At 68.9% G+C, this 113523-nt stretch carries 104 protein-coding genes and 1 tRNA gene (2 of these 105 only partly in view); 48 read left to right on the top strand and 57 right to left on the bottom strand.

The annotated features are described in order from the left end of the window. Positions 1-224 carry the 3' end of an amino acid permease gene (locus LZK98_RS07675; RefSeq protein ID WP_233785807.1) on the top strand. 1330 nt of this gene lie to the left of the window's left edge, so 224 of the gene's 1554 nt are visible here — the last part of the coding sequence; its start codon lies off the left edge, out of view; it ends in the stop codon at positions 222-224. A gap of 73 nt (positions 225-297) precedes the next feature. Here the strand turns inward: LZK98_RS07675 and LZK98_RS07670 are convergent, their stop codons facing one another. Further along, the gene (locus tag LZK98_RS07670; protein ID WP_233785806.1) at positions 298-1296 is read right to left on the bottom strand and encodes an adenosine kinase; all 999 of its coding nucleotides are present in this window, start codon (positions 1294-1296) and stop codon (positions 298-300) included. A 97-nt stretch (positions 1297-1393) separates the two neighbouring features. On the opposite strand from LZK98_RS07670, the gene LZK98_RS07665 reads away from it, so the two are divergent. Beyond that, positions 1394-2074, top strand: a complete 681-nt coding sequence (locus LZK98_RS07665) for an EI24 domain-containing protein (protein WP_233785805.1) — start codon at positions 1394-1396, stop codon at positions 2072-2074. Beyond that, positions 2071-2445 (top strand): hypothetical protein, encoded by a 375-nt coding sequence (locus LZK98_RS07660; RefSeq protein ID WP_233785804.1) that lies wholly within the window; start codon positions 2071-2073, stop codon positions 2443-2445. The genes LZK98_RS07665 and LZK98_RS07660 overlap by 4 nt, the downstream gene beginning before the upstream one ends. Positions 2446-2523: 78 nt before the next feature. On the opposite strand, the gene queG is transcribed toward LZK98_RS07660, so the two are convergent. Next, positions 2524-3627: a tRNA epoxyqueuosine(34) reductase QueG gene (gene queG, locus LZK98_RS07655; RefSeq protein WP_233785803.1), complete on the bottom strand. Its 1104-nt coding sequence runs from the start codon at positions 3625-3627 to the stop codon at positions 2524-2526. Between the two features lie 42 nt (positions 3628-3669). On the opposite strand from queG, the gene LZK98_RS07650 reads away from it, so the two are divergent. The 3 genes from LZK98_RS07650 to LZK98_RS07640 all read left to right on the top strand — a co-directional run bounded on the left by LZK98_RS07650 (position 3670) and on the right by LZK98_RS07640 (position 7286). Next, complete coding sequence (locus LZK98_RS07650) at positions 3670-4587, top strand: ABC transporter ATP-binding protein (RefSeq protein WP_233785802.1); 918 nt, start codon at positions 3670-3672, stop codon at positions 4585-4587. Positions 4588-4771: 184 nt separating this feature from the next. Next, a complete protein-coding gene (locus tag LZK98_RS07645) occupies positions 4772-6007 on the top strand; it encodes an ABC transporter permease (RefSeq protein WP_233785801.1) in 1236 nt (411 codons plus the stop codon). 34 nt (positions 6008-6041) lie between these two features. Beyond that, positions 6042-7286 carry a cytochrome P450 gene (locus tag LZK98_RS07640; protein WP_233785800.1) on the top strand — a complete coding sequence of 415 codons (1245 nt, stop codon included), beginning with the start codon at positions 6042-6044 and terminating at the stop codon, positions 7284-7286. A gap of 541 nt (positions 7287-7827) precedes the next feature. Here the strand turns inward: LZK98_RS07640 and LZK98_RS07635 are convergent. After that, complete coding sequence (locus tag LZK98_RS07635) at positions 7828-8643, bottom strand: ThuA domain-containing protein (protein WP_233785799.1); 816 nt, start codon at positions 8641-8643, stop codon at positions 7828-7830. Positions 8644-8735: 92 nt separating this feature from the next. On the opposite strand from LZK98_RS07635, the gene msrB reads away from it, so the two are divergent. Beyond that, positions 8736-9218, top strand: coding sequence for a peptide-methionine (R)-S-oxide reductase MsrB (gene msrB, locus LZK98_RS07630; protein WP_233785798.1), 483 nt, complete (start codon positions 8736-8738; stop codon positions 9216-9218). Position 9219: 1 nt separating this feature from the next. Here msrB and LZK98_RS07625 read toward each other — a convergent pair whose 3' ends face one another. Further along, entirely contained in the window at positions 9220-9795 is a 576-nt protein-coding gene (locus LZK98_RS07625) for a CHAP domain-containing protein (RefSeq protein ID WP_233785797.1), read from the bottom strand. Between the two features lie 349 nt (positions 9796-10144). Between LZK98_RS07625 and LZK98_RS07620 the strand changes: the two genes are divergently transcribed. Then, positions 10145-10696, top strand: coding sequence for a hypothetical protein (locus tag LZK98_RS07620; protein WP_233785796.1), 552 nt, complete (start codon positions 10145-10147; stop codon positions 10694-10696). 4 nt (positions 10697-10700) lie between these two features. Here the strand turns inward: LZK98_RS07620 and LZK98_RS07615 are convergent, their stop codons facing one another. The 4 genes from LZK98_RS07615 to LZK98_RS07600 form a co-directional block, all read right to left on the bottom strand. After that, on the bottom strand, positions 10701-11441 hold the full coding sequence (locus LZK98_RS07615; protein ID WP_233785795.1) for an extensin-like domain-containing protein: 741 nt from the start codon (positions 11439-11441) through the stop codon (positions 10701-10703). Beyond that, positions 11438-12199, bottom strand: coding sequence for an NUDIX hydrolase (locus tag LZK98_RS07610; protein WP_233785794.1), 762 nt, complete (start codon positions 12197-12199; stop codon positions 11438-11440). Before LZK98_RS07610 ends, LZK98_RS07615 begins: the two co-directional genes overlap by 4 nt. A gap of 36 nt (positions 12200-12235) precedes the next feature. Continuing rightward, positions 12236-13819, bottom strand: a complete 1584-nt coding sequence (locus tag LZK98_RS07605; RefSeq protein ID WP_406694016.1) for a hypothetical protein — start codon at positions 13817-13819, stop codon at positions 12236-12238. Between the two features lie 144 nt (positions 13820-13963). Continuing rightward, positions 13964-14039: transfer RNA gene (locus tag LZK98_RS07600), tRNA-Ala, on the bottom strand. Between the two features lie 232 nt (positions 14040-14271). Here LZK98_RS07600 and LZK98_RS07595 point away from each other — a divergent pair. The 4 genes from LZK98_RS07595 (at position 14272) to LZK98_RS07580 (ending at position 17830) form a co-directional block, all read left to right on the top strand. Then, the gene (locus LZK98_RS07595) at positions 14272-15336 is read left to right on the top strand and encodes a DUF2171 domain-containing protein (protein WP_233785793.1); all 1065 of its coding nucleotides are present in this window, start codon (positions 14272-14274) and stop codon (positions 15334-15336) included. 131 nt (positions 15337-15467) lie between these two features. Continuing rightward, positions 15468-16454, top strand: coding sequence for an NADP-dependent oxidoreductase (locus LZK98_RS07590; RefSeq protein WP_233785792.1), 987 nt, complete (start codon positions 15468-15470; stop codon positions 16452-16454). A gap of 532 nt (positions 16455-16986) precedes the next feature. Beyond that, the gene (locus tag LZK98_RS07585; RefSeq protein WP_233785791.1) at positions 16987-17343 is read left to right on the top strand and encodes an ArsR/SmtB family transcription factor; all 357 of its coding nucleotides are present in this window, start codon (positions 16987-16989) and stop codon (positions 17341-17343) included. Continuing rightward, positions 17327-17830, top strand: coding sequence for an SRPBCC family protein (locus LZK98_RS07580; RefSeq protein ID WP_233785790.1), 504 nt, complete (start codon positions 17327-17329; stop codon positions 17828-17830). Before LZK98_RS07585 ends, LZK98_RS07580 begins: the two co-directional genes overlap by 17 nt. A 158-nt stretch (positions 17831-17988) precedes the next feature. Here the strand turns inward: LZK98_RS07580 and ypfJ are convergent, their stop codons facing one another. Then, entirely contained in the window at positions 17989-18897 is a 909-nt protein-coding gene (gene ypfJ, locus LZK98_RS07575; RefSeq protein ID WP_233785789.1) for a KPN_02809 family neutral zinc metallopeptidase, read from the bottom strand. Between the two features lie 136 nt (positions 18898-19033). On the opposite strand from ypfJ, the gene LZK98_RS07570 reads away from it, so the two are divergent. The 3 genes from LZK98_RS07570 (at position 19034) to LZK98_RS07560 (ending at position 21779) form a co-directional block, all read left to right on the top strand. Continuing rightward, positions 19034-20185: a patatin-like phospholipase family protein gene (locus LZK98_RS07570; RefSeq protein ID WP_233785788.1), complete on the top strand. Its 1152-nt coding sequence runs from the start codon at positions 19034-19036 to the stop codon at positions 20183-20185. Between the two features lie 135 nt (positions 20186-20320). Beyond that, positions 20321-21106, top strand: a complete 786-nt coding sequence (locus tag LZK98_RS07565; protein ID WP_233785787.1) for a 3-hydroxybutyrate dehydrogenase — start codon at positions 20321-20323, stop codon at positions 21104-21106. 43 nt (positions 21107-21149) lie between these two features. After that, complete coding sequence (locus tag LZK98_RS07560) at positions 21150-21779, top strand: DUF4893 domain-containing protein (RefSeq protein ID WP_233785786.1); 630 nt, start codon at positions 21150-21152, stop codon at positions 21777-21779. A gap of 181 nt (positions 21780-21960) precedes the next feature. Here the strand turns inward: LZK98_RS07560 and LZK98_RS07555 are convergent, their stop codons facing one another. After that, a complete protein-coding gene (locus LZK98_RS07555; protein WP_233785785.1) occupies positions 21961-22239 on the bottom strand; it encodes a hypothetical protein in 279 nt (92 codons plus the stop codon). Positions 22240-22368: 129 nt separating this feature from the next. Continuing rightward, entirely contained in the window at positions 22369-23097 is a 729-nt protein-coding gene (locus tag LZK98_RS07550; protein ID WP_233785784.1) for a Bax inhibitor-1/YccA family protein, read from the bottom strand. A gap of 120 nt (positions 23098-23217) precedes the next feature. Here LZK98_RS07550 and thpR point away from each other — a divergent pair, with 120 nt between their 5' ends. Next, a complete protein-coding gene (gene thpR / locus LZK98_RS07545; protein ID WP_233785783.1) occupies positions 23218-23754 on the top strand; it encodes an RNA 2',3'-cyclic phosphodiesterase in 537 nt (178 codons plus the stop codon). On the opposite strand, the gene LZK98_RS07540 is transcribed toward thpR, so the two are convergent. From LZK98_RS07540 to gspL, 6 genes are all read right to left on the bottom strand, one after another. After that, complete coding sequence (locus LZK98_RS07540) at positions 23751-24284, bottom strand: superoxide dismutase family protein (RefSeq protein ID WP_406694012.1); 534 nt, start codon at positions 24282-24284, stop codon at positions 23751-23753. The genes thpR and LZK98_RS07540 overlap by 4 nt on opposite strands. A 367-nt stretch (positions 24285-24651) precedes the next feature. Next, on the bottom strand, positions 24652-26913 hold the full coding sequence (locus tag LZK98_RS07535; RefSeq protein WP_233785781.1) for an EAL domain-containing protein: 2262 nt from the start codon (positions 26911-26913) through the stop codon (positions 24652-24654). Positions 26914-27093: 180 nt separating this feature from the next. Further along, a complete protein-coding gene (locus LZK98_RS07530) occupies positions 27094-28317 on the bottom strand; it encodes a type II secretion system F family protein (RefSeq protein ID WP_233785780.1) in 1224 nt (407 codons plus the stop codon). Between the two features lie 152 nt (positions 28318-28469). Further along, positions 28470-29948, bottom strand: coding sequence for a type II secretion system ATPase GspE (gspE, locus tag LZK98_RS07525; RefSeq protein WP_233785779.1), 1479 nt, complete (start codon positions 29946-29948; stop codon positions 28470-28472). After that, complete coding sequence (locus LZK98_RS07520; protein ID WP_233785778.1) at positions 29945-30436, bottom strand: type II secretion system protein M; 492 nt, start codon at positions 30434-30436, stop codon at positions 29945-29947. The genes gspE and LZK98_RS07520 overlap by 4 nt, the downstream gene beginning before the upstream one ends. Beyond that, positions 30433-31584 carry a type II secretion system protein GspL gene (gene gspL, locus LZK98_RS07515; RefSeq protein WP_233785777.1) on the bottom strand — a complete coding sequence of 384 codons (1152 nt, stop codon included), beginning with the start codon at positions 31582-31584 and terminating at the stop codon, positions 30433-30435. Before gspL ends, LZK98_RS07520 begins: the two co-directional genes overlap by 4 nt. A gap of 10 nt (positions 31585-31594) precedes the next feature. On the opposite strand from gspL, the gene gspG reads away from it, so the two are divergent. From gspG to gspD, 5 genes are all read left to right on the top strand, one after another. Beyond that, positions 31595-32095: a type II secretion system major pseudopilin GspG gene (gene gspG / locus LZK98_RS07510; RefSeq protein ID WP_264757869.1), complete on the top strand. Its 501-nt coding sequence runs from the start codon at positions 31595-31597 to the stop codon at positions 32093-32095. A 161-nt stretch (positions 32096-32256) separates the two neighbouring features. Next, positions 32257-32688 (top strand): prepilin-type N-terminal cleavage/methylation domain-containing protein, encoded by a 432-nt coding sequence (locus LZK98_RS07505; RefSeq protein WP_233785776.1) that lies wholly within the window; start codon positions 32257-32259, stop codon positions 32686-32688. Next, a complete protein-coding gene (gene gspI / locus LZK98_RS07500; RefSeq protein WP_233785775.1) occupies positions 32685-33065 on the top strand; it encodes a type II secretion system minor pseudopilin GspI in 381 nt (126 codons plus the stop codon). The genes LZK98_RS07505 and gspI overlap by 4 nt, the downstream gene beginning before the upstream one ends. Continuing rightward, on the top strand, positions 33062-33853 hold the full coding sequence (locus tag LZK98_RS07495) for a type II secretion system protein N (protein ID WP_233785774.1): 792 nt from the start codon (positions 33062-33064) through the stop codon (positions 33851-33853). Before gspI ends, LZK98_RS07495 begins: the two co-directional genes overlap by 4 nt. Before the next feature lie 14 nt (positions 33854-33867). Then, entirely contained in the window at positions 33868-35922 is a 2055-nt protein-coding gene (gene gspD, locus LZK98_RS07490; RefSeq protein WP_233785773.1) for a type II secretion system secretin GspD, read from the top strand. On the opposite strand, the gene LZK98_RS07485 is transcribed toward gspD, so the two are convergent. Genes LZK98_RS07485 through LZK98_RS07475 form a run of 3 tightly spaced genes read right to left on the bottom strand, consistent with a single transcriptional unit; the run spans position 35916 to position 37317 of the window. Beyond that, entirely contained in the window at positions 35916-36293 is a 378-nt protein-coding gene (locus tag LZK98_RS07485; RefSeq protein WP_233785772.1) for a hypothetical protein, read from the bottom strand. The two genes, gspD and LZK98_RS07485, sit on opposite strands and share 7 nt — an antisense overlap. Positions 36294-36337: 44 nt before the next feature. Continuing rightward, the gene (locus LZK98_RS07480) at positions 36338-36796 is read right to left on the bottom strand and encodes a hypothetical protein (RefSeq protein ID WP_233785771.1); all 459 of its coding nucleotides are present in this window, start codon (positions 36794-36796) and stop codon (positions 36338-36340) included. Further along, positions 36793-37317, bottom strand: coding sequence for a hypothetical protein (locus LZK98_RS07475; protein WP_233785770.1), 525 nt, complete (start codon positions 37315-37317; stop codon positions 36793-36795). Before LZK98_RS07475 ends, LZK98_RS07480 begins: the two co-directional genes overlap by 4 nt. A gap of 181 nt (positions 37318-37498) precedes the next feature. Between LZK98_RS07475 and LZK98_RS07470 the strand changes: the two genes are divergently transcribed. Next, the gene (locus LZK98_RS07470) at positions 37499-39982 is read left to right on the top strand and encodes a PhoX family protein (RefSeq protein ID WP_233785769.1); all 2484 of its coding nucleotides are present in this window, start codon (positions 37499-37501) and stop codon (positions 39980-39982) included. Positions 39983-40157: 175 nt separating this feature from the next. Here the strand turns inward: LZK98_RS07470 and LZK98_RS07465 are convergent, their stop codons facing one another. The 3 genes from LZK98_RS07465 to LZK98_RS07455 are packed head-to-tail and all read right to left on the bottom strand — an operon-like array spanning position 40158 to position 42408. Beyond that, a complete protein-coding gene (locus LZK98_RS07465) occupies positions 40158-40523 on the bottom strand; it encodes a hypothetical protein (protein WP_233785768.1) in 366 nt (121 codons plus the stop codon). A 5-nt stretch (positions 40524-40528) separates the two neighbouring features. Then, entirely contained in the window at positions 40529-41314 is a 786-nt protein-coding gene (locus tag LZK98_RS07460) for a LytR/AlgR family response regulator transcription factor (protein WP_233785767.1), read from the bottom strand. Then, positions 41311-42408 (bottom strand): sensor histidine kinase, encoded by a 1098-nt coding sequence (locus LZK98_RS07455; protein WP_233785766.1) that lies wholly within the window; start codon positions 42406-42408, stop codon positions 41311-41313. The genes LZK98_RS07460 and LZK98_RS07455 overlap by 4 nt, the downstream gene beginning before the upstream one ends. 162 nt (positions 42409-42570) lie before the next feature. Between LZK98_RS07455 and LZK98_RS07450 the strand changes: the two genes are divergently transcribed. Then, a complete protein-coding gene (locus LZK98_RS07450; protein WP_233785765.1) occupies positions 42571-42975 on the top strand; it encodes a winged helix-turn-helix domain-containing protein in 405 nt (134 codons plus the stop codon). A gap of 329 nt (positions 42976-43304) precedes the next feature. Continuing rightward, on the top strand, positions 43305-46151 hold the full coding sequence (locus LZK98_RS07445) for a TonB-dependent receptor (RefSeq protein ID WP_233785764.1): 2847 nt from the start codon (positions 43305-43307) through the stop codon (positions 46149-46151). Here LZK98_RS07445 and LZK98_RS07440 read toward each other — a convergent pair. The 3 genes from LZK98_RS07440 to LZK98_RS07430 form a co-directional block, all read right to left on the bottom strand. After that, positions 46148-47572 carry an amino acid permease gene (locus tag LZK98_RS07440; RefSeq protein WP_233785763.1) on the bottom strand — a complete coding sequence of 475 codons (1425 nt, stop codon included), beginning with the start codon at positions 47570-47572 and terminating at the stop codon, positions 46148-46150. The two genes, LZK98_RS07445 and LZK98_RS07440, sit on opposite strands and share 4 nt — an antisense overlap. Before the next feature lie 75 nt (positions 47573-47647). Next, positions 47648-48298: a GntR family transcriptional regulator gene (locus LZK98_RS07435; RefSeq protein WP_233785762.1), complete on the bottom strand. Its 651-nt coding sequence runs from the start codon at positions 48296-48298 to the stop codon at positions 47648-47650. Between the two features lie 13 nt (positions 48299-48311). Next, positions 48312-48920 (bottom strand): TetR/AcrR family transcriptional regulator, encoded by a 609-nt coding sequence (locus tag LZK98_RS07430; protein WP_233785761.1) that lies wholly within the window; start codon positions 48918-48920, stop codon positions 48312-48314. 198 nt (positions 48921-49118) lie between these two features. Here LZK98_RS07430 and LZK98_RS07425 point away from each other — a divergent pair, with 198 nt between their 5' ends. Continuing rightward, the gene (locus tag LZK98_RS07425; RefSeq protein ID WP_233785760.1) at positions 49119-49973 is read left to right on the top strand and encodes a metal-dependent hydrolase; all 855 of its coding nucleotides are present in this window, start codon (positions 49119-49121) and stop codon (positions 49971-49973) included. Beyond that, positions 49970-50392 (top strand): DUF2147 domain-containing protein, encoded by a 423-nt coding sequence (locus LZK98_RS07420; protein WP_233785759.1) that lies wholly within the window; start codon positions 49970-49972, stop codon positions 50390-50392. The genes LZK98_RS07425 and LZK98_RS07420 overlap by 4 nt, the downstream gene beginning before the upstream one ends. A gap of 122 nt (positions 50393-50514) precedes the next feature. On the opposite strand, the gene LZK98_RS07415 is transcribed toward LZK98_RS07420, so the two are convergent. Next, complete coding sequence (locus LZK98_RS07415; protein ID WP_233785758.1) at positions 50515-51465, bottom strand: cation diffusion facilitator family transporter; 951 nt, start codon at positions 51463-51465, stop codon at positions 50515-50517. Positions 51466-51620: 155 nt separating this feature from the next. Between LZK98_RS07415 and paoA the strand changes: the two genes are divergently transcribed. The 4 genes from paoA (at position 51621) to dinB (ending at position 56751) form a co-directional block, all read left to right on the top strand. Continuing rightward, positions 51621-52268, top strand: coding sequence for an aldehyde dehydrogenase iron-sulfur subunit PaoA (gene paoA, locus LZK98_RS07410; RefSeq protein WP_233785757.1), 648 nt, complete (start codon positions 51621-51623; stop codon positions 52266-52268). After that, positions 52265-53215: an FAD binding domain-containing protein gene (locus LZK98_RS07405; protein ID WP_233785756.1), complete on the top strand. Its 951-nt coding sequence runs from the start codon at positions 52265-52267 to the stop codon at positions 53213-53215. The genes paoA and LZK98_RS07405 overlap by 4 nt, the downstream gene beginning before the upstream one ends. Positions 53216-53218: 3 nt before the next feature. After that, positions 53219-55429 carry an aldehyde oxidoreductase molybdenum-binding subunit PaoC gene (paoC, locus tag LZK98_RS07400; RefSeq protein ID WP_233785755.1) on the top strand — a complete coding sequence of 737 codons (2211 nt, stop codon included), beginning with the start codon at positions 53219-53221 and terminating at the stop codon, positions 55427-55429. A gap of 263 nt (positions 55430-55692) precedes the next feature. Next, a complete protein-coding gene (gene dinB, locus LZK98_RS07395) occupies positions 55693-56751 on the top strand; it encodes a DNA polymerase IV (protein WP_406694176.1) in 1059 nt (352 codons plus the stop codon). 90 nt (positions 56752-56841) lie between these two features. Here the strand turns inward: dinB and LZK98_RS07390 are convergent, their stop codons facing one another. The 15 genes from LZK98_RS07390 to LZK98_RS07320 all read right to left on the bottom strand — a co-directional run bounded on the left by LZK98_RS07390 (position 56842) and on the right by LZK98_RS07320 (position 73617). Continuing rightward, positions 56842-57486, bottom strand: coding sequence for a TetR/AcrR family transcriptional regulator (locus tag LZK98_RS07390; protein ID WP_233785753.1), 645 nt, complete (start codon positions 57484-57486; stop codon positions 56842-56844). A gap of 1 nt (position 57487) precedes the next feature. Next, a complete protein-coding gene (locus LZK98_RS07385) occupies positions 57488-58621 on the bottom strand; it encodes a hypothetical protein (RefSeq protein ID WP_233785752.1) in 1134 nt (377 codons plus the stop codon). Beyond that, entirely contained in the window at positions 58618-59760 is a 1143-nt protein-coding gene (locus tag LZK98_RS07380) for a DSD1 family PLP-dependent enzyme (RefSeq protein ID WP_233785751.1), read from the bottom strand. Before LZK98_RS07380 ends, LZK98_RS07385 begins: the two co-directional genes overlap by 4 nt. Then, on the bottom strand, positions 59760-61013 hold the full coding sequence (locus tag LZK98_RS07375; RefSeq protein ID WP_233785750.1) for a D-arabinono-1,4-lactone oxidase: 1254 nt from the start codon (positions 61011-61013) through the stop codon (positions 59760-59762). Before LZK98_RS07375 ends, LZK98_RS07380 begins: the two co-directional genes overlap by 1 nt. Beyond that, positions 61010-62179, bottom strand: a complete 1170-nt coding sequence (locus LZK98_RS07370) for an SO2930 family diheme c-type cytochrome (protein ID WP_233785749.1) — start codon at positions 62177-62179, stop codon at positions 61010-61012. Before LZK98_RS07370 ends, LZK98_RS07375 begins: the two co-directional genes overlap by 4 nt. Next, a complete protein-coding gene (locus LZK98_RS07365; protein ID WP_233785748.1) occupies positions 62176-63411 on the bottom strand; it encodes a parallel beta-helix domain-containing protein in 1236 nt (411 codons plus the stop codon). The genes LZK98_RS07370 and LZK98_RS07365 overlap by 4 nt, the downstream gene beginning before the upstream one ends. Positions 63412-63431: 20 nt before the next feature. Continuing rightward, positions 63432-65840, bottom strand: a complete 2409-nt coding sequence (locus tag LZK98_RS07360; RefSeq protein ID WP_233785747.1) for a TonB-dependent receptor — start codon at positions 65838-65840, stop codon at positions 63432-63434. 203 nt (positions 65841-66043) lie between these two features. Beyond that, entirely contained in the window at positions 66044-67726 is a 1683-nt protein-coding gene (locus LZK98_RS07355) for a GMC oxidoreductase (protein ID WP_233785746.1), read from the bottom strand. Positions 67727-67749: 23 nt separating this feature from the next. After that, positions 67750-68580, bottom strand: coding sequence for a sugar phosphate isomerase/epimerase family protein (locus tag LZK98_RS07350; protein WP_233785745.1), 831 nt, complete (start codon positions 68578-68580; stop codon positions 67750-67752). Beyond that, on the bottom strand, positions 68580-69143 hold the full coding sequence (locus tag LZK98_RS07345) for a gluconate 2-dehydrogenase subunit 3 family protein (RefSeq protein ID WP_233786526.1): 564 nt from the start codon (positions 69141-69143) through the stop codon (positions 68580-68582). Before LZK98_RS07345 ends, LZK98_RS07350 begins: the two co-directional genes overlap by 1 nt. Further along, entirely contained in the window at positions 69143-69961 is an 819-nt protein-coding gene (locus LZK98_RS07340; protein WP_233785744.1) for a 3-keto-disaccharide hydrolase, read from the bottom strand. Before LZK98_RS07340 ends, LZK98_RS07345 begins: the two co-directional genes overlap by 1 nt. Positions 69962-69974: 13 nt before the next feature. Beyond that, the gene (locus LZK98_RS07335) at positions 69975-70892 is read right to left on the bottom strand and encodes a hydroxypyruvate isomerase family protein (protein WP_233785743.1); all 918 of its coding nucleotides are present in this window, start codon (positions 70890-70892) and stop codon (positions 69975-69977) included. Continuing rightward, positions 70889-72190: an MFS transporter gene (locus tag LZK98_RS07330; protein WP_233785742.1), complete on the bottom strand. Its 1302-nt coding sequence runs from the start codon at positions 72188-72190 to the stop codon at positions 70889-70891. Before LZK98_RS07330 ends, LZK98_RS07335 begins: the two co-directional genes overlap by 4 nt. Before the next feature lie 40 nt (positions 72191-72230). Continuing rightward, positions 72231-73241: a sugar phosphate isomerase/epimerase family protein gene (locus LZK98_RS07325; RefSeq protein ID WP_233786525.1), complete on the bottom strand. Its 1011-nt coding sequence runs from the start codon at positions 73239-73241 to the stop codon at positions 72231-72233. A 55-nt stretch (positions 73242-73296) separates the two neighbouring features. After that, positions 73297-73617 (bottom strand): c-type cytochrome, encoded by a 321-nt coding sequence (locus tag LZK98_RS07320; protein ID WP_233785741.1) that lies wholly within the window; start codon positions 73615-73617, stop codon positions 73297-73299. A 184-nt stretch (positions 73618-73801) separates the two neighbouring features. Here LZK98_RS07320 and LZK98_RS07315 point away from each other — a divergent pair, with 184 nt between their 5' ends. Then, entirely contained in the window at positions 73802-74971 is a 1170-nt protein-coding gene (locus tag LZK98_RS07315) for a Gfo/Idh/MocA family protein (RefSeq protein WP_233785740.1), read from the top strand. Positions 74972-75095: 124 nt separating this feature from the next. Here the strand turns inward: LZK98_RS07315 and LZK98_RS07310 are convergent, their stop codons facing one another. Then, positions 75096-76397 carry an OmpP1/FadL family transporter gene (locus LZK98_RS07310; RefSeq protein ID WP_233785739.1) on the bottom strand — a complete coding sequence of 434 codons (1302 nt, stop codon included), beginning with the start codon at positions 76395-76397 and terminating at the stop codon, positions 75096-75098. Positions 76398-76465: 68 nt separating this feature from the next. Beyond that, a complete protein-coding gene (pdxR, locus tag LZK98_RS07305; RefSeq protein WP_233785738.1) occupies positions 76466-77941 on the bottom strand; it encodes a MocR-like pyridoxine biosynthesis transcription factor PdxR in 1476 nt (491 codons plus the stop codon). Positions 77942-78049: 108 nt separating this feature from the next. Between pdxR and LZK98_RS07300 the strand changes: the two genes are divergently transcribed. The 7 genes from LZK98_RS07300 (at position 78050) to LZK98_RS07270 (ending at position 89860) form a co-directional block, all read left to right on the top strand. Continuing rightward, positions 78050-78649, top strand: a complete 600-nt coding sequence (locus LZK98_RS07300) for an FMN-binding negative transcriptional regulator (protein WP_233785737.1) — start codon at positions 78050-78052, stop codon at positions 78647-78649. Positions 78650-78843: 194 nt separating this feature from the next. Continuing rightward, a complete protein-coding gene (locus LZK98_RS07295) occupies positions 78844-80010 on the top strand; it encodes an aminotransferase class I/II-fold pyridoxal phosphate-dependent enzyme (protein ID WP_233786524.1) in 1167 nt (388 codons plus the stop codon). A 6-nt stretch (positions 80011-80016) separates the two neighbouring features. Continuing rightward, complete coding sequence (locus LZK98_RS07290; RefSeq protein WP_233785736.1) at positions 80017-81393, top strand: L-serine ammonia-lyase; 1377 nt, start codon at positions 80017-80019, stop codon at positions 81391-81393. Positions 81394-81887: 494 nt separating this feature from the next. Then, positions 81888-84101, top strand: coding sequence for a TonB-dependent receptor (locus tag LZK98_RS07285; RefSeq protein ID WP_233785735.1), 2214 nt, complete (start codon positions 81888-81890; stop codon positions 84099-84101). A 199-nt stretch (positions 84102-84300) separates the two neighbouring features. Next, complete coding sequence (locus LZK98_RS07280) at positions 84301-87486, top strand: amidohydrolase family protein (protein ID WP_233785734.1); 3186 nt, start codon at positions 84301-84303, stop codon at positions 87484-87486. Positions 87487-87489: 3 nt separating this feature from the next. Then, positions 87490-88029, top strand: coding sequence for an Lrp/AsnC family transcriptional regulator (locus LZK98_RS07275; protein WP_233785733.1), 540 nt, complete (start codon positions 87490-87492; stop codon positions 88027-88029). Between the two features lie 136 nt (positions 88030-88165). Then, the gene (locus tag LZK98_RS07270; RefSeq protein ID WP_233785732.1) at positions 88166-89860 is read left to right on the top strand and encodes an amidohydrolase; all 1695 of its coding nucleotides are present in this window, start codon (positions 88166-88168) and stop codon (positions 89858-89860) included. 201 nt (positions 89861-90061) lie between these two features. Here LZK98_RS07270 and LZK98_RS07265 read toward each other — a convergent pair whose 3' ends face one another. Further along, a complete protein-coding gene (locus LZK98_RS07265) occupies positions 90062-90505 on the bottom strand; it encodes a hypothetical protein (protein ID WP_233785731.1) in 444 nt (147 codons plus the stop codon). A 135-nt stretch (positions 90506-90640) separates the two neighbouring features. Next, positions 90641-91063 (bottom strand): Lrp/AsnC family transcriptional regulator, encoded by a 423-nt coding sequence (locus LZK98_RS07260; RefSeq protein ID WP_233785730.1) that lies wholly within the window; start codon positions 91061-91063, stop codon positions 90641-90643. Between the two features lie 125 nt (positions 91064-91188). On the opposite strand from LZK98_RS07260, the gene LZK98_RS07255 reads away from it, so the two are divergent. After that, positions 91189-92232 carry an ornithine cyclodeaminase gene (locus LZK98_RS07255; protein WP_233785729.1) on the top strand — a complete coding sequence of 348 codons (1044 nt, stop codon included), beginning with the start codon at positions 91189-91191 and terminating at the stop codon, positions 92230-92232. Positions 92233-92414: 182 nt separating this feature from the next. On the opposite strand, the gene LZK98_RS07250 is transcribed toward LZK98_RS07255, so the two are convergent. Continuing rightward, positions 92415-93287, bottom strand: coding sequence for a TolB family protein (locus tag LZK98_RS07250; protein ID WP_233785728.1), 873 nt, complete (start codon positions 93285-93287; stop codon positions 92415-92417). A gap of 214 nt (positions 93288-93501) precedes the next feature. Here LZK98_RS07250 and LZK98_RS07245 point away from each other — a divergent pair, with 214 nt between their 5' ends. Further along, complete coding sequence (locus tag LZK98_RS07245; protein WP_233785727.1) at positions 93502-94263, top strand: energy transducer TonB; 762 nt, start codon at positions 93502-93504, stop codon at positions 94261-94263. A gap of 42 nt (positions 94264-94305) precedes the next feature. Here LZK98_RS07245 and LZK98_RS07240 read toward each other — a convergent pair whose 3' ends face one another. Then, the gene (locus tag LZK98_RS07240) at positions 94306-95220 is read right to left on the bottom strand and encodes an NAD(P)/FAD-dependent oxidoreductase (RefSeq protein ID WP_233785726.1); all 915 of its coding nucleotides are present in this window, start codon (positions 95218-95220) and stop codon (positions 94306-94308) included. Next, positions 95210-95674 carry an Rrf2 family transcriptional regulator gene (locus LZK98_RS07235; RefSeq protein ID WP_233785725.1) on the bottom strand — a complete coding sequence of 155 codons (465 nt, stop codon included), beginning with the start codon at positions 95672-95674 and terminating at the stop codon, positions 95210-95212. Before LZK98_RS07235 ends, LZK98_RS07240 begins: the two co-directional genes overlap by 11 nt. Positions 95675-95804: 130 nt before the next feature. Between LZK98_RS07235 and LZK98_RS07230 the strand changes: the two genes are divergently transcribed. After that, positions 95805-98252 carry a TonB-dependent receptor plug domain-containing protein gene (locus LZK98_RS07230; protein WP_233785724.1) on the top strand — a complete coding sequence of 816 codons (2448 nt, stop codon included), beginning with the start codon at positions 95805-95807 and terminating at the stop codon, positions 98250-98252. 194 nt (positions 98253-98446) lie between these two features. On the opposite strand, the gene LZK98_RS07225 is transcribed toward LZK98_RS07230, so the two are convergent. Continuing rightward, entirely contained in the window at positions 98447-99835 is a 1389-nt protein-coding gene (locus LZK98_RS07225) for a helix-turn-helix domain-containing protein (RefSeq protein WP_233785723.1), read from the bottom strand. A 319-nt stretch (positions 99836-100154) separates the two neighbouring features. Between LZK98_RS07225 and aceA the strand changes: the two genes are divergently transcribed. Beyond that, positions 100155-101435, top strand: a complete 1281-nt coding sequence (gene aceA, locus LZK98_RS07220) for an isocitrate lyase (RefSeq protein WP_233785722.1) — start codon at positions 100155-100157, stop codon at positions 101433-101435. 25 nt (positions 101436-101460) lie between these two features. Continuing rightward, positions 101461-101616, top strand: a complete 156-nt coding sequence (locus tag LZK98_RS07215) for a hypothetical protein (protein ID WP_233785721.1) — start codon at positions 101461-101463, stop codon at positions 101614-101616. Between the two features lie 114 nt (positions 101617-101730). On the opposite strand, the gene fsa is transcribed toward LZK98_RS07215, so the two are convergent. Beyond that, positions 101731-102384: a fructose-6-phosphate aldolase gene (gene fsa, locus LZK98_RS07210; protein WP_233785720.1), complete on the bottom strand. Its 654-nt coding sequence runs from the start codon at positions 102382-102384 to the stop codon at positions 101731-101733. Positions 102385-102511: 127 nt separating this feature from the next. On the opposite strand from fsa, the gene LZK98_RS07205 reads away from it, so the two are divergent. Further along, the gene (locus tag LZK98_RS07205) at positions 102512-103168 is read left to right on the top strand and encodes a DUF2490 domain-containing protein (RefSeq protein ID WP_233785719.1); all 657 of its coding nucleotides are present in this window, start codon (positions 102512-102514) and stop codon (positions 103166-103168) included. On the opposite strand, the gene LZK98_RS07200 is transcribed toward LZK98_RS07205, so the two are convergent. After that, positions 103156-103653, bottom strand: coding sequence for a GNAT family N-acetyltransferase (locus tag LZK98_RS07200; protein ID WP_233785718.1), 498 nt, complete (start codon positions 103651-103653; stop codon positions 103156-103158). The genes LZK98_RS07205 and LZK98_RS07200 overlap by 13 nt on opposite strands. Positions 103654-103697: 44 nt before the next feature. Between LZK98_RS07200 and LZK98_RS07195 the strand changes: the two genes are divergently transcribed. Continuing rightward, a complete protein-coding gene (locus LZK98_RS07195) occupies positions 103698-105863 on the top strand; it encodes a primosomal protein N' (RefSeq protein ID WP_233785717.1) in 2166 nt (721 codons plus the stop codon). Between the two features lie 63 nt (positions 105864-105926). Next, positions 105927-107429 (top strand): S1C family serine protease, encoded by a 1503-nt coding sequence (locus LZK98_RS07190; protein WP_233785716.1) that lies wholly within the window; start codon positions 105927-105929, stop codon positions 107427-107429. Between the two features lie 4 nt (positions 107430-107433). Here the strand turns inward: LZK98_RS07190 and LZK98_RS07185 are convergent, their stop codons facing one another. Both LZK98_RS07185 and ada read right to left on the bottom strand, forming a co-directional pair. Next, on the bottom strand, positions 107434-107901 hold the full coding sequence (locus LZK98_RS07185; RefSeq protein ID WP_233785715.1) for a DUF1203 domain-containing protein: 468 nt from the start codon (positions 107899-107901) through the stop codon (positions 107434-107436). Then, positions 107901-108938, bottom strand: coding sequence for a bifunctional DNA-binding transcriptional regulator/O6-methylguanine-DNA methyltransferase Ada (ada, locus tag LZK98_RS07180; RefSeq protein WP_233785714.1), 1038 nt, complete (start codon positions 108936-108938; stop codon positions 107901-107903). The genes LZK98_RS07185 and ada overlap by 1 nt, the downstream gene beginning before the upstream one ends. Before the next feature lie 308 nt (positions 108939-109246). On the opposite strand from ada, the gene LZK98_RS07175 reads away from it, so the two are divergent. Beyond that, on the top strand, positions 109247-110623 hold the full coding sequence (locus tag LZK98_RS07175) for a DEAD/DEAH box helicase (RefSeq protein ID WP_233785713.1): 1377 nt from the start codon (positions 109247-109249) through the stop codon (positions 110621-110623). Positions 110624-110768: 145 nt separating this feature from the next. On the opposite strand, the gene LZK98_RS07170 is transcribed toward LZK98_RS07175, so the two are convergent. Beyond that, positions 110769-111584: a class I SAM-dependent methyltransferase gene (locus LZK98_RS07170; protein WP_233785712.1), complete on the bottom strand. Its 816-nt coding sequence runs from the start codon at positions 111582-111584 to the stop codon at positions 110769-110771. A 54-nt stretch (positions 111585-111638) separates the two neighbouring features. On the opposite strand from LZK98_RS07170, the gene LZK98_RS07165 reads away from it, so the two are divergent. After that, positions 111639-111824, top strand: a complete 186-nt coding sequence (locus LZK98_RS07165) for a hypothetical protein (RefSeq protein ID WP_233785711.1) — start codon at positions 111639-111641, stop codon at positions 111822-111824. Here LZK98_RS07165 and LZK98_RS07160 read toward each other — a convergent pair. Both LZK98_RS07160 and LZK98_RS07155 read right to left on the bottom strand, forming a co-directional pair. Beyond that, a complete protein-coding gene (locus tag LZK98_RS07160) occupies positions 111814-113262 on the bottom strand; it encodes a hypothetical protein (protein ID WP_233785710.1) in 1449 nt (482 codons plus the stop codon). The two genes, LZK98_RS07165 and LZK98_RS07160, sit on opposite strands and share 11 nt — an antisense overlap. Next, positions 113262-113523: the end of an aspartyl protease family protein gene (locus LZK98_RS07155; protein ID WP_233785709.1), read on the bottom strand. Its footprint extends 914 nt past the window's final position; only the last 262 of its 1176 coding nucleotides appear in the window; its start codon lies off the right edge, out of view; its stop codon occupies positions 113262-113264. The genes LZK98_RS07160 and LZK98_RS07155 overlap by 1 nt, the downstream gene beginning before the upstream one ends.

Below are 113523 nucleotides of genomic sequence, written 5' to 3'. Positions count from 1 at the left end.
CCATCATCGGCTGCGTCTACCTGTTCTTCAGCCTGTCCGGCCCGACGATCATGCTGTTCTTCGGCTGGGCGGTGGTCGGCCTGATCGTCTACTTCACCTACAGCTACCGGCGCAGCCACGTCGGCCGCGGCATCGTCGAGGTGCACGAGGCGGATGCCGACGTGCCGCCGCAGCCGGTGCCGCCGCTGCCCGACGCGCCGACGCCCGGCGGTCAGCAGGCCTGAGGGGACGGCACCCAAACGAAAAGGCCGGGGAGGCGACTCCCCGGCCTTCTTCTTTGCCTGCGATGCGGGCGGATCAGGCCGCCGCCTTCTCCGCGATCAACGCCTTCAGGTCCGCGCGGGGCCGCGCGCCGATGTGGCTGATCACCTCCGCCGCGCATACCGCGCCGTAGACGAGGCTGCGGTCGAGCGGGATGCCGCGCGTGATCCCGTAGAGCACGCCCGCCGCGAACAGGTCGCCCGCGCCGGTGGTATCGACCACCTCGTCGATCGGCTCCGCCGGCACCTCGAAGCGCTGCCCGCCCTGGAACGCCAGCGCGCCCTTTTCGCTGCGGGTCACCGTCAGCACCTCGACACGCGGCTGCACGTGCGCGATCGCCGCATCGAGATCGTCGGTCCGGGCGAGCGCCTTCAGCTCGTTCTCATTGGCGAAGAGGATGTCGATCATCCCCTCTTCGATCAGCGCGCGGAAATCGTCGCCGTGCCGGTCGATGCAGAAGACGTCGCTGAGCGTGAAGGCGATCCGCCGCCCCGCGTCGCGCGCGACCTGCATCGCACGCCGCATCGCCGCGCGCGGCTCCTCGGGATCCCACAGATAGCCTTCGAGGTAGAGGATCTTGCCGGCACGGATCATCTCCTCGTCGAGCGCGGAGGCCGGCAGGAACTGCGAGGCGCCGAGGAAGGTGTTCATCGTCCGCTGGCCGTCGGGCGTCACCAGGATCAGGCAGCGCGCGGTCGAGGGTTCGCCGTCGCGCGCTTCGGTGGTGAAGTCGACGCCGGACGCGCGGATATCGTGCGCGAACACCTGTCCGAGCTGGTCGGTCGCCACCTGGCCGATGAAGCCCGCCGTGCCGCCCAGCGCGGCCAGACCGGCGACGGTGTTGGCGGCGGAGCCCCCGCTCACTTCCTGCCCCGGGTTCATTCGGGCGTAGAGCGCATCGGCCTGCTCGGGCGAGAACATGAGCTGCATCGAGCCCTTGGTCATCCCCTCCTCGGCGATGAAGGCGTCGGTCGCATCGGCGAGAATGTCGACGATCGCGTTCCCGATCGCGACCACGTCGTACTTGGTCTCCACACAATTCTCCTGAGAGTCGATTCGCCGCCCCTAGGGACTGCCGCGCCCGCACGCAACGCTTCGACAGCGGCGCTTCGTGCCGGTAGAGGGATCAGCCGTGATACAGGCATTCCTCCTTTCGCTCGAGCAGCTTGGCGACCGCCGGGTGCTGCGCGTGCTGGTCAAGTCGCTGCTGGTGACGCTGGCGCTGCTCGCGACGATCGGAGTCGCGCTGTGGCTGGGCGTTCGGGCGTTCGTCCAATGGCTGGGCGCGAGTGCCGGCTGGGCCGAGGTCGCCGGCGCCGCGGCGGTGCTCGGCGGCATCGCGCTCGGCTGGCTGCTGTTTCGCGCGATCGCGGTCGCGGTGACCGGCGTGTTCGCCGACGAGGTGGTCGAAGCGGTCGAGGCGCGCCACTATCCGCATGCGCTCGCCACCAGCCGACCGGTGCCGCTCGCGCGCGGCATGGCGATGGGGCTGCGCTCGGCGGTGCGGGCGCTGGTCGTCAACCTGGCGGCGAGCCCGATCTACATCGTCCTGCTGGTGACGGGCATCGGCACCGCGATCGGCTTCTTCGTCGTCAATGCCTGGCTGCTCGGCCGCGACCTCGGCGACATGGTGGCGGCGCGGCACATGCCCGCTGCCGCGATGGCCGATTTCCGCAAGGCTACCACCGGCCGGCGCTGGCTGCTCGGCGCCGCCGGCACCGCGCTGCTGCTGGTGCCGTTTGTTAACCTGCTCGCCCCCGTGCTCGGCGCGGCGATGGCGACGCATCTCTTCCATCGGAGGCTCGAAGCATGAGGATCGCCGTCGTCGCCCTGGGACTGTTCGCGGGCGGCTGCGCTACGACCACTGCCCCGCGCCCGGCGGCGCCGATCCCAGTGCCGCCGCCGCGCATCTATCCCACCACGGGGCTCGAGCGCGTGATCGGTCAGACCGCTCCGGCGCTGACAAGAGCGTTCGGCAAACCGGACGTCGAGATCGCCGAGGGCAGCGCGCGCAAGCTCCAGTTCACCAGCCAGATCTGCGTGCTCGACGCCTATCTCTATCCGCCCAAGGAGGGCGGCGGCGAGCCGGTGGTGACCCACATCGACACCCGCCAGCGCGACGGCAGCGCAATCGACCGCGCGAGCTGCGTGGCCGCGCTCAATCGGCGGGAGGGCGGGAAGTAGCCCAAAGCTCCTCCCCGGCACGGGGAGGGGACCGCGCCCGAAGGGCGTGGTGGAGGGGGTTTTGATCTTGGCGACTTGCTAGCGGCCCGCCCCCTCCACCATTGGCTTCGCCAATGGTCCCCCTCCCCGTGCCGGGGAGGAGCCCTGGAGCCGCATAATCGCCCATTCTGCCGCCTCCGCGACCGCCAGATCGGGATCGTCCATCAACCGCCGCGCCGGTTCGACCAGCGCCGCGTCGCCGCTGTTCCCCGCCGCGATCAGGCAGTTGCGCACCATCCGGTCGCGCCCGATCCGCTTGATCGGCGAGCCGGCGAACACCTGCCGGAATCCCGCATCGTCGAGCGCCAGCAGGTCGGCGAGCAGCGGCGCGGTGAGCTCGGCGCGCGGCAGGAAGGCGCGATTGGCCGCGGCGGCCGAGGCGAACTTGTTCCACGGGCACACCGCCAGGCAATCGTCGCAGCCGTAGATGCGGTTGCCGATCGCGGCGCGGAACTCCTCCGGGATCGGTCCCTTGTGCTCGATGGTGAGGTAGGAGATGCAGCGCCGCGCATCGAGCCGGTACGGCGCGGGAAAGGCATCGGTCGGGCAGGCGCGCTGGCAGGCATCGCAGCTCCCGCACCGCCCCTTCCCTGCCACGTCGGGCGCAAGGTCGAGCGTAGTGTAGATCGCGCCGAGGAACAGCCAGCTGCCATGCTCGCGGCTGACGAGATTGGTGTGCTTGCCCTGCCAGCCGAGCCCGGCCGCCTCGGCGAGCGGCTTCTCCATCACCGGGGCGGTGTCGACGAACACCTTGATCCCTGCCGGCGCCTGCTCGACGAGCCAGCGGCCGAGCGCCTTGAGCTGGCGCTTCACCACGTCGTGATAGTCGCCGCCCTGGGCATAGACCGAGATGCGCCCGACATCGCCCTCGCCGGCCAGCGCCAGCGGGTCGCGGCCGGGCGCATAGCTCATGCCGAGCGCGATCACGCTTCGCACCTCCGGCCACAACCCGGCTGGCGAGGCCCGCTGATCGGCACGCTCCTCCATCCAGATCATCGATCCGTGGCGCCCCTCCGCCAGCCATTGCCGGAGCCGCCCCCCCGCCGCCGGCGCGGCATCGGCGCGCGCAATGCCAGCCGCCGCGAAACCCAGCTCCGCGGCTTTATCCTTCAGCAACGCTTCCAATGGCTTGTCTTGTCGCACGCGGGCCAGCTAGCACGAGTCGAGGCTGAAGGGGGCGTTTTGTTGTCGGAGAGAAGAGCCGTCACTGCCAGAAGGCTGGTCAAGCGTTTCGGCGACCGCAACGTCGTCGACGGCGTCGACATCGCCGTGCCGAAGGGCGCGGTCTACGGCGTGCTCGGCCCCAACGGCGCGGGCAAGACGACGACGCTACGCATGCTGCTCGGCATCATCGAGCCCGACGGCGGCGAGCGGACGCTGCTCGACGCCGTCCACCCGCGCGAGGCGAGCGACCGAGTCGGCTATCTGCCCGAGGAGCGCGGGCTCTACCCCGGCATGAAGGCGGCGGAGGCGATCGCCTTCCTCGGCGCATTGAGAGGCCTCGACTGGCGCACGGGGCGCAAGCGGGCACGCGCGATGCTGGACAGCGCCGGCCTCGGCCATGCCGCCGACCAGAAGATCCGCAAGCTCTCCAAGGGCATGGCCCAGCTGGTCCAGCTCCTTGGATCGGTGGTGCACGAACCCGAGCTGCTGGTGCTCGACGAGCCCTTCTCCGGCCTCGACCCGGTCAACCAGGAGAAGCTCGAGAAGCTGATCCTCGCCGAGCGCGACCGCGGCGCCACCATCCTGTTCTCGACCCATGTCATGGCCCACGCCGAGCGGCTGTGCGACCGGCTCAGCATCATCGCCGGCGGCAAGGTGCGCTTCGAGGGCACGGTGGCCGAGGCGCGCGCGACGCTGCCGATGAAGGCGCATTACGTGCCGCATCACCCGAACGACGCCATCCGCGCGCTGCTGCCCGCCGATGCCGAACGCGAGAACGGCGGCTGGCAGTTCACCCTGCCCGAGGAAGGGATCGAGGCGACGCTGACCCGGCTGATCGAAGCGGGCTACGGCATCTCCGGCCTGTCGATCGAGCGACCGGGGCTGCACGACGCCTTCGTCAGGATCGTCGGCCGCGACGCGCTGGAGCAGGCGGCATGAGTGTAGCACGGCGCCCCTTCTCCCACCGTCATGCCGGACTTGTTCCGGCATCCACCGTGCAGCAAGCTCCGCGGCCGATGAATGATCGGCACGGTGGACCCCGGCACAAGCCTGTCCCGAGCGACGCCGCAGGCGGCGTCGAGGGGGCCGGGGTGACGATTGGGTTCGATAGGTTCTTGGCGGCATGAGCACCGCCCGTCGCCTCATCCGCCAGACGCTGACGGTCGCCCGGCGCGACTTCATCGCGACCGTGTTCACGCCGACCTTCCTCATCTTCCTGCTCGCGCCGCTCATCATGATGAGCTTCGGCGCGATCGGGGGGATGGGCGCGCACAGCATCGCCGACAGCTCGCTCGACAAGGAGCGAATCGTCGCGATCGTGCCCGCCGCGGAAGGCCGCGCGCTGCTCGCGGCCGATCGGAACCTGCGCCCGCTGTTCCGCCGCAGCGAAGCGCCGCCGGAACTGGTCGTCGAGGCTCCCGATGCCGCTCCGCAGGCCCAAGCGCGCGCGCTGTTCGAACGCAGGGATATCGAGGCCTCTGCCGTCCTCTTCGGGCCGATCGAGCGTCCGACGGTGCTATACGCCGATCGCGGGGGCCGCCATGCCGACTATCTGGCCCGCCTGGCCGAGGAGAGCCTGCGCGATACCCGCGTGCCGGGCACGCTCTCCACCGCCACCAAGCAGCCGGTGAAGCGCGTCACCGCCACCGTCTCGGGGCATGGGCAGGCGGCATTCTTCACCGTGTTCGGCATCTTCCTCCTGACGCTGATGCTGGCGGGCCAGGCGGTCGGCACCATGGCGGAGGAGCGGTCGAACAAGGTGATCGAGGTGCTCGCCGCCGCAGTGCCGCTCGAAAGCGTGTTCCTGGGCAAGCTGATCGGCATGTTCGGCGTCGCGATCCTGTTCGTCGGCTTCTGGGGCACGATCCTCGGCAATCTCGCCACGCTGCTGCCGGGAGGGCTCGGCCGCGCCTTTGCGAGCATCGGGCCGGCGGTCGGGATACCGGCGTTCCCGATCCTGTTCTTCGCCTATTTCACCATGTCATACCTGTTGCAGGGCGCGGTATTCCTGAGCGTCGGGGCGCAGGCGTCGACCCCGCGCGAGATCCAGCTGCTGTCGTTGCCGATCACCATGTTCCAGATGGCGATGTTCGGCTGGGCGCAGGCGGCTGCCTCCAGCCCCGACAGCTGGATCGCGCGGGGCGCCGAGATCTTCCCGTTCAGCTCGCCGCTGGCGATGGGCGCGCGGGCGGCAAACAAGCCGGAGCTGTGGCCGCACCTGCTGGCGCTCGGCTGGCAGGCGCTGTGGGTGGCGATCACCATCTGGCTCGGCGCCCAGCTGTTCCGGCGCGGCGTGCTGCAATCGGGCAGCCCGAGGCTGTTCCGGCGACGAACCGCTATTGACACAGGTGTCAGTTAAGGCATTCTCCTCGCCGCATATCGGGAGAGGCAGGATGGCGACGCTTGCGCAGGATTCGGTGCATAGCCCGGAGGTCGATCCGCTCGACGTCAGCCGGCCCGAGCTCTACCGCGACGACGTGTGGCAGGCGCCCTTCGCCGAGATCCGGCGCCGCGGCGGTATCCACAAGACCGAGCACAGCGGCTTCGGCCCGTTCTGGTCGGTCGCGACCTACAAGCCGATCGTCCATATCGAATCGCTTCCCGAAATCTTCTCATCGGAGGCGGGCGGGATCACCATCGCCGACTTCGATCCCTCCACGGACGGGGTGAAGATGCCGATGTTCATCGCCCGCGACCGCCCGGTGCATACGGCGCAGCGCCGCACCGTCGCACCGGCCTTCACCCCGTCGGAAATGGTGCGGATGACCGACGACATCCGCCGCCGCACGTCCGAGATCCTCGACGCGCTGCCGGTCGGCGAGACGTTCGACTGGGTCGACCGCGTCTCGATCGAGCTGACCACGCAGATGCTGGCGATCCTGTTCGACTTCCCGTGGGAGGACCGGCGCAAGCTCACCTTCTGGTCGGACTGGGCCGGCGACATCGAGATCGTCAAGAACGACGAGCTCCGCCAGCAGCGGCTGCAGCACATGTTCGAGTGCGGCGCCTATTTCCAGAACCTGTGGAACCAGAAGGTCGGCAAGGAACCGACCCCCGACCTCATCAGCATGATGATCCATTCCGACGCGATGGCGCACATGGATCAGTACGAGTTCATCGGGAACCTCATCCTGCTGATCGTCGGCGGCAACGACACCACGCGCAACTCGATGTCGGCCTACGCCTATGGCCTCAACCAGTTCCCCGACGAGCGCGCGAAGCTGGAGGCCGATCCGTCGCTGATCCCGAACGCGGTGCAGGACATCATCCGCTGGCAGACCCCGCTCGCCCACATGCGGCGGACGGCGACGCAGGATACCGAGGTCGAGGGGCACAGGATCAAGGAGGGCGACAAGATCGCGCTCTGGTACATCTCCGCCAACCGCGACGAGAGCGTGTTCGGCGAGGATGCCGACAAGATCGTGGTCGACCGCCCGAACGCGCGGCGCCACCTCGCCTTCGGCCACGGCATCCACCGCTGCGTCGGCGCGCGGCTGGCGGAGCTGCAGATCAGCGTGCTGCTCGAGGAGATGGCGAAGCGGCGGCTGCGCGTGAACCTGCTCGAGGAGCCGGTGCGCGTCTCCGCCTGCTTCGTTCACGGATACCGCAAGATGCCGGTGGAGCTGAGCCGGTATTGAACCTGAAAGCAGGGACTGATCGACGTTCGGCAATCTAACCCCTCCCCTTCAGGAGGAGGGGCTATGGTCTGTCCGAAGAAATGAAACCGGTGCTCCTGCGAAGGCAGGAGCCCTGGCAAGCCGAGGCGCTCTCGGCCAAGGCTCCTGCCTTCGCAGGAGCACGATTCGGTCTCATACGGAAAAGCACAAGGCAGGTTCGCCACTGTTGAGTGCGGACGCCCTGCCGCCCTTGCAATGTAGGATTTCGTTTGCTTGGCTCGTGCGCTCCGACGTCCGCGAGCGTCGGTCCGCTCTTTGACCCCGTTCATTCCCGTGCCGCGCTCATGGCGCGTCCGCGTCGCACACATGTCGCGTCCATGTCGCGTCCCTGTCGCTTCCCTGTCGCTTCCCTGTCGCTTCCCTGTCGCTTCCCTGTCGCTTCCCTGTCGCGTCGACGCAGCCTTCCCAGCGTAGGCTCGCAGACACGCGCCCCGAGTCAATTTAGTCAACTTTTTCGGTCGACCTCGAACCGGCAAGCGGCGGCCGCGACATGCGACGCGACCTAGCGCTTCGCCACCCAGCGCAAGGCATTGGCGATGACGCGCCGGAAGTTCGGGTCGTCATAGGCTTCGGGCGTGTGTCCGAGCGCGGCATAGACCACCCGGCCCCGCCCCACCTGCCGTGCCCAGATCACCGGATGGAGCTTGCCCATCGCCTTGCCCTCCGGCGGGCGGTAGCTGCCCTCGTCGATGGTCGCGAGCAGGGTGAGCCCGGCACCGCCCGGCACGCGATCGAACGAATACCATTCGTCCTCCGGCGCCCAGGGCAGCCGGACGCCCGCCATCACCGGATGATCCGGCGCGAGGATCGAGATACTGGCCCGCTGGATATGATCCGCACCGCCCGGATGGCCGGTGAAGCGCGCGCCGATCACCTCGTCGATCCACCATGGCCAGGCATGGCTGCCGTCGCCCGCCGCATGAAGCGCCACCACGCCGCCGCCCGCTTCGATCCACTTGCGGAGCGCCGCCTGCTGTGCCGGAGTGGCAAAGTCGCCGCTGACGCTATTCAGCACCACCACCGAGAAATGCGCGAGCTGGGCCTCGTTCAGCACCGCCGCATTCTCGGTCGCATAGCTGCGCCGCCGGGCGGCCGCCGCGAGCTCGCCAATCACGGCGTTCGAATGCGGAAGATGCTCGAGATGGCGCCAGCCGTTGGTCTTGGACAGGATCAGCACGCCGTCGCGAAGTCCACGCGGCAGCTCGGGCGGCACGCTGTCGACGACCGGCGCCGGGAGGTGCGGATCGCGCGGCGGCTGCTGCGCCGCTCCGGCCAGCATCAATCCCGCGAGCAGCATCGCCAGCTTGCCAATCGCCATCGCCCCTCTCCATATTGATCGCGGGTCCATATGGACCGGACTGGCGTTTCAGGCGAGCCCTCGTCTGCTTGCGCCCTGCTGGAGAGGTTTCGATGCACATCGATCGGCGGACCGTCTTCGTCGGCCTGACCGGCTTCACCGCCGCCGCCCTATGGCCGGGAAGCACTGTCGCGGCCTACGAGGTCCAGCTCTCCGACGCCGAATGGCGCAAGCGGCTGTCGCCGCAGGCCTATGCCGTGCTGCGCAAGGCGAGCACCGAATATCCCTTCACCAGCCCTCTCAACAAGGAGCATCGCTCCGGCGTCTTCTCCTGCGCCGGCTGCCAGCTGCCGCTGTTCACCTCCAGGACCAAGTTCGACAGCGGTACCGGCTGGCCGAGCTTCTGGGCGCCCCTCCCCAATGCCGTCGCGCTGAGTCGCGATACCACGCTCGGCATGGTGCGCAACGAGGTCCATTGCCGCCGCTGCGGCGGGCATCTGGGGCATGTGTTTGATGACGGCCCGAAGCCGACCGGCAAACGCTATTGCATGAACGGCGTGGCGCTGGCGTTCACGCCCCGCGCCCTGACAGGATAGCTCAGTTCGAGGCGGTGCCGATCGCCGTGATGCTGGCAAGCTTGAAGTTCGCGGCTGCGGTGGCCGCCGCGGTCATCACCGGGGCAATCGGCGCCTCATCCTCATCCGGCGTCGTCGTCGGCGCGCTGTCCGGATAGATGAAGCCGTGGGTCGGGTAGGTGGAGGTGCCGAGCCCGCCGTTCGGCGCGTACCATACCTTGACGCGGCTCCAGTCGCCGGCCTCGGACACGTCGACCGCGCGGACATCGGTCTCGACGCCGCCGCGGCGCGACCAGTTGGCATGGGTCAGCAGCACCTCGCGCTCGCTCACCACCTTGGAGACGGTGGCGACATGGCCGAGCCGCATCCGCCTGGTCGGCGCGAAGGCGAGCACCGCGCCCTTCTTCGGCGCCGAGCCGCGCTCGTAGCGCCCCGCGGCCTGATCCCACCAGGTGAGCGCATTGCCGTGGATGTTCACGCCGGAAATCATGCGGGCGTAGGGCACGCACTGCCAGAACTTGGCCTGGGCGGGAGCGGCGGTCATCAGCAGGCCGGCAGCCACCAGCGCGACACGCGCCGCAACACCGCGAATGTGCATGAAGACCCCCCGGTCCTTAACGATCCAACTGGGAGGCACTATGCAGGCGCGGACGGGCGCGGGAACCCCATCGGCGTTGAACCGGTGACCTGATGGGACGAATTGAGCGGAACCTTTCGGTTCACCCCGATCCCGCCGCGGCTGCATCGCTCGCAAGAGGCTACATATTGTTGCCTCCATGCATCACTGCACGAAATCCTGTGGATAGCCGACTCGGTTCGTCGCAGCTTTGTTGCGGTGCAACGGCGTTCATGTTTCCATAGATGAACGGCGGACGACGAATGGTTAAGGGGTTGGTTAACCGCTCGGGTGCATCGTCCTGTCGTGTTTGGCGGGTGGGGTGACGACGATGGCTTCCAAGATGAAACCGGCCGAAGGCGCGATGACGCTGGCGGAGATGAAGGAATTCGCCGGGTTCAGCGCGGCGACGCAGCGCTACATCCGGCGCGCGCTCGACATCGGGCTCGATCGCGAGGATGCGCTGGCGCGCTGGTCGCGCGACGTGGTCGAGGCGGCGAGCATCCGGGCGCAGGCGCGGATGTACGACCGGCTTCCCGAGGTCCGTGCGCTGCTGCCCGACGACAGCGGGCTCGAGGCAATCGAGCCGTTCATGGCGCCGCTGATCACGGTGTCGGCGTTCGACCTCGGCCAAGGGCGGCTGCCGACCTTCTCGGCCTATCGCTTCCTCTACGAGCGGCTGATCGGCGCCGAGGTGCGGCCGTGGCTGCCGGCGGCATTCTGCGCCGCATCGGCGCTGCCGACGCTGCACCCGGACCTTCGCCGCAAGCTGCTCCAGTCGATCAGCGAAGCGGCGGCGACCGCCTCAGGCTGGTCGACGCGCAAGCCGGCCTTCTTCCCCTATTGGGTCGAGAAGGTCGACGCGGCCGCGCTGCCTAACTGAGCTGCTAGCGGCACGCTCGTGAACCGAGCGCGCCGCGCTGCGCCTGATCGATGTGGAAATGGTCGCGGTGGGCAGCGTTGTAATCGGGCGACAGGACGGTCGCGAACAACTCGCACGCGCCGTCGCGGACCTCATGCAGGAAGCGCGGCTTCTCCCCCTGCCCCTGCCAATCCTTCAGCACGCTGATCCGCGTTCCGTCCGCGAGGACGAAGCCGGCAACGTCAAGGGCGTTGGCATGGGCATGCTCACTCCAGTCGCCGGTGCTGCGGCCGTACATGCGGCGGCAGTTGTAGCTGCCGAGATGCTCGATCCGCACCACGCGCGAGCGAAAATGGCGTTGTGCGGCGGGTTGAATCACGTTCCATTCGAGCATCGCCAGCCCCGCCGCGACCGGACAGGACACGCCCAGCCGGTCGGGTGAGAAGGCGATCTGCTGCGATCCCCCATCATCCAGCCGCACGCCGTTGCTGTAGCCGCATTGTCCGTCGGCGAGCGGCGCCAGCGGCGTGAAGCGCACACCGGCCTTGTCGAGCAGCGCGCGGCATTCGGCGAAGTCCCCGCCAAGCGCCATGAGCTTGTCGCCGGTGGAGATGCCCGGCGTCTCGGCAAGGTCGAGCTCCGTCCAGGGCAGGTCCTGTGGCCGCGCCTTCATCAACGCATAGAGCACGAACAGGAACGCCAGCAGCACGGAGGCGTTCTTGACCGTCCACCACAGCTTCCACAGCGTCTTGCGGGGTTTGCTCATGCGCGCCGGACGCGGGTCAGCCGCTCCGCGGTGACTGGGTAGCCGAGATCGTCCGGGATGCAGAGATGCTCGACGCCGTCCCGCACCTCGACGTGCGGCGTGATCGTCCGTACGGGATGCGCGCGCGCATCGGCGACTGCATCGTTAAAGCTGCCGAACAGCGCGAGCCGCTCGAGGTTGCGCCGGGTGGGGAAAATGATCGTCGCTCGGCCGGCGTCAGCCTCCTCCAGCACGTCGCTGGCGGTGGCCCAGAACAGGCGGCTATTCTCGGTCGCGTCAACGCTCGGGGCCGCGCCTTCCGGGGCTCGAGCGAGATAGAAGCGCGTATCGAAGATGCGATGCGGGACGCCGAGCGGCAGCCACCGCGCGAACGGCACCAGCCGGTCGAGCGCCAGCCCCGCTCCCACCCTCTCGAGTGCCTCACCAAGGGGCATCCCGCCGTGAAGCGCCGCCCGCATCTCCCCGAGCACAGCGGCGTCCGGCATCGGATCGAGCGCCAGCGCGATTCCCGCTTCCTCGATCGCCTCGCGCACCGCGGCGATCCGTGCGGCGGCGTCCTCGGGATCGTCGGCGCCGCCGACCTCCGCCAGCGCCCGATCGCCGGGATCGACCCGTCCGCCGGGAAACACCAGCGCCCCGCCGGCGAAGGACATCGCCGCCGACCGCTCCAGCATCAGCAGCTCGGGCGCGCCGCTCGGGCGGTCGCGCATCACGACGACGGTGGCGGCGGGGATGATCGCTGCGGGCTGATCGGCCATGTCTCCTGATCTAGAGCGGCGGCCGGGCAGCGGCAATCAAGGCGCGGGCGGGGCCGGCGTCACGGCCGGCTCGACCGGCGCGGCCTCCGCCTGGACCGGCAAGGGCAGCTTCACGGGCTTGGCGGCACCGAACTGCCTGATCTCGATCGCGACCTCGCCGCCGGGGGTCTCGCGCAGCGGAAGGGTCACCGCGATGCGGCCGTCGTCGGCCATCGTCCAGGCGATCGGCCGCGAGGGTGAATTGCCCGATCGCAGGGCAATGCTTTCCACGCAGGCAGGAGCCGGCCCGCTCAACACCACCTTGTTGTCGCGCCCGACTGCCAGCGGCACGCCCTCGCCGGCGCTCCAGCCCGTGTCGCCGGGGAACTGCAGGTCGAATTGCGGGCCGTCGAACGGATCGAATCCCCAGAAGCCATGGAGCTGGGCGGTGACCGCGCCCTTCGGCGCGCCGGCGGGAATCGCACCCGCCCAGACATAGCCGCCGAGGTCCGGACGCGCCTTGACCGGCACGTCGAGAGTACGGCCCGACGCCGCGGCGAGCCGCACCTTCATGTTGCGCGCATAGCCGGTCGAATAGATCAGCGGCGCGCCTTCGACGGGAAGGACCGCATTCGGCCGGGTGGCGCAGATCGGGCGCTCGGCCGCATTGTGCAGCTGCGGCGGGCGATCCGGCCCGATCGCGGGCATCGAGACGACCATCACCGACTTGGGCTTGGCGAACGACGGCGCGGCGTTGAGGAGCAGCGACACGCGGTCGCCCTGCCGCAGGCTCAGCGTCGGAAGATAGCCGAACTGCGGATTGCTGAACGCGCCGAACACCCGGGCGATGTCGCGGACGACGCCGATATAGGGGCTGTAATAGCCGAGGCCGCCCTCACGCGTGTAGCTGAGCTGCAGGGCGAGATCGGTCGGCGCGCCGACCAGCGTCTCGCTCAGCGAGCTGGTGTGCACGTCGGCAAGGATCAGCGAGTCGCGGTTCTCGAGGAGGCACGCCGCCTGCTGCTCGATCACCTGGGCAAGGCAATCGGCGTTGAGCTTCATCGACAGGCTGCGCGCCAGCCTGGGGGCGATGCTCCTCAGATATTCGGGATGCGTGTCCTCCTGCGCGCGGATCGCGGCCATGAAGACGTTGAGCCGCGAGCGGTCGAGCGACGCTTGGTTGAGATCCTGCGTCGCCCGGACGAACTCGCCCGGCCGCCCGCGCACCGCGTCGGTGATGGTGTCGGACGCTCCGCCGGTCTCGGGAACCAGGAACAGGACCAGCTGCCGCGCCCCCTCCGGCACCGTCAGGGCAAGGCGCTTGTCCTTGGCCTTGCGCTTCCAGGTCTCGGCGGTGCGGATCCAGTCCTTGGGCGGCGGGTTGGTCGCGCCGCTGAGGAAGGCGGACAGCAGCAGGAAGCGGGCGCGCTGGTCCTCCGGCAGGTCGGCGGCGATCGTCAGCTTGTCCCCCTCCGCCAGCGCCGGCACCTCCCCGATCGGCAGCGTGACGCCGTTACGCGTGACGGAGATGCCGAGCGCCGGCCCCGGCAGGTCGAACGGCGCCGGGTCCGCGGCGGGCAGCGGCGACAGGGCAAAGGGCGCCAGCAGCAGCGCGGCGGTGATGGCGAAGCCCGCGGGCATCGACCGTCGTTTACGCAAAACCATGCGGTTTTAATGCTCTATCGCCGCTCAGGATCAAGCCCGCCGCGCCCCGACGTGCCGATGCGCGGTCGAGAGTGGGTCAGGCGGCGGGAATAAAATCGTGGAATTTCAAACGGGAGGCGATGGTGGAGCTGAGGGGAATCGAACCCCTGACCTCTGCAGTGCGATTGCAGCGCTCTCCCATCTGAGCTACAGCCCCGCACTCCCGGTCCCGCCCGGCCGTGGCCGTCGGGAGGCGCTCCCTTAGCGGCATGGTTCGGGCGATGCAACGCCCATCGCGCAAGCTTTTTTCTCAACGCCCGGCTGGCCCGTTTCGTCGCCCCGGGCGCCTTCCGGCGCGGAACATTCGCTGTCGTCGTCCTTTGATTCCCCGGAGGAGCCGCCGCCGTCGCGGCGCGCATCCAGACAGGTTCGAAGGAAGGATGCAGGACATGACCGACCGTTTCCGCAACGACGATTTCACGCGCGACTATGACCGCGAGGAACAGGACTATGGCCGCGACTACGGATCCGGCCGCGACTACAGCTATTCGAGCGCCCGCAACTACGAGGCCGCCGGAGTGATCGGCCCGCGCTACGACCGCAATTTCCGCGGCGGCGGCACCGGCTATGGCGGCGGCTATGGTGCGTCGTACGAGCGGCCCGGCGACTATGGCCGGCGCGGCTATGGCGAGCGCGATTATTACGGCTACCGCGGCCAGGGCTACGGCCAGCAGAATTTCGGCGGCGACTATCGCGGCGCCTATGCCCATGACGGACATCGCTTCACCGAAACCGGGCGCGGCGGATATGAGCGCGATTATCGCGGCGGCCGCGACGACTGGCGCGAGCGCGGCTATCGCGGGCGCCGCGACTTTGGCCGCGTGCCCGAGGGCTACGACTATGAGGACCGCGGCTTCATGGCGCGGGCAGGCGACGAGGTCCGCTCGTGGTTCGGCGACGAGGATGCCGAGCGCCGCCGCGAACTCGACCAGCGCTATGACGAGCGCATGGGCTATGGCGAGCGTGGTCAGAATTGGGCGGGCTACGGCCACCACGACCGCGACTATCACAACTGGCGCCGCTCGCAGATCGACGCGCTCGACCGCGACTATGACGAATATCGCCGGGAGAATGCGCGCCGGTTCGAGAGCGAGTTCGGCACCTGGCGCTCGAACCGCCAGACCCAGCGCAGCGCGCTGCAGCAGGTCGAGGAGCATATGGAGGTGGTCGGCTCCGACGGCGAGCATGTCGGCACCGTCGACTGCGTCCGCGGCGACCGTATCGTCCTGACCAAGAGCGATGCCGACGCGGGCGGCCGCCATCACTCGATCCCGTCGAGCTGGATCCAGTCGGTCGACGGTAAGGTGACGATCATCAAGTCGGCCGAGGAAGCGAAGACGCACTGGCGCGACGAGGAGCGCTCGAGCGCCTTCTTCGGATCGGATCGCGACCGCGATCGCGACACCGGCGAGGGCACGACCAACCTCAACCGGAGCTTCTCCGGCACCTATTGAGCCGGCCGGGCGCCTGCCCGATCCAGCTATGGAACGCCCGGGCCTCGCCGCCCGGGCGTTTTCGCATCACGCGCTTGCGGTGCGGGCGCGGCGGCCATACCCATGGCTCGAAAGCCAATGGGAGAGCGACGATGCCCCGCGCCTGGACCCTCGAACGCCGCCCGCAGGGATTGCCGCAGGCCGGCGACTTTGCGCTCAGGGAGATCGAGCCGTCCGCGCTCCGCGAAGGCGAGATCCGGGTGCGCAACCTGTGGCTGTCGGTCGACCCCTATATGCGCGGCCGGATGAACGACGCGAAGAGCTATGCCGCCCCCTATGCGCTCGGCGAGCCGATGACCGGCGGCGCGGTCGGCAAGGTGGTCGAGAGCCGGGCCGACGGCTTCGCGCCGGGCGATCTCGTCCAGCACATGCGCGGCTGGCGCGAGGAGGCGGCGCTGCCCGCGGACGAGGCGCAGAAGCTGCCGGCGCTCGACGTGCCGCCGCAGGCGTTCCTGGGGCAGCTCGGGATGCCGGGCATGACCGCCTATTTCGGCCTGCTCGACGTCGCCGAGGCCAAGCCGGGCGAGACGGTGTTCGTCTCCGCCGCGGCGGGCGCGGTCGGATCGACCGTGGTCCAGATCGCCAAGGCCAAGGGAATGACGGTGATCGGCTCGGCGGGCGGGGCGGAGAAATGCGCCTGGGTGCGCTCGCTCGGCGCCGACCAGGTGATCGATTACAAGGCCGGGCCTGTGCTGGACGGGCTGCGCGCGGCAGCGCCCGACGGGATCGACGTCTATTTCGACAATGTCGGCGCCGGCCATCTCGATGCTGCACTCGCCGCGGCGCGGCTGCATGCGCGTTTCGCGATCTGCGGGATGATCGACGTCTACAACAGCGCCGAACCGACGAGGCTGCGCTACCTCGCCCGCGTGATCGGCGCACGCATCCGTATCACCGGCTTCCTGGTCTTCGACCATATGCACCGCGCGGACGAGTTCTACCGCGGCATGGGCGCGCTTCTCGCCGCCGGGCAGCTCAGGCGGGAGGAGACGGTGGTCGACGGGATCGAGGCGATGCCCGACGCCTTCCTCGGCCTGTTCAGCGGCGCCAACACCGGCAAGATGCTGGTGCGCCTCTGAGAGACGGCGACAGGCGCCGGAAACCCGCGGAAATCCGTCGAAGGTCACGAAAGTCACGGGTAGAGCGGGCCCCTTTCCGGATTGCGTTTCTGGTGTCGGATTGCCCCGAAAATGTTGACTAAATTGACTCGGGGCAGGTGCACGCGAGCCGGCACGTGGGAACGCGGCGCCGACGCGACAGGGATGCGACGGCAACGCGACAGCGGCGCGACACCGGCGCGCCAAGGGCGCGACAGAGGCGCGCCAGCAGCGCGACGCTGACGCGCCAGGGATGCGGCGGGGACGCGACAGCGGCGCGACGCGGGATGGGATCGACAGGATCAAAGAGCGGGCCGGCGCCTCGCGCAGCTCGGACCCGACGAGCCAAGCAGGCGAAATCCTACATTGCAAGGCGTGAGAGACGGCGGCCATCCCGGTTCCGGATCGCACCCGGCATATCGAGCGCAAGCACGCGCCTCGGATGACCGGTCTACGGCATGGAAAGTTCGGGACGCTTGCGCTTCCTGTGCGAGCAGGCTAGACACTGAACTATATGGTTCAGTATTCAAGCCCTCCCCTCGATCTCTCGTTTGCGGCGCTGTCCGATGCGACCCGCCGCGGGATCATCGATCAGCTTGGGCGAGAGAGCGCGTCGATCACCAGTCTCGCGGACAAGTTCCAGATGACGCTGACCGGCATGAAGAAGCACGTCCAGGTTCTCGAGCGGGCGGGGCTCGTCGTCACGCAGAAGGTCGGACGGGTGAGGACCTGCAAGCTCGGGAAACGCGGCCTCGAGGCGGAGGCCGAGTGGATCGAGGCGCATCGCAAGCTGTTCGAGGCCCGCTTCGACGCATTGGACGAAATCATCAGCGAAATGAAACAGGAGGGAAGCGATGAATCAGCAGGTTAGCAGTGCAGGCGGTGCGCAGAACCGCACGTCAATCGAGCGCAGAGGGGATCGCGAACTCGTCGTAACGCGGGCATTCGATGCGCCGCCGAGCATGGTTTACCGGGCGTGGAGCCAAGCTGAGTTGTTCCAGCGCTGGTGGATGCCAAGATCGGCATCCGGCGTTTCGCTGGTATCGTGCGATATGGACGTCCGTACCGGCGGCAAATATCGCCTGGAATTCAGCGCCGGCGGTTCGGATACCATGGCCTTCTACGGCAAGTATCTCGAGGTGGTGCCGAACGAGCGCATCGTCTGGACCAACGACGAGGGCGAAGAGGGCGCGGTCACGACCGTGACCTTCGAGGACCAGGGCGGTAAGACGCTGCTGCGTTTCCACGAAGCCTATCCGTCCAAGGAGGCGCTCGAGGAAGCACTGCAGGGCTCGGCGGCCGCATTGCCGGAGCAACTGGAGCAACTCGACGAATTCCTTTCCAGCATCGGCGAGTAGCGCGGGTCGGGAAAATCGCCTCGGGGAACGTCTGCTTTTGAGAAAGGACTCCATCGGCCTTTCCGGCTGGAGCCGAGCGCGCATCCGCCGAACCCCTGTCGCTGCCCCAACGACGGCTAACCACCAGCCTCGACCGTTCCCCGTTACCAGCTCACCGCCTAGTCGATCGACCCGCTGAACGTGTCGCACTGCGCGGGGTCGCCCGTCTCCAGCCCGCGGCGGAGCCAGCGCATGCGCTCGTCGGAGCTGCCGTGGGTGAAGCTGTCGGGCACCACCGTCCCCTGCGCCTGGCGCTGGAGCGTGTCGTCGCCGATCGCGCGGGCGGCGGTCATGCCCTCCTCGACGTCGCCGGGCTCCAGGCGGCCGCTCTGCTTGGCCCAGACGCCGGCGTAGCAATCCGCCTGCAGCTCGAGCCGCACCGAGAGCTGGTTGCCCTGCACGCGGCCGGCGCGCTGCTGGGCCTGCTGCACACGCTGCGAGGTGCCGGTCAGCGTCTGGATGTGATGGCCGACCTCGTGCGCGATCACATAGGCCTCGGCGAAGTCGCCCTTGGCGCCGAAGCGGTTCTGGAGCTCGTCGAAGAAGCTGGTGTCGAGGAAGACGCCGTGATCAGGCGGGCAGTAGAATGGCCCGGCCGCAGAGGTGGCGGCGCCGCAGCCCGACTGGGTGCCTCCCTGATAGAAGTTGAGCGTCGGCGGCTGGTAGCGCTGTCCGCTCGCGGCGAAGAGCTTGCCCCACACCTGCTCGGTGCTGGCGAGCACGCGGCAGGAGAACAGCCGCTCGGCGGTGTTGCAGACCTTGGCGCCCGTGCCGCCCGCGGTCGACGCGCCCTGCTGCGTCGGCGCGAGCGAGCCTCCGCCGCCGCCGAGCAGGCCGCCGCCACCGCCGCTCATCATCACATAGACGAGGCCGACGACGACCAGCAGGCCGATCGTGCCGCAGCCCATCCTCCGCCCGCTGAACAGCAGGGGCAGCAGGCCGAGCAGCGGAAAGCCGCCGCCTCCGCCCCTGCCGCCGGAACCGAGATCGCGGACGTTTTCGCTTGGATCGAGATCGTCGAGCCGCATTGCCCGGCCTCCCCTGATTGCCGTCCGGCCATGAATGCGCCGGGATCGCCGCAGTTGCAATCGCTTCCCGCTGCCCGGCCAACGTGAACCGGATTTCATTTGCCCCGACTCGCTGCACTGCGGCATGAGAGCGGCGATGGCCGATGCCGAGCCCCAGGCGAAACGCCCTACCCGCTCGCGGGCGGCGGCGCTGCCGCTGCCGGAATGCGTGGCGCTGGTGCTGCAGGGCGGCGGCGCGCTCGGCAGCTACCAGGCCGGCGTAATCGAGGCGCTGGGCGAGGCCGACGTCGAGGTCGACTGGGTTGCCGGCATCTCGATCGGTGCGGTCAACGCCGCGATCGTCGCCGGCAATCCGCCCGAGCGGCGGATCGAACGGCTCCAGGCCTTCTGGGACACGGCCACCTCGGCGCTGCCGAGCTTTCCCATCTATCCGCAGGACCAGGTCCGCGAGTTCGTCCACGAATGGTCGGCGGGCGCGGTGATGCTGATGGGCGTGCCGGGCTTCTTCACGCCGCGCCCCGTCCCGCCGACGTTCGCGACGCCCGGCACTCCCGAAGCGCTCAGCTTCTATGATTCGGCGCCTCTCGCAAAGACGCTCGACGCACTGGTCGACTGGGATCTGCTCAACAAAGGGCCGGTGCGGCTGTCGGTCGGTGCGGTCGACGTCGAGAGCGGCAACTTCCGTTATTTCGACACCACCACCGACCGCATCGACGCGCGCCACATCATGGCATCCGGCGCGTTGCCGCCGGGGCTGCCGCCGGTCGAGATCGACGGGCGCTGGTATTGGGACGGCGGGCTCGTCTCCAACACGCCGCTGACGCATGTGCTGGACCATCAGAGCTGCGACACCTTGGTGTTCCAGGTCGACCTGTTCTCCGCCACGGCGGAGATGCCGCGCACGATCCTGGACGTCGCGGCGCGCGAGAAGGAGATCCGCTTCTCCAGCCGCACGCGCGCCATCTCCGACGAACGGCTGAGGCTGCGCCGGGAACGCGAGGCGATCCGCAGGATGCTCGCCAAGCTGCCGCCCGAGCTGTGCGAGATGCCGGAGGTGCGCAGGCTGGCCGACGAGGCCGACGAATGGCCGGTCAACATCGTCCACCTGATCTACCGCGCCAATGCCTGGGAAGGCGGCGCGCGCGACTTCGAGTTCTCGGCGCGGACGATGCGCGAGCATTGGACCGCCGGCCGCGCCGCGGTGGACGAGACCATCGCCAACGCGCAGCTCGTCGCCAGCAACATCCTCGACGGCAAGACCGCCGCGTTCGACCTCACGCGGCGGTAGGCCGTGTTTCTTCCCCCACCGTTCGTGTCGAGCGAAGTCGAGACACGGCACCGAGCCGAGCGAGGCCGCCTTGCCTCGTCCGGCAAGGTCCCTCGACTTCGCTCGGGACGAACGGATTTGAACTAGGAGTCAGCTATGTTCCTCAAGGGCAAGACCGCTCTCGTCACCGGTTCCACCTCGGGCATCGGCCTCGCCTATGCCAAGGCGTTCGCGGGCGCGGGCGCGGCGGTGGTGATCAACGGCTTCGGCGACGCGGCGGCGATCGAGGCGGAGCGGGCCAAGCTCGCCGAGGCGAGCGGCGCCGGCGCGCTCTACGACGCCGCCGACATGACCAAGCCGGACCAGATCGCGGCGATGGTCCAGCGCTGCCACGACGAGCTCGGCGGCCCTGACATCGTCGTGATCAACGCCGGCATCCAGCACGTCTCCCCGATCGAGGAGTTCCCGATCGACAAATGGGACTCGATCATCGCGATCAACCTCAGCTCCGCCTTCCACGTGATGCGCGCCGCGGTGCCGCACATGAAGGAGAAGAAGTGGGGCCGCATCATCTCGACCGCCTCGGCGCACAGCCTGGTCGCCAGCCCCAACAAGTCGGCCTATGTCGCCGCCAAGCACGGCATCGCCGGCCTCACCAAGACGGTGGCGCTGGAGACGGCGACGTTCGGCATCACCGTCAACGCGATCTCGCCGGGCTATGTCTGGACCCCGCTGGTCGAGAACCAGATCCCCGACACGATGAAGACGCGCGGGCTGACGCGCGAGCAGGTGATCAACGACGTGCTGCTGGAGGCGCAGCCGACCAAGGAGTTCGTCCAGCCCGATCAGGTCGCCGCGCTCGCGCTGTTCCTGTGCCGCGACGAGGCGGCGCAGATCACCGGCGCCAACCTGACCGTCGACGGTGGGTGGACCGCGGAATAGAGGCGCTTGGCAGCGGCGCCGCGGACGGGCACAGTCGCAGCCGATGCGCAGCCTCCCCGCCCTGCTCGCCTGTTCGCTGCTCGCCGCCTGTGCGGGCAAGGCGGAGAAGGTCTGCACCACCGCCGAGCCGGTCCATGCGAACTGGCGCGCGGTCGCCACCGATCCTGATCGCGACCGGCTTCGGCGCTGGCGCGACGCGTGGATCGAGGCGCTCGACAAGGCCCGCGGCGCCGGCAAGGGCGCGGAGATCACCGCCGGCGGGGCGCTGTTCGAGCCCGACCTGGCGCTCACCGGAGCGATGCCGCCCGCCGGCGACTATCGGTGCCGCACCTTCAAGCTCGGCGCCAAGGAAGGGTCCGCCGCGGCGGAGTTCACTGCCTATCCCTGGTCGCGATGCCGGATCGAGGCCGACGGCGACGTCCTCGGCTTTCGCAAGGACGACGGTCCGCAGCGTCCGATCGGGCGCATCTACCGCGAGAGCAATGCGCGGGCGATCTTCCTCGGCACGCTGACGTTCGGCGACGAGATGGTGCCGGTCCAGTACGGCCGCGATGACGCGCGCGACATGGCGGGGGTAGTCGAGCGCGTCGGCGAGCGCCGCTGGCGGATCGCCTTGCCCTATCCCGCATACGAATCGCTGCTCGATGTGATCGAGCTGGCGCCTGCGGCTTAGCTGTCGATGCTTCCATCACCCCTCTCCCTTTGGGAGAGGGAGGGGCCCGCCCGGCGTAGCCGGGTGGGAGGGTGAGGGTGACCACACCAGCCGTAGTCACCCTCACCCTCCCGCCGCTTCGCAGCTCCTTCCCTCTCCCAAAGGGAGAGGGACAGTGGGCGACTGCTTGATAGCCTGACCGTCAGGCGTCTTCCTGCCGCGCCTTCTCCTCCTCCTCGCTGTAGCCCGATGACTTCGGCGGTTCGTGGCTGTGGATCGGCTGGGTCGAGGCGGGCGGATCGCTCGCGTCCATCGACTCGTCGAGCGCGCGGTCGAGCCGTGCCTCGCGGCTGTCGGGACGGCGCTGGAGCCGCTCCTGGATCGACTCGTCATGGCCGGCATCTTGCTTCTGCCCCGGCGCCTTGGCGGCGTCGGGCGCGGCCGACGTCTTCTTGTCGTGCTTGTCCTTCACGTCGTTCATGGCCTCTCTCCTGGGCGTTTCAGGAGAGTAACGAATGGTGGCGGCACCCCGTTCCGGCAGCCGGCCGCGGAAATGAAAAGGCCCGGCGAGTCTCCCCGCCGGGCGAAGGTGGTTCCGTTCCCGCTTCCGTCAGTTGCGGCTGCTGCCGAAGAGGCGGAGGATGAACAGGAACATGTTGATGAAGTCGAGGTAGAGGCTCAGCGCGCCCAGGATCGCGGTCTTGCCGGCGATCTCGGTGCCCTGCACCTCGAAGTAGAGGCTCTTGATCTTCTGCGTGTCATAGGCGGTGAGGCCCGCGAACAGCAGCACGCCGATCACGCTGATCACCAGCCCCATCGGACCCGACTGCAGGAACAGGTTCACCAGGCTCGCCACGATCAGGCCGACCAGGCCCATGATCAGGAAGGTCCCGAACGGCGCCAGATCGCGCTTGGTCGTGTAGCCGTAGAGGCTGAGGCCGGCGAACGCTGCCGCGGTCGCGAAGAAGGCGCCCGCGATCGAGGTGTTGGTATAGGCCAGGAACACCGTCGACAGCGACAGGCCCATCACCACCGCGAAGGCCCAGAACAACAGGCTCATCGTGCTCGTCGCCATGCGGTTCGCACCGAAGCTCAGCGCCATCACGAAGCCGAGCGGCGCCAGCATGATCACCCAGGCGAGCGGGGTCGTCATCACCGTGGCGGCCGCGCCCGAATAGGCGAAGACCAGCGCGACGATGCCCGTCAGCAGCACGCCCGAGGCCATGCGGTTGTAAACCGACAGCATGTAGGACCGGAGCCCCTCGTCATACGCGCCCGCGCGCGCGGCGGCCGGCGCGAAATTCGCGGCGCCCATCCGGGGGTCAGACCAGTTTGCCATTTTCAAACAGCTCCTTTGCCCGGCAATATGCCGGATGCGCTGAATATCGCCCTTGGGCCGTCCGCTTTCAAGCGAAACCGGGATCGCTTCGTCCGTCAGCAACATTTAGACACAGAAATCATGCACAGGCTCTTCGTCGGATTGAGGCCCCCTCAGGCGGTGCGCGACAGGCTGCTCGCGGTGATGGGCGGCATCCCCGGCGCGCGTTGGCAGGACGACGGCCAGCTCCACGTCACGCTGCGCTTCGTCGGCGAGGTCGACCGGCCGCAGGCGGAGGACATGGCCGCGGCGCTGGACACGATCCATGCGCCGCCGCTGGACCTGGCCGTCGCCGGCGTCGGCGCGTTCGACAGCCGGGGGCGGGTCAACACCTTGTGGGCCGGCATCCGTCCGACCGAGGCGATCACCGCGCTCCATCACAAGATCGATGCGGCGCTGGTCCGCGCCGGCTGCGAGCCCGAGCGCCGCGCCTATCTGCCGCACGTCACGCTGGCGCGGCTGAACGTCCCGCGCGAGGCGGTCGAGCGCTTCCTCGCGGACCAGGCGGGCCTCGCCGGCCCGCCCTTCACGCTCGACCATTTCCTGCTGTTCGAAAGCCATCTCGGCCGCAGCCGGGCGACCTACGAACCGGTCGCGCGCTATCCGCTCGCGGGTTAGCCGCGCCGGAACACTCCGCAGGCAAGCCGCGCGCCGCTGTTGCCAGACGGGTCGGTCTTGAGGTCGTCCGCCGCGGCATGGATCACCAGCGCCGCGCCGTCGGCATCGAGCATCCCGTCGAGCGTGCCCGACGGCAGCATGAAGGTAAGGCTGCCGCGCCCGTCCGCCCCGATGGTGAGGTTCGGCATGTCGCCGGCATGGGGGCCCTGCGGATTCTCGGTGCCATGCTGCTTGCCGGCCGGGTTCCAGTGCGAGCCCGCCGTGGTGAAGTCGGGCGCATCGCAACGGCCGACGGTGTGGACGTGGATGCCGTGCACGCCGGGCGGCAGCGAGCGCGCCTCGACGCTGAGATGGATCATGCCGCCGTGCTCGGTGCCGACCGCACGTCCCACCCGCGTGCCCTTCGCATCGGCGAGGTCCGCGACCGCGGAGCCGGCCGCAGGTGCCGCGGCCTCTGCCGCGGAGGTGGTTCCCTGGTTCGCGCAACCCGCCGCGATCAGCAGCGCGGCCGCCGCCAGAATCCTGGTCATCGCCATCTCTCCCTTGTTCCACCACGGAAATGGTCCGGCAGGATAGAGGTTCCGGCCGGATGCCGGCTTCTGTGCCGGGACGGGACGCCAGGCAAGAAAAAAGCCCCGACCGGAGCCGGGGCTTCTGTCCTTTTGAACGGATTGCGTGCGGCTTAGCCGTTCACGCCACCCGCGCCGTCGCCGCCATCCCAGTGACCGGTCGAAAGCCAGTCCCAAAGGCCGCGCGCCGGGCGCTGCATCTTCTTCATTGCTCAGCTCCCTGAAGATTCCACCTGTGCCGCCACGGGACGGCACGCAGGGAGCGCTTTATCAAAGCGACGGCTCGTTTACAATATATTTACCATTTTCAGAATCTTAATTCGGGACATCAGGCGGCGCTCGACTTGTGATCCTCCAATAGCAGCTTAGTCAGCCCCATCAGCTTCATCGGCCGTCCGATGAGATAGCCTTGCGCACGATCGCAGCCGAGCTTCGTCAACTCGGTAAGAACTTCGCGACTTTCAACGCCTTCTGCGACGACGCTCCTACCCAATGAATGCGCTAGCTCTATCGTCGACCGCACCATGACGCGGTCGCTGGCGTTACGATCGAGCGACGCGATGAAACTGCGGTCGATCTTCACTTCGGTCGCGGGAATCCGCTTGAAATATTCGAGCGTCGAGAAGCCGGTGCCGTAATCGTCGATCGATACGTTGATGCCGAGCGAGCCGATTTCCTCCAGCGTGCGAATCGAGGCCCGGCCGCTCGTCATCGCCGCCGATTCCGTGACTTCGAGCGTCAAACGCTCGGGAGCGAGGCGCGCTTCGGCAAGCAACCTGCGGACAAGCGAGACCAGGCCCGGCTTCTCGAGCAACCGAGCGGAGATATTGACTGCGACGTCGAGCTCCACATTGCGCGCCGCAAAGGAGGCTGCCGTCTTGATCGCATCGGACAGGACGAACTCGGTAAGCTTGTCGATACGATGATGCTGCTCGGCCGCGAGCACAAACTCCTGAGGGCTGACCTCTCCCTTCTCCGGATGCGACCAGCGCACCAGCGCCTCCGCGCCGACGATGCGTCCCGACGCAAGGTCGAGCTGCGGCTGGTAGGCGACCCAGATTTCGCCGCTGTCGATCGCGGCGTCGAGCCGTCCGAGCAGCGATAGCTTCCACTCGGCATCGGCCAGCTTCGCGGGATCATAAGCCTTCCAGCGCAGCCCTTCGGCGGCCGCCTCATCGGCGGCGACCAAGGTTGCGGCGATCCGGTTCGCCAGACTGCGGTTGCTACCGGCATCGACGCCGAAGGTGACGGCGAGGTCAACCGCACGACCATCGATCAGCGCCGGGCTTCGGAACAGGGCATGGAGCGCCTCCAGCTGATCCGCACCGGCGATCTCGGCATTGGAGGTCCAGACGAAAATGCCCTCGTCCCCCTGATAGATGCGAGCACCGCGCGCGCCGAGCGCCAGCCGGGAGACGATCTGGTTGATCAGCGCGCGCTCGCTTTCAGGCGGAAGCGCCGAACTGATCTCGGCGAAGTTCCGTACGCGCGCGGCGACCAGCACGGCATCGCTGGGCACATTCTCGCCGCGCAGGGCATTGAGGTTGGGCAAGCCCGACAAGGCGTTGATGTTCCCGCGAACCTTGTACGACTGGCGGAATTTCGCCCAGGCATGGCTCACCACGACGATCCCGACGAGCAGTGCGGCGGGGATCACCTGAAAGAAGATCAGGTTCATTTCGGCGATGCACGGCACGATCGTAACGCCCAGCGCGGCAGCTGCGAGCGCGAGACGGCCGACCCAACGCCGTCGGGCCAACAGGTTGATTGCCGCCAGGAGGAGGCCGATGCCGAGCGCCGGCAACCAGCCCAGGTCGATCGGGCGTCCCTCCTTGAGCGTCTCGCCGCCAAGAACATTGATGAAGCCGCCGTTCACCTGCCCCTGGCCGGGGACATAATAGACGTCGCCCATCTCCTGGGACGCGGCGGCGATGACGACATCCTTGCCGCGAAGCCGCTCGGCCAAACCTGGCGGGCCGGCCAGAACCTCGGCTGCATTGACGGTCGGCAACCGCTCGATGTCGATGGCGTAGTCGATCGGGAATTGAATGTCGGCGGGGCCGGCGACGTTCGCCAGCGTGGCCGCAAGCGAGGATGTCGTGACTCCGCGAATGTTGCTTGCGTACGGCAGCGTCCGGACGGACATCGTGCCGCTATAGCGGACGTTGACGCTCACCAGCCGGCTGACCGCACGAAGCGGGGGGATCGGCAGCTTCTCACTGAAGCCGCCGACACGGGCCGTGGCGCTATACCCGGCAAGATAGACATTGCCGGCGCGCTTCATCGCATCGACAAAGGCCCGATCCTCGCCGCGATGCGCGGGGGAGTTGAAGAAAATATCGAAGAATATCCGCTTCACGCCCGCTGCTTTCAGGCGATCCACCAGTTCGGCATGCCGGGTCCTGGGCCACGGCCAGCTTCCCACCTGCTCAAGGCTGCGGTCGTCGATTCCGATGACCACAATGTCACCGGACGGCGGGTGGGCCCGCATGGCATTGCGCGCCATCCGGTAATAATCTTCAATCGGCAGCCCCAGACCCAGCAAGCCCGTGACGAACGCTACCCCGAACGCCCACAGCAGAATCTTCACGCGGCTGGTCGGGCGCACCCCTGCGTTCGCGGAGGCGGTCGGATGGCCCCGCGGCTGCGCAAGCGGCAAGAAACGGCCAGAGATCACCCTGCCGGGCTAACGCGCCTTGGTTAACAAAGCTTGGCCGCCGGCCAAAGAATGTGGGAAATCAACGCATCGCCACACTGGAGCCGGCGATGCCTACAACGTCACCAGATTGTTGAGGTTGATGATCGGCAGCAGGATCGCAAGCACCATCAGCAGCACCATGCCGCCCATCAGCAGCAGCACCATCGGCTCGACCAGCGCGACCAAGGTCGCGACCAGCGCATCGAGCTCGCGCTCCAGCTCCGATGACGCGCGGCCGAGCGCGGGGGCGAGCTTGCCCGAGCTCTCGCCGCTCGCGACCAGCGCGGTCAGCATCGTCGGAAAGACATTGGCCTCGGCCATCGCCGCGCGCAGGCTGAGCCCTTCGCGCACGCGCGTCGCGACGTTGAAGGCGCGCTCGCGGATCCAACGGTTGGGGGTGACCGCCGCGGCGGCCTGGAGCGCCTCGACCAGCGGCACCGCGCTGTCGACCAGCGTCGCCAGGCTGCCGGCGAAGCGGGCGGCGTTGTGCTGGCGGACGAAGCGGCGGAACGGGCGGTGCTCGACGAAGAAACGATCGAGTCTCAGGCGGTTGGCGGGCACGCTCGCCCAGCGGCCGAACACGAGGCTTCCCGCCACGATCGCGAGGCCGAGCCACAATCCGTAATGCTGAAGGAAGGCGCTGATCGCGATCAGCGCTCGGGTCAGGAACGGCAGGTCGGCGCCGCGCGAGACGAACACGCGCACGATGTCCGGCACGACGTAGATCATCAGCATCACGATCACGCCGACCGATACGACCGCCAGCAGCGCCGGATAGAGCAGCGCGAGCTGGAGCTTCTGGCCGTTGGCCTGGCGCGTCTCGACGAAATTGGCGAGGTGGTTGAGGACATGCGCCAGCCGACCCGAGCTCTCGCCGGCCGCGACCGAGGCGCGGTAGAATTCGGGGAAGGCCTTCGGATGGTTGCCGAGCGCCGAAGCGAAGCTGCGCCCGTCGAGGATGGCGCCGCGCACGTCGAGCAGCAGCGAGCTGACCGCACCCGAATCCGATTGAGTGGCGACGAGGCGCAGCGCCTCCTCGACCGGGATGTCGGAGCCGACCAGCGTCGCGATCTGGCGGGTGAGCGTCGCGAGCTGGCGCGAGGTGACGCCCTTGCGCAGCCGCGGCAGGCGGAACTCGCCGAAGCTCGCGCGGCGATCGGACGCGGGCTCGACCGATAGGGGCAGCAGCGCCTGCTCGCGCAGCAGCGCGCGGGCGGCGACGGGAGACGAAGCCTCGACGATGCCCTTGCGGGTGGTGCCTGCCTTGTCGGCCGCTTTGTAGGCGTAGGCGGGCATTTAAAGATCCTCCCCGGCACGGGGAGGGGGACCGCCGCCGAAGGCGGTGGTGGAGGGGGCTCGCCGCTTGGCGAGTCGCTGGCGGAGAGCCCCCTCCACCATGCTGCGCATGGTCCTCCTCCCCGTGCCGGGGAGGATCTTGCGGGCTCTACTCACCCCTCCTCGCGCGTCACGCGCGCGACCTCTTCGACCGTCGTGATGCCGGCGCGGACCTTGGCGACGCCGTCGTCGAGCAGCGACGGGTTCTTCTTGCGCGCTTCCTTCTCGAGCTTGGCCTCCGACGCGCCCTCGTGGATCATCGCCTGCAACGTCTCGTCGATGGCCACCACCTCGTAGATGCCGGCGCGGCCGCGATAGCCTTCGCCATGGCAATGGTCGCAGCCGCCCGCGCGCCAGATCGGCTTGCCGGGCTTGAGCTCGCCGCCGAGCAGCCGCGAATCGGCCTCGGTCGCGACGTCCTGCCAGCGGCAATCGGGGCACAGCCGCCGCACCAGCCGCTGCGCCGCGAGGCCGACCAGCATCGGCGCGAGCAGATAGCGCTCGACGCCCATGTCGATCAGGCGCGTGACCGACCCGATCGCGCTGTTGGTGTGGAGCGTCGACAGCACGAAATGGCCGGTCATCGCCGATCGCACCGCGACCTCCGCGGTCTCGTGGTCGCGGATCTCGCCGACCATGATCACGTCGGGGTCCTGGCGCAGGATCGCGCGCAGGCCGCGGGCGAAGGTCATGTCGGTGCGCGGGTTGACCTGGGTCTGGGCGATGCCGGGCAGCTCGTATTCGATCGGGTCCTCGACCGTCATGATGTTGCGCTTGCGGTCGTTGAGGCGGGTGAGCGCGGCGTAGAGCGTGGTGGTCTTGCCCGATCCGGTCGGGCCGGTGACGAGCAGGATGCCGTGCGGCCGGTCGAGCAGGCGCGTGAACACCTCCTGGTCGCGCTCGCTCATGCCAAGGCCGCCGAGGTCGAGCTTGAGCGAGCCCTTCTCGAGCAGGCGCATCACCACCCGCTCGCCATGCTGGGTCGGGATGGTCGAGACGCGCGCGTCGACGTCGTGGCCGCCGATGCGCAGGGTCACGCGGCCGTCCTGCGGCACGCGCTTCTCGGCGATGTCGAGCTTGGCCATCACCTTGATGCGGCTGACCAGCAGCGGCGCCAGCGCGCGCTGCGGCTCGACGATGTCGCGCAGCACGCCGTCGATGCGGAAGCGGACCACCAGCCTTTTCTCGGTGGTCTCGACATGGACGTCGGAGGCGCCTTCCTTGATCGCCTCGAGCAGCAGCGCGTTGATCAGGCGGATGACGGGCGAATCATCACGGGTGTCGAGGAGATCGTCGACCGCCGCGGCCGAGTCGGCGAGCGCGGCGAGGTCGGTCGCGTCCATCTCGAACTCGGCGGCCTGCGCGGCGCCTTCGCCGTAGGTGCGCGACAGCTCGGCGGCGAATGCCTCCTCGGTCACCGGGACGAAGCTGGTCCAGGGGGCGATGCGCTGCACCTCCAGGATCGCGTCGAGCGAGGCGTCGGGGCGGTGGAGGCACACCACGCCGCCGGGATCGGCCTGGAGCAGCACGCCGCTGCGGCGTGCGAAGCCGTAGGGCAGCCGCGGCGGCGCGGCGACGAGCGTGTCGGTCATCCGCGGAACTCCACCGTCGCGCTGACCATGCCGGGTGCCGGGCGTTTGCGGATATCGACACGCGTGACCGAGAGGCTGCTGGTGCGGGCGATGTCGGCAAGCCAGTTCATCACCGCATCATAGCCCCCTTCGGCGATCGTCGCACGCACGCCGCCGGGGGTGGGTTCGGTCTGCGCGGTCAGGTTGAAGCTGTTCGCCGAGGCAGTGACGACCTCCGCGGGAGCGCCGGTGCGCGGTGCCGGGCCGGGAGCGGTGCCGAGCGTGCCGGCGGCGCGGACGCGTGCCTTGAGCGTGTCGTAGGTGCGGATGTCGGCAAGTGCCTGGGCACGGGCAGCCTGGAGCGGCTTCACCACGCCGAAGATGAGGACCAGCGCCGCCAGGATGATGCCGAGCCCGCCGACCATGACCTTCTCGCGCCGGGTGAGACCGGCCCACCAGGCGGTCAGGCGCACGACGATCGGCGAGTCGGTGAGGCGGAGCACGGTCATGCCGCCTCCGCGGTGATGCGGATGCCGTCGGCCGCCGTCGCGACCTTCGCCTCCACGCCGCCTTCGCGCAGCGCGGCGTTGATGCGGGCGGCGAGCGCGGGATCGGTCGAGTCGATCGCCATGGTGAAGATGCCGTCGGCGAGGGTCATCGCCTTGACCGGAACGGTGCCGCCGAGCGGTGCAAGCGCGGTCGAGATCCGCGCCGCGACCGGCAGGAAGGGGTCTGCGCCCCCTGCCCCCGCTCCGGCGGGCGGCAGCATGTCGGCGATCGTGCCGGCGAGGTCCTCGCCCGCAAGGTTCGCGCCCGGCGCCATGGTGGCGACCAGCGTCTTGAGGTCGTCGGCGCGGCGGTCGGCGATGCGCTGGAGCATCAGCGTGTCGGCGGCGGCGATGCCGGTGTGCGCGAGCAGCCCCAGCCCGGCGATCATCGCCAGGCGCCGGCCGAAGCCGGGCACGGCGCTGCGACGGCGGGCATAGAGACCCTGTCTGAGGTCGAGCGCGGGGTTGAGCACTCGGCGCGCGAGCGGCTCGGCGGCGATGGCGCCGGTGCCGGCCGCCATGTCCTCCGGCAACGGCGCGCCATAGGCGATCGCGCGCGGGCGGCCGGCTGCCTCCCAGGCTGTGCGCAGCATCGGCGCGGGGACGGCGAAGCCCGTTCCGTCGCCGGCACGCACGAGAGCGCGGGTGGTGCCGAGCTCGACCGCCCATTCGCCCTCGCCGGGCCTCGGCAAGGCGAGCGCGTCGGGCACCAGCGCGGCATGGTCGAGCCGGGCATCCTCGAGTCGCGCGATCCATTCGGCCATGCGGTCATGCCGCACCACCCCGACGAGGAACCGCTTCGGCGCGATTTCCGCGCCCAGCGCCAGATGCACGCTCTCGATCGGCTCGGCGATCATGTCCTCGATCGCGAAGGGCAGCGCCGCCAGCCGTTTGGCGCGTCCGGCGACCGGCAGGTCGACCGCGACCAGCCGCACCGCCTCGGTGGGGACCAGCACGGTGGCGGGTCCGTCCTCGTCGGCGGCGGTCAGCGCGTCGCCGTCGAGCGTCCAGACTCCGGCGGGGCCACTACCCCCATTGGACGAGCGCGCGCGGGCGCTGGCGTTTTCCCACGCTTCCGCTGTAATGGATGTGTCACGGGCGAGGGCCATGGGACCGCGAATGCGCATTGTTTTCCGACAGTTTCGTGACACCGTGGCAGCGCTTGCCGCCGCCCGCAAGGTTCGTGTGTCCCGCGCCGGAGAAGGCGGGGGCGAGGCGGGCGTGACCCTGGTCGAGATGATCGTGGTGCTGGTGATCATCGCGCTGATCGCCGCGCTGATCGTCCCCAACGTCATCAACCGGCCCGACCAGGCCCGCGTCACCACCGCGACCACCGACCTGCGCACTATCGGCGCCGCGCTCAAGATGTACCGGCTCGACAACGGGGATTACCCGACCACCGCGCAGGGATTGAAGGCGCTGGCGGAGAAGCCGGCCATGCCGCCGCTCCCGCAGGCCTGGTCGCCCGAGGGCTATCTGCCCGAGGTGCCGGTCGATCCGTGGGGGCATCCCTATGTCTATGAGTCCCCTGCCCCCGGCGGGTTCCGGCTGATGTCGCTCGGCAAGGACGGCAAGCCCGGCGGCGAAGGGCTCGACGCGGACATCGTGGGGAAGAAGTGAGGATCGCGCACCCTAGTTCCTCCCCGAGCTCGCTCGGGGAGGGGGACCGCCGGCGAAGCCGGTGGTGGAGGGGGGGCGCGCAGCGCCGGCTTCGCCGTCGTCCCCTCCACCAGCCTTCGGCTGGTCCCCCTCCCCGAGACAAGCTCGGGGAGGAATTAGGGATGACCCTGGTTGAGGTGCTGATCGTCCTCGTCATCATCGGCATCGCCGCCGGCGCGGTGTCGCTGAGCGTCGGCGCCGCCACCCGTGCGCCTTCGGTCGAGAGCGAGGCGCGGCGGTTCGCGCTGAGGCTGCAGGCGGCGGCGGACGATGCGATGCTGGGGGACCGCATGATCGCGCTCACCGCCGACAAGGGCGGCTACGGCTTCGCCCGGGTCAATGCCGACGGCACCATCCCCGGCGGCCGGCCCGAGATCGATCCGCACCGGATGCCCGGCGGCATCACCATGACGCTGTCGGAGCGCCCCCCGCTGGTGTTGGGCCTCGACGGCGCCGCCAAGCCGCTGGTCGCCACCGTCACCAGCGGGCGGCAGCGCTGGATCGTCCGCTACGACGGCCTCACCGCCGTCGCCATGCCGGCGTCGACGCCATGACAGCCGCGGGGGGGACCGGCAGCGAAGGCTTCTCGCTGATCGAGGCGCTGGTCGCGCTCGTGGTGCTGGCGATCGCCACGGTCGGGCTGATCGGCGCGGTCGAGCAGCATATCGATTCGACCCGCGCGATGGAGCGCCGCGCCGCCGCGATGTGGGTGGCGGAGAACCGGATGGCGGAGCTGACGCTCGGCGCGACCGGCGGCGATCAGGTGGCGATGCTGGGACAGGACTGGCAGGTCGGCGTGACGCGCACCGCCACCGACGACCCCGAGATCGCCAAGGTGCGGGTGCAGGTGTCTGCCGCCGGGGAGAAGACCCCCGCCGCGGTGCTCGACGGCTTCCTCGACCTGGGGCCGCGGGAGGGACGGCGCTCATGACGCAGGGCCGCTTCCAGCTCACCCCCTATCGCATCAAGCTCGCGCTCGACGTGCTGGCCGGGCTGGTGATCGTGTCGGTCGCCTTCGCGCTGGCGGGGCTGACCTGGCGGCTCGCGGGCCATGCCGGGACCGGTGCCGTGAGCGTGCCGGTGACCGCCCGCCCCGCCCCGCCGCCGCCAGACCTGGCGCCGGCGCTCGCGTTCGCACCGTTCGGGCGCGGCGCGCCCGGCGACGGCGCGGTGCCGACTGCGCTCCAGATCGAGCTCAAGGGGCTGGTGTTCGCGCGGCCGGCCGAGCTCGCCAGCGCCTTCATCGCGGCAGGCAGCGAGACCAAGACCTATCGCGTCGGCGAGACCATTGCCGGCGCGGTCATCGAGGCGATCGAGCCCAAGCGCGTCCTGCTGCGCAACAACGGCCGGCTCGAATCGCTCGCCTTCCCCGATCCCTTCGCCCAGCCGGCTCCGGCGCCCGCCGCGAGCCCGACGGGCGCGCCGGCCCCTGCCGCGGCACCCGGGCCCTCCGCGCCGCCGCCCCCTCCGGCCGTCCCGTCCGCCGCAACGCTGATGCAGCAGTTCGGCGCGCGGCCGGTCTCGGGCGGCTATCAGGTCGGCGACGGGGCCCCGCCCGGGCTCCAGTCGGGCGACGTCGTCCAGTCGCTCAACGGCGCGTCGCTCGGCAGCCCCGACGCCGCCCGCGACGCCTTGATGAAGGCGCAGCAGGACGGCACCGCCCAGATCCAGGTCCTTCGCGACGGCAAGCGGCTGACGCTCACCGTCCCCATCCGATAGGAAGCATTCCCGCCGTGGCCCATCCGATCCGCCTTTCCATGCTCGCGCTGATATTGGCGAGTTCCGCGCTGAATGCGCAGACCGAGCCGCAGGGCGCGCCCAACGACATCGTCGTCAACATGCGCGGCGTCGAGATCGCCGACGTCGCCGATCAGATCAGCCGGCTGACCGGCCGCACGCTGATCCTGGATCCCGCGGTCAAGGGCGTCGTCACCGTCACCTCCGCCGAGCCGCTGAGCCAGGCCGGCGTATGGGACCTGTTCCAGTCGGTGCTGCGCGCCAACGGCTTCGCGGCGGTGCGCTCCGGCCGCGCGTGGCGGATCGTGCCGGCGGCCAACGCCGTGCGCGACGGCGGCGTGCCCGGCCGCGGGGCGGGCGGGCAGGAGCTGGTGACGCGGATGATCCGCCTGTCCAACGTCCCCTCGGCCGATGCGGCGCGGATCGTGCGGCCGCTGGTCGCCACCTTCGGCTCGGTCGAGCCGCTCACCCAGCCCAATGCGATCGTCGTCACCGACTATGCCGACAACGTCCGCCGCATCGAGGCGCTGGCGCGCTCGCTCGACGGCGGCGGGGGATCGACCTTCACCACCATCGTCCTCAAGAACGGCAACGCCGCCGACATCGCCCAGTCGCTGCAGGCCGTGATGGGCGAAGGCACGCGCGTCGCGGGCGACGTGCGCAGCAACAGCATCGTCGTGCGCGGCACGCCTGCCGCGGTCGCCGAAGCACGGCGGATGGCGCAGGCGCTCGACGCGCCGGGCGGCGCGACGCCGGTGACGCGCGTGTTCCGCCTCAACTATGCCGACGCCGAATCGGTGACCGACGTGCTGCGCGGCATCCTGGGCGAGCAGGGCGCGGTCACCAATCCGGTCGCGCGCAGCCTTTCCCAGCGCCGCTCGCCGGGCGGCGCGAGCCCGACCGCACAGCTCGGCAACCTGATCGCGCAGAACGCGTCGAACCAGGCCAATGCCGCCGGCGCGCTGGCGGGCGCGGCCGGCCAGGGTGGCACGACGGGCAGCATCTCCACCGTCGGCCAGAACCAGCAGGAAGCGACGCCGCAGGGCTTCTCGACCCCCGACATCACCGTCCAGCCGGCGCCGGACATCAATGCCATAGTGGTGCGCGGCACGCCGAGCGCGGTCGGCAACATCGAGCGGCTGATCCCCGACCTCGACGTCCGCCGCCCGCAGGTGCTGATCGAGGCCGCGATCGCCGAGATCATCGGCGACGATGCCGAGCAGCTGGCCGTGCAGATCGGTACCTCCGCCGCAGCGCTCAGCCAGGTCGAGGGTGTCGGCACCTCGTTCGAGTCGCCTGGACCCTCACTGGCGAGAATACTCGGCGCGCTTGGCGTGCCTGCGGCAAATCTGCTCGGCGAGGGCTTGAGCGGGAATATCACGATCGGCGACGACTTCTCGATCCTGGTACGTGCGCTCGGCACCTCGACCAAGTCGAACCTGTTGTCGACGCCGCAGATCACCACGCTCGACAACAAGGTCGGCGAGATCGTGGTGGCGCAGGAAGTGCCCTTCCTCACCGGATCGATCATCACCAACAACGGCAACGCCGATCCCTTCAACACCATCGAGCGCAAGGACGTCGGCATCACCCTGCGCGTGCTGCCGCGGATCAACGCCGGCGACACCATCCGGCTGGAGATCAGCCAGGAAGCCTCGGCGATCTCGTCGACGCAGCTGTCGACCGCCGCCGACATCATCACCCAGAAGCGCGCGATCAACACCACCGTGCTCGCCGACGACGGCCAGACGATCGTGCTTGGCGGTCTCATCTCCGACGACCGGTCCCAGACCAAGAGCCAGGTGCCGCTGCTCGGCGACATCCCGGTGCTCGGCGAGCTGTTCAAGTCGCGGCGCGAAGGGCAGGTCAAGCGCACTTTGTTCATCTTCCTGAAGCCGACCATCCTGCGCGACGGCGCGGCGGCGAAGGCGGCGACCGACGAGCGCTATGCCAAGCTGCGCGGCCATGAGGCCACCGTGCGCGACAAGCGCAGCCTGCTGCTCAACCCGCCGGGGCCGCGGCTGACACTGGAGGTCAACGGGATCTACTGAGGCGCGGCCTCATCGCCGGCCGGCAGCGGTACGCGCAGGCGCTGGCCGCCGCGGGTGAAGAAGGCGGCGTCGATCGCGAGCGATTCGAGCGTCCAGCCGTCGACGCTCTCGCCCGGCCGCAGCGTGCGGCCAGTGCCGTCGCCCGACCGCACCATCGCCACCGCATCGCTGCCGATCCGGCCGACGATGCCGACGAGCTGCGGCGCGTCCGGCGGCAGCGGCGCCTCCGCCTCGGGTGACGTGGCGCCGAAGAGCGATCGGGAGAAGACGGCGGTCAGCGGCGGCGGCACGGGCGGCGCGGCAAGGGGCGCCGCCGGCCCGGCGGGTGCCACGGTGCGGTCCGGCTGAAGCAGCCAGAGCGGCATCGCCATCGCGATTCCCGCTGCCAAAGCCAGCACGACTGTCTCGAATCGGCTCAACGCCATGGCGCAACCAACTCGCCCTGGAGGCGGACGGCGCTCCCGCTCGCCTCGATCCGCCAGCGGGCGAAGCGGGCGAGCGGCGGCGTGCGCTCGATCGTGTCGGCCAGCGCGATCACCGCGTCCTCGGAGCCCGACAGCCGCACCCTGATCCGCGCCAGCCCGGCCGCGTCGGCGACAGGCGCGGCATCCTCGACCAACACCGCCCCGCGCCCGGCGAGCAGGCGGATACGCGCCGCGAGCAGCCGGTTGGCCGCATCGCGATCCGCCGCCGGCATCGCGAGGCCATCCTGGACCACCGATCGCGGAACCACTCTTTTCATCGACGCCGCGAGCCGGTCGCGCTCCGCCCGCGCCGCCGCCAGGTCGCCGAGCGCGGCGCACCCGAACGGCGCCAGCAGGATCGCGGCGGCCAGGCCCAGCGCCGCACCCCAGACGAGCGGCGGCAGCTTCATGCCCCTTCCTCGAACGTCACGACGATCGCCGCGTCGCCGCGCCGCTGGCCGGTATCGCGCAACCGCCCGGTCAACGGGTCGCGCCGCAGCGCCGAGCGCAGCTTGTCCGGGTCGGGTGCGGCGATATCGAGCGTCAACCGGCCGTCGCCGCCGCGCTCGGCTCGGACCAGCGTCGCCTCCGCCGGCAATGCCCGCGCGATTCCCTCCAGCGTCGCGCCGACTCCGGGGCGGGTCAGCAAGGGCGCCAGTTCCGCTTGACCCGCACTGCGCGCCGCCTCCACCGCCAGTCGCGGCGCGGCAGCGGGACGGAGCGCGGCGGCTTCACTCCGCGCACGATCCTCCATCAGCCGGGCACCGAGCAGGGTCGCCAGCGGCCCTGCCGCGAGCAGCACGGCCAAGGCCGCACCCAAGCGCCAGCCGCCGCGCAGATCGATGGCGGGTCGCGGCCGCATCAGCCTTTCGCGCACGCGATCAACAAGGCTCGGCGTCGGCGGCAGGGGATCGGGCGGCGGCAAATCCATGACATCGCCACTAGGCGACTCTGACGAACGCGAACAGCCCGACGCAAATCCTTGACGAGAGCCTTGGCGCGCCTTCACAAAAGTGTCACCGCAGCTTCACCGATCCGTCAGGGACTCTCGTCATCGACGAAACACCAGACGCCGCCTCAAGTCCGGGGCCGGGCAGCACACGGGGGATGCAATGACCGAGATTATCCGTACCGACATCGGCTATGACGACGGCGACGTCGACACCAACCGCAGCACCGGCCCCAGCCTCAACGACCTGATCGATCAGCGCTATTCGCGGCGCGAGACGCTGCGCAGCGGCGTCGGTGCGATGGCGATGGCGGTGTTCGGCAGCACCGCGCTGGCGGCGTGCGACAACAATGACGACGACAACGGCACGGGCAATCCCCCGCCCACCGTCTCCGCCACGGCCTCGCCCGCGACCGCGACGGCCGGCACGCTGGTGACCGTCACCGGCACCGCCACCGACGACGGCTCCGTCACCGCCACTACCTTCACCCAGGTCAGCGGCCCGGTCGTGTCGTTGAGCGCGACCACCGGCACCTCCACCACCTTCGTCGCGCCGGCGGTATCGTCGACGACCTCGGTCGCGATCCGCTTCGCCGCGACCGACAATTCGGGCAACACCTCCAGCGCCGATGCGATCGTCAGCGTCTCCGCCGCGAAGCTCAGCTTTACCGCGGTGGCCAAGAACAAGAACGACGTGGTGACGGTGCCGGCCGGCTATACCGTCGGCGTGCTCTACCGCACCGGCGACCCGATCACCGCCGACACCGCGGCATACAAGAACGACGGCACCGACACGGGCTTCGCCAACCGCGCCGGCGACCATCATGACGCGATGCACTGGTTCGGCCTCGCCAGCGACGGATCGCGCGACGACCAGAGCTCGACGCGCGGCCTGCTGGCGATGAACCATGAGAACATCAACCAGGCCTATCTCCATGTGAACGGCCCGACCTCCCCGGGCGGCGCGCGGCCGGAGAGCGAGGCGATCAAGGAGATCGAGGCGCACGGCGTCAGCGTCGTCGAGGTGACGAAGAGCTCCGCCGGCTGGGGCTATGTCCAGGCGAGCAGCTACAACCGCCGCGTCACGCCCAATACGCCGGTGGTGTTCAACGGGCCGGTCAAGGGGTCGAGCCTGATCCAGACCGCCTTCTCGACCGACGGCAGCCAGGGCCGCGGCACGCTCAACAACTGCGCCAACGGCTATACGCAGTGGGGCACGCTGCTCACCTGCGAGGAGAATTGGGCCGGCTATTTCCGCCGCCCCGCCGCGGCCGACAATCCGCGCCGCTCCGCCAAGGAAGTGACCGCGCTCACCCGTTACGGCGTCACCAGCAGCAGCGGCAATTTCGGCTGGGCGACCGTGGCGCCCGCCGACGGTAGCAACACCAGCTATCGCCGCTTCGACGCGCAGGCGACCGGCGGCTCGGCGACCACGGATTTCCGCAACGAGCCCAACCAGTTCGGCTGGGTGGTCGAGATCGATCCTTACGACAAGAGCAAGACGCCGCGGAAGCGCACCGCGCTCGGCCGCATGAACCACGAGGGCTGCTGGCCCTCGCCGTTCGTCGCCGGGGTCAAGCCCGCCTTCTACATGGGCGACGACGCGGTGAACGAATATCTCTACAAGTTCGTCTCGGCGACCGCCTGGGTCGCGGCGGATGCGACCAATGCCGACCGGCTGGCGATGGGCGACAAATATCTCGACAGCGGCACACTCTACGTCGCGCAGTTCAAGGCGGACGGCACCGGCACCTGGCTGCCGCTGACCTTCGGCACCGCGCCGCTGACCAGCGCCAACACCACCTATCCGTTCGCCGACCAGGCCGACGTGCTGACCCACGCCCGGCTCGCCGGCGATGCGCTGGCGGCGACCAAGATGGACCGGCCGGAATGGACCGCAGTCAATCCGGCGACCGGCGAGGTCTATCTCACCCTCACCAACAATTCGACGCGTACCCCGGCCAACGCCGACGCCGCGAACCCGCGTGCCTACAAGGACCCGCCCAGCACCTCGATCGGCAACCGCAACGGCCACATCATCCGCCTGCGCGAGGCCAGCAACAGCTCGGAGGCGACGACCTTCACCTGGGACATCTATCTGTTCGGTGCGGGGCAGGACCTCGATCCGGCCAACATCAACGTCTCGGGCCTCACCTCCGACAATGATTTCTCAAGCCCCGACGGCTGCTGGTTCTCGCGCAATTCCAACGTCGCCGGCCAGGCCACGCCGCTGCTGTGGATCCAGACCGACGACAGCGCCTATCTGGACGTCACCAACTGCATGATGCTGGCGGCGATCCCGGGCATCGTCGGCGACGGCGGCGACGCGGCCAACAAGACCATTGTCAACACCAACGCCGACGGCACCACCGTCAGCGTCGCGACCAAGGTCGGCAAGGCGCCGGGCACCAATCTCAAGCGCTTCCTGGTCGGCCCGCTCGAGGCCGAGATCACCGGCGTCGACACCACGCCCGACGGCCGCACGATGTTCGTCAACATTCAGCACCCCGGCGAGAACGGCAACACGACCAACATCACCAGCCACTGGCCGGCCAACCAGGCGACCGGCAGCGATCCCAGCAACTCGCGCCCGCGCTCGGCAACGATCGTGATCCAGCGCACCGACGGCGGGGTCATCGGGCTCTGACCGGCCGATCGGCTGAAGGGAAAAGGGGCTGCTTCGGCGGCCCCTCTTTTTGCATTCCCGTCACCCCGGCGAAGGCCGGGGCCCACCGTGCCGCATGTGCCGGACAAGAGGTTTAGGCGTCAGAACTAGACGCTTGGTGGACCCCGGCCTTCGCCGGGGTGACGGAGGGGTAGTCTCAGCGATCCCCCCGCGTCACCACCTGGGCGGTGCCGTCGCGGCCGAGCAGGATGCCGTAATATTTCTTGTCGCTGCACTGCGCGACGTAGAGCGGCTGACCGCTCAACCCTTCGCCCTGGCGGTGCGCTTCGACCACGCCCTGGCAGTCGAAGCCGGCATCGCGGATCGCACGGATGAACACGCCCTTGCGCTGGCCCTCCGGCAAGGCCGCGACCTGGTTCTGGAAGGCGCTCGGCGGCTCGGCCGTAGGCTCGGCGGCCGGCTGGCTGGGCGTGCCGCCGCCGCAGCCGGCGAGCAGCAAGACGGGCAGGAGACTCAGGCGTCGCATCGGCGGCATTGTCGCGCCGTCGGGCGCGGACGGCAAGCGCCTCATCCCTCGCCGCGCCCGACCAGGTCGCGCACCACCGCGCGATAGTTGCGCCCGACCGGCAGCTGCTCGCCGTCGACGGTGACGATCGTATAGCCCCCCGCCGGCCGTCGCCGGATCGACGCTACCCGGTCGCGGTTGATGATATGCGAGCGGTGGATGCGCAGAAACCGCGCCGGATCGAAACGCTCGATCAGGCTGCTGATCGGCTCGCGATGCAGGTAGGATACGGCGCCGTGGTAGAGACGGACATATTCGCCCTCGGCCTGGACGCGATCGACCTCACCGAGAGCGATCCGTACGCTCTCGCCGCGACGCTGGACCCAGAGATAGCCGCGCTCGCCGCTCTCGCTCTGCCGCTCGGCCCTGAGCACCTCGAGCTGACGGGCGAGGTCGGCGAGGCGCGCGGCGGCGCTGCGGTCCTCGATCGCGCGCCGCACCCGCTCGATCGCGGTCTCGAGCCGGGCGAGTCGTACCGGCTTGGTCAGGAAATCGATCGCGCCGCTGTCGAAGGCATGGGCGGCGAACTGCGGATAGGCGGTGACGAACACGATCAGCGGCGACGGTCCGCCGGCGAGCGCCAGCGCCTCGACCACGTCGAAGCCGTCGAGCGCCGGCATTTCGACGTCGAGCATCGCGACATCGGGCGCGAGCGCGGCGATGGCGTCGAGCGCGGCGCGGCCATTGCTGGCGGTCCCCACCACCTCGACATCGGGAATGCGCGCGGCGAGATCGCGCAGCCGTTCGATCGCGAGCGGCTCGTCGTCGCAGAGCAGCAGCCGGATCATGGACGGCGCTCTAGCGGAATCGAGAAGCGGACCGCGAAGCCGCCGTCGGGTTCCGGGCCGGCGGCGAAGGCGCAGTCCTCGCCGTAGCGGGCGGCGAGACGCTCGGCGACGTTGCGCAGACCGACGCCGGTCCCTTCCGATTTCGTCCGGGCGGCGGCGCCGTTGCCGCCGGTGTCGTGCACGCGGATATCGACGCGCCCGCCCTCGACCCGGGCCTGGATGTGGAGCGTCACCGGCGTCGTCGAGGCCGCCACCGCATGACGCACCGCATTCTCGACGATCGGCTGGATGATGAGGCTCGGCACCAGCGCCTTGCGCGCCTCGGGCGGGACGTCGATCGCCACCTTGAGCCGGTCGGGGAAGCGCTCCGCCTCGATCGCGAGGTAGAGCGACTGGAGCTCGATCTCGCGCGCGAGCGGGATGTCCTCGTTGGGATCGATCGCGAGGCCGGCGCGGAGGAAGTCCGACAGATTCTCGACCATCCGCTCCGCCGGCTCGACCGCGCTGGTCGAGATCAGCGAGGCGATCGAGTTCAGCGTGTTGAACATGAAATGCGGATTGAGCTGGTAGCGCAGCGCCCTGAGGTGCGCGGTATGCGCCTCGCGCTCGAGCATCGCCGCGCGCCGCTCATATTCGCGCATCTCCGCCGAATAGACCACCGACAGCAAGAGGCCCGACAGCGCCGAATAGGCCCAGAACCATTGCAGCACCGCCAGCGCATAGCTGGCGACGCTCGCGTCCTGCCAATTGCGGATCGGCATGAACAGGTGGAAGATCAGGAAGTTGGCGACCGCATGCAGCACCGAGCACACCAGCGCCGCCACCACCGCCAGCACCAGCCGGCGCGACAGCGCGGCGCCGCGCGTGCGGCGGTGGAAATCCGCAATCCCGAACGACAGCGCGATGCCGATCACGGTGACGATAGCGCGCGGCGGCAGGAAGCTGGCGTCGTCGTCGGCGCCGGTCATCAGGCGGCCGGCGGTCATCACGCCGAACTGCGCCGCCCAGAACAGCAGGATGGTGGCGGTGGTGATGCGCCGCGTGAGCTGCTCGGAGAATTGCAGCTGCGACGCCGGTTGCACGGCGGCGTTCATGGAGGAGTGCTATTACGCACGCCGCACCGCTGCCAAGCGCGAGCCGTGCCGTTGGTGGGACGAGCCGTGCGGTTCGTGGCGCGGCAGGCCCTTCGTCGCAATGCGGCCGGCATTGGCAACATTCGGCTGCCTGCTGCCGGCACAGCGCCATAGCGTGGCGCCATGTTCATCGCGTCCCACTCCGACAGCTTCCTGCTCTCCGCCGGCGAGCGGAGGCCGCTCGTCAAGCGTGGAGCCGTGACGATGTCGGTCGATCCGGTCGAGATCCACTGGAATGCCGAGCGCGTGCCCTTGTCGCCGATCGAGGCGACGCTGCTCGGCGCGCTGATCCGCCGCAGCCGGATGCGCTGGGACGACGTCCATATGCTGCTCGCCGAGCATGGCTGCAGCTCCGACTCCCGCGACGTGCTGATCCACCGCATCCGCCGCAAGTTCGAGGGCGTAGGCGCATGCGATCCGATCGAGACGCTGCGCGGCTGGGGCATCCGCTTCCGCGCCGAAGCGGATGCGGAAGGGTCGACCGCCTTCTGGATCGGCGTGCGCGAAGGCGATCCGCTGCCGGCCTAAATTAGCCCTTTGCCCTCTCCCCTTGATAGGGGAGAGGGATACCGCAGCTTGGCGCTTTGGCGCCTAGCGGAGGTTGGGAGAGGGGTAGATCGGCGCGTAGCGCCGAGCGTCTGCTTCGCAGCCGCCCACCCCTCTCCCAGCTTCGACTAGGCAGCAAGCTGCCAAGTCTGCGCAACCCTCTCCCCTCCTGCGGAGGGGCGAGGGCAAAGGCTGAAGGTCGACCCAGCCTCAGCAGCCGTATCCATCTGCCAATCTTTTGCGACAAATCGCTGCTAGGCCGCGGCCGGTGGAGCCGGGGCACGCCCGGACATGGACTGGGCGGGGTCTCGATGCGCTTGAGCGGGGTGGTGTTGCTGGGGATGATCATGACCTGGCCGGCGGCGGCACAGGTCGCGCCCGACCAGCCGTCGAGTCCCGTCGGCGAGGACGTCGACGGCGGCGGTCCCGACGAGGAGCTCGGCCCCGACATCACCGTCACCGGCCAACGCGAGCGCGGCGCGGTGCCGGGCGACATCAAGCCGGATATCCAGCTCCGCCCGGCCGACATCCGATCCTATGGCGTCAGCTCGATCGACGAGCTGCTGACGGAGCTCGGCCCGCAGGTGCGCAGCGATCAGGGGCCGGGCGGCGCGCCGGTGGTGCTGCTCAACGGCCGGCGCATCTCCAGCTTCCGCGAGATCCGCGATATCCCGACCGAGGCGATCGAGCGCGTCGACATCCTGCCCGAGGAAGCGGCGCTCGGGCTTGGCTACCGCCCCGACCAGCGCGTCGTGAACATCGTGCTGCGCCGCCGATTCCGTGCCTATACCGGCGAGCTGCGTGGCGGCGGCACCACCGAGGGCGGCCGCTATACCGCGCAGGCCGATGCCAACCGGCTGCGGATCAACCGCGACGAGCGCTTCAACCTCAACCTCCATTATGACGGCGCGACCCCGCTCTACGAGCGTGACCGCGACATCATCCCGACCACGCCGACCCGGCCCTACAGCATCGTCGGCAACGTCACGCCTGTCGCAGGCGCGGACGAGATCGATCCCGCGCTGAGCGCGCTCGCCGGACAGCAGATGACAGTCGCGGGCGTACCCCAGTGGGTCAGCGGCCGCCCGGCGCTCGGCGATTTCCTGCTGCCGCCCAACCCGAGCAGCGTCGCCAATTACCGCACCCTCGCCGCCGCGACGCGCGAATTCTCCGCCAACGGCACCTACAGCCGTACCATCTTCGGCGACGTCACCGCCTCATTGAACGGCAGTTTCGAGGCGACGGTGAGCGATTCGCGGCTGGGGCTCGGCAGCGGCAGCCTGAATGTGCCGGCGGGCAATCCCTTCTCGCCCTTCACTACGCCGGTCATGGTCGACCGCTATTTCGTAGAGGCGGGTGCGCGGCAGCGCCAGGTCGACGGCAATGTCGGCCATCTCGGCGCGACGCTGGGCGGCGACGTCGGCAAGTGGCGCTGGTCGTTCACCGCCAATGCCGACCGCACCTTCTCCCGCACCTTGAGCGACAATGCGCTCGACCTCGCCGCGGTGCAGGCGCGCATCGATGCCGGTGATTCGAGCGTCAACCCGTTCGCTCTGCTCGATCCGGCGCTGCTCGGCGACTATCGGCGCGATTATGCACGTTCCGTCACTACCTCCGCCGATGCCGAGGCGACCGCGAGCGGGCCGCTGCTGAAGCTGCCGGGCGGCAATCTCGTCGCCTCGTTCAAGTCGGGGTTCGAGACCGACGCCTTCGACGCGCGCGCGATCCGCGGCGGCCTGATCAGCGACCCAAGCAATCTCGACCGCCAGACCGGCAGCGTTCAGGCGAGCGTCGACGTGCCGCTGACCAGCCGGCGCACCGGCTTTCTCGGCGCGGTCGGCAATCTGTCGGTCAACGCCAACGCCGCGCTCGACCATCTGTCCGACTTCGGCGACCTCAAGACCACCGGCTATGGCGCGCGCTGGTCGCCGATCGACGCGATCCGGCTGATCTTCTCGGTGACCGAGACCGAGGGTGCGCCGTCGATGGCGCAGCTCGGCAACCCGACCGTGGTGACGCCCGACACGCGCGTGTTCGACTATGTCCGCGGCGAGAGCGTCGACATCACCAGCGTCACCGGCGGCAATTCCGCGCTGCGGGCGGAGAACCGGCGCGTGACCAAGCTGGGGCTCACGCTGAAGCCGCTCGGCAGCAGCGATCTCACGCTCACCGCCAACTATCTCAAGAAGCGCACCCTCAATCCGATCGCGAACTTTCCGAGCCCGACCGCGGCGATCGAGGCGGCCTTTCCCGATCGCATTATCCGCGCCGCGAGCACGGACCCGGATGAGCCAGGCCAGCTGCTCCGGATCGACAGCCGTCCCGTCAATTTCGCACGCGAGGACAGCGAGGAGCTGCGCTGGGGCATCAACTTCTCGAAGCGGATCGGCCCAGCCCCGCCGCCGCGACCCGCCGGAGGGTACGGCGCCTTCCGCCGCCGCCAGCAGCAGGAGGCCGCCGAACGCGCCGCCGCCGATGCAGCGACGACGGCGCCGACCGAAACGCCGAGCCAGGATCGCGACCAATCGGCTCCGGCTACGGGCCAGTCGCAGACGGGGGAAACGCGATCGCCCGACAGCGGTCCTGGCGAGCGTCCCGGCGGTGGGTTCGGCCGCGGCTTCGGCGGCAGGGGATTCGGCGGCTTCGGCGGGCGCGGCGGCGGCGGACGCGGCGGGCGGCTGCAATTCGCCTTCTACCACACCTGGCATTTCGAGGACCGCATCCTGATCCGGCCGGGCGTGCCGATCATCGACCAGCTCAATGGCGGCGCGACCGGCAACCAGGGCGGACAACCGCGCCACGAGCTCGAGCTGCAGGCGGGCGGTACCCTGGCCGGCTACGGCATCCGCCTGTCCGGCAACTGGCAGTCGGGCAGCACGGTGCAGGGCGGCACCGCCGCGGCGCCGACCGACCTGCGCTTCGCCCCGCTCGCGACCTTCAACCTGAGGCTGTTCACCAATTTCCAGCCTAACATGGCGCTGGCGCGCGAGCACCGCTGGCTGATCGGCACGCGGGTGACGCTCAGCATCACTAACCTGTTCGACGCCAAGCTCAAGGTGACCGACGCGACCGGCGCGACGCCGATCAACTACCAGCCCGACCTGCTCGATCCGACCGGCCGGACGATCAGGCTCAGTATCCGCAAGCTGTTCTTTTAGGGGACCTCCCTTCCCGCCAGGCTGCGCGCGCGGCCATAGAGGAAATAGAACGCCAGCCCGATCGCGTTCCAGCCGAGGAAGCGGGTCAGCGTGTGCAGCGGCAGGCTCGACATCAGATAGAGACAGCCCAGGATCGCGAGCGACCCCACCACATAGGGCGCCGGGCAGCGGAACACGCGCGGCAGGTCCGGCCGCGTGCGGCGCAGGATCATCATGCACGCCGCCACCGCGATGAAGGCGAGCAGCGTGCCGGCGTTGGCGAGCTCGGCGATCTCGTCGAGGCGGAAGAAACCGGCGACCGATGCCACGAAGACGCCGGTGACGGCGGTGATCAGCGCCGGCGTGCCCGTCCGCGCCGACACGCGGCTGAGCACGCGCGGCAGCAGCCCGTCGCGCGCCATCACGAAGAACACCCTGCTCTGGCCGTACATCATCACCAGGATCACCGACGGCAGCGCGATCAGCGCGGCGAGCCCGATCGCCCAGGCGGCGGCCGGATGCTGGAGCGTGCGCAGCACATGCGCGAGCGGCTCGGCCGACTTGCCGAGATCGGCGTAGCCGACCGCCCCTACCGCCGCCAGCGCGACCGCCATGTAGATCAGCGCGCACGCCGCCATCGATCCGACGATGCCGATGGTGAGGTCGCGGCCCGGGTCCTTGGCCTCCTCGGCCGAGGTCGCGACGGTGTCGAAGCCGTAGAAGGCGAAGAACACGATCGCCGCCGCCGCCATCACCCCGCGCTTGACCCCGTCGGGTCCGACCGCGCTGCCGAAGCCATAGGGCATGAACGGCTCGAAATTGCTGCCGGTGAAGGCGGGCAGCGCCAGCGCGACGAACAGCGCGAGCGCTGTCATCTTGATGACGACGAGGACGATGTTGAAGGTCGCGCTCTCGCGCGTGCCGGCGATCAGCATCCCCGCGATCGCCAGCGCGACCAGCACCGCGGGCAGGTTGATGATGCCGCCGCCGTGCGGACCCGACAGCAGCTCGGGCGGCAGGTGGACGCCCAGTTGCTCGATCCAGCCGACCAGATAGGCCGACCAGCCGACCGCGACGGTGCTGCTCGCCAGCGAATATTCGAGGATCAGGCTCCACCCCACCACCCAGGCGAGCGTCTCGCCGATCACCGAATAGGTATAGGTATAGGCGCTGCCCGCGGTCGGGATCAGCGTCGCCATCTCGGCATAGGCGAGCGCGGCGAAGGCACAGACCGCGCCGGCGATGGCGAAGGACAGGATCACTGCGGGCCCGGCGCGGTCGGCACCGACTCCGGTCAGCGTGTAGATGCCCGTCCCGACGATCGCGCCGATGCCGAGCGCGATCAGATGCGGCCAGCTCAGCGTCTTGCGCAGCTTGCGGTCGGGCTCGGCCGCCGCCTCGGTATCGAGCGGCTTGAGCGGCCCCAATAATCCTCGCGCCAAATGTCCCTCCCCTGGTTCTTATCGATCGGGACCTCGTAGCGGTTGCCCGCTTCCCGATCGAGAGGGGATCGCCGATCAGGCCGCGGCGGAGAGCTGCCGGCGGAGATCGTGGAGCGTGTTCCGGATATGCGCCGCGGTGAGCTCGTGCAGCCGCTCGCCGTCGCGCGCCAGCCATGCATCGAGGATCGTCCTGTGCTCCTCGACCGCGCGCTCGTCATGGCCCAGCGATTCGAGGTGCTTGCGGACATAGCGTTCCGACAGCGTATGCAGCCGCTCGAGGATGCCGACGGCGACCTGGCGCGCGCTCGGCCGCAGCAGGGCCAGGTGAAAGGCACGGTTGAAGGCGCCCGCCCCCTCTCCGCCCGCACCGATCACCTGCTCGAGCGAAGCCAGCCTTTCGCGGGCGATCATGCGATCCTCCTCGCTCGCGTTCAGCGCCGCGGCGACGGTGACGATGGGTTCGAGCGTGAGGCGCAGGTCGTAGACCTCCTCGGCCTCGGCGGCGCTGAGCGCGCGCACGAAGAAGCCGCGGTTGACGTGCGATTGCACCAGCCCTTCCTGCTCCAATCGGGCCAGCGCCTCACGCAGCGGAATCTTGCTGACGCCGAATTCGCTCGCCAGCGCGTCCTGGCGGATCGGGCTGCCGGGCAATACCCCGCCGGAGAGGATGCGGTCGCGGACCAGGTCGACGAGCTGGTCGGAGAGGTTACGGACGGTCAGGCTCACACGAGGACTCCCGTCAAAGCGGCGGAATGAGGAAGAGCTGGAGCAGCTTGGCGGTGAGGCTCCGCATCTCGCTGTCCTCCTGGCCGAGCATGTCGCGCAGGTGCGGCCCGATCACCGCGTCGCCGAATGCGCAGACGGCTATCATCAGCACCGCCGACCGGATGCGGGCTTCGGCCCCGGCATCGACGAACTTGTCGCTGAGCGCCGCGACCAGCGAATTGACCGCCTCGCGGATCGGCTCGAGATGCCGGAAGTCGCGCGACAGCGCGATCCAGGCGGCGAGCTGGCCCGCACCCCCGTCATCGAACGCGTCGAACACCTGGTCGACGAGCGAGCGCGGTGCCGCGGCATCGCTGCGCAGATGGTCGACCGCCTCCTCGAGCGCGCCGATGAGGTCGCGGATCATCGACCCCATCAGCGCCGACTGCAGCCCCGCTGCCGAGCCGAAATGATGGAGGACGTTGGCGTGCGACATGCCGATCTCGCGCCCGACGTTGGCGAGCGTGACTGCCGCCGGCCCCTGATCGAGCAGCAGCTTGCGCGCCGCCACCAGCCCTTCTTCGCGCGCCTCATCCCCTTGCCGCTTGCGCCGCCGCACGCGCACCGGCTTCGCTTCGCTCATCTCGACAGGTCCCCTCTCGCTCGCACGCCTACACTCCCCCGATTGGACATCGGTGTAGATACATTGCGCCGCCCATCATAGCCCAATTCCGTCCCGCCGACTCCCTCTCTCGGATAACGGGTGCACGGGAACTTGCGCCGGCTCGTCGCGTTTGATATTAACATCAATGTTAATTTGAGTCGCGCAAGGAGCGATCGGATGAGCGAGACCACCCCACGGACCCCGGCCGACCTGGCCATCAACAAGCGCGACTGGAAGTTCGGCCGCGACGCGCCGCCGCCGCGCTGGTGGCATGGCGGCGATCCCGGTCGCACCGCTTTCTTCAACGCGCTGTCGTCGACCTTCCCGCTCGGCGAGAAGTTCTTCATGACCTCGATCAAGCCCTATCGCGACGGCACGCCCGAGCCGCTGCGCAGCCAGATCGACGATTTCATGTACCAGGAATCGATGCACTCGCGGGAGCATGTCGTCTTCAACCGCCAGGCCGAGGATGCCGGCTACGACATCGCGCCGCTCGAGGAGCGCACGCGCCGCACGATCAGCTGGGCGAAGCGGCGGAGACCGATCGCGCAGCTCGCCGCCACCTGCGCGCTCGAGCACTATACCGCGGCACTGGCGCATGGTGCGCTGGCCGATCCCGCACATCTCGCCGGCGCGACGAGCGAGGCCAAGCGGCTGTGGCGCTGGCACGCGATCGAGGAGATCGAGCACAAGGCGGTCGCCTTCGACACCTGGAACCATGCGACGCGCGATATGCCGCGCCTGCGGCGCTGGGCGCTGCGCAGCGCGGTGATGGTGGCGGCGACGATCCGCTTTCACCGCGTGATCTTCGCCAACATCGCCGACCTGCTGCGGCAGGACGGGCGCAACGATCTCCGCACCTGGCTCCGCCTGCTCGCCTATCTCTACGGCCGGCCGGGCCCGATGCGGCTGCTGCTGCAGAGCGTCGTCGGCTATTTCCGCCCCGGCTTCCATCCCTGGCAGATTGACGACCGCGCGCTGCTGCGCGAGGCTATCGATACGCTGACTCCGCCACAGGCCGCTGCCGCATGAAGCTCCTCCTTGCCGTCACTGCCTCCGCGGCGATGCTGGTCGCCGCCGCACCCGCCCCGCCAGCCGACATCACCGGCCTCTGGGCGACGGGGAGCAACGATGGCCGCGTCCAGATCTACCGCTGCGGCGCGGCGCTGTGCGGCCGCGTCGTCGATGCCGCACCGCTGCGCGCCGATCCCGACCGCCGCGACATCCGCAACGCCGATCCGAAGCTGCGCGAGCGGCGGCTCAAGGGGCTGGTGGTGCTGCAGGGCTTCACCGGCGGCCCGACCGATTGGAAGGGCGGTCCGGTCTATGACCCCGAGACGGGGAGCGGGGCCAGCAAGGGCTATCTCAAGCTCCGCCCCGACGGGAAGCTCGAGATCAAGGGCTGCGTCGCCTTCTTCTGCCGCACCAAGGTGTGGACGCGGGCGGGTTGAGCGGGACCGCGCTCTCCCTCGTCATTCCCGCGAAGGCGGGAATCCATTGTCGCTGAAGGCCGTGAGACTCACGAGAGCCAGCCAGAATGGATTCCCGCCTTCGCGGGAATGACGATAGGAGTTTATGCGGCCGGACCGCTGTCTGCCGTGCGCTCGGGCCGGATATAAACCGCCGAGATGCGCGGCCAGCGGTCCATCAGCGTGTCCTCGATGCGCTCGATCAGACGCTCCAGCTCGCCCGCCGTCACCGAATCGACGAAGTCGACGCTCATCGCGATGAAGATCTTGTCGGGTGCGGTGTGGATCGTGCGGACATGATTGACGTGCGTCACCTCCGGCAGGCCGGCGACGCAGGCGCGCACCGCGGCGGTCAGCGCCGGGTCGGCACGCTCGCCGATCAGCAGGCCCTTCGATTCCCGGGCCAACAGCGCTGCGACCACTGCCAGCACCGCGCCGATCGCGATCGAGGCGATGCCGTCCCACTTGGGATCGCCGGTTGCATGGCTGAGGTAGACGCCGAGTGCGGCGATGAGGATGCCGGCCATCGCCGCCGAATCCTCGAACAGCACGATGAAGCTCGGTGGGTCCTTCGAGCTGCGGATCGCGCGCCACCAGCCGAGATCGCCCTTGGCACGGCCGAAGGTGCGCACGGCGATCCACCATGAGCCGCCCTCCAGCACGAGCGCGACCGCCAGCACGATGTAGTTGATCAGCGGATCGCGCAGCGCCTCGGGATATTGGAGGTGGACGACGCCTTCGTACACCGACAGGCCCGCGCCGGTCGCGAAGATCAGGATCGCGACGACGAAGCTCCAGAAATAGAGCTCGCGGCCGTAGCCGAAAGGGTGGATCTCGTCGGGCGGCCGTTCGGCGCGGCGCTTGCCGTAGAGCAGCAGCAGCTGGTTGCCGCTGTCGACCACCGAGTGGAACCCCTCGGTCAGCATCGCCGACGAGCCGGAGATCGCCGCCGCGACGAACTTGGCCACCGCGATGCCGAGATTGGCGGCCAGCGCCGCATAGAGGACGAGGTTCGACTTCCCTTCCACGGCGCCTTCCCGAGATTGCCGGAGCATAACCCGCCAGTTACCAGACGTTTCCCACGCCAGTCTCATCAGTCCGCGCCCTTGCCCGCTCGCCGGGAGCGGTGCAGAATGGCCGACGGACGCGGAACCCGGCCGCGCCAGACCGATTGAGCCCCTGACCGGGAACGACGAATCGGAGCATAGAGATGAGCGGGTCCCATGACTTCGACGTGTCGCGCCGCGGCGTCCTGATCGGCGGCGCGGCATCGGCGGCGGTCACCGCCGTACCCGGCGCGGCAAAGGTCCAGCGCGGAGCGAGCGACATGGCAGAACGACCGGTGACGGCTCCCGTCACGTTCGAGGTCAACGGCAAGAAGCGCGAGCTGACGCTCGACACGCGGACCACGCTGCTCGACGCGCTGCGCGAGCACCTCCATCTCACCGGCACCAAGAAGGGCTGCGACCACGGCCAGTGCGGCGCCTGCACGGTGATCGTCGACGGCCGCCGGATCAATTCGTGCCTGACGCTCGCGGTGATGCACGAGGGCGACAAGATCACCACGATCGAGGGCCTCGGCACCCCCGACAAGCTACATCCGATGCAGGCCGCCTTCGTCAAGCACGACGGCTACCAATGCGGCTATTGCACGCCCGGGCAGATCTGCTCGGCGGTGGCGGTGCTCGACGAGATCAAGGCGGGCATCCCCAGCCACGTCTCCGCCGACATCGCCGCGCTCCCCAACTTCACCGTCGAGGAGGTCCGCGAGCGGATGAGCGGCAACATCTGCCGCTGCGGCGCCTATTCCAACATCATCGAGGCGATCGCCGAGGTCGCGGGAGGAGCGAAGGCATGAAGGCGTTCAGCTACCAACGCGCGACCTCCCCCGCCGAGGCGGCGGCGCTGGTCGCCCGCACGCCCGGAGCCCGGTTCATCGCCGGCGGCACCAACCTGCTCGATCTGATGAAGCTGGAGATCGAGACGCCGACGCATTTGGTCGACGTCAACGGCCTCGCGCTCGACAAGATCGAGGAGACGCCGGACGGGGGCCTGCGCATCGGCGCGCTGGTCCGCAACACCGACCTCGCCGCCGACAGCCGCGTGCGGCGCGACTATGGCGTGCTCACGCGCGCGCTGGTCGCCGGCGCCTCGGGCCAGCTGCGCAACAAGGCGACCACCGCCGGCAACCTGCTCCAGCGCACCCGCTGCCCCTATTTCTACGACACCAACCAGCCCTGCAACAAACGCAAGCCCGGCAGCGGCTGTGGTGCGATCGGCGGGTTCAGCCGCGGCCATGCGGTGATCGGCTCCAGCGAGGCGTGCATCGCCACCAATCCCAGCGACATGGCGGTGGCGATGCGCGCGCTCGACGCGACGGTGGAGACGGTGAAGCCCGACGGCGCGACCCGCACCATCCCGATCGCCGAATTCCACCGCCTGCCCGGCGACACCCCGCATGTCGAGACCGTGCTCGCGCCGGGCGAGCTGATCACCGCGGTCACGCTGCCCAAGCCGGTCGGCGGCACGCAACTCTACCACAAGGTCCGCGACCGCGCGTCCTACGCCTTCGCGCTGGTCTCGGTCGCCGCGATCGTGCAGCGCGACGGCAGCGGCCGGGTGGCGGTCGGCGGCGTCGCGCACAAGCCGTGGCGCGTCGAGGCGGCCGAGGCGGCGATGCCGCGCGGCGCCAAGGCGGTGACCGCCCAGCTGCTCGCCGGCGCCAAGCCGACGCACGACAATGCCTTCAAGCTGCCGCTGGTCGAGCGCACGCTCGGCGCGGTACTGGCCGAAGCGAGGGCCTGAGCCATGAAGTTCGACACCCCAGCCGGAACCAACCCGATCGATCAGCTCAAGGTAGTCGGCCGCCCTACCGACCGCATCGACGGTCCGCTCAAGACCACCGGCACCGCGCCCTATGCCTATGAGCGGCACGACGTGGTGCAGAACCCCGCCTATGGCTATGTCGTGGGCGCTGCGATCGCCAAGGGCCGGATCGCCTCGATCGACCTTGCCGATGCCAAGGCCGCGCCCGGCGTGCTCGCGATCGTCACCGCCGAGAATGCCGGCACGCTCGGCAAGGGCAATTTCAACACCGCCAAGCTGCTCGGTGGGCCCGAGATCGAGCACTACCACCAGGCGATCGCGGTGGTGGTCGCCGAGACGTTCGAGCAGGCGCGCGCCGCCGCCTCGCTGATCAAGGTCGACTATGCCCGCGGCAAGGGCCGCTTCGACTTGGCGGCGGTGAAGGATTCGGCGCCCCCGCCCCCGCCGAGCGAGTTCGGCGGCAAGCCCGACACCGCGGTCGGCGATTTCGCCGCCGCCTTCGCCGCCGCGCCGGTCAAGCTCGACGCCACCTACACTACGCCCGACCAGTCGCACGCGATGATGGAGCCGCACGCCAGCATCGCGCTGTGGGAAGGCGACAAGCTGACGATCTATACCTCCAACCAGATGATCAACTGGGGCAAGGGCGACGTCGCCAAGACGCTCGGCATCCCCAGGGAGAATGTGCGGCTGGTCTCGCCCTATATCGGCGGCGGGTTCGGCGGGAAGCTGTTCGTCCGCGCCGATGCGGTGCTGGCGGCGCTGGGCGCGAAGGCGGTGCGTCGCCCGGTCAAGGTCGCGCTCACGCGGCCGCTGATGGCCAACAACACCACCCACCGCCCGGCGACGATCCAGCGCATCCGCATCGGCGCGACGCGCGACGGCAAGATCACCGCGATCGGCCATGAGAGTTGGTCGGGCGACCTCCCCGGCGGCGGGCCGGAGACGGCGGTCAACCAGACCCGCCTGCTCTATGCCGGCGCCAACCGCATGACCGCGACGCGCCTCGCCGTGCTCGACCTGCCGGAGGGCAATGCGCTGCGCGCGCCGGGCGAGGCGCCGGGGCTGATGGCGTTGGAGATCGCGATCGACGAGATGGCGGAAAAACTCGGCATGGACCCGATCGAGTTCCGCATCCTCAACGACACCCAGGTCGATCCCGAACAGCCTTCCCGCCGCTTCTCGCAGCGCCGGCTGGTCGAATGCCTCAGGACCGGCGCCGAACGCTTCGGCTGGAACAGGCGTCAAGCGAAGCCCGGCAGCGTGCGCGAAGGGCGCTGGCTGGTCGGCATGGGCGTCGCCGCCGCGTTCCGCAACAACCTGCTCACCAAGTCGGCCGCGCGCGTGCGGCTCGACCGGCAGGGCATGGTGACGGTCGAGACCGACATGACCGACATCGGCACCGGCACCTACACGATCATCGCCCAGACCGCGGCGGAGACGATGGGCGTGCCGCTCGACAAGGTCGTGGTGCGGCTCGGCGACTCCGATTTCCCGGTGTCGTGCGGCTCGGGCGGGCAGTGGGGCGCGAACAACTCGACGTCGGGCGTCTATGCCGCCTGCATGAAGCTGCGCGAGGCGGCGGCGCAGAGGCTCGGCTTCAACGCCACCGACGCGGCGTTCGCCGACAGCCAGGTCCGCTCAGGCAACCGCAGCGTGCCGCTCGGCGACGCCGCGCGGGGCGGGGAAATCGTCGCCGAGGACTTCATCGAGTACGGCGACCTCGACAAGCAATATCAGCAGTCGACCTTCGGCGGCCATTTCGTCGAGGCGGCGGTCGACGCCTATACCGGCGAGATCCGCGTCCGCCGGATGCTCGCGGTGTGCGCTGCCGGGCGCATCCTCAACCCCAAGTCGGCGCGCAGCCAGGTGATCGGCGCGATGGTGATGGGCACCGGCGCCGCGCTGATGGAGGAGCTGGCGATCGACAAGCGCTTCGGCTTCTTCGTCAACCACGACCTGGCCGGCTATGAGGTGCCGGTCCACGCCGACATCCCGCACCAGGAGGTGATCTTCCTCGAGGAAACCGATCCCATCTCGTCGCCGATGAAGGCGAAGGGCGTCGGCGAGCTCGGCATCTGCGGCGTCGGCGCGGCGGTGGCGAACGCGGTCTACAACGCGACGGGCGTGCGCGTACGCGACTATCCGATCACGCTCGACAAGTTCCTGGATCGGCTGCCGGCGGTGGCGTGATCGGAGAATGAGACGACGATCTCATCGTCTTTCCTTACCTCCGGCGAGGGCCAGCCTGACGTTCGTCATTCCCGCGAAGGCGGGAATCCATTCTGGCTGGCATTCGTGAGACTCATTGCCTGCAGCGAGAATGGATTCCCGCCTTCGCGGGAATGACGATCCCTCTGTGAGGACAAATTCTGACTCGCGTTCACAATTTGTTCGGCATGCACTAGACTGGCGCCGTGACCGCGCCGCCGCCCCGGAAGATCATCCATATCGACATGGACGCCTTCTACGCGTCGGTCGAGCAGCGCGACGACCCTGCCCTGCGCGGCCAGCCGGTGGCGGTCGGCTATGCCGTGGCGCGCGGCGTGGTGGCGGCGGCGAGCTACGAGGCGCGGCGGTACGGCGTGCGTTCGGCGATGCCCTCGGTCACCGCGCTACGGCGCTGCCCGGAGCTGGTGTTCGTCAAACCACGCTTCGACGTCTACCGCGCGGTCTCGCGGCAGATCCATGCGATCTTCGCCGACTATACCGACCTCATCCAGCCGCTGTCGCTCGACGAGGCCTATCTCGACGTGACGGAAGACCGCCGCGGCCTCGCCACTGCCTGGGCGACCGCGAAGGAGATCCGCGCGCGCATCCTGGCGGAGACCGGCCTCACCGCCTCCGCCGGCATCTCCTACAACAAGTTCCTAGCCAAGCTCGCCTCGGATCACCGCAAGCCCAACGGCCAGTTCGCGGTGACGCCGGAGATGGGTCCGGCCTGGGTCGAGACGCTGCCGGTGGCGCGCTTCCACGGCGTGGGCCCGGTGACCGCGGCCAAGATGAAGCGGCTCGGCATCGAGACCGGCGCGGACCTGCGCGCCCGGTCCCTCGCGTTCCTGCGCGAGCATTTCGGCAGCGCCGCCGAATGGTATCACGCGATCGCGCGCGGCGAGGACGACCGCCCGGTCGACCCTTCGCGTGAGCGCAAGTCGTCGGGCTCCGAGACCACCTTCGACCGCGACCTCACCGACCCGCCCGAGATCGAGGCCGGCGTGCTGCGCATGGCCGACGACGTCTGGGCCTGGTGCGAGAAGGCGCAGGCATTCGGCCGCACGGTGACGGTGAAGGTCAAGTTCCAGGACTTCCGCATCGTCACGCGCAGCCGCAGCCATACCGTACTGGTCTCGACGCAGGAGCTGTTGCGTCAGGCGAGCCTCGACCTCGTCCGCACGCTGTTCCCGCCCGAGAAGGGCATTCGGCTGGTCGGCGTCACCGTCTCCAACTTCGATGCAGGCAGCACGGATGGCGCGTTGCTGCCGCTGTTCGAGGAGCGCGAAGCGGCAATGATATAAGCCGTCATCCCGGCGAAAGCCGGGATCTCAGGCGATTGCAGTACCGTAAGCCTCACGAGATCCCGGCTTCCGCCGGGATGACGGAGTGTCTCAGTCCGCCCCACCCTCCGCCAGCGTCTGCGCCATCTGCGCGCGCAGCATCTGGGCGACGCTGCGGAACACCATTTCCGCCGAGACGCGCGTCTCCTCGTACAGCATCTCGTCGGCGGCGAAGCCGAGCTCGATGCCGAGCCGCAGCCGCTGCCACAGCGCGTCGCGGTCGATATCGGGCAGGTGCCGGACATAGGCCTCGGTCAGCTTGTCGGTGACGTAGCGGTGCGATTCGAGCCGGACGTGCACCAGCCGCGGCGTCGCGTGGAGCGCGCGCAGGATCCACACCGCGCCCGGCTCGTCGCGGGTGACCGCGGCATTCTCCTCCATCAGCTCCTCGACATGCTCGCTCATCGCTTCGATGCCGCCGTCGACGTGGCGCGCGATCCACGCCTCCAGCACCGCGTTCTGCCGGTCCATCAGCCGCCGCCCGAGCGCCTCCAGCACGGCATATTTGTCGGGGAAATAACGATAGAGCGCCGGCGGCGTGAGCCCGGCGCGGGCGCAGATCATGTTGGTCGAGATGCGCTCGATCCCGACCTCCGCCAGCAACTCCCCGGCGACGTCGAGCAGCAGCTCATAGGTCTGCTGCGCCCGCTCCTGCTTGGGGCGGGATCGCTTGGAAGGCTTTGGAACTCCAGCCACTTCAACTCTCTTGTACGGGAACGCTCGCTCGGCCGGCGCCGATCAGCGCCGCCACGCCCATAGCCGCGCAGGCCCCACCGAACCAGAGCACCGGCGACACGTCGGCATCGCTCACCAGCAGCGCGGCGAGGAACGGGCCGAGGCTGGAGCCGGTGAGCTGCGCGCCGCCGATCAGCATCGCTGCGCGCCGGCTGGGATCGGCGGCGATCACGATCGGGATCTGGAAGGGCATCACGAACAGCCACAGGAAACCGAACGCCGCCACCGCCGCGACGAACGCCGCGTCCGACGGCGGCGCGCCGATCAGCCCGATCAGCCCGAGATTGACGGCGCCGACGAGAATGAGGGTGAGCCGCGCCGGCACGCGTCCGGCCAAAAGGGTCGCGGCGGCGGCGCCCAGGACCTGCATAGCGAGCGCGAGCGGGGGCGCCATGGCGATCGCGCCCGGACCGACCTGCCGCTGGCGGGCGAGCGGCTCGATATAGACCCAGATCGCGACGATGAAGGCGAGGTAGAGCAGCACTCCGCCGAGCGCGACGAGGCCGCGCGGCGGCGGGCGGCCGCCGACAGCTTCATCGTGCGCGGCATAGGCGCGCGGCAGCCAAGGCAGGGCGAGGAGGCCGGCGATCGTGACCGCGCCGAGCAGCGTGAAGCCGCGCCCGGCGCTCGCGCCGACCAGGCCGATCAGCGTCGCGAGCGCGAACTGGGCGAGTGTCTGGACCGCGAGATAGATGCCCGCCCACCGCTCCGGCCGGCGGCTGCGCACGATGAAGCCGATCGCGATCCAGACCAGCACGCCTTCCGCCAGCCCCGCCGCGATCCGCGCAGGGAAGATCGCGCCGGTTCCCAGCATCGGCGTCATGAGGTCGAGCGCTCCGGTCACTATCAGCGCCACGCCGGCGATCTCGCGCAGCCTGGCCGACGGCAGCACGAACCCCGCTCCCCCCGCGGCCAGACCCATCGCCAGCAGCTCGACAGTGGCAAGCACGCCGAGCGCGGTGGCACCGAGCACCCCCTCGGCTTCGAGAGCGCCGAGCAGCTGCGGCTGCAGCCCGGGGATCAACACGCCGATCACCCCGACGGCGAGAATCGCGACGATGCGGTCCGGCGACAGGCGGGCGCCGGCCTCGCTCACCGGGCGCGGCCTCGCGCGCTCACCGGCCAGAGGGCGACCAGCGTGTCGCCCTTCACGACATGGTAGAAATCATAGAGGTTCACCGTCGGGTCGCAGTGCGGCACGGTCAGGCTCACCGCGTCGCCGGGGCGCAGCCTCGCGGCGATATCGGGGCCGATCAGCGCGGCGTGCTCGTCGCCCATGAACATGAACATCGTCTCGGCCGGCGCGCCGCGCTGGACCACCGCCACGCCGCCGTCGGTCGACAGCGACTTGTAGCCCGAATCGATCGTCACCAGTGCCGGATGGTTGGCGCTGACCACACGCGCATCGACCGCGAGCGAGGTCTCGAACGGGGGCTCGGGCGCATCGGCGAGGTCGCAGTCGAGATACTGTTTGTCCATGAACACGTAGGAGCCCGCCTGCAACTCGGTGAACACGCCGAGCTCCAGGTCGATGCGGTGCGTGCCGGTGCCCGATCCGGTGACGATGCCGGGCGCGAAGCCGGCTTCGGTCAGGGCGCCGATCACCTGCTTCAGATAATCCGTGCGCTCGACGATCGCCGCGTGGCGCTCGGCATAGCTCTCGATATGCTGCTGCGAGCCGCAGTAGAACTGGACGCCGCGGTAGGCGAGGTTGGGCAGACCGGCGATCGCCCGCGCCAGCACCACCGCATCCTCCGCCGAGGGGACGCCGGTGCGGCGGATGCCCGGATCGATGTCGACGATCACGTCGAGCCGCGTCCCGGTGGCGGCGAGCGCATGGTCGATGCGCGCGGCGACGTCGGGATGGTCGACCACCGCCATCAGCCCCTCGGCTCGCCCAGCCAGCGCCGCCAGCCGCTCGATCGCCCCTGGGGCGGTCACCGGCGAGGTGATCAGGATGCCGGCGATCCCCGAGTCCGCCATCACCTCCGCCTCGCCGATCTTGGCGCAGCAGAGGCCCAGCGCGCCCGCGGCGATCTGCCGCCGGCCGATGTCGACGCTCTTGTGGGTTTTGGCGTGCGGACGCAGGCCCACGCCATGCTCCGCCGCCAGCGCCGCCATCCTTGCGATATTGCGGTCGAGCGCCTCGACGTCGAGCACCAGCACCGGCGTGTTGAGCGCGGCGCGCGATCCCTGGCGGCCGATCAGATGGGTGTGCAGCTCGCGGTCGTCCATCAGGAAAACAACGCCTCCAGATGCGGGTTGAGGAACTTGGCCGCCGGATCGGCGGCACGGCGCACCTCGCGATAGCGCTCGGCCATCGGATAGAGCGCATCGACGTCGGCGCGGGTCAAGCGATGGCGCTTAGCCCAGTGCGGCCGCCCGCCGTTGGCGCGGAAGATCGCCTCGGCATCGGCGAACAGCGCCTGCCACGGCATCCGGGCATATTGATGCATCGAGATGGCTGCGACCGGTCCCGCGTTCATCGGGCTCATCCAGATGTCGTCGCCCGCGACCACGCGGAACTCGAACGGGAAGGTCACCGGCAGCCGCTTGCGCCGGATCCAGCGCACCACCTCGCCCAGCGTGTCGAGGCCGACCGCGCGCGGCATCTCATATTCCATCTCCTCGAACCGGATCGTGCGGTCGGACGGGAAGATGGTGTGCGCCGGGCCGCGCCGCCGGTTCGTGAACCGCGTCCGCATCATGCCGCGCTGGAGCAGCGGCGTCAGGAACGGCGCGCGCCGGGCGATCTCCAGCACACGGCGGAAGGCGGTCTCCTCCATGTCGGTGGTGGAGCGCGGCGGATCGCACGGGTCGGTCGGCTCCAGCGTCTTCAGGATCACGCTGTCGGCGTGGGGGAAGAACCAGAATTCGACGTGGCGATGCTGCTCGACCAAAGTGTCGAAGGTCTCGCGCACCTCGTCCCAGCGCCGCTTCTCGATCCGCTCGGCGAGGTGATAGGCGGGGACCACCGCCGCCTCGATTTCGGTCGCGATGCCGAACATGCCGAGCGACAGCCGCTGCGCCTGGAAGAGATCGGGATTCGCGGCTGCGTCGCACCACCGCGCCTCGCCGTCGGGACCGACTAGGCGGAACCCGCGCGCGAAGGTCGCCAGCGAGCCGAGGTCGCGCCCGGTGCCGTGCGTGCCGGTCGCCATCGCCCCGGCGAGCGACTGCGGGTTGACGTCGCCCTGGTTGGCGAGCGCCAGCCCCTCCTCCCACAGCGCCGCGGTCAGCCGGCGGATGCTCCAGCCGGCGGGGATGCGCGCGGTGCGGCGGTCGGCGGCGACGGTCAGCTCGCCGGCGATGTCCTCCAGGCTGACGATCAGCTCGCCGGACTCGCACAGCGGCATGAAGCTGTGCCCCGCCCCGGTCGCCCGCACCTTGCCCGCGCGCCGGATCGCGGCGGACAGCTCCGCCTCGTCCCTGGGGCGCAACACGGGTGCGGACGCGATGACGCTGCCGGACCAGTTGGACCAGCTCATCGCGCCGCGGTCTCGGTGCCGTCGTCCTGGACGCAGGCGCCCTTCAGCGTGCGGATGTATTGGATGACCAGCGCCACGCCCTCGTCGTGGGTGATGTCGCGGCCAAGCTCGGGCATCATCACGCCGGGATCGTCGCTGGCGAGGCGATAGGCGAGGATCGAATGGTCGGGATCGCCCGGCACCACGTCGAACGGCCGGTCGCCGGTGCCGCGCCCGGCGGCGACGGGCGGCTTGCACACGCCGAGCAGGCGCGGGTCGTGGGTAGCTGCGTCGAGCCACAGGCCCGAGGTGCGCGCCGCACCGTCGCGATTGTGGCAATGGCTGCAGTTGATATCGAGATAGGCGCGCGCACGGGCGATGGTATCGGTGCGGACATCCTCCCAGTTGGCGTTGCGCGGGACACCGCTCGCCGGCACGCCGGTGAGGTAGCCGGCCTTGACGAGGCGCGCGAGCTGGTTGATCTCGCCCCCTGCCCCCGGAAACTCGCGATTGAGGTGCCGCGCCTTGAGCCCGATCGGCTCGACCGCGCGGGTATGGAAATCCTGGACGTGACAGCCCGAGCACTGGTTCTGGTTGGGCACCGCATAGTCGAACGCCACCCTGCGCCCGCCGCCCTCGTCGAGCGTCAGCGCGACGTCGGCGCCGGTCCGCTCCAAGGTCGCGTCGCGCCCGTCCTTGTCCCAGACATAGGGCAGCGCCACCCAGCCCGAGGCGCGGCGGATCAGCAGCCGCGTCTCGATCAGCCGGACATGCTTGAGGTCGAGCCCGTCGACGCCGCTCTGGTAGGTCGCCGGCGTCATCTTCACCACCGTCGCGCTGGTCTGCGGGTCGTCGGCATCGGCGGGCGTCGTATAGTAGAAGGTCTTGGTGACGATCGTCCCCACCGGGAAGTCGAACGCCCCCTCCGGCCGATAGCTCGCATGGACGCCCTTCGGCATCCACACCGTCCGCCACTTCTGCGCATAATCGCTGAACAGCGGGGTGTTGAGCTCGTAGGTGATCATGCCCTCGTGCGGCACGATCCGCCCGTCGGCGACGGTGAACAGCCCCCAGGCGGAGAGCTTCGCGGGATTCTCGTCGGGATGGAAGGTCACGGAGCGCGGCGCCTGGCCGCACCCTGCGACGAACAAAGCCGCGGCCAGCGCCGCGAGCAGACGCACGATCATGATGCCTTGCCGCTGTCCTTCGCCATTGCCGCCGGCAGGGTGACGGCCGGGAGCCGCGTCGCCGGCGCGCAGTTGCGCTGGGTGTCGATCCGCGCCTTGGCGTATTTCGACGGCCCGTCGGCGTTGAGCACCTTCGCCGCGCCGTTCTGCACGCAGATCTGGGGGTCGGCGACCTTGGGGTTGGTGAAGCCGTCCCACAGCACGTCCGTGATCCGTCCGCCGCCCAGTGCCGCCAGCGGCGCGAGTTGCGGTGAGCCCGGCTTGTCGCCGCCACCGGAGAAGCGGTTGCCGGTGACGTAGATCCGCTCCGGAAACGGATCATAGGCCTTGGCGATGCCGCCCTTGGTGTCGAAGCCGGTCGAATAATAGCTCGAGATGATGACGTTGGCGGTACCGTTGTCCTTGATGTCGTTGTCGAAGATCTCGACCTCGTCGTTCGAGTTGACGATCACCCCCGACCCGGCCGGCACCGAGCTGACCGCGCTGCCCTTGGCGCCGAAATTGGCGTGGTTGTTGGCAACGACCTGGTTCTTGAACACGCGGGTCTTGCTGCCCGGCACCGGCAGGTTGGGCATGTTGAAGACCAGGATGCCGCCGGTGTTGCCGGTCGCGGTGTTGCCGTAGACGTCGGCGTTGCTCGAATTCTCGATCTCGATGCCGGCGACATTGCCCTCGGCGCGGCTGTCGCGGACGATGATGTTGTTCGACTGGCCGACGTAGATGCCGGCGTCCGACGCGCCCTTCACCACGACGCCTTCGACAAGCACGTTGGTCACCTGGACGGGATAGAGGCCGTAGGCGCCGTTCCCGGCATTGGGCCCGCGCGTCCATTCGGCGCGGACGCGGCGCATCACGGCGTTCTTGGTACCGTTGATCTTGAGCGCGTCGCCCTTGGTGTCCTCCAGCGCCAGATCCTCCAGCGTGAAGTCGTCGCCGGTGACCAGCAATCCCTCGGCGCCAGAGGTCGCGCGCGCGAAGGACAGGATGGTCTTGTCCATCCCCTTGCCGCGCAAGGTCACGCCGTTGGCGGTGAGGCTGAGGCTGCGGCTCAGCGCATATTTGCCGGCGGGCAGGTCGATCACCGTGCCCGGCTTGGCGTCGAGCAGCCTGGCCTGGAGGTTCTTCTCGAAGTCGGGATCGATCGTGAAGCCCTCGGCATCCGTCTTCGGTCCGCCGCAGCCGGCGAGCGCCAGCGCCGCCGCGCATCCCAGCAATCCCATCCGCCTCGTCATCATTGCCTCTCCCGTTGTCGTCAGAATCGCAGCCCCAGCTCGACACCGTAGAAGCCCGGCCGGTCGCGCCGGACATAGGGGGTGAAGAAGGTGTCGGCGGTGATCGTGTTGAGCGTGCGCAGATATTTCTCGTTGAGCAGGTTCTCGGCGTAGAAGGCGACCGAATAGTGGTTGTCGGGGCTGCGCCAGCCGATCCGCGCGTTGATGATGTTGCGCGGGCTGCGCAGCCGGTCGAGCATGGACAGGTCGACCCCGGCGCCGTCAGGATCGGCGATCGCGGCGTCGATCGCGCGCGACGCGTCGTTCATCCGCTGGCGCGACGTGTAGCTGTAGCTCGCGTCGCCGAAGATCGTCCCACCCTCCGTCTCGCGCGAATAATGGAGGCCGAGGATGCCGCGGAACACCGGCTCGCCGGTCGGCTGGCCGCCGATGTCGATGTCCTGCTCGACCCGCTTCACCCATTTGGAATCGATCAGGCCGGCGGTGGCGGTGACGTTGAAGTCGCGCGTGACCACGAACTGGGTGTCGAGGTCGAGGCCATAGGCCCGCGAGTCGCCCGATCGGGTGATATATTGCGGGATGCCGCCGCCGACGCTCTCCAGGCTGATCGACTGGCGGTTGCGGTACTTGAAATAATAGCCGGAGAGGTTGAGCCGCACCCGGCGGTCGAACAGCTCCGATTTCACCCCGCCCTCGAAGTTCCACACCTTCTCCGGCGCGAAGAAGGAGTTGATCTGGACCGAGTTGAACCCGCCCGCCTTGTACCCGCGCGAGGCCGAGGCGTAGAGATGGACGTCGTCGCTCGCGTCATATTGCACGACGAAGCGCGGCGAGACGTCGTTGAACTTGGCGCGCCTCGTGAACTGCACGCCTTCGAGCGCGCCGCTGTTGAAGACGAGCCCTTCGGGACCAACCGACGCGCGGAAGAAGTCGGAGGCGCTGATCAGAGCATCATCGGGGAAGAGCGGCGCTCCGAGGATCGCATTGTAGAGCGCCCCCGGCGCGACCGCCGCATCGAGCCCCGGCGACGAGAAGCCGCCATTGAACCAGCTGAATCGCTTGATGTCGCGCGTGTAGCGGATACCGGCCGTCAGACTCAGCCGTGGTGTCACCTTGAACGTCGCGTCGGCAAAAGCGGCAAGCGAATCATTCGCAGCCCGGTTGCTCATCACCTCCTGGAAGGTGTTGCCGAACACCGGCAGCCCGAAGCTGTCGAGGATGGTGAAAATCGGGAATACATGGTTCGTTGCTTCATCGACCAGGCGATTCACCGAGTCGCTGAGCGCGGTGACGATGCTCTGCTGCCGACCGCGCTCGTGGAAATAGCTGCCGCCGGCGACGATGTTCCAGCGGTCGTTCTCGAAGTTGAGCCGCAGCTCCTGATAGATGCTGGAGTTCTTCTCGACATTCTCGGTATCGAGGTAGCGGGTGGGATCGCCGGTGCCGTCCTCGTCCTCGCGGTTGTGCGTCTCGAAATGCTTGAACGAGCTGAGGCTGGTCAGCGTGAGGTCGCCGATCCGATGCGTCGCGGTCAGCGACACGGCATTGAGGATGCGCGTCTCCCGGTTGCCGATCACGTCGTTGGTGAAGCGCCCGAACGGATCCTTGCTGAGCGCCCACTGGCTGATGCCCACCGCGGCCGGGCCGTCCTTGTCGGTGTCGTCATGGTCGTAGGCGAGGATGATGTCGGTGTTCGCGCCCGGCTGCCAGCGCAGCGCCGCGCGGGCCGAGGTATTGTGCTCGCGCTCGCGGTCCTCGCCCGTGATCGCGTCCTTGAGATAGCCGTTGCGCCGGTTGAACACGCCGTTCACGCGCAAGGCGAGGTTGCCGGTGATCGGCAGGTTGCCGGTCACGTCGGCGCGGACCTTGCCGTAGTTGCCGACCTGCAGCGTGCCGTTCGCCTCCAGCCGGTCGGAGGGCTTGTTGGTGACGATCGAGATCGCGCCGCCCGAGGTGTTGCGGCCGAACAGCGTGCCCTGCGGCCCTTTGAGCACCTCGACGCGGTTGATGTCGTTGAAGAAGATCAGCGATGACCCCGAGCGCCCCGAATAGATGCCGTCGACGAAGATGCCGACCGACGGATCGGTGCCGATGCCGAAATCGTCGGTGGCGACGCCGCGGATGGTGAACGACGGCTGCGTCACCGAGGTGTCGTTGATCGTCAGGCCCGGCGTGAAGGTGTCGAGATCGCCGATCGATTCGGCGCTGAGCGCGGCGATGCCGGCCGAGCTGAACGCGGTGACGCTGATCGGCACCTCCTGCAGCGACTGCTCGCGCCGCTGCGCGGTGACGATGATGTCGTCGAGATGCTCGCCGCGGTCCGCCTGCGGCGGCGCTTCCGCCTGACCAGGCGCCGTCTGCGCCTCTGCGGGCAGCGACCACGTCATCGCCGCACCCATCAACAGACCAAGCCCGTACCGTCCCCTCATCGTCGGCCCTCCCTGGTGTCTGTATTTTTTGGGAGAATGAATGCCTTCGGAATAGAATAGTCAAGACTATAATTTGTACCCGACGCCCGGAAATGACAAAGCGCCGGAGAAGGACCGCAGAGCGGCGCTTCTCCGGCGCTTGGACATAGGACCCGTGGCAACCGATACCGGTGACGGTTATCGGCGCCGTCTGGTGGATGCGATCAGATCGTCCCCGCCTTGAACTGCTTGACCGCATAGTCCGCTGCGCGCGCGGTCAAGGCCATGAAGGTGAGCGACGGATTGACGCACGACACCGACGCCATCTGCGCGCCGTCGGTGACGAACAGGTTCGCCGCGTCATGCGCCTGGCTCCACTTGTTGAGCACCGACTGGCGGGGATCGGCGCCCATGCGCGCGCCGCCCATCTCGTGGATGGCATCGCCCGGCACATGCTCACCGCGGTTGCTGGTGACGTTGGTCAGCCCGGCCGCCTTCAGCATCTTCTCGCCCTCAGTCCGCGCGTCGCTCATCATCTTGAGCTCATTGTCGCGGAAGGTGACGTCGAATCGCATCAGCGGGATGCCGAAGCGGTCGACCTTGTCGGGATGCAGCGACACATGGTTGTCCTCATAGGGCAGGCACTCGCCGAACGCGCCCATGCCGAACCGCCACGGCCCGTACTTGCGCATCCCATGCTTCATCGACGCGCCGAAGCCATCCGGCCCCGCCGGGTCGCGGAATGCCGAGCCCTGATAGCCGTAGCCGCGCTTGAAGCCGACGCCTTCCTCGCCGCCGACGTTGCGGAAGCGCGGGATATAGACCCCGCCCGGGCGCCGGCCGAACTCGATATACTCGGTCATGCCCGGGATCTCGCCCGAGATGCCGACGCGGAAGATGTGGTCCATCACATAACGGCCGAGCGTGCCGCTGGTGTCGAAGTAGCTGCGGCCGCTGCCCTCGGGCCGCGAGTTCAGCAGGATCTGGTTCGACGCCATCGCCGAGGCGCACAGGAAGACCAGTCGCGCCGGAATGACCTCCGCCTGCTTGGTCTTCGTATCGACGACGCGCACGCCGGTGACCCGCTTGCGCGCGGGATCATAGACGAGATTGCTGACCACCGCGTCGGAGCGCAGCGTCAGCCGCCCGGTCGCGCGCGCGGCCGGCAGCGTCACCGCCTGGGTCGAGAAATAGGCGCCGAACGAGCAGCCGCGACCGCACTGGTTGCGGAACTGGCACTTGGAGCGGCCCTGATCGGGCTTGTCCTCGGTCATGTTGGAGAGGCGCGTGTTGATGAGCTTGCGCCCCGGCATGGCCGCCTCGAGCCGCTCCTTCACCCATTTCTCGGCGATGTTCATCTGCATCGGCGGCTGGAACTCGCTGTCGGGCAGCTGCGGCAGGTTCTCGCGCGACCCCGACACGCCGATGTACTTCTCGACATAGCTGTACCAGGGCGCGATGTCCTCGTAGCGGATCGGCCAGTCGATCCCGACGTTCTCGCGCTTGTTCGCCTCGAAATCCTCGGGGCTCCAGCGGAACGACCAGCGTCCCCAGATCAGCGACTTGCCGCCGACCGCGCCGGGGCGGATCCAGTAGAATTTGGAACCCTCGCCATAGGCATAGGGATTGAGCCGGTCGTTGTTGTAGAACTTCATGCTGCCCGGCGAGACATAGCCGTGCTTGGCGATGAAATAATCGCTCTCGGTCAGCCGCGCGGGCATGATGTTGCGGGCGGGCACCTCATACGCCGGCTTGCCGTCGTAATCATAGTTCTCGCCATGCTCGACCATCACGCCGCGGTCGAGCATAAGCACGCGCAGCCCCTTCTCGGTCAGTTCCTTGGCTGCCCAGCCACCGCTCACTCCCGAGCCGATGACGATCGCGTCGAATTGGTCCGTCGCTGCCATGTGATAATTCCTTCCTGGCCGGCTCAGGCACGGAGCCGGCTGAGTGTCTCGAAGCTGGTGGTGATGTCCGGCAGATAGGGCGCCGGCGACTGATCGTTCTCGACGTAGAAATGCTTGACGCCCGCCACCTGGTTGAGCGTGAAGATGTCGGCGAAGTCGATCGTGCCCTTGCCGACGCTGGTCATCGCGCCGTCGGCGGTCATGTCCTTGACATGATAGGCGTAGACGTGGCCGGCGACGCGGCGGATCAGCGCCTTGGGGTCCTGCCCCGCCTTGATCGCCCAGAACAGGTCGATCTCCAGCTTGACCAGCGCCGGATCGCGATCGGCGATCAGCACGTCGTACAGGGTGCGGTCGCCGACCTTGTTGGTGAACTCGAAATCGTGATTGTGATAGGCGAAGCCGAGGCCCTGCTTCTTCAGCGCCGCGGCGAAGCGGTTGAAGTCGGCGACCGCGCGCGGCCAGGCGTCGGCGGTGCGGTACTGATCGACCATATAGGGCACGACGATGGTGTCGGCGCCGAGCGTCTTGGCCATTGCCACCGCCGCGTCGAACTTGCTCCCCAGCGCCTCATAGGCAACGTGGAGCGACGGCGATTTGAGGCCGAGCCGGTCCATCGTCTTTCGGAGCGCGGCGTGGTCCATGGTGTCGTAGCCACCACCGCCATACTCGACCTCGCGGTAGCCGATCGCCGCGACCTTCTCGAGCGTGCCCATCGGGTCGGCCTGGAACAGCTCGCGCACGGTGTAGAGCTGCAGGCCGACCGGCTTCGATGTCTTCGCAGCCAGCGGCCGGGTCGCGAAGGCAGTCGCCAGGGCGGCGCCGCCGGCGAGGATGTGACGTCGCGTTGCCATCATGACGAATAGACCTTGTTGACCTTGGAATAGAGGAATGCGCCATCGTACTGGCCCGGCACCGGCAGATATTCGCGCTCCTGGGTGATGCCGATCTCCGAGGTGTAGTAGCCGGAGATGACGAGCTGGCGGAACTTGTCGAAGAAGTCGGCGCCGCCCGGGATCTTGTCCTCCATCGCCAGCGTCAGCAGCGCATCCTGTTGCTGCGGCGTCGCCTTGGCGGCGGCGACCTTGTAATCCTGCTGGCTGCGCGCCTCGATCGCGTCGAGGCCGGCGAGGATCGGCTTCTTGTCGTCAGGCATCGCCCAGTCGGCGAGCAGCTTCTCGATGAATGCCGGCACGCCCGCGGCGATCGCGCCCGGCGTGTCGGTGGTCGGGATCACCCGCTCGCTGAGCGCGCTCACCAGCGCGCGCTGCCCGGCGGTGAAGACGCCGGCGCTCGGCGGGCCTTCATTGATCAGTTCCGTCGCGGCCACCTGCCCCGCCGCGCGCGCGATCGGCGCGAACAGCGCGGTGCCGAACATCGCGACGATGCCGGCCATCGCATCCCTGCGGTCGATAATCACTGCTTACCTCCTGTCGAATCTTGGCTCAGCGCCGCCTCGGGGAGCGGACGCACCCAGATGTTGCGGAACGACACCGGCGAATCATGGTCCTGAAGCTGGATCGGCGCGGCATCGCCGTGCGCCTCGTATTTGGCGACCTGACGCCAGATGGTCGTGCCGAGCATCGCCTGGTGGTTCTGCACCAGCACGCCGTTCAGGAACGCGGTGACATAGGCCGGGCGCTTGACCGAGCCGTCGGCGTTGAAGCGCGGCCGCTCGAACACGATGTCGTAACTCTGCCATTCGCCCGGGCGGCGCGAGGGATTCACCAACGGCGGCTTCCAGCCGTAGATCGCCCCGACGGTGCCGTCGGCATAGGTGGGGTTCTGGTAGCCGTCGAGGATCTGCACCTCATAGCGCTGCATGAACCAGATGCCGCTGTTGCCGCGATCCTGCGAGCTCTTCGTCGGCGGGTTGGGCGAGCGGAACTCGAGATGGAGCTGGACGTCGCCGAAGCTCTGCTTGCTGACCAGCAAGCTCTCCTTCCCGCCCACGCGCGGCGGGACGGTCACCGCGCCGTCCTTGACTGGCCAGGGCGTGCCAGTCGCGGTCCAGGCATCGAGCGAGCGACCGTCGAACAGCACCACCGCATCGGACGGCGCCGCTCCCGGCGTGGCGCCGGGCGTCACCACCGCCGGATAGGGCCGGTCGGCGTCATGGACGTGCCACTTGCCGTCGGGCAGCATCGGCGTGTCGCGGAAGCCGGGCTTCTCCTGCGCAGCCGCGATGCCGGTCGCCGCCAGCAGCCCGGCCGCCAAACCTACGATATACCTCAAGCGCTTCCCTCCGTTACGCACGATCGATGTCCCGATAGGCAGCGACCAGCTGATCCTCGCCGGCGCGGCCCTTCAGCGAATTGCCATGCTCCATGCCGATCACGCCGGCATATTTCCGATCGCGCAGCCATTTCACGATATTGCGGTGGTTGATCTCGCCGGTCCCAGGCTCGTTGCGGCCGGGATTGTCGCCGAACTGGATATAGCCAATCTCGCTCCAGCAGGTCTCGAGCGTGTTGATCAGGTTCCCGGCCTGGATTTGCGCGTGATAGAGGTCGGCGAGCACCTTCACCGCCGGGCTGTTGACCGCGCGCGCGACCGCGAAGCCCTGCGGGATGGTCTGCATGAACACGCCGGGGTGGTTCACCAGCGTGTTCAATGGCTCCATCACCATCACCAGCCCGTGCGGCTCGAAGATCTCGGCGGCGCGGCGCATCACGTCGATCACGCGCGCGGTCTGGATCTCGACGGGCAGCCGGCGGTCGAGGAAGCCCGTCACCACCGTCGTCCATTTGGCATTGAGCCGCTTGGCGACCTCGACCGAGGCGCGGACGTCGGCCAGGAACGCCTCGCGATCGCCGTCGTCGTTGCCGCCGAGCACCGGGCGGAATTCGGACCACTTCGGCATGCTCGCGACGAACACGCCCATCGTCATGCCGCGCGAGGCCAGCGCCTTGGCCATCGCCTCCTGCTCGGCGATCGGGCGACCCGCAGCCTCATTGTCCTCCCAGGCCGTGAAGCCCTGGTCGGCGGCATAGGCGATCTGCTCGATCCGGTCGCCGCGGCTCGCGAAGCTGCCTTCGTGCGGCGCATAGGCGAGCGAGAAGCGCGCAGCATTCTGCGGAGGCGGCACAGCCGCCGCACGCGTCATCGCCGCTGCTCCCGCGGTAGCGGCGCTCGCCGCCAGGACCGATCGCCGGCTGAGCTTCACGCTGCCTCGCCTGCGAGCACCGCCCGCGACTTGCCGCGCTCGCGCAGCCAGATGAAGCCGAACACCGCGAGCAGGACGACCGGCAGGATCGCCAGCCGCTGGAACGACACCGACGCCGCCGCATCCTCGACCGCAAGCTTCGCCGCACCGGCCAGCTTCGCGAAGGCCTCGGGCCCGCCGGCGAACTCGATCTTGGCGCGATCGAACATCGCCCCCAGCAGTGGCAGCACGAAGAAGCTCGCGAGCGCCCCCGCCGATCCGACCAGGCCCATCGCCCACGACCCGCCGCGCGGATAGCGTTCGGCGACCGAGGCGAGCATCGTCGGCCACATCACGCAGACGCCCAGGCCCCACACCGTCGAGGCCAGGATCGCCGCGACCGGCGACTGCGCCAACGACAGCATGAACAGCCCGATCGCCGCGAGCAGGCTCGACACCCACAGCAGTCCCGGATTGGAGATCTTGTTCGCCAGACGTCCCGCGAAATGGCGGAACACGAACATCAGCGCGTTGACGTAGACCAGCAGCAGGATGCCGCGCATCCCCACCCGGTTCGACAGGGCGACGTCGATCCACTGCCCCGGCGCCAGCTCCGACGCGGCGGTAAGGAACATCGCGCCGAACCAGATGAAGAAGCTCGGGCGGCGGAACACCTCGCTCACCATCTCGCCGAAGCTCACGCCGCTCTGGGCGCGGAGCGGCGGCGGGAAAGTCGTGATCGCGGCGATCAGTACGGTCGCGGCGGCCGGGATCATCACCAGCGCCATGATCCCCTGCCAAGGCAACGTCGCCGACAGGAAGAAGCCGATCAGCCCGCCGACGATGATCCCGCCGGGGAACCAGGCATGCAGCACGTTGAGCCGGTGGGTGGTGTCCTCAGGGTATAGCTGCGCGGTCAGCGGATTGATCGTCGCCTCGGTCAGCCCCCAGCCGATGCCGCTGACCAGCATCCCCAGCCAGACGATCGTGTACACGGTCATCCCGCTGGCGAGATGGCCCGCGCCGACGATCAGCAAGGGCCCCAGGATGAAGCACAAGCCCGCGCCCAGCAGGCACCGCTTCATGCCGAGCTGGTCGAGGAAGGCGCTGGCGACGAACAGGGTGATCGCGAAGCTGAGGAAGGCCGCACCGAGGGCGGCGGCGAGCAGCTCGCCCGCCTGCAGCGGCGCGATCGGGTCGATCCATTCGGCCTTGAGCCCGCTGGCGATGGCGCCGCGGATCGCCAGACTGGACGCCGCGGTGAACAGGGCGAGCACGCCCAGCCAGAACAATCGGCCTTTGTTCAATGTCTCGGCCATTGCCGCTTCCCTCCCCTTATCGTTCTTGTCCGCCCGGTCGTCAGCTCAGCCCGAGTAGCTTACGATTGAGCCCCGGATCGCTGCCCGCGGCGAAATCGTCGAAGGCGCGTTCGGGCCGGCGGATCATGTGCGCGGCGATGAACGGCGCCCCTTCGCGCGCGCCGTCCTCGGGATGCTTGAGGCAGCATTCCCATTCGAGCACCGCCCAGCCCGAATAGCCGTACTGGGTCAGCTTCGAGAAGATGCCGGTGAAGTCGACCTGCCCGTCTCCCAGCGACCGGAACCGGCCCGGCCGGTCGATCCAATCCTGGTAGCCGCCATAGACGCCCGAGCGCCCGGTCGGGTTGAACTCGGCATCCTTGACGTGGAACATCCGGATGCGGTCGTGATAGATGTCGATGAACTCGAGATAGTCGAGTGCCTGCAGCACATAATGGCTGGGATCGTAGAGGATGTTGGCGCGCGGATGGTTGTTTACCGCGGCCAGGAACCGCTCGAACGTCGCGCCGTCATGAAGGTCCTCGCCCGGATGGATCTCATAGGCGAGGTCAACGCCCGACTCCTCGAATGCGTCGAGGATCGGCCGCCACCGCCGCGCCAGTTCGGCGAAGGCTTCCTCGATCAGGCCGGCCGGGCGCTGCGGCCAGGGGTAGAAGAACGGCCAAGCCAGCGCGCCCGAGAAGGTCGCATGGGCGTTGAGGCCGAGTCGTCGGCTCGCCTTGGCGGCGAGATGAAGCTGCTCGACCGCCCACACTTGGCGCTCGGCCGGCTTGCCGCGCACCGCCTCGGGCGCGAAGCCGTCGAATGCCGCGTCATAGGCAGGATGGACCGCGACCAGCTGGCCCTGGAGATGCGTCGACAGCTCGGTGATGTCGACGCCCGCCTCGCGGCAGGTGCCGGCAAGCTCGTCGCAATAATCCTGGCTTTCAGCGGCCTGCTTGAGATCGATGCAGCGCGCATCCCAGGTCGGGATCTGCACCCCGACATAGCCCGCCTCCGCCATCCAGCGCGCGGCCGACGCCAGCGTATCGAACGGCGCCGCATCGCCCATGAACTGGGCGAGGAAGACGGCGGGACCCTTCACCGCGCAACTCCTGCGAATCGCATTATTTGGTCGCGGTCTTGAGATAGGCGATCAACGCCTTGCGCTTCGCCGCGTCGGGCACCCGCATCACCATCCGCGTCCCCGGCACCTTCTGCGTCGGCGCAGCCAGGAACTGGTCGAGCGTCTGCTCATTCCAGCGGATGTTCGAGGCCTTGAGCGCCGGAGTGTACCCGGCGAAGCCCGGCGCGGTGCCGGCCTGCCGCCCGAACAGCCCGTGGAGATTAGGGCCCATCGTGCCCTTGGCTCCAGCCTGGAGCGTATGGCACGCGCGGCACTGGCCGAACGCTTGCGCGCCGGGATCGGGCGCGGCCTGAGCCTGCACGGGCGGCAATAGGGTTGGTGTTAGCGCTAACAGGGTCGCCGCGGGCAGCAATCCGACCAAAAATTTCATTATCCTCTCCGGTCTGGAAACGATCGGTCACCTCATGTAACCGGCTCCGGCCATAAGATGCAACCTTAGTCTGACATCGATATCAATCAACGCCGGAAAAAGCGAAAGGGAGAGCATGGTCGCGAGCACGGGACGCAGAATCCGCTACGGCATGGCCGGCGGCGGCGAAGGCGCCTTCATCGGCGCGGTCCACCGCAGGGCGGCGGCGCTCGACAGCGATTATACCCTGGTTTCGGGCGCCTTCAGCAGCGATGCCGCGCGCAATGCCCGCAGCGGCGAGGCGATCGGGCTCGACCCGTCGCGCGTCTATCCGACCTTCGAGGACATGATCGCCGGCGAGCGCGCGCTGCCCGAGGACCGGCGGATGGAGGCGCTGGCGATCGTCACCCCGAATCACCTCCACGCGCCGATGGCGATCGCGGCGCTCGATGCCGGCTTCCACGTCATGTCGGAAAAGCCGATGGCGCTGAACCTCGACGAGGCACTGGCGATTCGCGACGCGGTGCGGCGCAGCGGGCGGCTCTATGCGCTCGCCTTCACCTACAGCGGCTATCCGCTGGTCGAGGAGGCGCGGCTCCGCGTCGCGCGGGGCGATTTCGGCAAGATCCGGCTGGTGCAGGTCGAATATCTGCAGGGCTGGCTGAGCGCGCCGATCGATCGCGACGGCCAGAAGCAGGCGGAATGGCGCACCGATCCCGCCCGCGCCGGCCTCGGCGGCTGCCTGGGCGACATCGGCACGCACGCCTTCCAGCTCGCCGAGCATGTCTCCGGCCTCAGGATCGAGTCACTGAGCGCCGACCTCACCATCCATGTCCCCGGCCGGCGGCTGGACGACGACGTGTCGGCGCTGCTCCGCTTCGAGGGCGGTGCACGCGGCACGCTGAAGGCGAGCCAGGTCGCGGCCGGCGAGGAGAACGGTCTGCGCCTGCGCGTCTACGGCGAGAAGGGCGGACTCGAATGGGCGCAGATGGAGCCCAACACGCTCACCCTGCGCTGGCTCGACCGCCCCGCCGAGATCGTGCGCGCGGCCGGGCCGGGGCTGACGCCGGCGGCCGCCGCACGCTTCCGCACGCCATCAGGGCATCCGGAAGGCTATATCGAAGCCTTCGCCAACCTCTACCGCGAGTTCGCGGCGGCGATCCGCGATGGTGCGGATGCTGCGCCGACCCTTGGAGAGGCATGGTTCCCGTCGCTTGACGACGGGCTGCGCACCATGGCTTTCGTGGAAGCCGCGGTCGCGAGCAGCGCGGGAGACGCGAAGTGGACCGGGCTGGCGGTCAAATAGGAGCAACTGTCTCCGCTCTTCCGTTCGCCCTGAGCTTGTCGAAGGGCCGTCCTTCTTCTTCGAGGAAGAAAGGACGGGGCTTCGACAAGCTCAGCCCGAACGGAGATGTGGGCCCGCCGACTGCTCAAAACCGGAAACGCCCACCCAGCGACAGCACGATGGCATGGGCGTCGGTCAGCTCGCCGGAGGTCAGGATCGGCGTCTGCGCCGGCGTGCCCGCATAGGCGGCGGTCACGCGGTCGATCGTCGCGTCGGCGAAGTCGACGTAATTGGCGGCGGCGTCGATGGTGAAGCGGCGGCTGAGATCATAGGAGGCGCCGGCGCCGAAGTTCCAGCGGTTGGCATCAGGCACGCGCGCGTCCCGCTCGCCGTCGACGGTCGGGGTGGTCGCGTGCTGCACGCCGGCACGCAGCGTCAGCTTGGGCGTGACGGCATAGTCGACGCCGCTGGCCAGGCTCCAGCTGTTGCGATAGTTCTCGGGAAGGGCGGTGTTGAGCGGCGCGCCGAGGCGGATCGCGTCGAACTTGTTCCAGGTGAAGCGCACCGCCTGCGCATTGAGCGTGAGGCGGTCGGTGGCGCGGAAGCGGCCGCCGACGATGATCTGCGCGGGCGTGTAGAAGGTCGCCTCGACATCGGACAATGACATGTTCGAGGGGGCGAGCGGCCCGACCAGGCCGGTGATGTCGAGATCGCCGTTCAGGTGATGCTTGATCGCCGACTTGTAGCTGACGCCGACCGTCGCCCAGTCGTTGTGGAGCTGGACGCCCGCGGTCCAGCCCACGTCCCAGCCGTTGCCCTTCAACTTCTGCCGCCCGTCCGGCAGCGTGGCGAGGAGGTTGGGCAGCGCGTTGCTGAGGCTGGCGTCGGTATATTCGACGTTGACGCCCGCGCCGATCCGCAGCCAGTCGGTCGCCGCGAAGGCGATCGACGGCTGGATGTCGACGGTGAGCAGCTTGGTACGGGCGGCGCTGTAGCGCGCCCAGCTCGTCGCCGGATAATCGGTGGTGAAGCTATAGGGAGACGAAACCGCAAGGCCCACGGCCAACCGGCTCGACAGCGGCACCGCGATCGCGCCCGACGGCAGCACGCCGTTGTCGATCGGATTGCGCGTCGTCGCGTCTCCCCCGACCGGCGCGAGCGGCTGGCCCGGCCGGCCGATCAGCGTGCCGGTGTCGGTCACCTTGCCGCGCGGCAGGATCGCCGAAGCGGCGATCGCCGCCTCGATGTCGGTGGTCTCCGCGATCGCGGCGGGATTCCACCAGAGCGACGAAGGTCCGGTGTCGGCGACCTCGCCCGAAAAAGCCCTTCCCGCTCCGCGCGCCGACTGTTCCTGCAGGTAGAAGGCCTGGCCATGCGCCGCACCGGCGAAGGCGAAGGACGAAAGGCCGACGGACAGCGACAAGGCGACCTGGGTACGCAGCGACATGGGCGGGAATCCTGATAAAGGTTAGCGTGGCAGCAAACCGGCCGGAGCGGGTTTCGGTTCCGCGCCGCTTATGCCTGCCCCGCATCCAGCGCAACGCGCAGCCCGGCGACCGCGGCATCCGCCTCGGCGCCGTTGAGGCTGGCGAAGCCGACCCTGAGCCCGCGCGGCGCATCCTCGCTCGCCATGTACGATCGCGACGCGGCGAAGCGCAGCCCCATGGCCTGCGCCCGCGCCTCGATCGCGTCCATGTCGCGCCCTGGAAAGCGTAGCCAGAAGGCGAGCCCGCCGTCGGGCAGGTCGAACCGCGCGCGCTGGCCGAGCCCGTCGCGCAGCTTCTGCGCGAAGGCGAGCCGGCGCGTCGCATAGACCTGCCGCGCCTTGCGCGCGTGACGCCGCAGCTCGCCGCTCGAGACCAGTGCCGCCGTGGCATTCTCGGTGATCGTGTTGCCCATGCCGTCGGTCAGCGACACGGCGTGGGCGAGCGTGCGCGTTACCGCCTCGGGCGCGACGACATAGCCGATGCGGAGCGCCGGCAGCAGCAGCTTCGACAGCGAGCCGACATAGACGACATGCTCGGGCGCATAGACCGCCATCGGCAGCAGCGGCTGCGAGGCGAAATGGAATTCGTGGTCGTAATCATCCTCGATGATCGCGAAGCCGAACTGGCGCGCGAGCTCGAGCAGCCGCAGCCGCCGCTCGGGCCGCAGCGCGACGGTGGTAGGAAACTGGTGATGCGGCGTCAGGAACAGCGCACGGATGCGCTGCCGCCGGCACGCCGCCTCGACCGCCTCGACGTCGATCCCCTGCGCATCGAGCGGCACCGCCGTCACCCGCGCGCCGAGCGCCCGGAAGGCGGCCACCGCCGGCTCGTAGGTCAGCGCCTCGACGATCACATGATCGCCGGGTCTCAGCAGTGCCTGCGCGGTCAGGAAGATGCCGTTCTGGCTGCCGCGGGTGATGCAGATCTGCGCCGGCGTCACCGCCAGCCCGCGCTGGCTGCGCAGCATCTCGGCGAGGCTCTCGCGCAGCGCCGGAGCGCCGAGCGGATCGCGATACTGGAGCTGGTTGGACCGGGCGGCATCGCGGACTGCGGAGCGATAGGCATTGGCAAGCACGTCGGCCGGAAACAGCCGTCCGTCGGGCGTGCCCTCGTCGAGCTTGATTCCCCTTCCGTCGGGCAGCGCCAGCGGGCGCGCGGGCGCCGGCAACACGCGATAGAGCGGCTGGCCGTCTATACCTGCGACCGCGACCGGCCGCGAAACCTTGCTGACGGGATCAGGAAAGGTCGACGATACCAAAGTGCCGCGTGTGCCGGCCGAGGTCAGCCAGCCCTGCGCGATCAATTCCTCATAGGCGAGCACCACCGTCTTGCGGTTGACCCCCAGGTCCTCGGCCAGCTCGCGGCTGCTCGGAAGATAGGTGCCGGGCGTCAATCGGCCGCGCTCGATGTCGCGCACGATCGCCGCGATGATCTGCATATAGACCGGCGTGTTCTTCGCCGGATCGATCCGGTCCCCGAGGGTCAGCGGCAGGCGGCGCAGCATTGGACCGCTCCTAGCGCCTGTTTCCGGCAGGATTGGGGCCAATTGGACCCCTTGTCCGGATCGGTCTTGGGCATTGGCGGCGCCGGTCCGGCGCGCCAAGTCTCCGACATGGACATCTTCACCGACTTCGACGCCGCCGACGTGCGCACGCTGATCGAGGGCTATCCGCTCGCCTGGGTGGCGGCGCCGGACAGCGATATCGCCACCGCGAGCCTGCTGCCGCTGATCGGCGAGTTCGGCGAGGACGGCCGCCTCCGCGCGCTGATCGGGCATCTGGCGCGGCGCAATCCGCTGCACGCAAGGCTTGCCGAGACGGGCCGCGCGATCATTCTGTTCAATGGGCCCAGCGGCTATGTCTCCCCCGAGCACGCGGGGCGGCGCGACTGGGCACCGACCTGGAACTACGCCCAGCTCAGGATCACCGCCGATGTCCGCATCGATACGGACCTGACCGACCTCTCGCTCGACGTGCTGGTCGAAGCGATGGAGCGCGGACGGGCGACTCCGTGGAGCCGCGACGAGATCGCCGGCCGCTACTCGGCCATGGCCGGGGCGATCATCGGCTTTCGCGCCGAGGTCACGGCGCTGGAGGGACGCTTCAAGCTCGGCCAGGACGAGAAGGTCGAGACGCTGCGCGCGATCCTCGCCAGCCATCCCGATCCCGATCTCGTCCGCTGGATGCGGCGGTTCAATCCGGGGCGGTGCTGAGGCTATACCAAAATCCTCCCCGCTTGCGGGGAGGGGGACCGCCGAAGGCGGTGGAGGGGGCAGGCCTCGTGTTACATCGCCTGCGGAGATCCCCCTCCACCAGCTTCGCTGGTCCCCCTCCCCGCAAGCGGGGAGGATCTGGTGGGCCCGCCCTCTCAAGTTGCTAACGGACCACCAAAATGCTTAGCGAAGCCATGGTCGCCGAGATCGAACCCTTTCATGCCATGGCGATGAGCCGGCGAGCCCATCAGCTCGCGGCCGAAGGGCGGTCGATCGTCCACATGGAATATGGCGAGCCCTCCGCCGGTGCCCCCGCCCGCGCGATCGCGGTCGCGCACGAGCGGCTCGACAACGACGCGCTCGGTTATTGGGAAAGTACGCGCCTCAAGGAGCGGATCGCGCTTCATTATCGCGAGGATCACGGCGTCGCGGTCGAGCCCGAGCAGATCCTGCTCACCGCCGGCGCCTCGCCCGCGCTGGTGCTCGCGCTGCTCAGCCTGTTCCGGCCCGGCGCGCGGGTGGCGTTCGCGCGGCCGGGCTATGTCGCCTATCGCAACACGCTGAAGGCGCTCTACCTCGAGCCGCTGGAGCTGGGCTGCGGCCCGGCCGAGCGCTTCCAGCTCACCGCCGCCGCGATCGAGCGGATCGATCCCGCGCCCGATGGGCTGGTCATCGCGAGTCCGGCCAATCCGACCGGGACGATCATCGACCCCGCCGAGCTCTCCGCGATCGTCGACGTCTGCCGCCGCCGCGGCATCCGCATCGTCTCCGACGAGATCTACCAGGAGCTGAGCTTCGTCGGATCGCTCAGGTCGGTGCTGGCCGAGGCGCCGGATGCGCTGATCGTCAACAGCTTCTCGAAATATTACGGGATGCCGGGCTGGCGGCTCGGCTGGCTGGTCGTCCCGCCCGAGCTGATTCCCATCGCCCGCGCGCGGATGAGCAACCTGTTCCTCGCCCCCTCCACCCTCGCCCAGCATGCCGCGCTGGCGGCGTTCGACTGCCGCGAGGAGCTGGACGCGCGCGTCGCTGGCTATCGGCGCAACCGCGACCTGCTGCTGGAGGCGCTCGCCGACATCGGCCTCGACCGGCTCGCGCCGGCGGACGGGGCCTTCTACGTCTATGCCGACGTCGGCCGCTGGACCGGCGACAGCCTCGCCTTCTGCACCCGTTTGCTCGACGAGACCGGCGTCGCGACCGCGCCCGGCATCGATTTCGATCCGGTCGAGGGTCATCGCTTCATGCGCTTCAGCTTCGCGCTTTCGACCGAGCAGGTGCAGGAGGCGATCGCCCGCCTCGCCCCCTGGTTCCGCACCCAGCCGATGCGTGGGGCGGTTTCTCCCGCCGGCGCGCTTATATAGGTCTCCATGTCCGTAAGCCTGTTCGAGCTGTTCAAGATCGGCGTCGGCCCGTCGAGCTCCCACACCATGGGGCCGATGACCGCCGCCTGCCGCTTCATCGCCCTGCTGCACGAGCGCGGCGTGCTGGAGCGGGTGCAGCGGGTCACCGTCGCGCTCTACGGCTCACTGGCGCTGACCGGCTTCGGCCACGCCACCGACACCGCGACGATCGTCGGGCTGCACGGCATAGATCCGGAGAGCGCCGATCCCGATGCGGTGCCAGGGCTGATCGAGCAGGTCCGCAGCTCCGGGCAGCTGATGCTCGGCGGCACCCATGCCATCGCCTTCGACGAGCGCCAGGACATCCTCTGGCTCGGCCGCGAGCAGCTTCCCTTCCACCCCAACGGGATGCACTTCGATGCGCGCGACGCGGACGGGACGTCGCTGCTCGCGCGCACCTATTATTCGATCGGCGGCGGCTTCGTGCTCGACGAGGAACAGGCCCGCGCCAACCAGCCGGAGGAGGACCGGGTCGACCTCCCCTACCCCTTCCGCACCGCCGCCGAACTGCTCGACATGGCGGACGCGCAGGGGCTGACGATCGCCGAGATCGCGCTCGCCAACGAGGATGCGCACCGCCCGCGCGAGGAGACGCTTGCCGGCATCGACCGCATCGCCGCCGCGATGGACGGCTGCATCGACCGCGGGCTCGCCCAGCGCGGCGAACTGCCCGGCGGGCTCAAGGTCGGGCGGCGCGCGCCGCAGCTGCGCGCCTCGCTGCTGGATCGTGCGGAACGGCTGGCGGCCGATCCGCTGGCGACGCTTGACTGGATCAACCTGTGGGCGATCGCGGTCAACGAGGAGAATGCGGCGGGCGGCAAGGTCGTCACCTCGCCCACCAACGGCGCGGCCGGGATCATCCCGGCGGTGCTGCGCTATTACGATCGCTTCCACCACGGCACCGCGGAGGGGCGCCGCACCTTCCTGCTCACCGCCGCGGCGATCGGCGCGCTCTACAAGCGCAACGCCAGCATCTCCGCGGCCGAGGTCGGTTGCCAGGGCGAGGTCGGCGTCGCCTGCTCGATGGCGGCGGCGGGCCTCTGCGCCGTGCTCGGCGGCAGCAACGCCCAGGTCGAGAACGCCGCCGAGATCGGCATGGAGCACAACCTCGGCCTCACCTGCGATCCGATCGGCGGGCTCGTGCAGATCCCCTGCATCGAGCGCAACGCAATGGGCGCAGTCAAGGCGATCGACGCCGCCCGCCTCGCGCTGACCGGCGACGGCCATCACCATGTCACGCTGGACCAGGTGATCGACACCATGCGGCGCACCGGCGCCGACATGAAGGAAAGCTACAAGGAAACCTCGCTCGGCGGCCTCGCCGTGTACGTGCCCAACTGCTGAGTCCTTGAGCTCCTCCCCGGCACGGGGAGGGGGACCATTCACCGCCAGGTGAATGGTGGAGGGGGCTCGCCGCGAACGATGTAGCACGAGGCCTGCCCCCTCCACCGCCTTCGGCGGTCCCCCTCCCCGTGCCGGGGAGGATCTAGGTTGCCCCTTGGTCCCGCGCTTCCCCCCGAAATTGGATGTTTCGCACCCTCCCCCCGCACGGAAGATTGCAGCCGTATGACAAGCGATGGGGAAGCTCGACCGCACGATGTTCGCTGGCAAGGGCCACGCACCGAACAATGTTCGACGCGGACGGCCATCTTCGCGGCGAACGTCGTCCTGAGCTGACCTATGCTCCGACGGCTGGACCCACCAGCCAGAGGAGGCGGCGAGAAAACATAACAGAGCCGATTTCGCAGGAGGAGGAACATCGCGGGGCAGCAGCCCCAACGGACCGGGGACAACCCGGCCAGCGAACCCATGCGAAACTCAAGCCCAAGGGGGGAGTGATGAAGATGACACGGATGGTGATGACCGCGAGCGCCGCCGCGCTCGCGATGGGGATGCTGCTGCCTGCCGCCGCGTCGGCGCAGGAAGCCGAGGCGCAGGGCGAGGACATCATCGTCACCGCCACCAAGCGCGAGGAATCGCTCCGCGACGTGGCGCTGGCGATCAGCGCGGTCACCGGCGACCAGCTTGCGCAACAGGGCGCGCAGGGCCTGTCCGACTATATCGCGCGGATGCCCGGCGTGGTGTTCAACGACTATCAGCCGAGCGTGTCGGAGGTGATCATCCGCGGCGTCGCCTCGACCACCTACCACGAGCAGGGCCAGACCACGACGGGCTATTACCTCAACGAGATCCCGCTGTCGGAGCCCGGCTGGCCGACGCTGATCCCCGACGTCGACACCTTCGACCTCGACCGCGTCGAGGTGCTGCGCGGGCCGCAGGGCACGCTGTTCGGCTCCTCGTCGCTCGGCGGCCTCGTCAACTATGTCGTCCACACCCCCGATCCGACGAAGTTCGACGCCGCCGCCCAGGCGCTGATTGGCGCGACCGACAACAGCTCCGGCGACATGAACCATGCCGTCAAGGGCATGATCAACATCCCCCTCATCCAGGACAAGCTCGCCGTAAGGCTGGTCGGTCTCGATCGCTATGACTCGGGCTACATCGACAACACCCGCACCGGTGCCGAGGGGATCAACGACCTCCGCACCCGCGGCCTGCGTGGATCGGTGGTGTTCACCCCCGCCGAGGGCACGCGCATCTCCTACCTCTCGATGTTCCAGGAGACGCGGCTCGAGGACCAGACCACGCTGCGCCTCGGCGGCTATACCACCGACAGCTACCAGGCGCAGCCGCAGAGGACGCGGCTGTTCGTCAACAGCCTGCGCGTCGACCAGGATCTCGGCGACGCCGCGAAGCTGACCGTGCTCGGCGCGCTCAGCGACAAGAAGAACCGCACCGTGTTCGACGAGACGCCCACCGGCTATCTCCAGGGGGTGCCGGTGCTCAGCACCTACGTCGGCGACAACCACGCCAAGATCCGCAGCATCGAGGCGCGCGTCGCCTCGCAAGGCGAGCGTCGGTTCAACTGGCTGGTCGGCGTCTTCTATCAGTACAGCAAGAAATCGGTGGTGGAGGACGTCCACCAGGCCGGCGCCGCGGCGTTCATCGATGCCAACCCGGCGGACTTCGGCGGCTATCCGGGCAGCCTGCTGGCGCCCGGCGACGTCTTCAACCAGTATATTACCGGACAGTCGAACAAGGACCTCGGCATCTTCGGCGAGGTCTCGTTCAAGCCGGTGCCCCAGCTCGAGCTCACCGTCGGCGGCCGCTACTATGACGTGAAGGCCGACGCGCAGGTGACGATCCCGCCCTACGCCAGTTTCCGGGGCGAGTTCACGCCGACCGGCATCTCCTTCGGGTCGAAACAGGCGGAGAACGGCTTCACGCCGAAGGTGACCGTCGCCTATCGCCCCAACAAGGATTTCATGGCCTATGCGACCTATTCGCAGGGCTATCGCGTCGGCGGCGCCAATCCCAACGCCGGGCGGATCGGCGGCATCGGCGTCGGCGAGCTGCCGGTCTCCTACGACAGCGATACCGTCGACAATTACGAGATCGGCGCACGCGCGACGCTCGCCGGCGGTCGGCTGCTGCTCGACGCGACCTTGTTCCGCATCGATTGGAAGGACATCCAGGTCCGCCTGTTCTCGCCCGCGCCCTATTTCTACTCCTACGTCACCAACGCGGGCGGCGCGCGGATCGACGGCGTCGAGTTCAGCGGATCGTGGCAGGTCGCGCCGATCTTCCGCGTGGCCACCTCGGTGACCTATCAGGATTCGGAGGTCACCGAGCCGTTCGCAGGCTTCGCCGAGGGCCTCACCCTGCCGGGCTCGTCGAAATGGTCGGTGAACTCGACCGCGACGCTCGAGCTCAAGGACGTGCCGGGCAAGCCGCGGTTCGAGATCGCGCATCGCTACCTGTCATCGGCGCCGGTCGCGTTCGGCTCGCCGGCGACGCGCGGCGACTTCAACCTGTTCGACCTGCGCGGCTCGGTCGAGGTCGACGAGCATGTGTCGCTGTCGGCGTTCGTCAGCAACCTGTTCAACGAATATGGCGTGCTGAACGCGCCCTTCTCCGACTTCGACCCGCGTCCGCAGGGATCGGTGGTGCGTCCGCGCACCATCGGCCTCCGCTTCGACTGGCGTCTTTGAACGCGATATGCCGGGGCGCCGCCGACGGCACTCAATCCTCCCCGGCACGGGGAGGGGGACCGCCGAAGGCGGTGGAGGGGGCTGGCCTCATGTTACATCGCTCGTGGAGAACCCCCTCCACCAGCTTCGCTGGTCCCCCTCCCCGCAAGCGGGGAGGATCATGGGGCGCGGCGGCACTGTGCTCGCTAAAGGTTCTCAGATGATCGCACGTCTCCTCCTCGGCGCCGCCTGCCTGCTCCCCTTCGCCGCTTCCGCCCAGACCCCGCTTACCCTCAAGCCCGAGCGCGAGCTGTCGTTCACCGCCCGTGAAGCGACCTGGATGGCGCTCGACCTATCGCCCGACGGCCGCACCATATTGTTCGACCTGCTCGGCAACATCTATGCGCTCGACGTCGCCGGCGGCACCGCGCGGCCGGTGCTGACGGGCGTCGCGTTCGAGACGCAGCCGGTCTTCTCCCCCGACGGACGCAGCATCGCCTTCCTCTCGGACCGCTCGGGCGCGACCAACCTCTGGGTTGCCAATGCCGACGGCAGCGACCCGCGCAAGCTGTCGAACGAGACCGGCGCGGCGATCTATTCCTCGCCGGCCTGGTCGCCGGACGGGCGCTTCGTCTACGTCTCGCGCACGGTCCATGCGACGCTCGCGTTCGAACTGTTCATGTTCGACGCCGCAGGCGGCGCCGGCATCCAGGTGACCAAGGCCCAGCCCGGCGGGCAGGAGCCGTTCGACGACCGCGTCAACGTGCTCGGCGCCATCGCCTCCCTGGACGGGAAGTATCTCTATTACGCGAGCAAGACCGGCTCGCTGTGGACGGAGCATCCGCTGCCGCACTGGTCGATTGTCCGTCGCGACCTCCGGACTGGCGTCGAGGACCGCATCATCTCCCCGCCCGGTGCGGCGATGCGGCCGGCGCTGTCGCACGACGGGCGCAAGCTCGTCTATGCGAGCCGGCTCGGTGCGCAGACGGGCCTCCGCATCCGCGACCTCGTGAGCGGCAGCGATGACTGGCTGACCTTCCCGATCGATCACGACGGCGAGGAGGGCGGCTATTACAACGACCTTATTCCCCGCGTCGTCTTCACGCCCGACGACCGTGCTATCCTGACCGCGATCGGCGGCAAGATCACCCGCATCGACCTCGCCGACGGCAAGCGCACGCCGATCCCGTTCCAGGCGCCGGTCAAGCTCGCGCTCGGCGCCCAGACCCGCGTCCAGACTAAGGACGAGGAGGGCCCGGTCCGCGTCCGCGTCATTCAGGCGCCGCGCCTTTCCCCAGATGGGCGGCGGGTCGCCTACACCGCGCTCGGCACGCTCTACACACAGGCGCTCGCGCCCGGCGCGCCGCCGGTCGCGGTGCCTGGCGTCGAGGGCATGGCCTATCAGCCGAGCTGGTCGCCCGACGGCCGCACCCTCGTCTACGTCACCTGGAACGCCAGCGACGGCGGCCATGTGTGGTCGGTCCCGGCAAATGGCGGCCGCCCACGCCGGCTGACACAGACGCCGGCCTTCTACACCGAGCCGGCAGTCTCACCTGACGGCAGGACCGTCGCGGTACTGCGCGCCAGCCAGTTCGAGCGATTGAACACCGCCAGCGAGCTCTCCCCCGCCCGCCCGACCGACATCATCCGCTTGGCCCTGGGCGGTGGCGAGCCCGCGGTCGTCGCCAGCGCCGCCGGCGCCCGCGCGCTGCAGTTCGACGCTACGGGCAAGCGGCTCCATTTCCTCACTCGCGAGGGGCTGAGCTCGGTCAGTCTCGATGGCAACGACCTGCGCCGCGATCTCGTCATCCAGACGCCCAACAGCAATCGCTATTTCACGGGAACGCTGATCCCGCCGGAGACGGTGCGCCTCAGTCCCAAGGGCGACCGCGCGCTGGTGAAGGCCGCCTCGCAGCTCTACCTGGTCAACGTGCCCCCGGCGACCGACAAGGCGCCGCCGACCGTCCGCATCGACCAGCCGAGCGTCGGCGTCACCCGCCTGACGCACGTCGGTGCCGACTATGTCGACTGGTCGCCGGACGGCGGGTCGATCCTGTGGTCGACCGGCGCGACGCTGAGCCGCGTGCCGGTGGCCGGCATCGCCGCCGACGCCGAGGCCCGCGCCGAGCATTTCCCCGCCGAGATCGAGCGCCCGCGCGACGTGCCGCAAGGGACGATCGTGCTGCGCGGCGGCACCGCGATCACGATGCGCGGCGACGAGGTGATCCGCGGCGCCGACGTGGTGGTCTCCGCCAACCGCATCGTCGCGGTCGGGCCGACCGGCCAGGTGGCGGTGCCGCCCGGCGCCGAGGTCCGCGACGTCTCCGGCAAGTTCCTGCTCCCCGGCTTCGTCGACACCCATGCGCACTGGTTCGAGGTGCGCCGCGAGGTGCTCGACCCCGATCATTGGGATTTCCTCGCCAACCTCGCCTATGGCGTGACCTCGGGGCTCGACGTCCAGCCGTTCACGATCGACGTGTTCGGCTATCAGGACATGATCGACGCCGGCATGATGGTCGGCCCGCGCGCCTTCTCGACCGGCCCGGGCGTGTTCCTCAACAGCGAGGTCAACTCCAAGGCCGACGCGCTGGCGATCCTGACCCGCTACCGCGACGCCTATCGCACCCGCAACATCAAGTCCTACCTGATCGGCAACCGCGCGCAGCGGCAGTATATGGTCGAGGCGTCGAAGGAGCTCGGCATGATGCCGACCACCGAGGGCGCGAGCGACTTCAACCTCAACCTGACGCACGCGCTCGACGGCTTCTCCGGCAACGAGCACATGCTGCCGCTGAGCCCGCTGCGCGACGACGTGGTGCGTCTCTACGCCCAGAGCCGGATCGCCTACACGCCCACCTTTAACGTGATGTACGGCGGCGCGCCGTCGCTCCCGAGCTTCATCATCGCCAACGATCCCAGCCGCGACGCCAAGCTCCGCCGCTTCATGCCGGCCGGCGTGGTCGAGGCGAAGATGCGCGGCCGGGTGTGGACCGCGCCCGACGACCTCAGTTACCCAAGCTTCGCCGCAGACGTCCTGCGCATCCAGCGTGCCGGGGGGCTGATCGGCATCGGCAGCCACGGCGAGCTCCAGGGCCTCGGCTACCACTATGAGCTGCAGGCCTATGCCGCCGGCGGCGCGACGCCGATGGAGGTGCTGCACGCCGCCACGATCGGATCGGCCGAGGTGATCGGCCGCCTGCCCGACATCGGCAGCCTCGAGCCCGGCAAATATGCCGACCTGCTGATTCTCGACACTGATCCCACCGCCGACATCCGCAACACGCTGTCGATCGGGCAGGTGATGAAGAACGGCCGCCTCTACGACGCCGGCACCCTCGACGAGGTCTGGCCGCGCCGGCAAGCGCTCCCGCGCCAATGGTTCCAGACGGGGGCGCCGCGGCCATGACCCTTGGCAGCGCGCGGCGACCCATGCGATCAGGCGAAGGCTGCGGCATCGGGGCCGCGCACATCGAGGAGCCTCGCCCTGAAACTGGACCGGCGCGACCGCCGCATCCTGGAGGAGCTGCAGCGGGACGATACGATCACCTATCGTACGCTGTCCGAACGCGTCGCCCTGTCGCCGAGCGCCTGCGTGCTGCGCGTGCAGCAGATGGAGAAGGCCGGGATCATCCGCGGCTATCACGCCGCGATCGCGATCACCAAGGTCGACCCGGTGGTGTTCATGGTCGCGGAGATCGCGATGGCCTCGCACAATCCGGCGGACCTCAAGCAATTCGACCGGTTGCTGAGAGAGATGCCCGAGGTGATCGAGGCGCTGCGCGTCAACGGCCCGTTCGACTATCTCGTGCGCTTCATGCTCCCCAGCCTGCAGGACTGGCAGCCCTTCGCCCACCGCCTGCTCGACCCCGCCAACAAGGTCGAGAAGATGGTCACCCACGTCGTGATGGAAGAGGTGAAGCCCTTCGCGGGATATCCGATACCGCTGTAGCACTCCCGATCCTCCCCGGCACGGGGAGGGGGACCGCCGAAGGCGGTGGAGGGGGCTCTCCTCATACTACGCCGCTCGTGGCGAACCCCCTCCACCAGCTTCGCTGGTCCCCCTCCCCGTGCCGGGGAGGAACTTCATGCTCAAAATCACCAAACGAGAGGGCATCATGATCGATCGGCGCCACTTCATCGGCGGCGGCGCGGCCGCGCTCGCCTTGGCGGGACCGCTGTTCGCCCATGCGGCCGACAACGGCCTCGACGTCGCGCTGGTCAACGCGACGCTGTGGACCGGCCGCGGTGGTCCTCCCAGCCGCGGCGCCGTCGGCATCGTCGGCGAGCGCATCGCCGTGGTCGGCGCCGACGCGGTCAAGGCCCGCACCACCCGCCGGACGCGCGTGGTCGACCTCGGCGGCGCCTTCCTGATGCCGGCCTTCACCGACAACCACACCCATTTCCTGATCGGCTCCGACATCCTCCGCCAGCCCGACCTGCTCGGCGCCAAGTCGCGCGAGGATTTCGCGGCGCGGATCGGCGCGGCGGCCCGCGCGCGGCCCGGCAAGTGGCTGCTCGGCGGCAGCTGGGACGAGCAGCGGCTCGGCGGCGAGCTGCCGACCCGCGCCTGGATCGACGCGGTGACCCCCGACACGCCGGTCGCGGTGCCGCGCACCGACCTCCACATGTACCTGCTCAACAGCGTCGCGCTGAAGCTCGCCGGCATCACCCGCGACACCCCCGACCCCGCGGGCGGCGTGATCGTCCGCGACGCGAACGGCGAGCCGACCGGCATCATCAAGGACAATGCCAAGCCGCTGGTCGAACGCGTGATCCCGCCGCAGACCACCGAGGAGTCGATCGAATCGGTGCGCGGCGGCATCGCCCATGCGCTGAGCAAGGGCTTCGCCCAGGTCCATGTCCCCGACATCAACTGGGGCAGCTTCCACGCCATCCGCGCCGCACGGGCGAAGGGCCCGCTGGACCTGCGCTTCTACTGCTTCGTGCCGATCGCCGACTGGGAGAAGATGGTCGCGATCGTCGCCGAGGAAGGCCGCGGCGACGACTGGGTGCGCTGGGGCGGCGTCAAGGCGCTCGCCGACGGCTCGCTCGGCTCGCGCACCGCGCTGTTCCGGAACGATTACGCCGACGCGCCCGGCCAGCGCGGCGTCCGCGTCATCAGCCTGGAGGACCTGCGCCGCTTCATCCCCGCCGCCGACAAGGCCGGCCTCCACGTCGCCACCCACGCGATCGGCGACCTCGCCAACGACGACGTGCTCGACGTCTATGCCGAGACGGTGCGGATGAACGGCGCGCGCGACCGCCGTTTCCGCATCGAGCATGCCCAGCACGTCAGCCCCGCCTCGATCCCGCGCTTTGCGCGCCAGCAGGTGATCGCCTCGGTCCAGCCCTATCACGCGATCGACGACGGCCGCTGGGCAGTGAAGCGGATCGGGCAGGAACGGCTGACCGGCACCTATGCCTTCCACTCGCTGATCGCGAGCGGGGCGCGGGTGACCTTCGGCTCGGACTGGCCGGTGGGCCCGCTCGATCCGATCGAGGGCATCTACGCCGCCGTCACCCGCGAGACGATCGACGGCGCCAACCCGCAGGGCTGGCTCCCTGACCAGAAGGTCAGCGTCGAGCAGGCGCTGATCGCCTATACGGTCAACAACGCCTTCGCCGGCTTCCAGGAAGACCGCGTCGGCGTGATCGCACCGGGCTATTATGCGGACCTGACCTGCCTGGATGCCGATCCGTTCACGACCGATCCGGAGGCGATTCGCGGCATCAAGGTGTTGCGGACGATCGTGGGAGGACGGGAGCGGTATACGGCTTAATGTGGTAGACTCGAGAAACCGGGACGTTCGCTACGGTGGTTATGCGACGAGCGGCTTTTAGCGAGCAGGCTTGGTATCTGCCGCTGCATCCGGCCGCTAATCATTCCAGAGCTAGGCTGTCACATATAGCGAGGCAGAAAAAATATCTACAGTGTAGTATGTCAATTAGCAAAAATATGTCATTTGTATTAGATACATCTCTTAATTATTGACACCATACCATGCAGTTCCAAATGCAACCTCCACTAAGATCTTTCTTACTTTGCCACTTTTTTGATCATCATTGAGATAGAGATTGGACCTGTATTCGAAGTATTTTGTAAGAAACTCGCGTGTATTCCAAATTCCTTCTATCTCCGCGTCCACGTTGATGCGTCCAGCCACGGCCCACAAGGCAACATCGGGGCATATGTCGCCGGCGATCTGGCGCTCTCCATCGCTCAACGGGCGGTCGCTGCGTGAGCAGAAGCATAGAATACGGCAACGCGGATCAGCGTAGTTACCAAGAGGCTTCATGTCATGGCAGAGCATGAGTGTGTCCCCATCTCGCCCGCCACGGTAACTGAGGTAGTAACCGGTATCTCCACAACCGTCAGCAAAGTCAGGGCGCTTCCAAAAGAATCCATCTGGTATCGACCGGCTCATTAGGATGCCATGCCAGCCCCGTAGTTTGCTTGCAACTGCTACGCCACGAAGCTGAGCAAACGACAGCTTTCGAGTATTTATACGGGCAGGATGGAACGCGCGAGATTGAAACGTTAGCAGTCTGAGTCACCAATCCTAAGCACTGCTCAGCAAAATACTCGTCTCGCTGTTGAGGATGCCGTCGATCGACCGGATCTCGCGCAGGATGCGGTCGAACGAGCGCAGGTCCTCGGCGTGGATTTCGGCGACCAGGTCCCACGCGCCATTGGTGGTGTGCAGCGCGCGCAGCTCGGGGAAGCTGCGCAGGCGGCGGATGATCGCCGAGGTCGAGCGGCCCGCCACCTCGATCATCATGATCGCACGCAGCCCCTCGTCGCCCGTCTCCTGGACCCGCACGGTGAAGCCCAGGATCATGCCCGACGCGAGCAGCCGGTCGAGCCGCGCCTGCACCGTCGCGCGCGACACCTGGAGCGCGCCGGCGATCTTGGCGATCGGCGCCCGTGCGTCGCCGCGCAGCGCGGCGATGATCCTGCGATCGAGCTGGTCCAGCGGCTGCATGGCATTCTGCCTGCCACGATCGCGCAGGATGTCAAATCACGCCGCCCGTAATGCACAGCTCGCGCATTACAATTGGGCATTCCGCCGGCCTAATCTCCGATCGATCAGCTCGGGGAGAAACGGACATGACCAGGTTCATCGGCGTCGAAACTCTGGCCCGGATCGTCCACGACATCGGCATCGAGCCGTTCCTGACCGGCCTCGCCGGCTATATCGAGCAGGACTTCGCGCGCTGGGCGAGCTTCGACAAGGTGCCGCGCCACGCCAGCCATTCCGACGTCGGGGTGATCGAGCTGATGCCGATCGCCGACGACGAGCGCTTCGCCTTCAAATATGTCAACGGCCATCCCGGGAACGGCCGCGCCGGGCTGCTGACCGTCGCCGCCTTCGGCGTCCTCTCCGACGTCGCCACCGGCTATCCGCGGCTGGTCGCCGAGATGACGCTGCTGACGGCGCTGCGCACCGCCGCCACCTCGGCACTGGTCGCCCGCCGGCTGGCGCGCCCCGACAGCCGCGTCATGGCGATGATCGGCCTCGGCGCCCAGTCCGAGTTCCAGGCGCTGGCGTTCCGAGCGCTGCTCGGCATCGACCGCCTGCGCGCCTATGACGTCGATCCCGCTGCCACCGCCAAGTTCATGCGCAACATGACGGCGCAGGGCTTCACGGTGACCGCGGCCGACACCGCGCAGGACGCGGTGCTCGGCGCCGACATCATCACCACCGCGACCGCCGACAAGCGCAACGCCACCATCCTCTCCGCCAACATGGTCGGCGCAGGCGTGCACCTGAACGCGATCGGCGGCGACTGCCCCGGCAAGACCGAGCTCCAGCGCGAGATCCTGCTGCGCGCTGAGGTATTCGTCGAGCTGGAGGAGCAGACGCGCATCGAGGGCGAGCTCCAGCAGATGCCGGCGGATTTCCCCGTCACCGAGATCTGGCAGGTGATCGCCGGCCTCGCCCCCGGCCGCACCGGCGACGCGCAGGTGACGCTGTTCGACTCGGTCGGCTTCGCGCTGGAGGATTTCGCCGCGCTCCGCTACCTCGACGACCGCGCTGCCGAGCTGGCGGACGTCCCCGACATCGATCTGATCGCCGCGCCCGACAACCCGCAGGACCTGTTCGGCCTGCTCCAGAGCTATCGGCAGGATGTCCGCTCCCAGGCGGCATAGGACGGAACGACATTCAATCCTCCCCCGCCAGGGGGAGGTGGCACGCGAAGCGTGACGGAGGGGGCGGAAGCACGCCGTAGCGGATCGCCGTCCTCCCCCTCCGCCAGCCTGCGGCTGACACCTCCCCCTGGCGGGGGAGGATTGAAGAGGGCCGCACTTCCTATGAATCTGAATGTCGATGGCTATCGCGCGATACTCAGACGGTAGCGGATGCGATACAGGTCCATCCCGCCGTCGTCCCGCTGCCCGGAGAAGGTCAATCGCCCGCGATCGGACCAGTCGAGCATCGGCCCATAGGTATCGCGATCGTTGTTGACGCTGCCGGACAGCTGGGTCCCGGCATCGTAGCGACCGCGTGACGGCGCGGCATGGAACAGGTCGACGCGGTCCTTCCGGAAATCCATCGCCCGGGCGAAGACGATCGTCGCTCCGTCGGCGAGGAAGGTCGCATCGAACTCGTTGGCCGCGGTGTTGATCGCGCCGGCCAGCGGCCCGGCCGCGGCAAAGCCGTCGCCTCGCCGGTATGCGGTATAGAGGTCGTGCCCGCCGGCCCCGCCCGGCCGGTCGCTCGAGAACAGTAGCGTGCGCCCGTCCGGCGAGAGCATCGGCGCGAACTCGTTGCCCGTGCTGTTCACCTCCGGCCCGAGGTTGACCGGCACGCCGAACCCGCCGCCGGTCACCGCCACGCGATAGACGTCGTCGCCGCCGGCGCCGCCCGCTCGGTCCGAGCAGAAATAGACGAAGCGCCCGTCGGCGGAGAAGGCCGGGTCGAAATCGCGGCCGGCGCTGTTGAACGGAACCGGCCGCGCCGGGCCCCAGCCGGCGGCGGAGCGGCGCGACATCCAGATGTCGTACCCGCCCGCGCCGCCCGGCCGATCGCGGCTGAACCACAGCGCCGTGCCTCCGTCGGGGCTGATCGTCAGCCGCACCTCGGAAAAGCGCGTCGAGGCGATCCCCGGCGCGAACTGCTCCGCCTCGCCCAGGGTGCGCAACCGCTCGACCGGCGCCGCGCCGACGAGAACGAGCGCCGGCAAGCACCCGAGCAGGCGCAACACGATCCCGGCTACCCCGCTGTCATGGAATCGCCCCTGCTCCACGCTCGTCTCCACATCATCGATTTCAGAAGGGAGATGACATCACAGTTCCGCCCTTGGCTATGCGAAGCTCCAGGCTAGAGGCCAAATCAGACTTGTGCTCGCCGTCGGCCAGCTTCCGTTCATCCGCTTGATGCTCTTGGGGAATCCCCGACGGTTCCCCATGTGAGCAGGCGTGACGGCGTATCGATCCAGTCCCCGGGACCGCATCGGTCCGGCGATCGCGGCGATCGCGGTGCAGGCGCTGCTCGGCTATGCGCTGGTGGTCGGGCTCGCCGTGCATTTCACCCAGCGGCCGAGCGACGACCTCAAGCTGTTCGGCGTCACCCCCGAACCGCCACCGCCTCCGCCGGCGAAGGTCATCCCCGATCCGGTCCGCAACACGCGCCCCGAGGGCGAGGCTTCGCCGCCGAACCTGCGCTCCAAGGCGACCGAGGTCACGGCGCCTCCGCCGGTGATCCCCATTCCCCTGCCTCCGCCCGTCGTGGCCGCCCCCAAGCCCTTCACCGGCAGCGAGGCGACCACCGGCGCTGCCCCGGTTCCGGGCCCCGGCACCGGCGCCGGCGGGATCGGCAACGGCACGGGCAGCGGCGGCTCGGGGGACGGCGACGGCGGCGGCTGGCAGGACGAGACGCCGCCGCGCCGCATCAAGGGGCGCCTCAAGGATTCGGACTATCCCGACGACCTCAGCGACGCCGGCATCGGCGGCACGGTCGGCGTGCGCTACACCGTCGAGACCGACGGCCGCGTCACCGATTGCGAGGTCACCCGCACGAGCGGCAGCGCCCGCCTCGACGCCCATACCTGCCGCCTGATCGAACAGCGCTTCCGCTACCGCCCCGCCCTCGACGCCCGCGGCCGGCCGGTGCCGTCGACCATCGTCGAGAACCACAGCTGGCAGGTCGAGATCGAGCCGCCGGAGGAGGAGGAGCGGTAGCGGACGATCGTTACGCACGGAAAGCGGACGCCAAACGGATCCTCACCCGAACACCAGCGAGCGATGCGCCGCCACGCCCGCCATCACCCCGTCCGCCACCGCCCAGCTCACGCTGTGCGGTGCGCGGGCGATGTCGCCGGCGGCGTAGACGCCCGGCACCGTCGTCCTCTTCTCGCCGTCGGTGCGCACGACCGGTCCCATCGGCCCCTCGTCGATCGCGCAGCCGAGCTGCGCCGCGAGCGGGCTGGTGAGGGTCGAGCGCGGCGCGACGAACAGCGCATCGATCGCGCGCCGCCGCCCGTCCGCGAAACGGACATGCGACAGCCCGGCGCCTTCCCCTTCCAATCCCGCGAGCGGGTCGCGCTCGATCGCCACTCCCCGCCGCACCAGCTCCGCCTCGCTCTCGGCATCGAGCACCGCCTGCCCGTCGAGGTAGAGCGTCGTCGGGCCCCATTCGGCGATCAGCATCGCGCCATGGATCGAATTCGGCATCGTGTAGAGCACGCCGAGCCGCTCGTCGGCGAACTCGAACCCGTGGCAATAGGGGCAATGCAGCACCGTCTTGCCCCAGCGCTCCGCCAGCCCCGGCAGCGGCGGCAAGCCGTCGGTGAGTCCGAAGGCGAGCACGAGCCGCGACGCCTGCAACGTCTCGCCACCCGCGAGGCCGACCGAGAATCCGGCTCCGTCCGCCCTGGCCTCCACCGCCTCGCCCTCGACGATCTCGACGGTGGGATAGGCGGCCACCTGCGTCCGCGCCGCCGCCAGGATGGTGCGCGGATCGCTGCCGTCATGGCCGAGGAAACCGTGCGATTTCTCGGCGAAGCGGTTGCGCGGCTTGCCCGCGTCGATGACGCGCACCCGCCGCCGCGCCCGGGCGAGATAGGTGGCGGCGGCGAGGCCCGCGAAGCTGCCCCCCACCACGATCGCATCCAGCTGATCCGAAGCATCAAGCGGCATGGGCATTCTCCAGGTCATGGGGGCCGCCGCGCGCGATCATCCGCGCGTGGAAATCGGCACTGAGTTCGGCAAGCGTCACCTCCCCCAGCCGCGCGAGCAGCAGCGCCTCGGCATCGTGGAAGGCCTGTTCCAGCGCAGCGTTCACCGCCTGCTCGACGAGGCAGCCGGGCGCCTCCGTCCGATTGCCCATCGCCAGCAGCTCGGGCGAACCGAGCGCATCATAGACGTCGCGCAGCGTCACGGCGGAAAGGTCGCAGGCGATCGTCCACCCGCCGCCATGCCCCTTCTCCGACCGCACATAACCCTGCTCGCGCAGGCCCGCCATGATCCGCCGGATCACGACCGGATTGGTGGTCATCGCCCTAGCCAGCAGCTCCGAGGTCACCGGACCGTCGTGCTCGGCCATGTGCAGCAGGACGTGGAGCACGCCCGACAATCGACTGTCGCGTCTCATGAAACTTCATATGTTGCGTGAGTCGCGAAAAGTCAAGCGGACGATCCGGCGCCGGGATTGACATCGTCCGGGCACACCAATACCGCCCCGATGACGATATGATGTATCATATCTATAACAGGGGGACGACTTGCAGCATCTCGTCATCAGGGGCCTCGCCGCCGCTGCGTTGATCGGCGCATCGCCATCGCCGGCCATTGCACAGGAGGCGGTTCCGACGGATCGATCCGGCGAGGACGCGGCGCCGGATACCGCGGACGATCCCAAAGCCAGGACTCCGGGCGACATCATCGTCACCGGCTCGCTGATCCGCGGCTTGCCGAAGGAATATGTCGCCAGCCCGGTGTTCACCCATGACCAGGCGGACATCGTGCAATCCGGATCGGGTGCCGTTTCGGAATATATGCTGACGATCCCGCAGAACTTCACCGGCGACCTCAGCGAGTTCGCCACCACCGGCGCGAGTATCGGCGCCCCGCTCGGCGACGCGACGCCGTACAATCAGTTCGACGGCTTCGCGGGCTTCGCGCTGCGCGGGCTCGCGTCCGACGCGACGCTGACGCTACTCAACGGCCGGCGGATGCCGTCGGTCGGCATGAACGAATCCCCGACCGTGTCGGTGATCCCGTCGATGCTGATCGAGCGCATCGACATCATCCCCGACGGCTCCTCCGCGACCTACGGCGCCGACGCGGTCGCCGGGGTCGTCAACATCGTCACCCGCCGGCCGGCCGAGGGGATCGAGCTGCAGCTGCGCGGGGCGGCCGCGACCCGCACCGGAAAGATGGACGTGCAGGCCAGCGCGCTCGCCGGCCATTCATGGAACGGCGGCAACGTCTACGGCATGGCGATGTACCAGAAGCGCTCGCCCTTCGTCGGCGATCCCGTCGACGTGTCGGGCGAAACGCTCCAGATCACACAGCTCCCGAACGAGCGGCTCACCGGCTTCTATGCCGGCGCGCAGCAGGAGGTGGGCGATCTCACCTTCTCCATCGACGCCTCGCGCTTCCAGCGCGACCGCTCGTCGCGGCAGCTCTACCTCGACGAACCGGCGTTCAACCGGGTCTTCAGGACCCGCACCATCGGCGTGTCGCTCTACAACGGCGTGCGTTGGCAGGGCGGCGGCAGCACCGCGGTCGACCTGACGGTCGACTATCACCGCAACGAGACCGACAGCAGCGCCAGCCGGGTCGGCCGGCCGCCGAGCACCCGCGAATACACCAATACGCTGTTCGTCGCGGAGCTGCGCGGCCAGGCCGCGCTGGCGCGCTTGCCGGCGGGGCCGATCCTGGCGGCAGGCGGCGTCCAGTACCGCGCCGAGACGCTGCGCACCGACGCGACGATCTTCTTCAACCGCAACGGCGGCACGCGCAAGGTCAAGTCGGTGTTCGGCGAGCTCAACGTGCCGCTCGTGGGCCCGGACCAGGCGGTGCCGCTGATCCGCTCGCTCACCCTTTCCGCGGCGGCCCGGTACGAGGATCTCGGCTTCGACACGGCGCTGTCGCCGAAGCTGGGCGTGCGCTGGCAGGTCGATCGCTCCGTCGCGCTGCGCGGCACCTATGCGCGGTCGTTCCTCGTGCCGCGCTTCCGCAGCACGATCGGCGTTGCCGAGCAGGTGTCGTTCGGCATCTACGACTATGGCTTCCTGAACCCGGCGGACCAGAATCCCGCGCTCCCCGCCGGCCAGGCGCTGGTGATGTTCCGGGCCGGCGCCAATCCCGGTCTCAAGACGCAGAACGCCGACACCTTCACGGCCGGCATCGATTTCACGCCGACCTTCATCCCCAATCTCTCGATCAAGGCCGGCTATTACCACATCAGGATCTCCGGCCGCGTCGGCTCGCCGTCGCCGGACGACAGCCTCTCGGTCGGCGATCTCCAGGTCTTCAACATCGCGCACCCCAGCCCGGAGCAGGTGCGGCAGGTCATCGACAATCCCGCCGTCTTCCGCAGGTTCGCGCAGGTCCCGTTCATCAACGGCGGTGAGCTGACCATGTTCGACGGCGCGGGCCAGGTGCCGGCGGAGCTGCTGTCGCAGGTCCAGGTGATCGCCGACATCCGCGCACAGAACTTCGCGGCCGAATCCACCGACGGCCTCGACCTCGACCTTGCTTACCGCTCCCGACTGTTCGGGGGAACGGCGGCCGTCAAGCTGACCGGCCAATATATCCTGAACCTCAAGCTGACCGCCGACGGCTCGACGCCGCTCTCGCGGCTCGACGGCTATGCGAAGCCGGCCGATCTGCGGCTGAACGGCACCGTCCTGTGGGGCCGCGACGGCGTCTCGATCGGGTCGGTGGTGAACTATGTCGACGGCTTCACCGACGACCGGCCCGGCCAGCCGCGCAGGAAGATCGGGTCGTTCGTCACCGCCTCGCTGTTCCTCGGCTTCGACCTCGGCCGCCTGTCGGCGGCGCCATGGCTGGCCGACAGCAGCGTGCAGCTCGTCATCGCCAATGCGTTCGACCGGCAGCCGCCCCGCATCGTCGACGGGGTGGTGGGCTATGATCCATACAACAACCCGCCCAATCCCCGGACCATAGGGCTGGTCCTGACCAAGCGGTTCGGCGGGACCTGACGTTCCTCCGAGCGACGGTTCGGCGGAAAGTGCGCACCTTTTCAACCCTCCCCCGCCAGGGGGAGGTGTCAGCTGCAAGCTGACGGAGGGGGAGGACGGCGACCCACTGGCGGTGTGCTTCCTCCCCCTCCGTCACGCTTCGCGCGCCACCTCCCCCTGGCGGGGAGGATTTGAATGCCGCCCCGTCCCGGCCCTCAGTCTCCCGCGAACCCGAACGGCGACACCCCCGCCTCCCGCTCGCTGATCACCAGCGCCCGCCCCGCCGGCGGCGCCGAGCGCTGCGGACAATCGGCGCGCGTACAGGCCCGGCAGCCGAGCCCGATCGGCACCGCCTCGCCGCCCAGGTCGATGCCGCGCGCGGCCGCCAGCCCGCCGGCAAGCTCCGCCGCCAACCCCAGCGTCACCGCGAACCGCGCCTTCACCGCGCCGCTCCAGCCGCCTGCCGGCCCGACGCAGCGCGAGCTCGTGAACCAGCGGCTGCCATCCTCCAGCATGACGAGCTGTATGATCCGCTCGTCCGGCCGCCCGAAGGCGGCGAACAGGTCCCATAGCGGGCACAGCCCCGGTCCCTCGACCAGCGGCGAGCCGCTCGCCCCGGCGAAGCGCTTCGATACCTGTCCGGCCCGGTCGGTGCGCAGCATGAAGAACGGCAGCCCCCGCGCACCGACCCGCTGCAGGGTCGTCAGCCGATGCGCCACCTGCTCGACGCTCGCGCCGAAGCGGCGCCGCAATAGCTCGAGATCGTATCCGGTCGCCTCGCACGCGCGCAGGAAGCGGGCGTAGGGCATCATCACCGCCGCCGCGAAATAGCCGCTGAGGTGCCGCCGAAACAGCCGCTCGGCGGTGCGGTCAGCAAAGCCCGAGCCCCGCGCGAGCGCGTCGATCTCGGCCCGCGCCTCGGCAAGCCCGAGCTGCCGTGCCAGCGCGAAGGTCCGCGATGGGGGATCGAGCGTCTCCGACAGCTGAAGCTGCCGCGCATGGAAATCGAGCCGCACGCGCACGTCGGGCAGCACCTCGATCGGCAGGATGCGGATCGACAGCTGATGCTTGACCCGCAATCGCTCCGCCATCGCGCCATAGAGATCGCCCGCGCCCTGGCGGAGCTCGTCGGCCAGCGCCTCGGCGGCGGCGTCGAGATCGGCGAAATGGCCGCGCCAACGCTCGATCTCGCGCCGCACCAGCACGCCGGCATCCGGCACCTCCTCGGCCGCCGTGCCGCCGCCGGCCCCGATCCGGTCATAGGCGCGCGCGAACGCCTCCGCCCCGCCCGGCGCGCCGGCGAGCCATTCCTCCAGCTCCGCGCGATCGATCTCGAGGTCCGCGAACATCGGATCGGCCAGCCGCCGCCGGACCGCCTCCGCCCCGCCACCCGGCTCGCCCGCCGCCAGCGCGCGCGGATCGAAGTCGAACGCCTCGGCCAGCCGCAGCAGCAGGGTCGCGCTGAGCGGCCGCTGGTTCTTCTCGACCAGCGTCAGATAGCTCGGCGACACGCCCAGCATCTCCGCCATCGCCGCCTGCGTCAGCCCATGCTGCCGCCTGAGCCGCCGCACCGCATGGCCGGCCAGGAGCTTCCGCTGCGCCATTTTCCGCTTTCCTACAGCCGAATGTTCTTTGTACGTTCCAACTCAGATCCTCCCCGGCACGGGGAGGGGGACCATCGCGAAGCGATGGTGGAGGGGGCGGGCCACAAGCGACAGCCGGGAGGTGAGCCCCCTCCACCACGCACTTCGTGCGCGATCCCCCTCCCCGTGCCGGGGAGGATCAGAATTTGTAAATTATTTACACACTTTCAAACCCGTCAACCACCCCAAACACAGCCTTACCTCGAAACCACACCATCGCCCATAGTCAACTTAGTCAAGATTTCCTTACAGAACACCCGAACCTGTCAAGGAACAGACAATGCCAACCACCTTCGAAGACCTCGTCCCCGCCCCCACCGGCCGCTTCGACGGCATCGTGCGGTCCTATTCGGCGGACGATGTCGCGAAGCTGCGCGGCTCGGTGCCGGTCGAGCACACGCTCGCCCGCCGCGGTGCGCTCAAGCTGTGGGAGCTGCTGAAGAGCGAGGATTACGTCAACGCCCTCGGCGCGCTCAGCGGCAACCAGGCGATGCAGATGGTCCGCGCCGGGCTGAAGGCGATCTACCTGTCGGGCTGGCAGGTCGCGGCCGATGCCAACACCGCGGGCCAGATGTATCCGGACCAGTCGCTCTACCCCGCCAATGCCGGGCCGGAGCTGGCGCGCCGCATCAACGCGACGCTGCAGCGCGCCGACCAGATCGAGCATATGGAGGGCGGCGCGGCACGCGACTGGTTCGCCCCGATCGTGGCGGATGCCGAGGCCGGCTTCGGCGGGCCGCTCAACTGTTTCGAGATCATGAAGGCGTACATCGCCGCCGGCGCCGCGGGCGTGCATTACGAAGACCAGCTCGCGTCGGAGAAGAAGTGCGGGCATCTCGGCGGCAAGGTGCTGATCCCGACCCAGGCGCACGTCCGCAACCTCGACGCGGCGCGGCTGGCGGCGGACGTCTCGGGCGTGCCGACGCTGGTCATCGCCCGCACCGATGCCGAGAGTGCGAAGCTGATCACCTCCGACGTCGACGAGCGCGACCGCGCGTTCCTGACCGGCGAGCGCACGCCCGAGGGCTTCTTCCGGCTGAAGGAGGGCACCGGCGTCGACCATTGCATCAAGCGCGGCCTCGCCTTCGCCAGCCACGCCGACCTGCTGTGGTGGGAGACCTCGCATCCCAACCTCGACGACGCCAGGCGCTTCGCCGAGGCGATCCGGCGGGAGCATCCGGACAAGCTGCTCGCCTACAACTGCTCGCCGAGCTTCAACTGGGAGAAGAACCTCGACCGGGACACCATCGCCCGCTTCCAGCGCGAGCTGGGTGCGATGGGCTACAAGTTCCAGTTCGTGACCTTGGCGGGCTTCCACCAGCTCAACCACGGCATGTTCGAGCTGGCGCGCGGCTACAAGGATCGCGGCATGGCCGCCTATTCGGAGCTGCAGCAGGCCGAGTTCGCGAGCGAGGCGAACGGCTACACCGCCACCAAGCACCAGCGCGAGGTCGGCACCGGCTATTTCGACCTGGTCGCGACCACATTGGCCGGCGGCCAGAGCTCGACCACCGCGCTCGCCGAATCGACCGAGGCCGCGCAGTTCACCGTGGCCGCCTGAGACCCATGAAGAAAGGAGAAGACCGATGACCCAAGAACCGACCCGCAGCCGTGCCGTCTTCTCGACGGAGGACTTCGGCCTGATGAAGGAAGCGATCGGCGATTATGTCCGCAAGATCGCCGACGAACCGCGCTCGGCCAAGTTCAGCAACCTCTACCACCGCCTCGGCCGCCTCGGCTGAGGTCCCGGCCGGCGCGGGAGCCCCCGCCTCGCGCCGGCCATTCCCAAGCTTTCCTGGGGAGGAAAGGTGCCCGTCGGCGGAGCGATCCGCCGGCGGGCATTACCGCGAAGCGCTCTAGCCGATCGTCTGCCCCGTCTTCGCCCAGTCGGCCAGGAAGCCCTCGATCCCCTTGTCGGTGAGCGGATGCTTGACGAGCTGGCGGATCACGGCGGGCGGGGCGGTCATCACGTCGGCGCCGATCCGTGCGGCCTCGTAGACGTGGATCGGGTGGCGCACGCTCGCGACCAGGATCTCGGTGTCGAAGTCGTAATTGTCGTAGATCTGGCGGATGTCGGCGATGAGCTGCATCCCGTCGAACCCGACGTCGTCGTGCCGCCCCACGAACGGCGAGACGAAGGTCGCCCCCGCCTTGGCCGCGAGCAGCGCCTGGTTGGCGGAGAAACACAGGGTCACGTTCACCATGGTGCCATCGCCGGTCAGCGCCTTGCAGGTCTTGAGTCCGTCGATGGTGAGCGGCACCTTGACCGCGACGTTGTCGGCGATCTTCCGCACCACCTCGGCCTCGCGCATCATGCCTTCGTGGTCGAGCGCGACCACTTCGGCCGAGACGGGACCGTCGGTGATCGCGCAGATTTCCTTCACCACCTCGAGGAAGTTACGGCCCGCCTTGTGGATCAGCGAGGGATTGGTGGTGACGCCGTCGACCAGCCCGCTCTCGGCGAGATCGCGGATTTCGGCGGTGTCGGCGGTGTCGACGAAGAATTTCATGAAGCCTCCGGCTAGGGCAAAATGCTGATATTACAGTCCGACGACAGCCGTGTTACCGCTGCCCCGAATCGCCCCCTCTATAGACCGGACGTCGTTGCCGCACAGCCGCTCAAACCCCGAGGTCCCGATGCGCCGCATCTGCCTTGCCCTTCTTGCCTTGACCGCCCCGGCCGCCGCCCATGCGCAGCAGGCCGACGAGCAGCTGTGGCTGCAGGCAAACGCGACGACGCAGACGGGAGATACGACGCTGACCTTCGAGACGATCGGCCGCTTCAGCGATGATGCCGATGGCTTCTCCCACTCGGAGATCGGCGGGCTCGCGAGCGTGCCGGTGGCGAAGGGCGTCGACCTCGCCTTCGGCTATCGCCACGTCGAGGACTGGGACCATGGCCATGCGCTGCCCAACGAGGAGCGACTGCGCCAGATGGTGACGGTGGCACTCGGCAGCGGCTTCGCCGTGCGCGCTCGGTTCGAGCAGCGCTTCAATTCGAGCGGCAACGAGGTGGGATTCCGGGTGAGGCCGCAACTGCGCTTCACCCGTCCGCTCACGCGCGGCGGCCTGGCGCTGTTCGCGACGCATGAAAGCTATTTCAACGCGAACACGACCAGATGGGGCCAACGCCGCGGCTACGAACGGATCCGCAATGCGTTCGGGCTGTCGTTTCCGCTGCTGAAGGCGTTGCGCGCCGATCTCGGCTACCTCAACCAACTCCGCTTCGGCCGGCGCGGTGCGCGCGACCGCATGGATCACGCGATGACCTTCGCGTTCAACTATTCCTTCTGAAGCAGCAGCACCGAGTGCGTTTCGCCCGGCGGCTCGACCCGCCCGCGCCGTGCGAAACCGAGGTGGTCGAGCAGTGCGAGCGACCTGAGATTGTCCGGATTGACGATCGCCAACACCGGCGCGAGGCCTTGCGCAGCTGCCCATTCCATCGTCGCGCGTGCGGCCTCCAGCGCATAGCCCCGGCCGCGACCCGCCGGCAGGAAGGCGTAGCCGAGATCGACATGATCGAGCCAGTCGCGCTTGAGCAGCCCGCACATACCGAGCGGCACGCCCTCGGCCTTGCCCTCGACCGCCCACATGCCGAAACCGTGCCGGGCATAGCTCGCCCGAGGTCTTTCTTCGACATAGCGCTCGGCACTGGCGAGGTCGTGGACGCCGCGATCGCCGATGTTGGCGCGGAAATCCGGATCGGTGTGCAGCTCGAGCACGAACGGCGCGTCGGCCGGCACGATCTCGCGCAGCAGCAGCCGTTCGGTCTCGATCATCGTCCCCTGTTCCCCTCAGGCGCCGGCCATCCTAGGTGGGGGTGATGGCACGGGCACGCGTGATTGTCATGAATTCGGCGCTGGGACCGCTCGACTATCGCGTGCCGCACGGCATGGAGGTCGAGCCGGGCTCGATCGTGGTCGCGCCGCTGGGGCCGCGCCAGCTGCTCGGCGTGGCTTGGGAACCGGATCGGCTCGCGACCGAAGAGGTCGGCGACAACCGGCTGCGCAACCTGCTCGCGGTCGCCGATGCACCGCCGATCCCGGCGCCCCTCCGCCGGCTCGTCGAATGGACCGCCGACTATTATCTCGCGCCGCTCGCAGCGGTGCTGAGGATGGCGCTGTCCTCCACTTCGGCGCTGGAGGGCGGCAAGACCATCGTCGAGTATCGCGCGACCGGCGAACCGCCCGACCGCATGACCGCGCAACGCGAGCAGGCGCTGGAACGGATCGGCGATCGCCAGGGCCTGATCCGCGAGCTCGCGACGATCGCCGATGTCTCCGAGGGCGTGATCCGCGGATTGGTCAAGGCCGGCGCGCTGGAGGGGATCGCGGTCGACCTTGACAGCCCCTATCCCGAGCCCGATCCGAACCATGCCCCTCCTGAGCTCACCAAGGATCAGGCCTATGCCGCCGGCATCCTCCAGGCATCCGTCGCAGCGAAGGATTTCGAGCCGTTTCTGCTCGACGGCGTCACCGGATCAGGCAAGACCGAGGTCTATCTGGAAGGCGTCGCCGAGGCGCTGCGCGAGGGCAAGCAGGCGCTCGTGCTGTTGCCCGAGATCGCCCTGACCGAGCCGTTCCTCAAACGCTTCCACGCGCGGTTCGGCGTCGAGCCGGTGGCGTGGCACTCCGGCCTCAGGCAGTCGCAGCGCCGCCGCGCCTGGCGCCAGATCGCGGCCGGACAGGCCAAGGTGGTGGTCGGCGCCCGATCGGCACTGTTCCTGCCCTACCCCAGGCTCGGCCTGATCGTGGTCGACGAGGCGCACGAGACCAGCTTCAAGCAGGAGGACGGCGTCCATTACCACGCCCGCGACGTCGCGGTGATGCGTGGACGTTTTGAAGGCTGCCCCGTGGTGCTCGCCTCCGCCACCCCGGCGATCGAGACACGCCATCAGGTCGAGCTCGGCCGCTATCGCGAGCTCAAGCTGCCCGGCCGCTATGGCAAGGCCGAGCTGCCGGCGATCGAGGCGATCGACCTGCTCGCCGAGCCGCCCGAGCGCGGCCGCTGGATCGCCCCGCGCCTCGTCCGCGCGATCGACGAGACGCTGGAGCGCGGTGAGCAGGTGCTGCTGTTCCTCAACCGCCGCGGCTACGCGCCGCTCACCTTGTGCCGGACCTGCGGGCATCGCTTCCAATGCCCCAACTGCACCGCCTGGATGGTCGAGCACCGGCTGATCCGCCGCCTTGCCTGCCATCATTGCGGTCACGTCATCCCGACGCCGCGCGCCTGCCCGGAATGCGAGAGCGAGGACAGCCTGGTCGCCTGCGGCCCCGGCGTCGAGCGCATCGCCGACGAGGCCAGGGCGCTGTTCCCGGACGCGAAGATTGCGATCGTCACCTCCGACACCATCTGGTCGCCGGCCAAGGCGGCGGAGTTCGTCGGGCGGATGGAAGCGGGCGATATCGACATCGTCGTCGGCACCCAGCTCGTCACCAAGGGCTATCACTTCCCCAATCTGACGCTGGTCGGGGTGATCGACGCCGACCTCGGCCTCGAAGGCGGCGACCTGCGCGCCGCGGAGCGCACCTTCCAGCAGATCATGCAGGTCGCCGGCCGCGCCGGCCGCGGCGAGAAGCCGGGCACGGTGCTGGTCCAGACCCATGCGCCCAAGGCTCGCGTGATCGAGGCGCTGGTCTCGGGCGATGCCGAAGCCTTCTACGCTGCCGAGACCGAAGCACGACGCGACGCCGACGCACCGCCGTTCGGCCGCTTCGCCGCCATCGTGGTGTCGAGCGAGGACAAAGCCGCCGCTGATGAGACCGCCCGCGTCATCGCCCGCGCCGCGCCGGAGGTCGACGGGATGGACGTGTTCGGCCCGGCCCCCGCCCCGCTCGCGATGCTGCGCGGCCGCCATCGCTTCCGCCTGCTGGTACATGCGACACGGCAGCTCGACGTGCAGGACGTGATCCGCGACTGGCTGGGCGCACTGGATTGGCCCGCGAAGGTGCGGGTGGCGGTGGACGTCGATCCCTATAACTTCCTGTAACAACCCGTGTCGTGACGTCATGGCGCCTTGCAAGCCCCGCCACGACCTGCGACACGCGCGCAGGTGCGGTTCCTGCTCGCCCTGTTCGCCCTGCTGGCCTTCGCGACTCCGGCGCACGCCGACGACATCGCTGCCGCCGGGCGCGGCGTGGTGCGGGTCGTCACCATCGCGGTGGTCGAGGGTGAGGTGGTCGGCTTCGGCCACGGCAGCGGCTTCGCCGTCGCGCCCAACCGGATCGTCACCAACGCCCATGTCGTCGAGCCGGCGGCGCGCTATCCCGACAACGTCCTGATCGGCGTCGTCCCCTCGGCGGGCGACAAGAGCTATCAGGGCAAGCTGATCGCGGTCGATCCCGCGCGCGACCTGGCGCTCATCGAATTCTCGGGCGTGAGCCTGCCGCCGCTGACGCTCTATGCAGGTCCTGCCGACGAGGGCGACGCGCTGATCGCGCTCGGCTATCCCGGCAACGTCGACGTCGCCACCGCCCAGTCGATGAGCGACTTCATCAGGCCGCAGTCGCCGGTACGCTCGCAGGGCGTCTATTCGGGCGCGCGGTCGATCGCCGGGGTCAACATGCTGCTCCACACCGCCAACATCGCGCGCGGCAACTCCGGCGGACCGCTGCTCGACCGCTGCGGGCGCGTGATCGGGGTCAATTCGGCGATCACCAACGGCGAGCAGGGCGACGCGAACTTCGGCTTCGCCATCGCCGATTCGGAGCTGACCGCGTTCCTGCGGGAGGCGAAGCAGCCGGTCGCCTCGGTCGGCGTGCCCTGCCTCTCGATCGAGGACCGGCTCGCCGCCGACAGCGCCGCCGCTGCCAGCGCGCGCGAGCAGGCCGAGGCCGACGCGGCCGCCGTCGCGGCGCAGACCCGCGCCGACCGCGAGGCTGCGCTCGACCAGGCGCGCGACCGCAACCTGACGATCCGCGAGAATTTCATCGGCGGCGCGACGCTTCTGCTGGTGCTGGGCGCACTCGGGCTCGGTGGCGCCGGATTGCTCGCGACGCGCCGCGATCCGCGCGCACGGCAGGCGGCAATCGCTGGCGGCGCGCTGATGGCCGTGGCGGTGATCGTCTTCTTCCTGCGCCCGGGCTTCGATCCCGCATCGGTCAAGGTCGCCGCGCCCAAGACTCGGACGACAGCCGCCGATTCCGGCACCGGCAGGATGATCTGCACGCTCGATCCCGCGCGCAGCCGCGTGACGGTGAGCGCGACGCAGAATGTGGCGCTGAGCTACGGCGGCGACGGCTGCATCAACGGCCGCACCCAATATGCCGAGGACGGTCACGGCGGCTGGGAACGCGTGCTGGTGCCCGACGAGGAGGCGACCGTCTCGGTCCTCGGCTATCAGCCGGCGACGCGGACCTACACCAGTACCCGCTACCTGCTCGGCGACGAGGCGATGAGCCGCGCCCGCGAGCTCCGCAAGGGCGTGACGCTCAAGACCTGCTCGGCCGATCCCGCCGCCCGCGCGGCGCTCGCCAGCCAGCAGTCGGCGATCCGCTCGTCGCTGCCGCAGCGCTGGAACGAGCGGCTGGTCTATTCGTGCAAGGCGGTGCCCTGACCGGTCAGGCGCGATCGATCCGCGCGGCGAAACAGCCGCGTCCGGCATTGTGGGCGTGGAGATAGGCGACGCGCGGATCGGCGAAGAATTCCTCGATCCGCCGGTCGAGCTCGCTGCCCTCGAACACGTCGGCGTCGGTCATCATGCCGTCGGCGTCGAACGCCCGCACCGACAGCAGCCGGATCGCCAGCGGCTCAGGTATCGTGTCGACGAACTCGGCCGCGTCCTCCGCGCCCTCGCGCACGAAGATGGCATGCGCGCTGCGATAGGGCGTCGCGACCGGCAGGTGCTCGTAGTTGACCAGCAGCACCGTCTCGCCCGGATCGACGTCGACGAGCTCCACCCGGCACGGCGCATCGGGCTTCGCCGTCACCTTCATGCGGACGACCTGCTCGGCCGCCAGCGCCGCATCGTCCAGGCCGTAGAGGTGGCGGAACGGCGCGGGATCGAGCCCGCGGATACGATAGGTCATCACTTCGCTCCTTCGCGTTTTCTGAGCGCGAGCTTGCGGTCGACGCCATAGGCATAGCCACCGATGCTGCCGTCGCCACGCTGGACGCGATGGCAGGGGATGATCACCGCGACGTTGTTGGCGCCGCACGCCGTTCCGGCAGCGCGCACCGCGCCGGGCTTGCCGACGGCGGCGGCGAGCTGGGCGTAGCTCAGCGATTCGCCCGGAGGAATCCGGCGAAGCGCCTCCCACACCGCCTCCTGAAAGGCGGTGCCCTGCACGTCGAGCGGCAGGTCGGCATGACGGCCGGGGCTCTCGACCTCACTCACCACCCGCGCGGCGAGCTCGGCGAGCGCGGCACCGCCCTGGACGACCTCCGCCTTCGGAAAGCGTGCGGCGAGGCTCAGCGAATCCTCCTCGAACGCGACGCGGCAGAGCCCCTTGTCGGTGGCGGCGATCAGCAGCGGACCGAGGCTGGTCTCGGCGATGGTCCAGCGGATCGTCACGCCCGCGCCGCCGTTGCGCCAGGCACTGGGCGTCATGCCCAGCCGGGCGTTGGCGGTCTCGTAGAACCGGCTCGGAGCCGAATAACCAGCGTCGTAGATGGCGTTGGTCACCGTCTCCTCCGCCGTCAGCGCCTCGGCCGCACGGCGGGCGCGCAGGCCCCGGGCATAGGCGGCGGGCGTGACGCCGGTCGCGCGCTTGAACAGCCGATGGAAGTGATGCGGGGCATAGCCGACCGCGGCGGCCAGTTCCTCGAGCCCGATCGGCTCCTCGGCCTTCTCGAGCAGCGCCACCGCCTCGGCGACGGCGACGCGGTCGCGGCCGACCTCGTCGGGCTTGCAGCGCATGCAGGCGCGGAAGCCGGCCGCCTGCGCCTCCTCGCCGTCGGCGAAGAACAGCACATGCTCGCGCTTCGGCCGCCGCGCCGGGCAGCTCGGCTTGCAGTAGATGCCGGTGGTGGTGACCGCGCCGACGAAGCGGCCGTCGAAGCGCCGGTCGCGCCGCTCGAACGCGCCCCAGGCGATGTCGGGATCGATGTCCTGTATCATGGGCATGGATATAGATAGGGTGTTTTCCCGCCGCGTCCCGCACTTTGCGGCCAAACCATTTTCGTCATGGCCTCTCTGAGCCCCTCCGCTGAAGGGGAGTGGCCAGGAAATCCTTGACTTCCGGCCTCCCCTCCCCCACATGCTGCACTTGCGAAGCCCCTAGCAAGGCAGCGTGATCGGGCGGATTGCCGCCCCGGCCCGGCTTCGTTTCCAAAGCTTCCCACGTCACGCGGGTCGCCAAACTCTGGCCCCGTCGTATCGCGCGCCCATGTCGGGCAGCGCGCGCCGACTCCAATTACGAGTCCAAAATCACAATGCAATTTTCCGACCTCGGGCTGTCGCAGCCCGTCCTCGCCGCGCTTGCCGCCAAGGGTTATGCCGAGCCGACGCCGATCCAGGCGCAATCGATTCCGGCGCTGCTTCAGGGCCGCGACCTGCTCGGCATCGCCCAGACCGGCACCGGCAAGACCGCGGCCTTCACCCTGCCCTCGATCGACCGGCTGGTCGCCGCCAACAAGCGTCCGCTGCCCCGTCAGTGCCGGATGCTGGTGCTTGCCCCCACCCGCGAGCTCGCTGCGCAGATCGCCGAGAGCGCGCGCGGCTATGCCAAGGGCAGCAACCTCAATGTCGCCACCGTGTTCGGCGGCACTTCGCTCCACAAGAACCGGCAGGACCTGTCGCGCGGCGTCGATATCCTCGTCGCGACGCCCGGCCGGATGCTCGACCTGATCGACGAGGGACATCTGTCGCTCTCCGCGGTCGAGATCTTCGTGCTCGACGAGGCCGATCAGATGATGGACCTGGGCTTCATCCACGCGCTGAAGCGCACGGTGAACCTGTTGCCGAAGAAGCGGCAGAGCCTGTTCTTCTCGGCGACCATGCCCAAGGCAATCCGCGATCTCGCCGGCCAGTTCATCCACGATCCGGTCGAGGTGAAAGTGACCCCGGTCGCCAGCACCGCCGAGCGGGTCGATCAGTACGTCACCTTCGTCAACCAGGCGGAGAAGCAGGCGCTGCTGACGATCGTGCTCAGGAAGGAGCCGATCGATCGCGCGCTGGTGTTCACCCGCACCAAGCACGGCGCCGATCGTGTGGTGAAGCTGCTCGGCGCGAACGGCATCGTCGCGCACGCCATCCACGGCAACAAATCGCAGCCGCAGCGCGAACGCGCGCTCGCCGACTTCCGTTCGGGCAAGGTCCGCATCCTGGTCGCCACCGACATCGCAGCGCGCGGAATCGACGTGTCCGGCGTGAGCCATGTGTTCAACTTCGAGCTGCCGAACGTGCCGGAGCAATATGTCCACCGCATCGGCCGCACCGCGCGTGCCGGCCGTGACGGCATCGCGGTGAGCTTCGTCGCCGATGACGAGCGGCCATATCTGCGCGACATCGAGCGGCTGACGCGCCAGCGCCCGACCGTCACCCCGCTGCCGGAGAACTTCCAGGCGCAGGCGGCGGAGATCGTGAAGAGCCGTGCGCCGGTGACGATCAGCCGCGACGAGAACAACGGCCGCCGCGGCCGCGACATGCAGCGCGCCGGAGGCGGTCAGCCGCGTGACGGCGGGCAGCGTGAAGGCGGGCAGCGCGAGGGTCAGGGCGAGCGTCGCCACTTCCCGGCAAAGAAGCGCTTCCACGCCCGGCCCGCGGGTAACGGCGGCGGCGGACAGCGCCGACAGGGCGGCGGGCGCTAAGGTGTGATCGCCCTTCGTTGAAATACCGTCATCCCGGCGAAAGCCGGGATCTCAGGCAGCTGCAGTACCGTAAGCCTCATGAGATCCCGGCTTCCGCCGGGATGACGACCTCAATTCGACCAGTTCCCACTTCGGGGAGCAAAGCTCACCTCGGCTTCTTGAACCGCAGCGTCATCCGGTCGCTCTCGCCGATCGCGGCATATTTGGCGCGGTCGACGTCCTTGAGCTGATAGCTCGGCGGCAGCGTCCACACGCCATTGGGCCAGTCGGCGGTGTCCTTGGGGTTGGCATTGATCTCGCTCGCGCTGTCGAAGACGAAGCCGGCCTGCTCCGCAAGGCGGCGGACGGTCGAGACCTTGATATAACCGCTGTTGGTCTCGCGGGCGGCGTCGGCGCTCTCGGGTAAACGATGGTCGACCACGCCGAGCGTGCCGCCCGGCTTCAGCATCGCATACATCTGGCGGAAGGCCTCCGCCGCATAATCCTGACCGCCCCGCTGATACCCTGCGCGCCAGTTGTGGACGTTGCGGAAGGTGAGGACGACGTCGGCGCTGCCATCCGGCACCTTCGGCTGCCCCGCATCGGCCGGGAAGGCGGCGAGGTTGACCTTGCCGTAGAGCGCGGCGTCCTTCGCCTGCAGAGCGCGCACGCCGTCGAGGCCCTTGGGCCAGGGGCCGGCCGCCCAATAGCTTCCCCGCGCAGCAGCGTAGGGCGCCAGGATTTCGGTATACCAGCCGCCGCCAGGCCAGATCTCGACCACCGTGTCGCCCGGCTTCACCTGGAAGAAGGCGAGCGTCTCGACCGGATGGCGATATTTGTCGCGCGCGACGTTGGCGGGCGTGCGGGTGGGTGCCGCAACGACCTCGGCGAGCTTAGACTGGAGCGTGGCCGGCGCTCCGATCGCGACACTGGTCACCGCAGCCGCAACGGAGACGATCGCTATGGTTGCGAGCGCGCGCATCTCAAGTCTCCTCGAACGGTGGACGTTGCCTTCGTATCGCGGCAGGGAGGTGCGATGCAAGCGAGACTGTGGAGCGCGGCGGCGGCCTGTGTCGCGGTGGCGGTGGCGAGCGGCATCGGTCAATGGCGCCGCGGCCGCCGGCGCGACCTCGACCGCGTCGGGATGGTGCCATGGCCGACGATCCAGTTCGCGGCGATGATGGGCGCGCTGATCCTCGCCAGCGTCGCGCTCAATTCCTGAAGGCGAGGTCGCGGCGGAGATAGACGACCGTGCGGTATTGCGCACGCGGCACGCTGAATACAGGACGATAGCGCACGAGCGCCGCCTTGAGCGCGGCGAGGCTGGCCCGATTCCAGATGTCGAGCCGGCGGGTCGAGGTGACGATCACCGGCGGCCGCCCGGCGAGGATGCGGCGGACCTCAGCCGCTTCGTCGATGCCTGTCGCCCCCTGCTCGGTCGTGTAGGCGAGGAAATTGGGGAAGGCATAGGCGGTCGGCAGGCAGGCATCGCCCAGGCTGTATGTGATGGTGTCGCCGATGAAGACATAGGGACATCCGCCGCGATCGTTCGCAGCGACGACGCGGGCGACCTCGCGCGCACCGGGGCCGTCGTTGGGGACGAACGCACGCTCGACCACCACCAGCAGCAGCCCCAGTCCCAGCGCACCGATCAGCGCGCGCGGATGACGGCCGAAGGCGATCGCCGCCGGCACCGCCAGCGGTGCGATCAGCGGCAGCGCATAATGGTCGAAGAAGGTGCCGATCGCGGCGAAACCGACCAGAGCGGTGCCGAGCCACAGAAACGCCAGCCCCCGCTCCGCCGCTGAGCGCGCGCGCCGCCGGCGCCAGGCGACCACGGCGCACAGGATCAGCGGCGACAGCTCGGCGGCGATGCCGAGCAACCGCATCGCGAGTTCGCTCGCCGGATAGGGCGGCCGCAGCAGGATCGAGGTGAGGTTGGCGAACCACCACGCATCGAAATGGCCGAGCCGCGCATAAACGAACGCCGCCGCCAACGTCGGCGCCGCGCCGGCCAGCAGCCACAGCGATACGGCGGGAACCAGCTTCGCCCGGGCGCCGCTCCGCCACAGCCACCACAGGTGCGCGAGACCGAAGAACGCTCCCTCGAAAGCCGCGGTCGGCTTGAGCTGGATGGCGAGGCCGGCGAGCAGACAGGCCGCGAGGCCGTTCACGACGATCGCATCCGGCCGCCGCTCCAGCGACGGCAGCCGCAGCGTCAGCCAGGCGGCGGCGGTAACGGGCAGGTTGTAGAATACCGGCGCCTGTCCCCCGCGCCCACCGAGCAAGGGCAGCCAGACGAGATAGGCGATTGCGGCCGCAATCGCGCCGGTCCGGCTCGCACCGACCCGAAGCGCGCTGGCGAAGACCAGCGCTGCGGTGGCGGCCGCCGAGAGGCAGGCGAGGAGCTGATAGCCAAGGATATCGTCGCCCGGCAGTGCCGCCGCGCCAGCGTAGAGCAGGAACAGCCCGATCGGCTTGCGGTCCCAGATGTCGACATAGGGCAACGCTCCGTGGAGCAGCCGCTCGCCGACCAGCAGATAATATTGCTCGTCGACATGGATCACAGGATTGCCGAAATCGGCCGTGCGCAGCGCCACCGCCGCCGCGAGCAGCAGCGCCGCCACCGCCGGCGCAGGCAACGGCCGGATGCGCTCCATCAGTAGAAGCGCGCGAGCGTCAGCGTGCGGTCGCCGCCGTTGTCGCACAGGCCCAGGCGGACCGTACGCCCCGGCGCACCTGCCGGCCAGGCCGCGAGCGGCGTGGCGAGATAGTCGGCAGGGATCGGCACACCGTCGACCGCGCAGATGCGCTCGCCCGCGCGCCAACCCGCCGCAGCCGCCGGCGAGTTGCGCATGACATGGAGCACGCGCAGCGACCTGCCCTGGAGCGCGATGAGCAGCCCGCTGGTCGACTTGAGC

Origin of the sequence: Sphingomonas cannabina (assembly GCF_021391395.1) — a bacterium.
GTDB lineage: Bacteria > Pseudomonadota > Alphaproteobacteria > Sphingomonadales > Sphingomonadaceae > Sphingomonas > Sphingomonas cannabina.
This window is presented reverse-complemented; position numbering and strand designations above follow the sequence as displayed.

Excerpts from the sequence above, each read along its gene's own strand:
- thpR (WP_233785783.1), top strand. The coding sequence starts at position 23,218 with ATGCACAGGCTCTTCGTCGGATTGAGGCCCCCTCAGGCGGTGCGCGAC.
- LZK98_RS07505 (WP_233785776.1), top strand. The coding sequence starts at position 32,257 with ATGACCCTGGTTGAGGTGCTGATCGTCCTCGTCATCATCGGCATCGCC.
- LZK98_RS07595 (WP_233785793.1), top strand. The coding sequence starts at position 14,272 with ATGACCGACCGTTTCCGCAACGACGATTTCACGCGCGACTATGACCGC.
- LZK98_RS07195 (WP_233785717.1), top strand. The coding sequence starts at position 103,698 with ATGGCACGGGCACGCGTGATTGTCATGAATTCGGCGCTGGGACCGCTC.
- LZK98_RS07445 (WP_233785764.1), top strand. The coding sequence starts at position 43,305 with ATGCGCTTGAGCGGGGTGGTGTTGCTGGGGATGATCATGACCTGGCCG.
- LZK98_RS07185 (WP_233785715.1), bottom strand. The coding sequence starts at position 107,901 with ATGACCTATCGTATCCGCGGGCTCGATCCCGCGCCGTTCCGCCACCTC.
- LZK98_RS07560 (WP_233785786.1), top strand. The coding sequence starts at position 21,150 with ATGCGCAGCCTCCCCGCCCTGCTCGCCTGTTCGCTGCTCGCCGCCTGT.
- LZK98_RS07520 (WP_233785778.1), bottom strand. The coding sequence starts at position 30,436 with ATGACCGTGCTCCGCCTCACCGACTCGCCGATCGTCGTGCGCCTGACC.
- ypfJ (WP_233785789.1), bottom strand. The coding sequence starts at position 18,897 with ATGCGGCTCGACGATCTCGATCCAAGCGAAAACGTCCGCGATCTCGGT.
- LZK98_RS07165 (WP_233785711.1), top strand. The coding sequence starts at position 111,639 with ATGCAAGCGAGACTGTGGAGCGCGGCGGCGGCCTGTGTCGCGGTGGCG.
- LZK98_RS07555 (WP_233785785.1), bottom strand. The coding sequence starts at position 22,239 with ATGAACGACGTGAAGGACAAGCACGACAAGAAGACGTCGGCCGCGCCC.
- LZK98_RS07605 (WP_406694016.1), bottom strand. The coding sequence starts at position 13,819 with ATGCCCGCGGGCTTCGCCATCACCGCCGCGCTGCTGCTGGCGCCCTTT.
- gspG (WP_264757869.1), top strand. The coding sequence starts at position 31,595 with ATGCGCATTGTTTTCCGACAGTTTCGTGACACCGTGGCAGCGCTTGCC.
- LZK98_RS07450 (WP_233785765.1), top strand. The coding sequence starts at position 42,571 with ATGTTCATCGCGTCCCACTCCGACAGCTTCCTGCTCTCCGCCGGCGAG.
- dinB (WP_406694176.1), top strand. The coding sequence starts at position 55,693 with ATGGACGCCTTCTACGCGTCGGTCGAGCAGCGCGACGACCCTGCCCTG.
- LZK98_RS07265 (WP_233785731.1), bottom strand. The coding sequence starts at position 90,505 with ATGAGCCGGTCGATACCAGATGGATTCTTTTGGAAGCGCCCTGACTTT.
- LZK98_RS07370 (WP_233785749.1), bottom strand. The coding sequence starts at position 62,179 with ATGATCGTGCGTCTGCTCGCGGCGCTGGCCGCGGCTTTGTTCGTCGCA.
- LZK98_RS07415 (WP_233785758.1), bottom strand. The coding sequence starts at position 51,465 with ATGCTCCGGCAATCTCGGGAAGGCGCCGTGGAAGGGAAGTCGAACCTC.
- gspE (WP_233785779.1), bottom strand. The coding sequence starts at position 29,948 with ATGACCGACACGCTCGTCGCCGCGCCGCCGCGGCTGCCCTACGGCTTC.
- LZK98_RS07610 (WP_233785794.1), bottom strand. The coding sequence starts at position 12,199 with ATGGCCGATCAGCCCGCAGCGATCATCCCCGCCGCCACCGTCGTCGTG.
- LZK98_RS07290 (WP_233785736.1), top strand. The coding sequence starts at position 80,017 with ATGTCCGTAAGCCTGTTCGAGCTGTTCAAGATCGGCGTCGGCCCGTCG.
- LZK98_RS07270 (WP_233785732.1), top strand. The coding sequence starts at position 88,166 with ATGCTCAAAATCACCAAACGAGAGGGCATCATGATCGATCGGCGCCAC.
- LZK98_RS07590 (WP_233785792.1), top strand. The coding sequence starts at position 15,468 with ATGCCCCGCGCCTGGACCCTCGAACGCCGCCCGCAGGGATTGCCGCAG.
- LZK98_RS07460 (WP_233785767.1), bottom strand. The coding sequence starts at position 41,314 with ATGATCCGGCTGCTGCTCTGCGACGACGAGCCGCTCGCGATCGAACGG.
- LZK98_RS07225 (WP_233785723.1), bottom strand. The coding sequence starts at position 99,835 with ATGGCGCAGCGGAAGCTCCTGGCCGGCCATGCGGTGCGGCGGCTCAGG.
- LZK98_RS07585 (WP_233785791.1), top strand. The coding sequence starts at position 16,987 with ATGGTTCAGTATTCAAGCCCTCCCCTCGATCTCTCGTTTGCGGCGCTG.
- LZK98_RS07480 (WP_233785771.1), bottom strand. The coding sequence starts at position 36,796 with ATGAAGCTGCCGCCGCTCGTCTGGGGTGCGGCGCTGGGCCTGGCCGCC.
- LZK98_RS07645 (WP_233785801.1), top strand. The coding sequence starts at position 4,772 with ATGAGCACCGCCCGTCGCCTCATCCGCCAGACGCTGACGGTCGCCCGG.
- gspI (WP_233785775.1), top strand. The coding sequence starts at position 32,685 with ATGACAGCCGCGGGGGGGACCGGCAGCGAAGGCTTCTCGCTGATCGAG.
- paoA (WP_233785757.1), top strand. The coding sequence starts at position 51,621 with ATGAGCGGGTCCCATGACTTCGACGTGTCGCGCCGCGGCGTCCTGATC.
- LZK98_RS07160 (WP_233785710.1), bottom strand. The coding sequence starts at position 113,262 with ATGGAGCGCATCCGGCCGTTGCCTGCGCCGGCGGTGGCGGCGCTGCTG.
- LZK98_RS07530 (WP_233785780.1), bottom strand. The coding sequence starts at position 28,317 with ATGCCCGCCTACGCCTACAAAGCGGCCGACAAGGCAGGCACCACCCGC.
- LZK98_RS07300 (WP_233785737.1), top strand. The coding sequence starts at position 78,050 with ATGGACATCTTCACCGACTTCGACGCCGCCGACGTGCGCACGCTGATC.
- LZK98_RS07205 (WP_233785719.1), top strand. The coding sequence starts at position 102,512 with ATGCGCCGCATCTGCCTTGCCCTTCTTGCCTTGACCGCCCCGGCCGCC.
- LZK98_RS07425 (WP_233785760.1), top strand. The coding sequence starts at position 49,119 with ATGAGCGAGACCACCCCACGGACCCCGGCCGACCTGGCCATCAACAAG.
- LZK98_RS07215 (WP_233785721.1), top strand. The coding sequence starts at position 101,461 with ATGACCCAAGAACCGACCCGCAGCCGTGCCGTCTTCTCGACGGAGGAC.
- ada (WP_233785714.1), bottom strand. The coding sequence starts at position 108,938 with ATGCCCATGATACAGGACATCGATCCCGACATCGCCTGGGGCGCGTTC.
- LZK98_RS07280 (WP_233785734.1), top strand. The coding sequence starts at position 84,301 with ATGATCGCACGTCTCCTCCTCGGCGCCGCCTGCCTGCTCCCCTTCGCC.
- LZK98_RS07420 (WP_233785759.1), top strand. The coding sequence starts at position 49,970 with ATGAAGCTCCTCCTTGCCGTCACTGCCTCCGCGGCGATGCTGGTCGCC.
- LZK98_RS07295 (WP_233786524.1), top strand. The coding sequence starts at position 78,844 with ATGGTCGCCGAGATCGAACCCTTTCATGCCATGGCGATGAGCCGGCGA.
- LZK98_RS07635 (WP_233785799.1), bottom strand. The coding sequence starts at position 8,643 with ATGGCGATTGGCAAGCTGGCGATGCTGCTCGCGGGATTGATGCTGGCC.
- LZK98_RS07430 (WP_233785761.1), bottom strand. The coding sequence starts at position 48,920 with ATGAGCGAAGCGAAGCCGGTGCGCGTGCGGCGGCGCAAGCGGCAAGGG.
- LZK98_RS07625 (WP_233785797.1), bottom strand. The coding sequence starts at position 9,795 with ATGCACATTCGCGGTGTTGCGGCGCGTGTCGCGCTGGTGGCTGCCGGC.
- LZK98_RS07170 (WP_233785712.1), bottom strand. The coding sequence starts at position 111,584 with ATGCGCGCGCTCGCAACCATAGCGATCGTCTCCGTTGCGGCTGCGGTG.
- LZK98_RS07235 (WP_233785725.1), bottom strand. The coding sequence starts at position 95,674 with ATGAGACGCGACAGTCGATTGTCGGGCGTGCTCCACGTCCTGCTGCAC.
- LZK98_RS07330 (WP_233785742.1), bottom strand. The coding sequence starts at position 72,190 with ATGGCCGAGACATTGAACAAAGGCCGATTGTTCTGGCTGGGCGTGCTC.
- LZK98_RS07375 (WP_233785750.1), bottom strand. The coding sequence starts at position 61,013 with ATGAGCTGGTCCAACTGGTCCGGCAGCGTCATCGCGTCCGCACCCGTG.
- paoC (WP_233785755.1), top strand. The coding sequence starts at position 53,219 with ATGAAGTTCGACACCCCAGCCGGAACCAACCCGATCGATCAGCTCAAG.
- LZK98_RS07640 (WP_233785800.1), top strand. The coding sequence starts at position 6,042 with ATGGCGACGCTTGCGCAGGATTCGGTGCATAGCCCGGAGGTCGATCCG.
- LZK98_RS07355 (WP_233785746.1), bottom strand. The coding sequence starts at position 67,726 with ATGGCAGCGACGGACCAATTCGACGCGATCGTCATCGGCTCGGGAGTG.
- LZK98_RS07315 (WP_233785740.1), top strand. The coding sequence starts at position 73,802 with ATGGTCGCGAGCACGGGACGCAGAATCCGCTACGGCATGGCCGGCGGC.
- LZK98_RS07200 (WP_233785718.1), bottom strand. The coding sequence starts at position 103,653 with ATGATCGAGACCGAACGGCTGCTGCTGCGCGAGATCGTGCCGGCCGAC.
- LZK98_RS07350 (WP_233785745.1), bottom strand. The coding sequence starts at position 68,580 with ATGGCAACGCGACGTCACATCCTCGCCGGCGGCGCCGCCCTGGCGACT.
- LZK98_RS07240 (WP_233785726.1), bottom strand. The coding sequence starts at position 95,220 with ATGCCGCTTGATGCTTCGGATCAGCTGGATGCGATCGTGGTGGGGGGC.
- LZK98_RS07570 (WP_233785788.1), top strand. The coding sequence starts at position 19,034 with ATGGCCGATGCCGAGCCCCAGGCGAAACGCCCTACCCGCTCGCGGGCG.
- LZK98_RS07360 (WP_233785747.1), bottom strand. The coding sequence starts at position 65,840 with ATGAGGGGACGGTACGGGCTTGGTCTGTTGATGGGTGCGGCGATGACG.
- gspL (WP_233785777.1), bottom strand. The coding sequence starts at position 31,584 with ATGGCCCTCGCCCGTGACACATCCATTACAGCGGAAGCGTGGGAAAAC.
- LZK98_RS07175 (WP_233785713.1), top strand. The coding sequence starts at position 109,247 with ATGCAATTTTCCGACCTCGGGCTGTCGCAGCCCGTCCTCGCCGCGCTT.
- LZK98_RS07615 (WP_233785795.1), bottom strand. The coding sequence starts at position 11,441 with ATGAGCAAACCCCGCAAGACGCTGTGGAAGCTGTGGTGGACGGTCAAG.
- LZK98_RS07580 (WP_233785790.1), top strand. The coding sequence starts at position 17,327 with ATGAATCAGCAGGTTAGCAGTGCAGGCGGTGCGCAGAACCGCACGTCA.
- LZK98_RS07495 (WP_233785774.1), top strand. The coding sequence starts at position 33,062 with ATGACGCAGGGCCGCTTCCAGCTCACCCCCTATCGCATCAAGCTCGCG.
- LZK98_RS07550 (WP_233785784.1), bottom strand. The coding sequence starts at position 23,097 with ATGGCAAACTGGTCTGACCCCCGGATGGGCGCCGCGAATTTCGCGCCG.
- LZK98_RS07310 (WP_233785739.1), bottom strand. The coding sequence starts at position 76,397 with ATGTCGCTGCGTACCCAGGTCGCCTTGTCGCTGTCCGTCGGCCTTTCG.
- LZK98_RS07485 (WP_233785772.1), bottom strand. The coding sequence starts at position 36,293 with ATGGCGATGCCGCTCTGGCTGCTTCAGCCGGACCGCACCGTGGCACCC.
- LZK98_RS07285 (WP_233785735.1), top strand. The coding sequence starts at position 81,888 with ATGAAGATGACACGGATGGTGATGACCGCGAGCGCCGCCGCGCTCGCG.
- LZK98_RS07455 (WP_233785766.1), bottom strand. The coding sequence starts at position 42,408 with ATGAACGCCGCCGTGCAACCGGCGTCGCAGCTGCAATTCTCCGAGCAG.
- msrB (WP_233785798.1), top strand. The coding sequence starts at position 8,736 with ATGCACATCGATCGGCGGACCGTCTTCGTCGGCCTGACCGGCTTCACC.
- LZK98_RS07380 (WP_233785751.1), bottom strand. The coding sequence starts at position 59,760 with ATGGACGACCGCGAGCTGCACACCCATCTGATCGGCCGCCAGGGATCG.
- aceA (WP_233785722.1), top strand. The coding sequence starts at position 100,155 with ATGCCAACCACCTTCGAAGACCTCGTCCCCGCCCCCACCGGCCGCTTC.
- LZK98_RS07620 (WP_233785796.1), top strand. The coding sequence starts at position 10,145 with ATGGCTTCCAAGATGAAACCGGCCGAAGGCGCGATGACGCTGGCGGAG.
- LZK98_RS07325 (WP_233786525.1), bottom strand. The coding sequence starts at position 73,241 with ATGGGCGATGCGGCGCCGTTCGATACGCTGGCGTCGGCCGCGCGCTGG.
- LZK98_RS07470 (WP_233785769.1), top strand. The coding sequence starts at position 37,499 with ATGACCGAGATTATCCGTACCGACATCGGCTATGACGACGGCGACGTC.
- LZK98_RS07260 (WP_233785730.1), bottom strand. The coding sequence starts at position 91,063 with ATGCAGCCGCTGGACCAGCTCGATCGCAGGATCATCGCCGCGCTGCGC.
- LZK98_RS07365 (WP_233785748.1), bottom strand. The coding sequence starts at position 63,411 with ATGACGAGGCGGATGGGATTGCTGGGATGCGCGGCGGCGCTGGCGCTC.
- LZK98_RS07660 (WP_233785804.1), top strand. The coding sequence starts at position 2,071 with ATGAGGATCGCCGTCGTCGCCCTGGGACTGTTCGCGGGCGGCTGCGCT.
- pdxR (WP_233785738.1), bottom strand. The coding sequence starts at position 77,941 with ATGCTGCGCCGCCTGCCGCTGACCCTCGGGGACCGGATCGATCCGGCG.
- fsa (WP_233785720.1), bottom strand. The coding sequence starts at position 102,384 with ATGAAATTCTTCGTCGACACCGCCGACACCGCCGAAATCCGCGATCTC.
- LZK98_RS07405 (WP_233785756.1), top strand. The coding sequence starts at position 52,265 with ATGAAGGCGTTCAGCTACCAACGCGCGACCTCCCCCGCCGAGGCGGCG.
- LZK98_RS07565 (WP_233785787.1), top strand. The coding sequence starts at position 20,321 with ATGTTCCTCAAGGGCAAGACCGCTCTCGTCACCGGTTCCACCTCGGGC.
- LZK98_RS07540 (WP_406694012.1), bottom strand. The coding sequence starts at position 24,284 with ATGACCAGGATTCTGGCGGCGGCCGCGCTGCTGATCGCGGCGGGTTGC.
- LZK98_RS07255 (WP_233785729.1), top strand. The coding sequence starts at position 91,189 with ATGACCAGGTTCATCGGCGTCGAAACTCTGGCCCGGATCGTCCACGAC.
- LZK98_RS07475 (WP_233785770.1), bottom strand. The coding sequence starts at position 37,317 with ATGGATTTGCCGCCGCCCGATCCCCTGCCGCCGACGCCGAGCCTTGTT.